This is a genomic window from Xaviernesmea rhizosphaerae (assembly GCF_001938945.1).
Lineage (GTDB): Bacteria > Pseudomonadota > Alphaproteobacteria > Rhizobiales > Rhizobiaceae > Xaviernesmea > Xaviernesmea rhizosphaerae.
Map to the genome: position 1 here is coordinate 223,172 of NZ_MKIO01000029.1, position 90,087 is coordinate 313,258.

Annotated in this window: 77 protein-coding genes, 4 tRNA genes and 1 pseudogene (1 of these 82 running past the window's edge); 38 read left to right on the plus strand and 44 right to left on the minus strand. The window is 64.2% G+C overall.

Annotation, left to right across the window (positions count from 1 at the left end):
• The 4 genes from tuf (BJF92_RS11920) to rpsL all read right to left on the minus strand — a co-directional run.
• On the minus strand, positions 1-445 hold the 5' end (the start) of the coding sequence (gene tuf, locus BJF92_RS11920) for an elongation factor Tu (protein WP_075634946.1). The gene continues 731 nt to the left of window position 1, outside the view; only the first 445 of its 1,176 coding nucleotides appear in the window; it begins with the start codon at positions 443-445; the stop codon falls past the left edge of the window.
• A gap of 63 nt (positions 446-508) precedes the next feature.
• Positions 509-2,608: an elongation factor G gene (fusA, locus tag BJF92_RS11925; RefSeq protein ID WP_075634947.1), complete on the minus strand. Its 2,100-nt coding sequence runs from the start codon at positions 2,606-2,608 to the stop codon at positions 509-511.
• 30 nt (positions 2,609-2,638) lie between these two features.
• Positions 2,639-3,109, minus strand: a complete 471-nt coding sequence (rpsG, locus tag BJF92_RS11930) for a 30S ribosomal protein S7 (RefSeq protein WP_075634948.1) — start codon at positions 3,107-3,109, stop codon at positions 2,639-2,641.
• A gap of 59 nt (positions 3,110-3,168) precedes the next feature.
• The gene (rpsL, locus tag BJF92_RS11935) at positions 3,169-3,540 is read right to left on the minus strand and encodes a 30S ribosomal protein S12 (RefSeq protein WP_075628830.1); all 372 of its coding nucleotides are present in this window, start codon (positions 3,538-3,540) and stop codon (positions 3,169-3,171) included.
• 597 nt (positions 3,541-4,137) lie between these two features.
• Here rpsL and BJF92_RS11940 point away from each other — a divergent pair.
• On the plus strand, positions 4,138-4,431 hold the full coding sequence (locus BJF92_RS11940; RefSeq protein WP_075635042.1) for a transcriptional regulator: 294 nt from the start codon (positions 4,138-4,140) through the stop codon (positions 4,429-4,431).
• A gap of 92 nt (positions 4,432-4,523) precedes the next feature.
• Here the strand turns inward: BJF92_RS11940 and BJF92_RS11945 are convergent, their stop codons facing one another.
• From BJF92_RS11945 to BJF92_RS11995, 11 genes are all read right to left on the minus strand, one after another.
• Positions 4,524-5,495, minus strand: coding sequence for a calcium-binding protein (locus tag BJF92_RS11945; RefSeq protein ID WP_342585789.1), 972 nt, complete (start codon positions 5,493-5,495; stop codon positions 4,524-4,526).
• An 18-nt stretch (positions 5,496-5,513) separates the two neighbouring features.
• Entirely contained in the window at positions 5,514-6,002 is a 489-nt protein-coding gene (locus BJF92_RS11950; protein ID WP_143524007.1) for a calcium-binding protein, read from the minus strand.
• A 215-nt stretch (positions 6,003-6,217) separates the two neighbouring features.
• A complete protein-coding gene (rpoC, locus tag BJF92_RS11955; protein ID WP_075634951.1) occupies positions 6,218-10,429 on the minus strand; it encodes a DNA-directed RNA polymerase subunit beta' in 4,212 nt (1,403 codons plus the stop codon).
• Between the two features lie 211 nt (positions 10,430-10,640).
• Positions 10,641-14,783: a DNA-directed RNA polymerase subunit beta gene (rpoB, locus tag BJF92_RS11960; protein ID WP_075634952.1), complete on the minus strand. Its 4,143-nt coding sequence runs from the start codon at positions 14,781-14,783 to the stop codon at positions 10,641-10,643.
• Positions 14,784-15,046: 263 nt separating this feature from the next.
• Positions 15,047-15,424 carry a 50S ribosomal protein L7/L12 gene (gene rplL, locus BJF92_RS11965; RefSeq protein ID WP_075634953.1) on the minus strand — a complete coding sequence of 126 codons (378 nt, stop codon included), beginning with the start codon at positions 15,422-15,424 and terminating at the stop codon, positions 15,047-15,049.
• Between the two features lie 58 nt (positions 15,425-15,482).
• The gene (gene rplJ / locus BJF92_RS11970) at positions 15,483-16,001 is read right to left on the minus strand and encodes a 50S ribosomal protein L10 (RefSeq protein WP_075634954.1); all 519 of its coding nucleotides are present in this window, start codon (positions 15,999-16,001) and stop codon (positions 15,483-15,485) included.
• A gap of 344 nt (positions 16,002-16,345) precedes the next feature.
• The gene (gene rplA, locus BJF92_RS11975) at positions 16,346-17,044 is read right to left on the minus strand and encodes a 50S ribosomal protein L1 (RefSeq protein WP_075634955.1); all 699 of its coding nucleotides are present in this window, start codon (positions 17,042-17,044) and stop codon (positions 16,346-16,348) included.
• A gap of 1 nt (position 17,045) precedes the next feature.
• Positions 17,046-17,477, minus strand: a complete 432-nt coding sequence (rplK, locus tag BJF92_RS11980) for a 50S ribosomal protein L11 (protein WP_075634956.1) — start codon at positions 17,475-17,477, stop codon at positions 17,046-17,048.
• 244 nt (positions 17,478-17,721) lie between these two features.
• Positions 17,722-18,252, minus strand: coding sequence for a transcription termination/antitermination protein NusG (gene nusG, locus BJF92_RS11985; protein WP_075635043.1), 531 nt, complete (start codon positions 18,250-18,252; stop codon positions 17,722-17,724).
• An 18-nt stretch (positions 18,253-18,270) separates the two neighbouring features.
• On the minus strand, positions 18,271-18,471 hold the full coding sequence (gene secE / locus BJF92_RS11990; protein ID WP_075634957.1) for a preprotein translocase subunit SecE: 201 nt from the start codon (positions 18,469-18,471) through the stop codon (positions 18,271-18,273).
• Positions 18,472-18,716: 245 nt separating this feature from the next.
• A tRNA-Trp gene (locus BJF92_RS11995) sits at positions 18,717-18,792 on the minus strand.
• A 355-nt stretch (positions 18,793-19,147) separates the two neighbouring features.
• Here BJF92_RS11995 and BJF92_RS12000 point away from each other — a divergent pair.
• Positions 19,148-19,936, plus strand: a complete 789-nt coding sequence (locus BJF92_RS12000; protein ID WP_075634958.1) for a hypothetical protein — start codon at positions 19,148-19,150, stop codon at positions 19,934-19,936.
• Between the two features lie 114 nt (positions 19,937-20,050).
• On the opposite strand, the gene BJF92_RS12005 is transcribed toward BJF92_RS12000, so the two are convergent.
• The 3 genes from BJF92_RS12005 to tuf (BJF92_RS12015) form a co-directional block, all read right to left on the minus strand.
• Positions 20,051-20,737 carry a glycosyltransferase family protein gene (locus BJF92_RS12005; protein WP_075634959.1) on the minus strand — a complete coding sequence of 229 codons (687 nt, stop codon included), beginning with the start codon at positions 20,735-20,737 and terminating at the stop codon, positions 20,051-20,053.
• Positions 20,738-21,177: 440 nt separating this feature from the next.
• Positions 21,178-21,786 carry a hypothetical protein gene (locus BJF92_RS12010; protein WP_143524008.1) on the minus strand — a complete coding sequence of 203 codons (609 nt, stop codon included), beginning with the start codon at positions 21,784-21,786 and terminating at the stop codon, positions 21,178-21,180.
• Positions 21,787-22,342: 556 nt separating this feature from the next.
• Entirely contained in the window at positions 22,343-23,518 is a 1,176-nt protein-coding gene (tuf, locus tag BJF92_RS12015) for an elongation factor Tu (protein ID WP_075634946.1), read from the minus strand.
• A 578-nt stretch (positions 23,519-24,096) separates the two neighbouring features.
• Here tuf (BJF92_RS12015) and BJF92_RS12020 point away from each other — a divergent pair.
• Positions 24,097-24,306: a KTSC domain-containing protein gene (locus BJF92_RS12020; RefSeq protein ID WP_075634961.1), complete on the plus strand. Its 210-nt coding sequence runs from the start codon at positions 24,097-24,099 to the stop codon at positions 24,304-24,306.
• A 221-nt stretch (positions 24,307-24,527) separates the two neighbouring features.
• Here BJF92_RS12020 and BJF92_RS12025 read toward each other — a convergent pair.
• Both BJF92_RS12025 and BJF92_RS12030 read right to left on the minus strand, forming a co-directional pair.
• A tRNA-Gly gene (locus tag BJF92_RS12025) sits at positions 24,528-24,601 on the minus strand.
• Between the two features lie 25 nt (positions 24,602-24,626).
• A tRNA-Tyr gene (locus BJF92_RS12030) sits at positions 24,627-24,711 on the minus strand.
• A 257-nt stretch (positions 24,712-24,968) separates the two neighbouring features.
• On the opposite strand from BJF92_RS12030, the gene BJF92_RS12035 reads away from it, so the two are divergent.
• On the plus strand, positions 24,969-25,847 hold the full coding sequence (locus tag BJF92_RS12035) for a TrmH family RNA methyltransferase (protein WP_075634962.1): 879 nt from the start codon (positions 24,969-24,971) through the stop codon (positions 25,845-25,847).
• A 120-nt stretch (positions 25,848-25,967) separates the two neighbouring features.
• On the opposite strand, the gene BJF92_RS12040 is transcribed toward BJF92_RS12035, so the two are convergent.
• Positions 25,968-26,549 (minus strand): FMN-dependent NADH-azoreductase, encoded by a 582-nt coding sequence (locus BJF92_RS12040; protein WP_075634963.1) that lies wholly within the window; start codon positions 26,547-26,549, stop codon positions 25,968-25,970.
• Positions 26,550-26,696: 147 nt separating this feature from the next.
• Between BJF92_RS12040 and BJF92_RS12045 the strand changes: the two genes are divergently transcribed.
• Together BJF92_RS12045 and BJF92_RS12050 are read left to right on the plus strand one after the other, a co-directional pair.
• Positions 26,697-27,695: a LysR family transcriptional regulator gene (locus BJF92_RS12045; RefSeq protein ID WP_075634964.1), complete on the plus strand. Its 999-nt coding sequence runs from the start codon at positions 26,697-26,699 to the stop codon at positions 27,693-27,695.
• A gap of 190 nt (positions 27,696-27,885) precedes the next feature.
• Positions 27,886-27,960, plus strand: a tRNA-Thr gene (locus tag BJF92_RS12050).
• 129 nt (positions 27,961-28,089) lie between these two features.
• Here the strand turns inward: BJF92_RS12050 and BJF92_RS12055 are convergent.
• Positions 28,090-28,464, minus strand: a complete 375-nt coding sequence (locus BJF92_RS12055) for a c-type cytochrome (RefSeq protein WP_245294732.1) — start codon at positions 28,462-28,464, stop codon at positions 28,090-28,092.
• Between the two features lie 307 nt (positions 28,465-28,771).
• On the opposite strand from BJF92_RS12055, the gene BJF92_RS12060 reads away from it, so the two are divergent.
• The 3 genes from BJF92_RS12060 to BJF92_RS12070 all read left to right on the plus strand — a co-directional run bounded on the left by BJF92_RS12060 (position 28,772) and on the right by BJF92_RS12070 (position 31,951).
• Positions 28,772-30,229 carry a sensor histidine kinase gene (locus BJF92_RS12060; protein WP_075634965.1) on the plus strand — a complete coding sequence of 486 codons (1,458 nt, stop codon included), beginning with the start codon at positions 28,772-28,774 and terminating at the stop codon, positions 30,227-30,229.
• Positions 30,230-30,409: 180 nt separating this feature from the next.
• A complete protein-coding gene (locus tag BJF92_RS12065) occupies positions 30,410-31,183 on the plus strand; it encodes an NAD kinase (RefSeq protein ID WP_075634966.1) in 774 nt (257 codons plus the stop codon).
• Between the two features lie 204 nt (positions 31,184-31,387).
• On the plus strand, positions 31,388-31,951 hold the full coding sequence (locus BJF92_RS12070) for a hypothetical protein (protein ID WP_245294733.1): 564 nt from the start codon (positions 31,388-31,390) through the stop codon (positions 31,949-31,951).
• Positions 31,952-32,135: 184 nt separating this feature from the next.
• On the opposite strand, the pseudogene prfB (BJF92_RS25155) reads toward BJF92_RS12070, so the two are convergent.
• The 5 genes and pseudogenes from prfB (BJF92_RS25155) to BJF92_RS25565 form a co-directional block, all read right to left on the minus strand.
• Positions 32,136-32,255 (minus strand): annotated as a pseudogene (prfB, locus tag BJF92_RS25155) (peptide chain release factor 2); the annotation flags it as partial.
• 11 nt (positions 32,256-32,266) lie between these two features.
• A protein-coding gene (gene prfB / locus BJF92_RS12075) for a peptide chain release factor 2 (protein ID WP_139790642.1) occupies positions 32,267-33,398 on the minus strand; the annotation gives its coding sequence in 2 pieces (ribosomal slippage) (positions 32,267-33,328 and positions 33,330-33,398; 1,131 coding nt in all).
• 229 nt (positions 33,399-33,627) lie between these two features.
• Positions 33,628-36,081 carry a penicillin-binding protein 1A gene (locus BJF92_RS12080; RefSeq protein WP_075634968.1) on the minus strand — a complete coding sequence of 818 codons (2,454 nt, stop codon included), beginning with the start codon at positions 36,079-36,081 and terminating at the stop codon, positions 33,628-33,630.
• A 442-nt stretch (positions 36,082-36,523) separates the two neighbouring features.
• The gene (locus BJF92_RS12085; protein WP_078057995.1) at positions 36,524-37,777 is read right to left on the minus strand and encodes an N-acetylmuramoyl-L-alanine amidase; all 1,254 of its coding nucleotides are present in this window, start codon (positions 37,775-37,777) and stop codon (positions 36,524-36,526) included.
• Positions 37,778-38,024: 247 nt separating this feature from the next.
• Positions 38,025-38,177 (minus strand): hypothetical protein, encoded by a 153-nt coding sequence (locus BJF92_RS25565; protein ID WP_158032223.1) that lies wholly within the window; start codon positions 38,175-38,177, stop codon positions 38,025-38,027.
• A gap of 385 nt (positions 38,178-38,562) precedes the next feature.
• Between BJF92_RS25565 and BJF92_RS12095 the strand changes: the two genes are divergently transcribed.
• The 6 genes from BJF92_RS12095 to aat all read left to right on the plus strand — a co-directional run bounded on the left by BJF92_RS12095 (position 38,563) and on the right by aat (position 46,451).
• A complete protein-coding gene (locus tag BJF92_RS12095; protein ID WP_075634971.1) occupies positions 38,563-41,616 on the plus strand; it encodes an Rne/Rng family ribonuclease in 3,054 nt (1,017 codons plus the stop codon).
• A 1,051-nt stretch (positions 41,617-42,667) separates the two neighbouring features.
• Positions 42,668-43,435, plus strand: a complete 768-nt coding sequence (locus BJF92_RS12100; RefSeq protein ID WP_075635046.1) for a DsbA family protein — start codon at positions 42,668-42,670, stop codon at positions 43,433-43,435.
• Positions 43,436-43,544: 109 nt separating this feature from the next.
• Entirely contained in the window at positions 43,545-43,988 is a 444-nt protein-coding gene (aroQ, locus tag BJF92_RS12105) for a type II 3-dehydroquinate dehydratase (RefSeq protein ID WP_075634972.1), read from the plus strand.
• Between the two features lie 20 nt (positions 43,989-44,008).
• Complete coding sequence (accB, locus tag BJF92_RS12110) at positions 44,009-44,476, plus strand: acetyl-CoA carboxylase biotin carboxyl carrier protein (protein ID WP_075634973.1); 468 nt, start codon at positions 44,009-44,011, stop codon at positions 44,474-44,476.
• A gap of 4 nt (positions 44,477-44,480) precedes the next feature.
• Positions 44,481-45,827 carry an acetyl-CoA carboxylase biotin carboxylase subunit gene (gene accC, locus BJF92_RS12115; RefSeq protein WP_075634974.1) on the plus strand — a complete coding sequence of 449 codons (1,347 nt, stop codon included), beginning with the start codon at positions 44,481-44,483 and terminating at the stop codon, positions 45,825-45,827.
• A gap of 9 nt (positions 45,828-45,836) precedes the next feature.
• On the plus strand, positions 45,837-46,451 hold the full coding sequence (gene aat / locus BJF92_RS12120; protein WP_075634975.1) for a leucyl/phenylalanyl-tRNA--protein transferase: 615 nt from the start codon (positions 45,837-45,839) through the stop codon (positions 46,449-46,451).
• A gap of 343 nt (positions 46,452-46,794) precedes the next feature.
• On the opposite strand, the gene BJF92_RS12125 is transcribed toward aat, so the two are convergent.
• The 4 genes from BJF92_RS12125 to gatB all read right to left on the minus strand — a co-directional run bounded on the left by BJF92_RS12125 (position 46,795) and on the right by gatB (position 50,104).
• A complete protein-coding gene (locus BJF92_RS12125; protein ID WP_425356409.1) occupies positions 46,795-47,175 on the minus strand; it encodes a DUF2155 domain-containing protein in 381 nt (126 codons plus the stop codon).
• A gap of 355 nt (positions 47,176-47,530) precedes the next feature.
• Positions 47,531-47,929: an NADH:ubiquinone oxidoreductase subunit NDUFA12 gene (locus BJF92_RS12130; RefSeq protein ID WP_075634977.1), complete on the minus strand. Its 399-nt coding sequence runs from the start codon at positions 47,927-47,929 to the stop codon at positions 47,531-47,533.
• Between the two features lie 175 nt (positions 47,930-48,104).
• Entirely contained in the window at positions 48,105-48,602 is a 498-nt protein-coding gene (locus tag BJF92_RS12135) for a GNAT family N-acetyltransferase (protein WP_075634978.1), read from the minus strand.
• Positions 48,602-50,104, minus strand: a complete 1,503-nt coding sequence (gatB, locus tag BJF92_RS12140) for an Asp-tRNA(Asn)/Glu-tRNA(Gln) amidotransferase subunit GatB (protein WP_075634979.1) — start codon at positions 50,102-50,104, stop codon at positions 48,602-48,604. The genes BJF92_RS12135 and gatB overlap by 1 nt, the downstream gene beginning before the upstream one ends.
• A gap of 211 nt (positions 50,105-50,315) precedes the next feature.
• On the opposite strand from gatB, the gene BJF92_RS12145 reads away from it, so the two are divergent.
• Both BJF92_RS12145 and BJF92_RS12150 read left to right on the plus strand, forming a co-directional pair.
• A complete protein-coding gene (locus BJF92_RS12145; RefSeq protein ID WP_245294734.1) occupies positions 50,316-51,773 on the plus strand; it encodes an ArnT family glycosyltransferase in 1,458 nt (485 codons plus the stop codon).
• A 301-nt stretch (positions 51,774-52,074) separates the two neighbouring features.
• Complete coding sequence (locus tag BJF92_RS12150) at positions 52,075-52,332, plus strand: YjhX family toxin (protein ID WP_075634980.1); 258 nt, start codon at positions 52,075-52,077, stop codon at positions 52,330-52,332.
• 41 nt (positions 52,333-52,373) lie between these two features.
• Here the strand turns inward: BJF92_RS12150 and BJF92_RS12155 are convergent, their stop codons facing one another.
• The 4 genes from BJF92_RS12155 to BJF92_RS12170 all read right to left on the minus strand — a co-directional run bounded on the left by BJF92_RS12155 (position 52,374) and on the right by BJF92_RS12170 (position 55,494).
• Entirely contained in the window at positions 52,374-52,652 is a 279-nt protein-coding gene (locus tag BJF92_RS12155) for a hypothetical protein (protein ID WP_075635048.1), read from the minus strand.
• A gap of 72 nt (positions 52,653-52,724) precedes the next feature.
• The gene (gatA, locus tag BJF92_RS12160; protein WP_075634981.1) at positions 52,725-54,206 is read right to left on the minus strand and encodes an Asp-tRNA(Asn)/Glu-tRNA(Gln) amidotransferase subunit GatA; all 1,482 of its coding nucleotides are present in this window, start codon (positions 54,204-54,206) and stop codon (positions 52,725-52,727) included.
• A 121-nt stretch (positions 54,207-54,327) separates the two neighbouring features.
• A complete protein-coding gene (gatC, locus tag BJF92_RS12165; RefSeq protein WP_075634982.1) occupies positions 54,328-54,615 on the minus strand; it encodes an Asp-tRNA(Asn)/Glu-tRNA(Gln) amidotransferase subunit GatC in 288 nt (95 codons plus the stop codon).
• Positions 54,616-54,789: 174 nt separating this feature from the next.
• Complete coding sequence (locus tag BJF92_RS12170; protein WP_075634983.1) at positions 54,790-55,494, minus strand: metal-dependent hydrolase; 705 nt, start codon at positions 55,492-55,494, stop codon at positions 54,790-54,792.
• An 86-nt stretch (positions 55,495-55,580) separates the two neighbouring features.
• Here BJF92_RS12170 and ruvX point away from each other — a divergent pair, with 86 nt between their 5' ends.
• Complete coding sequence (gene ruvX, locus BJF92_RS12175; protein WP_075634984.1) at positions 55,581-56,075, plus strand: Holliday junction resolvase RuvX; 495 nt, start codon at positions 55,581-55,583, stop codon at positions 56,073-56,075.
• Here ruvX and BJF92_RS12180 read toward each other — a convergent pair.
• Entirely contained in the window at positions 56,012-56,389 is a 378-nt protein-coding gene (locus BJF92_RS12180) for a DUF6105 family protein (RefSeq protein WP_075634985.1), read from the minus strand. The two genes, ruvX and BJF92_RS12180, sit on opposite strands and share 64 nt — an antisense overlap.
• Before the next feature lie 85 nt (positions 56,390-56,474).
• On the minus strand, positions 56,475-56,705 hold the full coding sequence (locus BJF92_RS12185) for a hypothetical protein (RefSeq protein WP_075634986.1): 231 nt from the start codon (positions 56,703-56,705) through the stop codon (positions 56,475-56,477).
• Between the two features lie 349 nt (positions 56,706-57,054).
• On the opposite strand from BJF92_RS12185, the gene BJF92_RS12190 reads away from it, so the two are divergent.
• Entirely contained in the window at positions 57,055-57,990 is a 936-nt protein-coding gene (locus tag BJF92_RS12190) for an AEC family transporter (RefSeq protein WP_075634987.1), read from the plus strand.
• Here the strand turns inward: BJF92_RS12190 and BJF92_RS12195 are convergent.
• Positions 57,972-59,621 carry an acyl-CoA dehydrogenase family protein gene (locus tag BJF92_RS12195; protein ID WP_075634988.1) on the minus strand — a complete coding sequence of 550 codons (1,650 nt, stop codon included), beginning with the start codon at positions 59,619-59,621 and terminating at the stop codon, positions 57,972-57,974. The genes BJF92_RS12190 and BJF92_RS12195 overlap by 19 nt on opposite strands.
• Positions 59,622-59,853: 232 nt before the next feature.
• Between BJF92_RS12195 and BJF92_RS12200 the strand changes: the two genes are divergently transcribed.
• The 4 genes from BJF92_RS12200 to dprA all read left to right on the plus strand — a co-directional run bounded on the left by BJF92_RS12200 (position 59,854) and on the right by dprA (position 64,000).
• Positions 59,854-60,795: an aspartate carbamoyltransferase catalytic subunit gene (locus BJF92_RS12200; RefSeq protein ID WP_075634989.1), complete on the plus strand. Its 942-nt coding sequence runs from the start codon at positions 59,854-59,856 to the stop codon at positions 60,793-60,795.
• A gap of 5 nt (positions 60,796-60,800) precedes the next feature.
• Positions 60,801-62,114: a dihydroorotase gene (locus BJF92_RS12205; RefSeq protein ID WP_075635049.1), complete on the plus strand. Its 1,314-nt coding sequence runs from the start codon at positions 60,801-60,803 to the stop codon at positions 62,112-62,114.
• Positions 62,115-62,238: 124 nt separating this feature from the next.
• Positions 62,239-62,847, plus strand: a complete 609-nt coding sequence (gene plsY / locus BJF92_RS12210; RefSeq protein WP_075634990.1) for a glycerol-3-phosphate 1-O-acyltransferase PlsY — start codon at positions 62,239-62,241, stop codon at positions 62,845-62,847.
• 7 nt (positions 62,848-62,854) lie between these two features.
• The gene (gene dprA / locus BJF92_RS12215) at positions 62,855-64,000 is read left to right on the plus strand and encodes a DNA-processing protein DprA (protein ID WP_075634991.1); all 1,146 of its coding nucleotides are present in this window, start codon (positions 62,855-62,857) and stop codon (positions 63,998-64,000) included.
• On the opposite strand, the gene BJF92_RS12220 is transcribed toward dprA, so the two are convergent.
• Positions 63,929-64,189, minus strand: coding sequence for a hypothetical protein (locus tag BJF92_RS12220; protein ID WP_075634992.1), 261 nt, complete (start codon positions 64,187-64,189; stop codon positions 63,929-63,931). The genes dprA and BJF92_RS12220 overlap by 72 nt on opposite strands.
• A 329-nt stretch (positions 64,190-64,518) precedes the next feature.
• Here BJF92_RS12220 and topA point away from each other — a divergent pair, with 329 nt between their 5' ends.
• From topA to rpmG, 6 genes are all read left to right on the plus strand, one after another.
• Positions 64,519-67,239 carry a type I DNA topoisomerase gene (topA, locus tag BJF92_RS12225; RefSeq protein WP_075634993.1) on the plus strand — a complete coding sequence of 907 codons (2,721 nt, stop codon included), beginning with the start codon at positions 64,519-64,521 and terminating at the stop codon, positions 67,237-67,239.
• Between the two features lie 98 nt (positions 67,240-67,337).
• Entirely contained in the window at positions 67,338-69,632 is a 2,295-nt protein-coding gene (gene rnr / locus BJF92_RS12230; protein ID WP_245294743.1) for a ribonuclease R, read from the plus strand.
• 247 nt (positions 69,633-69,879) lie between these two features.
• The gene (locus tag BJF92_RS12235) at positions 69,880-70,329 is read left to right on the plus strand and encodes a DUF983 domain-containing protein (protein WP_075634995.1); all 450 of its coding nucleotides are present in this window, start codon (positions 69,880-69,882) and stop codon (positions 70,327-70,329) included.
• The gene (locus BJF92_RS12240; protein ID WP_245294735.1) at positions 70,326-71,114 is read left to right on the plus strand and encodes an NUDIX hydrolase; all 789 of its coding nucleotides are present in this window, start codon (positions 70,326-70,328) and stop codon (positions 71,112-71,114) included. Before BJF92_RS12235 ends, BJF92_RS12240 begins: the two co-directional genes overlap by 4 nt.
• Before the next feature lie 10 nt (positions 71,115-71,124).
• Entirely contained in the window at positions 71,125-72,303 is a 1,179-nt protein-coding gene (locus BJF92_RS12245; RefSeq protein WP_075634996.1) for an MFS transporter, read from the plus strand.
• A 93-nt stretch (positions 72,304-72,396) separates the two neighbouring features.
• A complete protein-coding gene (gene rpmG, locus BJF92_RS12250; RefSeq protein WP_075634997.1) occupies positions 72,397-72,564 on the plus strand; it encodes a 50S ribosomal protein L33 in 168 nt (55 codons plus the stop codon).
• Positions 72,565-73,730: 1,166 nt separating this feature from the next.
• On the opposite strand, the gene BJF92_RS12255 is transcribed toward rpmG, so the two are convergent.
• Together BJF92_RS12255 and BJF92_RS12260 are read right to left on the minus strand one after the other, a co-directional pair.
• The gene (locus BJF92_RS12255) at positions 73,731-75,098 is read right to left on the minus strand and encodes a PleD family two-component system response regulator (RefSeq protein ID WP_075634998.1); all 1,368 of its coding nucleotides are present in this window, start codon (positions 75,096-75,098) and stop codon (positions 73,731-73,733) included.
• Positions 75,099-75,197: 99 nt separating this feature from the next.
• Entirely contained in the window at positions 75,198-75,569 is a 372-nt protein-coding gene (locus tag BJF92_RS12260) for a response regulator (protein ID WP_075634999.1), read from the minus strand.
• 254 nt (positions 75,570-75,823) lie between these two features.
• Between BJF92_RS12260 and BJF92_RS12265 the strand changes: the two genes are divergently transcribed.
• The 4 genes from BJF92_RS12265 (at position 75,824) to BJF92_RS25755 (ending at position 80,058) form a co-directional block, all read left to right on the plus strand.
• Positions 75,824-76,138 (plus strand): DUF3572 domain-containing protein, encoded by a 315-nt coding sequence (locus BJF92_RS12265; protein WP_075635000.1) that lies wholly within the window; start codon positions 75,824-75,826, stop codon positions 76,136-76,138.
• 1 nt (position 76,139) lies between these two features.
• Positions 76,140-76,835, plus strand: coding sequence for a hypothetical protein (locus BJF92_RS12270; RefSeq protein WP_075635001.1), 696 nt, complete (start codon positions 76,140-76,142; stop codon positions 76,833-76,835).
• Positions 76,836-76,944: 109 nt separating this feature from the next.
• On the plus strand, positions 76,945-78,231 hold the full coding sequence (locus BJF92_RS12275) for a DNA polymerase IV (RefSeq protein ID WP_075635002.1): 1,287 nt from the start codon (positions 76,945-76,947) through the stop codon (positions 78,229-78,231).
• A 369-nt stretch (positions 78,232-78,600) separates the two neighbouring features.
• Positions 78,601-80,058, plus strand: a complete 1,458-nt coding sequence (locus BJF92_RS25755; RefSeq protein WP_075635003.1) for a L,D-transpeptidase family protein — start codon at positions 78,601-78,603, stop codon at positions 80,056-80,058.
• A 53-nt stretch (positions 80,059-80,111) separates the two neighbouring features.
• Here BJF92_RS25755 and BJF92_RS12285 read toward each other — a convergent pair whose 3' ends face one another.
• The 3 genes from BJF92_RS12285 to dnaE form a co-directional block, all read right to left on the minus strand.
• The gene (locus BJF92_RS12285) at positions 80,112-80,534 is read right to left on the minus strand and encodes a type II toxin-antitoxin system VapC family toxin (RefSeq protein WP_075635004.1); all 423 of its coding nucleotides are present in this window, start codon (positions 80,532-80,534) and stop codon (positions 80,112-80,114) included.
• Positions 80,531-80,785: a FitA-like ribbon-helix-helix domain-containing protein gene (locus BJF92_RS12290; RefSeq protein ID WP_075635005.1), complete on the minus strand. Its 255-nt coding sequence runs from the start codon at positions 80,783-80,785 to the stop codon at positions 80,531-80,533. Before BJF92_RS12290 ends, BJF92_RS12285 begins: the two co-directional genes overlap by 4 nt.
• A 116-nt stretch (positions 80,786-80,901) precedes the next feature.
• Complete coding sequence (dnaE, locus tag BJF92_RS12295; RefSeq protein ID WP_075635006.1) at positions 80,902-84,405, minus strand: DNA polymerase III subunit alpha; 3,504 nt, start codon at positions 84,403-84,405, stop codon at positions 80,902-80,904.
• Between the two features lie 1,461 nt (positions 84,406-85,866).
• Between dnaE and BJF92_RS12300 the strand changes: the two genes are divergently transcribed.
• The 5 genes from BJF92_RS12300 to BJF92_RS12320 all read left to right on the plus strand — a co-directional run.
• Complete coding sequence (locus BJF92_RS12300) at positions 85,867-86,211, plus strand: STAS domain-containing protein (protein WP_075635007.1); 345 nt, start codon at positions 85,867-85,869, stop codon at positions 86,209-86,211.
• Positions 86,208-86,576 carry a response regulator gene (locus tag BJF92_RS12305; protein ID WP_075635008.1) on the plus strand — a complete coding sequence of 123 codons (369 nt, stop codon included), beginning with the start codon at positions 86,208-86,210 and terminating at the stop codon, positions 86,574-86,576. Before BJF92_RS12300 ends, BJF92_RS12305 begins: the two co-directional genes overlap by 4 nt.
• Complete coding sequence (locus tag BJF92_RS12310; protein WP_075635009.1) at positions 86,573-88,600, plus strand: chemotaxis protein CheA; 2,028 nt, start codon at positions 86,573-86,575, stop codon at positions 88,598-88,600. Before BJF92_RS12305 ends, BJF92_RS12310 begins: the two co-directional genes overlap by 4 nt.
• Positions 88,597-89,100, plus strand: a complete 504-nt coding sequence (locus BJF92_RS12315; RefSeq protein ID WP_075635010.1) for a chemotaxis protein CheW — start codon at positions 88,597-88,599, stop codon at positions 89,098-89,100. Before BJF92_RS12310 ends, BJF92_RS12315 begins: the two co-directional genes overlap by 4 nt.
• Before the next feature lie 99 nt (positions 89,101-89,199).
• A partial coding sequence (locus tag BJF92_RS12320) for a HAMP domain-containing methyl-accepting chemotaxis protein (RefSeq protein ID WP_198931545.1) occupies positions 89,200-90,087 on the plus strand: 888 nt, incomplete at its 3' end.

Consider the following 90,087-nt stretch of genomic DNA (forward strand, 5'->3'; position numbering starts at 1 on the left):
CTTCCAGCTCGACGAGCTCGAGAAGCTCGGCGTCGTCAACCTGGTCGACCTTGTTCAGGAACACGACGATGGCGGGAACGCCGACCTGGCGGGCGAGCAGGATGTGCTCGCGCGTCTGCGGCATCGGGCCGTCGGCGGCCGAGCAAACCAGGATCGCGCCGTCCATCTGGGCAGCACCGGTGATCATGTTCTTGACGTAGTCGGCGTGGCCGGGGCAGTCAACGTGGGCGTAGTGGCGGTTCGGCGTCTCGTACTCGACGTGTGCCGTCGAGATGGTGATGCCGCGGGCCTTTTCTTCCGGCGCAGCGTCGATCTGGTCATACGCCTTGAACTCGCCGAAATACTTCGTGATCGCTGCCGTCAGAGACGTCTTGCCATGGTCAACGTGGCCGATCGTGCCGATGTTCACGTGCGGCTTGTTGCGTTCAAACTTGCTCTTTGCCATTTCCGGCTCTCCAATTCTTGTCCCGCGAGGGGAAATTCCGTTCCGTGCGCGTCAGGGCTCCGGTCACTTCTGACCGGAGTACTTCGCCTGGATTTCGGTGGCAACGTTGTTCGGCACCGGCGCATAATGATCGAAGACCATCGAATACTGCGCGCGGCCCTGCGACATGGAGCGCAGGTTATCCACGTACTTGAACATGTTGGCAAGCGGAACATTCGCGCTGATCACCACGGCGACGCCGCGGCTTTCCTGGCCTTGGATCTGGCCACGGCGCGAGTTCAGATCGCCGATCACGTCGCCGACGTAATCTTCCGGCGTCACGACTTCCACCTTCATCATCGGCTCGAGCAGCTGCGCGCCGGCCTTGCGGGCGGCTTCGCGGAAGCAGGCACGCGAGGCGATTTCGAAGGCGAGAACCGATGAGTCAACATCGTGGAAGGCACCGTCGATCAGCGTCGCCTTGACGCCGAGCATCGGGAAGCCTGCCAGCGGACCGGAGGACAGAACGCTCTCGATGCCCTTCTGGACACCGGGGATGTATTCCTTCGGAACCGAGCCGCCGACGACCTTCGACTCGAACTTGAAGTCTTCGCCTTCCGGGTTCGGTTCGAAGATGATCTTGACGCGCGCGAACTGGCCGGTACCACCGGTCTGCTTCTTGTGCGTGTAGTCTTCTTCGCAAGCCTTCGTGATGGTTTCACGGTAGGCCACCTGCGGAGCACCGACGTTGGCTTCGACCTTGAACTCGCGACGCATGCGGTCGACGATGATGTCGAGGTGAAGTTCGCCCATGCCGGCAATGATGGTCTGGCCGGATTCCTGGTCGGTCTTGACGCGGAAGGACGGGTCTTCGGCCGCCAGGCGGTTGAGCGCGAGGCCCATCTTTTCCTGGTCGCCCTTGGACTTCGGCTCGATCGCGATCTGGATGACCGGCTCGGGGAATTCCATGCGCTCGAGGATAACCGGCTTCAGGGGATCGCAGAGCGTGTCACCCGTGGTGGTTTCCTTGAGGCCTGCCAGAGCGACGATGTCGCCGGCGAAGGCTTCTTCGATGTCTTCACGCGAGTTCGAGTGCATCTGCAGCATGCGGCCGACGCGCTCGCGCTTTTCCTTGACCGTGTTCATCACGCCGGCGCCCTTTTCGAGCTTGCCGGAATAGATGCGGGCGAAGGTCAGCGAACCGACGAAGGGGTCGTTCATGATCTTGAAGGCCAGCATGGACAACGGCTCGTTGTCGTCTGCATGACGTTCGATCTCGGCTTCGGTCTTGGCGTCGATGCCCTTGATCGCCGGAATGTCGAGCGGCGACGGCAGGAAGTCGACGACGGCGTCGAGCAACGGCTGAACACCCTTGTTCTTGAAGGCGGTACCGCAGAACATCGGATGGAACTTGACGTCGATCGTGCCGCGACGAACGAGTTCGCGGATCTTGTCGTTGTCCGGCATGTCGCCGTTCAGATAGGCTTCCATCGCTTCTTCGTCGATCTCGACAACCGTCTCGATCAGCTTTTCGCGATATTCTTCAGCCTTGTCCTTGAGATCATCAGGGATCTCGACGACGTCCCAGGCAGCGCCGAGCGACTCATCGCGCCAGACGAGCGCGTTCATCTCGATCAGGTCGACAACGCCCTTGAACTCAGACTCGGCACCGATCGGCAGCTGCATGACAACAGCGGTCGCGCCGAGACGGGTCTTGATCATCTCGACCGAACGGTAGAAATCCGCGCCGGTCTTGTCCATCTTGTTGCAGAAGATCATCCGCGGGACGTTGTACTTCTCGGCCTGGCGCCAGACCGTTTCCGTCTGCGGCTCCACGCCGGCATTGGCGTCCAGCAGGGCGATCGCGCCGTCGAGCACGCGCAGCGAACGCTCGACTTCGATGGTGAAGTCGACGTGGCCGGGGGTGTCGATGATGTTGAAGCGGCGCATCTTGCCGTCACGGCCCTTCCAGAAGGTCGTGGTGGCAGCGGAGGTGATGGTGATGCCCCGCTCCTGCTCCTGCTCCATCCAGTCCATGGTGGCCGCGCCATCATGCACTTCGCCGATCTTGTGCGACTTGCCGGTGTAGTACAGAATCCGCTCGGTCGTCGTCGTCTTGCCGGCGTCGATATGCGCCATGATGCCGAAGTTGCGGTAGTCTTCGATTTTATATTCGCGAGCCATGGTGGACTGCCTTTTAAAAAAGTTCGACGGTTACCAGCGGTAATGCGAGAAGGCGCGGTTGGCGTCTGCCATCTTGTGGGTGTCTTCGCGCTTCTTCACCGCAGAGCCGCGATTGTTTGCGGCGTCCATGAGTTCGCCGCAGAGGCGATCGATCATGGTCGTTTCATTGCGCTTGCGAGCAGCGGCGATCAGCCAGCGGATGGCGAGAGCCTGACGGCGCTCCGGACGGACATCGACCGGAACCTGGTAGGTGGCACCGCCGACGCGACGCGAACGGACTTCGACGTGCGGAGCGATGTTGTCGAGAGCCGAATGGAAAACCGCGACCGGCTCCTGCTTCAGCTTGGCCTGAACGGCATCGAAAGCACCGTAAACGATGTTTTCGGCAACGGACTTCTTGCCGTGCAGCATGATGGCGTTCATGAACTTGGTGACAACGAGATCACCAAACTTCGGGTCCGGGTTGATCTCACGCTTTTCGGCACTGTGGCGGCGGGACATAGGTGTCGTCTCTCAACTTATCTTTTTGTTTAACCAGCGAAATGGCGCCGGTTGACGTATTACTTCGGACGCTTCGCGCCATACTTGGAGCGGCGCTGCTTGCGGTTCTTGACACCCTGGGTGTCGAGCACGCCGCGGATGATGTGGTAGCGAACGCCCGGCAAGTCCTTGACGCGGCCGCCACGGATCATGACAACGGAGTGTTCCTGCAGGTTGTGACCTTCGCCCGGAATGTAGCCGATGACTTCAAAGCCATTGGTCAGGCGGATCTTGGCAACCTTACGCAGAGCCGAGTTCGGCTTCTTCGGGGTCGTCGTGTAGACGCGGGTGCAAACGCCGCGCTTCTGCGGGTTCTGCTGCAGCGCCGGAACCTTGTTGCGCTTGACCTGTGCCTGACGCGGCTTGCGGATCAGCTGGTTTACGGTAGGCATGTAACCATCCCTTGCAATTCTGTCTCAATACCCTCTCGGGCGGATCGATGCCGTCTCCGGCGATAACGACGCCATTTTTAGAATGCGCAAACGAGGGCCGATCCGCGGTTTTGCGGATGGCCCCACGAAAAGCAGAGGACGCCTCATCGGCATCATGCAAGCAACATTGCAGTCTCAGCGTGCGGTTCGAGCCTTGTTTGAGGTGAACTCCAGAACGTGGCGTTCCGAAACGACCAACCTCACATCGGCTCCGATGCGGCGGGGTGTACTGTTTTCCACCCCTTTCGTCAAGGGTCTGCGCCACGGATTCCGCGGCTTTTGCCGGCCGAAACCCGGCAATTCCGGGTCTTTGGCGCACCGAAGGCGCGCGCGGCCCGTCTGTTGCGCCTACAGCTTCGCCGAGTCGCGGGCATGGCGATACAGCCGGAGAGAATCGGGAATCGCGCAAGGGCCGGGCGGGAACGATTGCCAAACTCCCCGCTTTTCTATAGCGCAGAAATGAGGTGCGCGCTGGCTCTCTTTGCCGGTGCGCCACCGTCTGCCGCACGCGCGTCCCCGCGATGCGCGCCCCGCAATCAAACTGGTTTGGAGACCGTGATGACCGTCACACCCGACAATGACAATAATTTCGACGGCCCCATGGTCTTCATCATCATCGGCAAGGCCTATGAGGAAGCCGATAGCGAGGGCGCCGACATCCATGTGGTGCTGCGTGCGCCCGATGACGACAGCGCCGTGCGCGAGGCGCTGAACGCACTGGCCGAAGAGGGCTTCATCGAAGCCGACCTCGACCAGATCGGCGTTCTCGAAGCCGCGCCGGAAGACGAGCCGCACGCCTCGGCCTATCAGGGCGCGCTCACGGGCGAAGTGGCCATCATTCGCTTCGGCTGAGGACAGGAAAACGGCGCCTGGCAGGAGCCGGCGCCGTGGCCTTTCACACGGGGTGCATCCCCGAGAGGACGCAGAGGTCGATCCGCTTTGGATCAGGACAGGATGAAGTCTTCCTGTGTCAGCGCAATTTTGCCCTGAAGCAGGAACTGCAGATTGGCGGACCCATCGCCGTCGAGATCGGCGCTGACGATCGTGTTGCCATCCGTGTTGTACGCATAGGCAAGCCGCGCGCTGCCGGCGCTCAAGCCAGCCTCCCCGGCAAATTCCAGCGTGACGCCCAGCGCGCTGAGATCGATGCGGTCGCCCTCGTCCGCGCGGAAATCGACGATGAAATCGCGCTTGGTGGTCCCGGCAGGGGAGTCTGCTGCCGACTGGAAAACGAAGGTGTCCGCACCGTCGCCGCCTCGCAGCTCGTTTTCGCCGAGCCCGGCCGTGAGACGGTCATCGCCGCCGCGGCCATCGGCCTTGGCGTCACCGGCGCCGAGGATGATGTCGTCGCCGAACTGGGTGCCCCTGATCTTCTCGATGCTGACGAGGGTTTCGGTGTTGCCGCAGCCGTCATCGATGATCTGCCCGGTGGCAAGGCGCAGATCCACGCGGGCGCCGTGCGTCTGTCCATCGCCGGTCTCGCCGGCCAGATTGACCGTATCGAAGCCCGCGCCGCCATCATAGCTGTCAATGCCCGCCAGGCCGCGGAAGGTATTGTCCTTGGCATCGCCTATGAAGCGATCGCCTGAGAATGTGCCGGTCACCGCCTCGAAGTTCTTGACCGTATCGACCGTGCCGAAGCCGTCCACGACCTTTCCGGTCGAAAGATTGGCGGTGATGCCCTTGGTGCCGCCATGGCGCTCGTCGCGGGAATAGCGCAGCGTGTCATAGCCGGCGCCACCATCGAGAAGATCGGCGCCCTTCAGGCCAGCAATACTGTCGTCGCCGGCGCTTCCGATCATGGTATCCTTGGCGTTGGTGCCGCGGAATTCCTCGAAATTGCTGATCTTGTCCGTGCCACCCCACGGGTTCTTTACCGTGCCCTTGGCGGCGTTCAGCGTGATCCCGGTTTTCAGCGCCTTGTTGCCATAGGTTCAGGGGTCATAGGTCAGGATGTCCCACCCGGCGCCACCGTCCAGCCTGTTGTTACCGGCAGATCCGCCGATGTAATCGTCGCCGCCCAGGCCGAAGACGGTATCATTCCCCGGATTGGGATCCGACATGATGTCATCGTAATCCGTCCCCTTGACGGTGTCGTTGCCGGCAAACAGCGCCTGCGCAAGTTGCTCGACGCTGCCCTTCTTCGTATAGGCCGCGTAGAGGTCCTTGGCCTTGAAGCTGCCCCCCGTCACCTGCAGCAGTGTTTCACCGTCGCCGTCGATGAAGCTGACGCCTGTCACGGTGCCCGCCGTCGGCGCGCCGTTCTTGAAGGACAGGCCCTTTCCCGCCACCACGAATGTCGTTCCGCCCGCTCCGCCGTAGACGACCTTGGTCGCCGAAGAGCTGAGGGCAGTCACGCCCGACCCATACAGTTCATCCAGAGCGTAGAGGTCGAAAAGTACCCCGTACTGAATTGCCGCCATGTTTCGTTGCTCCCCTTGCTCGTGCCGCGTCGTTCGCGCGCCATCGATTCTGTTAGGAGCGTCTCCGCCTCGGCGCATCCCCCATATGGGTGTCGTGGCTCCCTCGTGCTTTCGAAATCATCGGCCCTCCCCGTCTGCAGCGTACCGAGGACTGAAACGCAAAAAGCCGCCCGGATCGCTCCGGGCGGCTTTTTTATGTTTGTGACGGACCGTGCTTACTCGGCAGCCGGAGCCTGTTCGCTCGACAGGTCCTGCAGCATCGGGTTGGCGCTGTCGGCGCCCGTGCCCTTGCGGCGGGCTTCGAGGATCATCTCGTCGCGCGCCGTGGCGATGCGGCGGATCTGCGTCATCGTGCCACCGGTGCCGGCCGGGATCAGGCGGCCGACGATGACATTTTCCTTCAGGCCCTGCAGGCCGTCGGTCTTGCCGGCGATCGCGGCTTCCGTCAGCACCTTGGTGGTCTCCTGGAAGGAGGCCGCCGAGATGAAGGACGGGGTCTGCAGCGAGGCCTTGGTGATGCCGAGCAGGACAGGCTCGCCGGAGGCCGGCTTCTTGCCCTGTTCGATCAGGCCGTCATTGACGTTGTCGAGCTCGATCCGGTCGATGTTGTCGCCGACGATGTAGGTCGAGTCACCCGCATCGGTGATTTCGACCTTCTGCAGCATCTGGCGAACGATCACCTCGATGTGCTTGTCGTTGATGACAACGCCCTGCAGACGATAGACTTCCTGGATTTCGTTCACGAGGTAGGAAGCCAGAGCCTCCACGCCCTTGATCGCCAGAATGTCGTGCGGTGCCGGGTTACCGTCGAGGATGTAATCACCCTTTTCGATATAGTCGCCGTCCTGCAGGTGGAAGGGCTTGCCCTTCGGGATCAGGTACTCGACCGGCTCGACACCGTCTTCCGCCGGCTCGATGATGACGCGACGCTTGTTCTTGTAGTCGCGGCCGAAGCGGACCGTACCATCGATCTCGGCGATGATGGCGTGATCCTTCGGACGACGGGCTTCGAACAGCTCGGCGACGCGCGGCAGACCACCGGTGATGTCCTTGGTCTTGGCGCTTTCCAGCGGCGAACGGGCCAGAACGTCAGCCTGGCTGACCTTCTGGTTCGGTTCGACCGAGAGAATGGCATCGACCGAGAGCAGGAAGCGGGCTTCACCGCCGCGCGCGAGCTTGGCGACGTTGCCGTTCTTGTCCTTGATGACGATCGCCGGGCGCAGATCCGTCCCGCGCGGGGTGGACCGCCAGTCGATGACCTGACGCTTGGTGATGCCGGTCGCCTCGTCGGTGGCTTCCAGAACGGAGACGCCGTCAACGACGTCCTCGAACTCCACCGTGCCTTCGACTTCGGTCATCATCGGGCGGGTATAGGGATCCCACTCCGCCAGACGCTGGCCACGCTTGACCTTGTCGCCATCGTCCACGAACAGCTTCGAGCCATAGGCGACGCGCTGCGAGGAGCGTTCCACGCCGCGTTCGTCCAGGATCTGCACCGCCATGTTACGGCCCATCGCGATCAGAACGCCTTCGGCATTGCGCAGAAGGTTGCGGTTCTTGATCTGGATGGTGCCTTCATACGAGGCTTCCAGGAACGACTGGTCGACCACGTTTGCCGTACCGCCCAGGTGGAAGGTACGCATGGTCAGCTGCGTGCCCGGCTCGCCGATCGACTGAGCGGCGATGACGCCCACGGCTTCGCCCATATTGACGGGCGTGCCGCGTGCCAGGTCGCGACCGTAGCAGACCGAGCAGACGCCGGTCTGCACTTCGCAGGTCAGCGCCGAGCGAATGCGGATCGACTGGATGCCGGCCTTCTCGATCTCGATGACATCGGGCTCGAGAATCATCTTGCCCGCGTCAACGATGCGCTCGCCCGTCAGCGGGTGATCGATGTCGTCAAGCGCGGTACGGCCGAGGATACGGGCGCCGAGCGAAGCCACGACCTGGCCGGCATCGACGATGGCGGTCATGGTCAGGCCGGTCTGCGTGCCGCAATCAACCATGTTGACGATGCAATCCTGCGCCACGTCGACGAGACGACGGGTCAGGTAGCCCGAGTTCGCGGTCTTCAACGCCGTATCCGCCAGACCCTTGCGGGCGCCGTGGGTGGAGTTGAAGTACTCGTTAACCGTGAGGCCTTCCTTGAAGTTCGAGATAATCGGCGTCTCGATGATTTCGCCCGAGGGCTTGGCCATCAGGCCGCGCATGCCGCCCAGCTGGCGCATCTGGTTCGGCGAACCGCGAGCACCCGAGTGGGACATCATGTAGATCGCGTTCATCGGCTTCTGGCGGCCGGTCTCGGGGTCGAACTCGACGGCCTTGATTCGGGCCATCATGTCTTCCGCGACCTTCTCGGTGGCCTTGCCCCAGGCGTCGACGACCTTGTTGTACTTTTCGCCCTGGGTGATCAGGCCGTCATTGTACTGCTGCTCGTATTCCTTCACCAGGGCTTCGGTGTCACCGACGATCTTCACCTTGCTGTCCGGAATGACCATGTCGTCCTTGCCGAACGAGATGCCGGCGCGGCAGGCATGGGTGAAGCCGAGCTGCATGATGCGGTCGCAGAAGATCACCGTGTCCTTCTGGCCGCAGTGACGGTAGACCGTGTCGATCATCTTGGAGATGTTCTTCTTGGTCAGTTCCTGGTTGCAGACGTCGAACGGCACCTTGTGGTTCTTCGGCAGAAGTTCGCCGATGAGCATGCGGCCCGGGGTCGTTTCATGGATCTTGGAGACCGGCTTGCCGTTCTCGTCGACCGTCTTGAAACGGCCGCGGATCTTCGAGTGCAGGGTGACGACCTTGTTCTCGAGCGCGTGCTGCAGCTCGCCGATGTCGGAGAAGGCCATGCCTTCGCCCGGCTCGTTCTGGTTCATGATCGAGAGGTAATAGAGCCCCAGAACCATGTCCTGCGAGGGAACGATGATCGGTGCGCCGTTGGCCGGGTGCAGGATGTTGTTGGTCGACATCATCAGCACGCGGGCTTCCAGCTGTGCTTCCAGCGACAGCGGAACGTGCACGGCCATCTGGTCACCGTCGAAGTCGGCGTTGAACGCCGTGCAGACGAGCGGATGCAGCTGGATCGCCTTGCCTTCGACCAGGATCGGTTCGAAGGCCTGGATGCCCAGGCGGTGCAGCGTCGGTGCGCGGTTCAGGAGAACCGGATGCTCGCGGATGACCTCGTCGAGGATATCCCAGACTTCCGGCTTTTCCTTCTCGACCAGCTTCTTGGCCTGCTTGACGGTCGAGGAGTAACCCTTGGCGTCGAGGCGGGCATAGATGAACGGCTTGAACAGCTCGAGCGCCATCTTCTTCGGCAGGCCGCACTGGTGCAGCTTCAGTTCCGGACCGGTCACGATGACCGAACGGCCGGAGTAGTCGACACGCTTGCCGAGCAGGTTTTGGCGGAAGCGGCCCTGCTTGCCCTTGAGCATGTCGGACAGCGACTTCAGCGGGCGCTTGTTGGCACCCGTGATGACGCGGCCGCGGCGGCCGTTGTCGAACAGCGCATCCACGGATTCCTGCAGCATGCGCTTTTCGTTGCGGATGATGATGCCGGGCGCGCGCAGTTCGATCAGCCGCTTCAGGCGGTTGTTACGGTTGATGACGCGGCGATAGAGATCGTTCAGGTCCGACGTGGCGAAACGGCCGCCGTCGAGCGGCACGAGCGGGCGCAGATCCGGCGGGATCACCGGAACGACCTTCATGATCATCCATTCGGGGCGATTGCCCGATTCCATGAAGTTCTCGACGATCTTCAGCCGCTTCATCAGCTTCTTCTGCTTCAGATCGGACGTGGTCTCGGCCATGTCCGAACGCAGATCGCCGGCGATCTTCTCCAGATCCATCGAGGCGAGCATCTCATAGATGGCCTCTGCGCCGATCATCGCCGTGAACTGATCTTCGCCGAACTCGTCGACGGCGATCATGTACTCTTCTTCGGTCAGCAGCTGGTTGGCCTTCAGCGAGGTCAGGCCCGGCTCGGTGACGATATAGTGTTCGAAGTAGAGAACGCGCTCGATATCCTTCAGCGTCATGTCGAGAAGGGTGGCGATGCGCGAGGGCAGCGACTTCAGGAACCAGATATGGGCAACGGGCGCAGCGAGCTCGATATGGCCCATGCGCTCGCGGCGAACGCGCGACAGCGTGACTTCCACGCCGCACTTTTCGCAGATGATGCCCTTGTACTTCATGCGCTTGTACTTGCCGCACAAGCATTCGTAGTCCTTGATCGGCCCGAAAATACGCGCGCAGAACAGGCCGTCACGCTCCGGCTTGAACGTGCGGTAGTTGATGGTCTCAGGTTTTTTGATCTCGCCATAAGACCAGGAAAGGATCTTTTCCGGGGACGCGATCGAAATACGGATCGAATCGAACGTCTGCGCAGGCATCTGCGGATTGAAAAGATTCATGACCTCTTGGTTCATGCCTGTCTCCTTAGTGGGCAATGCTGCCCTTGAGCTTTGGCGCCATGCCGCTGCGCGTTCTTGCGAACTCGCGCGCATCGGCGCCTGAAACGGGAATGACCGCACCCTTAAGGAGGGCGCGGCCGGCACCGGCCCGCCCGACCGCAAAACGCGGCAGGCGAACCGGAAACAGGCGACCGGACGAAACCGTCAGGCCGCCTGCGCCAGAGGTTTATTCCGCCGCGTCAGGCAGCGGCGGCTGGGCGGCCGCCGTCTCGTCGACGCGGGAGTTTTCGAGCTCCACCGACAGGCCGAGCGAGCGCATTTCCTTGACGAGAACGTTGAAGCTCTCGGGAATGCCGGCTTCGAAGGTGTCGTCGCCACGGACGATCGCTTCGTAAACCTTGGTTCGGCCGGCGACGTCGTCCGACTTGACCGTGAGCATTTCCTGCAGCGTGTAGGCCGCACCATAGGCTTCGAGCGCCCAGACTTCCATTTCCCCGAAGCGCTGGCCGCCGAACTGCGCCTTGCCGCCCAGCGGCTGCTGGGTCACGAGCGAGTAAGGACCGATCGAACGCGCATGGATCTTGTCGTCCACGAGGTGGTTCAGCTTGATCATGTACATGTAGCCCACGGTCACCTTGCGGTCGAACGGCTCGCCGGTACGCCCGTCATACAGCACGGACTGACCGGATTCATGCAGACCGGCCCGCTTCAACATAGCAGCCACGTCGGGTTCATGCGCGCCGTCGAAGACCGGCGTTGCGATCGACACGCCCTTGCGGGACTGTTCGGCCAGCTTGACGAGGGCAGCATCGTCGAAGGCCGAGACTTCGTCCTTTGCCTCGGAGGCATAGACTTCGGTCAGCTCGGTCTTCAGATCGGTGATGTCCATCGTCTTGCGATACTCGTCGAGCAGCTCGCCGATCTTCTTGCCCATACCGGCGCAAGCCCATGCGAGGTGCGTTTCGAGAATCTGGCCGACGTTCATGCGCGAAGGCACGCCCAGCGGGTTGAGGCAGATGTCGACATGCGTGCCGTCTTCCAGGAACGGCATGTCTTCCACCGGCACGATCCTGGACACGACACCCTTGTTGCCATGACGGCCGGCCATCTTGTCGCCCGGCTGGATCTTGCGCTTCACTGCCACGAAGACCTTGACCATCTTCATGACGCCCGGAGGCATTTCGTCGCCGCGCTGGACCTTCTCGACCTTGTCCATGAAGCGCTGCTCAAGGCGCGACTTGGACTCGTCGTACTGGCCGCGAAGCGCTTCGATCTCGCCCTGCGCCTTCTCGTCCTCGATGGCGAACATCCACCACTGCGAGCGGGGATATTCCGAGACAACGGCGTTGGTGAGCTCCGTGCCCTTCTTGAAGCCCTTGGGGCCGGCAACGGCCACATGGCCACGCAGCATGTCGATCAGACGGGCATAAACGTTGCGGTCCAGGATCGCCTGTTCGTCGTCGCGGTCCTTGGCCAGACGCTCGATTTCCTCGCGCTCGATCGCCATCGCGCGCTCGTCCTTTTCCACCCCATGGCGGTTGAAGACGCGCACTTCGACGATGGTGCCGAAGGTGCCTGGCGGCATGCGCATGGAGGTGTCGCGCACATCCGATGCCTTTTCGCCGAAGATGGCGCGCAGAAGCTTTTCTTCCGGCGTCATCGGGCTTTCGCCCTTCGGCGTGATCTTGCCGACCAGGATGTCGCCCGGCTGCACTTCGGCGCCGATATAGACGATACCCGCTTCGTCGAGGTTCTTCAGCGCTTCTTCCGAGACGTTCGGAATGTCGCGCGTGATTTCTTCCGGGCCGAGCTTGGTGTCGCGCGCCATCACTTCGAATTCCTCGATGTGAATGGAGGTGAACACGTCGTCGGAGACGATGCGCTCGGACATCAGGATCGAGTCTTCGTAGTTGTAGCCGTTCCAGGGCATGAAGGCGACGAGCGCGTTGCGGCCGAGCGCCAAGTCGCCCAGATCCGTCGACGGACCGTCAGCGATGATGTCGCCCTTGTTCAGAACGTCACCGACGGTGACCAGCGGGCGCTGGTTAACGCAGGTGTTCTGGTTGGAGCGCTGGAACTTCTGCAGGCGGTAGATATCGACGCCCGACTTGCCGGGATCGAGATCTTCCGTGGCGCGGATAACGATACGCGTCGCATCCACCTGGTCGACCACGCCACCACGACGGGCCGCAATGGCGGCGCCGGAGTCGCGCGCCACGACCGGCTCCATGCCGGTGCCGACGAACGGGGCTTCGGCACGCAGCAGCGGCACGGCCTGACGCTGCATGTTCGAGCCCATGAGCGCGCGGTTGGCGTCGTCGTTTTCCAGGAACGGGATGAGCGCCGCGGCCACCGAAACCAGCTGCTTCGGCGAGACGTCCATCAGGTTGATCTGGTCGCGCGGCGCCAGCATGACTTCGCCAGCGTGACGGCAGACGACGAACTCTTCCGCGAAGGAATTGTCCTCTTCCAGCACCGAGTTCGCCTGAGCGACGTGATACTTGGCCTCTTCCATGGCGGAGAGATAGACCACCTCATTGGTGACCTTGCCGTCCACGATCTTGCGGTACGGGCTTTCGATGAAGCCGTACTTGTTGACGCGGGCGAAGGTGGCCAGCGAGTTGATCAGACCGATGTTCGGGCCTTCAGGCGTTTCGATCGGGCAGATACGGCCGTAATGGGTCGGATGAACGTCGCGGACTTCGAAGCCCGCGCGCTCGCGCGTCAGACCGCCCGGGCCAAGGGCCGAGAGACGGCGCTTGTGGGTGATTTCCGACAGCGGGTTCACCTGGTCCATGAACTGCGACAGCTGCGAGGAACCGAAGAACTCGCGCACGGCGGCAGCCGCCGGCTTGGCGTTGATCAGGTCCTGCGGCATGACCGTGTCGATCTCGATCGAGGACATGCGCTCCTTGATGGCGCGCTCCATGCGCAGGAGGCCCAGGCGATACTGGTTCTCCATGAGCTCGCCGACCGAGCGGACACGGCGGTTGCCGAGGTTGTCGATGTCGTCGATCTCGCCCTTGCCGTCGCGCAGCTCGACCAGCATCTTGACCACGGCCAGGATGTCTTCCTTGCGCAGAACGCGCACGGTATCCGGGCAGTCGAGGTCGAGACGCATGTTCATCTTGACGCGGCCAACGGCCGAAAGGTCGTAGCGCTCCGCATCGAAGAACAGCGACTGGAACATGGCTTCCGCGGAATCCATGGTCGGCGGCTCGCCCGGACGCATCACGCGGTAGATGTCGAACAGAGCGTCCTGACGGTTCTCGTTCTTGTCCACGGCCAGCGTGTTGCGGATATAGGCGCCGACATTGATATGGTCGATGTCGAGGATCGGCAGCTCGTCGAAGCCGGCCTGCAGGATCACGCCCAGAGCCTTCTCGTCGATCTCGTCGCCGGCTTCCAGGAAGATCTCGCCCGTGCGCATGTCGACCAGGTCTTCGGCAAGGTAATTGCCGTAGAGGTCGTCATCGCTGGCCTTGATCGCCTTCAGACCCTTCTCGCTCAGCTGACGCAGGAGGCGCGGGGTCAGCTTCTTGCCGGCCTCGACCACGACTTCGCCGGTGTCGGCGTCGATCATGTCGGTGATGGCCTTCTGGCCCTTCAGCGCCTGCGGCTGGAACGGAATCCGCCAGCCCTTGCCGTCGCGCTGGTAGAGCGACTTGGTGTAGAAGGTCGACAGGATCTCTTCGCCGTCCATGCCGAGCGCCATCAACAGCGAGCTGACGGGGATCTTGCGGCGACGGTCGATACGCGCATGGACGATGTCCTTGGCGTCGAACTCGATGTCCAGCCAGGAACCGCGATAGGGAATGACGCGGGCGGCAAACAAGAGCTTGCCCGAGGAATGGCTCTTGCCCTTGTCGTGGTCGAAGAACACGCCCGGCGAACGGTGCATCTGCGAAACGATGACGCGCTCGGTGCCGTTGACGATGAACGTGCCGTTGTTGGTCATGAGCGGCATATCGCCCATGTAGACGTTCTGTTCCTTGATGTCCTTGATCGACTTGGCGCCGGTATCCTCGTCAATATCGAACACGATCAGGCGCAGCGTCACCTTCAGCGGCGCAGCATAGGTCAGGTCGCGCTGGCGGCATTCATCGACGTCGAATTTCGGCGGCTCGAATTCGTAGGAGACGAATTCCAGCATGGAGGCGCCGGAGAAGTCCTGGATCGGGAAAACGGACTTGAAAACGGACTGAAGCCCCTCGTCGGGCCGGCCGCCGCGGGGCTCTTCCACCATCAGGAACTGGTCGTAGGATGCCTTCTGAACCTCGATCAGGTTCGGCATCTCGGCGACTTCAGGAATTTTACCGAAAACTTTGCGTACGCGCCTACGACCATTAAACGAAAGGGTCTGAGCCATCGTCGCTCCTTTAAATCTGTGCATCCGGGCCTGCAACGGATGGGGACCGATGGCCAGTCGGCCCCATCTGGATGGGTATCAAACTCGTCCTGTCGGGCGCGGGCCAGCCGGATCGCCGGGCGGCGCGCAACAAGGACCATCCTCTTGAGAACCCATTACCCAAAAGCCGTTTCGACGGGCTTTTGGGTAATACGTTCCGAAAACGGTTAAAGAGAGGCAGCCCCCATCAGAGGGCTGCCTCTCTTCAAAAAGTCAAAACACGATTACTTGACGTCAACCTTGGCGCCAGCGTCTTCGAGCTTCTTCTTGAGGTCAGCAGCTTCGCCCTTGGAAACGGCTTCCTTGACAGCCTTCGGAGCGCCTTCGACCAGATCCTTGGCTTCCTTGAGGCCCAGGCCGGTGATGGCGCGGACTTCCTTGATGACGTTGATCTTGTTGGCGCCGGCTTCGACGAGGATGACGTCGAATTCGGTCTTTTCTTCTTCGACCGGAGCAGCAGCAGCAGCGCCGCCAGCAGCAGCGACAGCAACCGGAGCAGCGGCGGAAACGCCCCACTTTTCTTCGAGCAGCTTGGACAGCTCAGCGGCTTCCAGGACGGTCAGCGAGGACAGGTCTTCTACGATCTTGGCGAGATCAGCCATTTTGGTACTTCCTTTTGTTCGGTTCGAACTGGTTTATTTTGAACAGCGAAAAACCGCCTTATGCGGCTTCGTCCTTCTTGGCGTAGGCCGCGAACACGCGAGCGAGCTGTGCAGCAGGCGCCTGAACGACACCGGCAATGCGCGTGGCAGGCGTCTGGATCATGCCCAGCAGCTTTGCACGCAGCTCGTCGAGCGAAGGCAGGGTCGCAAGCGACTTGACGCCTTCCGCATCGAGCGTGGTCGTGCCCATGGCGCCGCCCAGAACAACGATCTTGTCGTTGCCCTTGACGAAATCCATGACGACCTTGGGAGCCGTGATCGGGTCAGTGCTGTAAGCAATCAGCGTCTGTCCCTTGAAGAGATCCGTGATCCCTTCCGACTCCGTACCCTGAAGGGCAATCTTGGCCAGGCGGTTCTTCGCGACTTTGACGGTACCGCCAGCAGCACGCATCTTGGAACGAAAGTCGTTCATCTGCGCAACTGTGACACCGGCATAGCGGGCCACGACAACCGAACCGGAAGCCTTGAAGACTTCGTTCAGCTCCGTGACGAATTCGCGTTTTTCCGCTCTTTCCACTGCCTATCTCCAGTTGACGGTCCGCAATCCTGCAAGACCGCCGGGTTTGCCTTTGCCGCACGGGAGCGGAAAACCGATCCCGAGCGACGCTCGAGGATCCTGTCCCTTGCAGGATCCCTGAAGGATCCCGAAAGGCAAGCCGAGGTTCGAACCGACAGTTCCGCATCCGTTTGAAGGGATACGGGAATATTCCGGGTCTCACCCGTCTCATGCAGGCAACGTGATTAAGGCCTAACCACCCGCAATCTCGGACAGGATGTCCAGGCTCCGAGGAGCCTGGATCTCCAGCCCCGAAGGGCCGGAATTTCTTGCCGCCAGCCCGAGAGGCCGGCGGTGAAGAAGAATCAGGCGACCGTCAGCGTGGACGGGTCGATCTTGACGCCCGGGCCCATGGTGGACGAAATCGCCACGCGCTTGACATAGTTGCCCTTTGCGCCCGTCGGCTTGGCCTTGATGACCGCATCAGCGAAAGCGCGAATGTTTTCTTCCAGCTTGGCGGCATCGAAGGATGCCTTGCCAATGCCGGCATGCACGATGCCCGCCTTTTCGACGCGGAACTCGACCGCACCGCCCTTGGACGCCTTGACGGCGCCGGCGACGTCCATCGACACCGTACCGACTTTCGGGTTCGGCATCATGCCACGCGGGCCGAGAACCTTACCGAGACGGCCGACGAGCGGCATCATGTCCGGGGTGGCGATGCAGCGATCGAAGTCGATCTTGCCGCTCTGGACGATTTCCACCAGGTCTTCCGCACCGACGATGTCGGCGCCGGCGGCCCTGGCTTCGTCAGCCTTGGCGCCACGGGCGAAAACGGCGACGCGCACATCGCGGCCGGTGCCGTTCGGCAGATTGACCACGCCGCGGACCATCTGGTCGGCATGGCGCGGATCGACGCCGAGGTTCATGGCGATTTCGACGGTTTCGTCGAACTTGGCCGTGGCACGGTCCTTGACGAGCGAGATCGCATCGGTCAGCGCGACCAGCTTGGTCGGGTCGATGCCTTCGCGGATCTTCTGAATACGCTTTGCAAGCTTCGCCATGTTACGCCACCACTTCCAGGCCCATGGCGCGGGCGGAGCCCTCGATCATGGACATTGCGCCTTCGATGTCGGCAGCGTTCAGGTCCTTCATCTTGGCTTCGGCGATCGTGCGGATCTGAGCCTGGGTCAGGGTGCCTGCCTTGGCGCCCTTGCCGGGCGTCTTGGAACCGGACGTGATCTTCGCTTCCTTCTTCAGCCAGTAGCTGACGGGAGGCTGCTTCATCGCGAAGGTGAAGGACTTGTCCTGGTAATAGGTGATGACGACCGGGATCGGCATACCCTTTTCCATTTCCTGCGTGGCGGCATTGAACGCCTTGCAGAATTCCATGATGTTAATACCACGCTGACCAAGCGCAGGACCGATCGGCGGGGACGGATTGGCCGACCCTGCCTTGACCTGCAGCTTGAGGTGGCCTGCAACTTTCTTAGCCATTGCTCTCTGCCTGTTTGCGTCCGGCTTAAAAGCCAGCCCTCTGGGGCCGACACCGAACGGGTTCAGCCGGTTTCCCGGCCGTCACATGCCGACTTCCCACGCATGAGAAGGACGGCGGCTGCGGTTGCGTGGTGCGGAAAACCCTGCCCGGCCTTAAGAGGCACGGCATCCTTCCACGCGAGACGGGAGGCTGTTGGGCCGCCCTGCCGGCCGACCGCTCATCAGAGGATCGACCGGAAACTTGTCAGACTTTCTCGACCTGGGCGAATTCCAGATCGACCGGCGTTGCGCGGCCGAAGATCGAGACTTCGACCTTGAGGCGCGAGCGCTCTTCGTCCACATCCTGCACCACGCCGTTGAACGAGGCGAAGGGGCCGTCGGAAACACGAACCTGCTCGCCGATCTCGAAGGAGATCGAGGGCTTCGGCCGCTCGACGCCATCCTGAACCTGGCCCAGGATGCGGTCGGCTTCATAATCCGGAATCGGAACCGGCTTATTGTCCGAGCCGAGGAAGCCCGTGACCTTCGGCGTGTTCTTGATCAGGTGATAAGCGTCGTCGGTCAAATTCGCCCGCACCAGAACATAGCCGGGGAAGAACTTGCGCTCGGCGTCGACCTTGCGGCCACGACGCACTTCGACGACCTTCTCGGTCGGCACCAGAATCTTTTCGAACAGATGGCTCAGGCCTTTCTGGCTTGCCTTCTCTTCGATCGATTCGGCAACCTTCTTTTCAAAATTCGAATAGGCGTGAACAATATACCAACGAGCAGCCATGGCCATTCCACCTATCAATTAGACGCGTGCTTTGAGCACGAGGCTGATCGCCCAGCCCATCAGCTGGTCAGCGCCGAAGAAAAATGCGGCAGCAACGATCACCATCACGAAGACCATCAACGTCGAGATGACCGTTTCGCGACGGGACGGCCACGTCACCTTCGCGGTTTCGGCACGCACTTGGCGCAGGAACGTCAGTGGGGAGGTCTTCGATGCCATTGAATGCTCACGACACAACGGCGCGTAAAGCTCGGTCCAGCTCGACGCGCCGCATTTGTTTAACCCTACATAAAGACTAGCCACCCCTTTCGCAAGGGAAAAGCCGGCCTTCGGCACATCCGGCCCGGAGGATACCCTCCGAAACCTGGCGCCGCCGAGGCGACACCGATCACTTCCTTCAAGCACTTCTTGCCTTCACTGAAGACTTCCCGCCTTCGCCGCCGCACTGAACTGCGCTGATCGAATGGCAGGGGCAGAGGGGCTCGAACCCCCGACCTGCGGTTTTGGAGACCGCCGCTCTACCAACTGAGCTATACCCCTAAAGAAGTGCGCTCCGTGTAATGCGAATCCCCCGCCTTGGCAAGCGGTGCCCAGGAGAAATTTTCCGTTTCACGACGGGTTTGCCTGTGGATGACGCGGCCGATCCCGCCTTCAAGGCGACAGATCCCCCTGAACGCGCCTGCCCGGCCTTGCGGCAGAGACAATCGCTGAAGACCCGGGTGGCCGCAGCTGTTATAGGGCGGGAAATCGCGTCTGTGGCGAGAATCATGCCAGGCAGGATGTTCGCTTGGCGGCGCGTGCAGGCTTGCAGGGCCGGGAACGCGGGCAGCCCTGCCAAAAAAGGCGCCCTGGCTGCGGCCATCAGCCGGCCAGGGCGGGCAAAGGAGAATCACCGGTGACCACCCAGCTGCAGGATATTCTGCCGGCCTATGAGGCCGTTGCGCTGATTGCCAACAGCGAGAGCGTCGTGATCGATGAGATCGTCGCCGCCCTGCCGGAGCAAACACTCTATGTGTTCTTCACCGGCTGCGCCAAGGTGCTGAAGGGCCCCTTCCCCCGGGATGCGATTCTCTGTCACCGGCTTGTCGCGGGCGGAACACGCTTCCTCAAGTCTCAGAAGCATTTCGACAGAGCCTATGCCTTCTTCCCCGATGGCTTGAAGGCGGAAGTCGGCATGATTGCCGATCGTGGACTAGCCGCGGGCGAACCGCCACCGGCAGCGGCACGCGAAAGCACGCTGACGCCGCAAACCATCGACTTTGATCACAGCTTCGGCCGCTTCTATCCCGAAGGACGCATGCCGACCACCGGCTTCGCGCTGGCGCTCTGGCTGATCGAGGCGATGCCGCAGGCGCGGATCCATCTGTGCGGCTTCACCGGCGTGGCCGGCCTGCAGTTCAACATGTATGCCGAGCATGACTGGACCTTCGAGCAGACCGTGCTCAGCCTGTTCGAGCAGTCCGGCCGCCTGACGCGCTTGGCCCAGGGCGGCGGCCTCTCCACCGACGCCTTTGCCCGCATCCATGCACGCTTCCCCGAATTCGGCGAGGCACGCGTGGCGCTGACGGCAGCCCAGGCACTCGCCAATCGCTTCACCGGCATGGAGCGGCAGATGGCCAAGCTTTGGGCGATGACGAAGATGCGGCGCCAGATTCGCGCCTTCTTCAAACGGCTCTTCAAATAGAGGTACGAAAGCGGCGCCGGACAAAAACAAACGGCGCGCCATTCGACGCGCCGTTTCGAAAAGATCCAGAGGCAGCCTGTCGCGCCGTGGGTCGCGCCAGCGGCGCGGCGGCGGTCAGGCGCGCTGCGTCACCGCCAGCACGCGATCGCGCGCGGCAAACCATTCCTCGGCGTAATCATCGTTCTTGTACTCGTCGAAATAGGGGCCGCCATCGGTGAAGTGCACGAGATCGGCGTCCTCGTTGTAATCATATTCGTTGACGAGCCAGTTCCAGCTCTGCGGCAGCGCGCCGATCAGCTCCTCGCTCTCGAGCCATTTGAACTGGTGCAACTGGAGGCCCGTGGCGCTGTTGACATAGTCGGGCGTCAACGCCGTGCACTTGGCATTGTTGAACAGGATCACGCTCGACCAGTTCTTCTTTTCATATTTGGTCTGCGTCTGCCCGAGGAATTTGGTATCGACCTTCGGCACGTAATCATGCTTCACGCACATGGCGGCATAGCGGTCGTCGCGCAGTTCCCAGAGCTTGGCGATGTCGGTGCGCATCAGCATGTCGCAATCGGCAAACAGGCTCCAGCCCTCGAAATTGCTGAGATAGGGCGTGAGGAAGCGCGAGAAGGAGAATTCCGTCGTCTGCAGCGGGTTACGCTCGCGGGTGAAGATGCCGGCAACCGTGTCGAGCGCAATCGGGCAGAACAGGACGGGAATGGAGCTCTTCTCCAGGATACTCTGGCAGAAGGTGTGATAGGCGACCACTTCCTTGCTGTCGAAGCCGATGAAAATACGCGCAATGTCAGTCATGTCTTCTCCACCTGTCTCCTGCAGCCGCGCTTTCGCTCAGCGCTCTGCAATCGTCCTGGAGCGGGATCGGCCAAGCTGTGCCGCCTGCAATCGCGCTCCATACAATTGATCGAGCGCGTCGGGCAAAGGCCGCGCGAGCACGCTCTGTCTGTTTGCTTTTGGCACCGATCCATCGAATGGTCCCATTCTCCTCAGCCTTTTCGCGGCGAGCGACATCCAGCGCCACTCTGTCGAGAAAACGACGGAGAAGGATGCATAGGCAGGCACAAGACGAGCTTTTAGAGAATCGGACTGAAGCTAGCGCATCATTCCGGTGCTCCAGATTGCTGTTTTCGCATCGGATTTATCGGAAATCGGCTCTCACCTTTCGGCCCGATGCTCCAATCGTCACGTCATTGGTCGATCCATGCGCCATGAGATCTACGACAGTGGGGCAAGACTTACCAGCGCAAACGCATATTGGCGGAGAGGCTGGGCTGCGGCTGTTGCTGGAGATCGTCGAGGCTGGCCCGCAGCGTCAGCCGGCCGAGACGCTGCTCGACGCCGAGGCTCTGCTCCAGGTCGAATTTCAGACCGTCCATCCGGCTGCGGGCAACCAGCGCCGTGCCGCTTTTGACCTCCAGGAGCCGCGCCGTCTGCTGCAGCAGCACCGTCTGGCACCGGCCGGAATAAAGATGGCAATCGAGGGTCAATTCGCGCTCCAGCGTCAGATCGGTCTTTGTCGAGAGAACAATGGTGCGCCGGCGGCCAATATCGCCGTGAAAGGCGCCTCTGCGGGTTTCGAGCCGGGCCGAGGCATGGCGGGACAGGCCGCTGCCACTGGTGCCGGAGAAACTTCCCCAGACCGCAATCGGCGCCTCGCCACTGAGAATGCGGCCGGACCGGTTGGTGGAGACGGCTAGATCGGTTCCCGCCGTCGCCGCGCCGAAATCATCGAGCTTGACGCCCATGCGCAAGCGATAGCTGCGCTCCGCCGTGCGTTCCGGAGACCAGATCAGCCGGCTGCGATCCTCTGCGTGAACCGGTGCTGCAGCAAGGAGCAACGGCAATGCCGCCGCCAGAAGCAGGCCACCGCCGGCAAGGCGTCTGGTGCGGCCCGGCACGGCAGATCGGGTTTTGAAGAGGGCCGGGCGCGCAAATATCGGGTCGAAGCGCTGGCATGGAAACCGGACTGCCGGTGGTCCGGCATGGGAGATTGGCGTCATGGGTTGCCCCCGTTCGTAGCCTCGCGCCCTCCCAGCGCATTTGGCTGCCGCTCCCCCATGTCTCCGGCGGCAACCCCTTCCCGCGGCGCACCCCGCCCCGGTCTGTGGACGATAGCAGCCGCCGCCGCTGCGTTGAGACACAAGATAACGGCCTGCGGACACGAAAACGTGTCCGGCCAGCGAAACGGGGTTTTGCCAGAAACGAGAAAAGCCCCGCATTGCTGCGGGGCCTTCCTGACGTTCTGATAGCGGTCAATGCGGGACGTCAAGCGTACCGTATCGTCGGCGTGATTACTCGACGATCGAGGCGACGATGCCGGCGCCGCGTGCCGATTGCGCTTGCGCGCCATCGGCACAGTTTTCACTTGCCGTCGGCAAGCTTACGGCATCGTCGGCGTCATTACTCGACGATCGAGGCGACGATGCCGGCGCCGACGGTGCGGCCACCTTCACGAATTGCGAAGCGCAGCTTTTCTTCCATCGCGATCGGAACGATCAGCTCGACGGCAACGGTGACGTTGTCGCCCGGCATGACCATTTCGGTGCCTTCCGGCAGCGTGACGATGCCCGTCACGTCCGTCGTGCGGAAGTAGAACTGCGGACGGTAGTTGGTGAAGAACGGCGTATGACGGCCGCCTTCTTCCTTCGTCAGGATGTAGGCTTCGGCCATGAACTTCTTGTGCGGCTTGACCGAACCCGGCTTGCACAGGATCTGGCCACGCTCGACGCCGTCACGGGTGACGCCGCGCAGCAGCGCGCCGATGTTGTCGCCGGCCTGGCCCTGGTCGAGCAGCTTGCGGAACATTTCAACGCCGGTGCAGGTCGTCTTGGTCGTCGGACGGATGCCGACGATTTCGATTTCTTCACCGACCTTGACGATGCCGCGCTCGACACGGCCGGTCACGACCGTGCCACGGCCCGAGATCGAGAACACGTCTTCGATCGGCATCAGGAAGGGCTGGTCGATCGGGCGTTCCGGGGTCGGGATGTAGGCGTCGACCTGAGCCATCAGCTCGCGGATCGCGTCTTCACCGATCGTCTTGTCCGAATCTTCCAGAGCGGCCAGAGCCGAACCCTTGACGATCGGAATGTCGTCGCCGGGGAAGTCGTAGGACGACAGCAGTTCGCGCACTTCCAGCTCGACCAGCTCGAGAAGCTCGGCGTCGTCAACCTGGTCGACCTTGTTCAGGAACACGACGATGGCGGGAACGCCGACCTGGCGGGCGAGCAGGATGTGCTCGCGTGTCTGCGGCATCGGGCCGTCGGCGGCCGAGCAAACCAGGATCGCGCCGTCCATCTGGGCAGCACCGGTGATCATGTTCTTGACGTAGTCGGCGTGGCCGGGGCAGTCAACGTGGGCGTAGTGGCGGTTCGGCGTCTCGTACTCGACGTGTGCCGTCGAGATGGTGATGCCGCGGGCCTTTTCTTCCGGCGCAGCGTCGATCTGGTCATACGCCTTGAACTCGCCGAAATACTTCGTGATCGCTGCCGTCAGAGACGTCTTGCCATGGTCAACGTGGCCGATCGTGCCGATGTTCACGTGCGGCTTGTTGCGTTCAAACTTGCTCTTTGCCATGGGTCTGTTTCCTAATGATCCATCAAAAAGGTCCGACCGGCCGGGCCGGTTTGGGTGAGGCGTTTAAGGGTTTCACTGCAATTGCGCAAGACTTAATTGCGCAGGGCCCTTGGGCCGTGGCTGCCCGGCGGCAACCGGTGCTAAGGCCTTGTGCCGCAAGGCAGAGGCGGATTTGCCCCAGTGCGGCCGAAGCCTGGCCTGTGGCCGGCATCGAGCGTCAGCGATTCGCCTGCGCGGCGGCACGCAACGCCAGGCCCGCGCCGACCGCCTTGCCCGGCGGTCCGCGCGGAACCCTCCGAGACTGAAAAGGCGCGTGCGCTTCGACCCCATCCCGCGCCTCTTTGGCAGTGCTGTCTCCCAATTGCGGCAATCGTTCAAATGCGCGGGATTTTCGTACGCTTCTGCTTACCAGCTCCTTTTACGGCCCCTTTGAACCTGTCTCTTACTGTGCATCGCGAAGGGTCCGCCTCGTCCTCGCCGAGGGATCGCAAGGCAAGGCGCCGCGTCCTTTGATTGTGCCAGCCGCCAGGCTCCGAGAAACAAGACTGAAACCTGACAGGCCGAAGGAGACCAAGACCATGCAGAAGCTTCCCGTTCAGTCCCGCATCATCGACAGTGTCTATTTCTCGCCGGAGAACGGGCAATTGCAGATCCGCTTCCGCAATGGCGAGGAGCGGCGCTTCGAGGGGCTTGCCGAGTCCGATGCAACCGCGCTCTGCGCCGCCCCCTCGCCCGGCCACCATTATCTGGAGCATATCCGCAAGCGCTTTCGCCGGCTTGCCGCCTGAACGGCCGCAAACCGATGTCGCAATCGCCGGGCGGTGGCGCCCGGTATGCGAATCAAGAGACTGCGTTCGATGACGATTCTGCCGGGAAAAGGACGGTGGGGAATAAAGGTCGGCGGCCAGCGGATGGCCGCGCAGCCAACGTGACCCGACTGTCGACCGCACACAGGCCATCACTGACCGAAGTGACGAGAGGCAACGCAGATAGCACTTGATCGAGAAGATGGAGCGGGTAGCGGGAATCGAACCCGCGTATTCAGCTTGGAAGGCTGCTGCTCTACCATTGAGCTATACCCGCGGGGGCGGCGTCGATCCTGTCAGAATGGTGGAGGGAGTTGGATTTGAACCAACGTAGGCTGAGCCAACGGATTTACAGTCCGTCCCCTTTAACCACTCGGGCATCCCTCCATTATTCTGTCGGGATCGTCTACCGATTTCGGACCCAAGTCGTTGCCGCTGCTTGTTGAAGCGGGCTTCGCTCGTTCCGTGGGGCGCTATATGACGGGCGGAACCCGCACTGTCAACACGGCTTTTCAAGTTTTTTCCGGGAAAGGGCCATTGCCGGCACCGGCATGTTTGGCCTGTGGAAAACCCTGGCACGGTCGCTTCGCACAAGGTTTTAGAAAACGGTTCCAGCGGCGAGACCGGCGGTTTATAAGTCGGCCATGAGCAAAGACAGAAACGGCGACAAGAGCGCCAAGGACACCCATTACGCCACGCTGCGCCGCGCCCATCGGGATGCCAAGCGCGAACGCGGCGAGATCCCCACCCCGCCGACGGAGGCCCGCCGGCGCAAGGCCCAGGCCGACTGGAAGGCGCCGCCGGTGCCGGCGGATACGGTGCAGCTCTACGGGCTGCACACCGTGCGCGCGGCGCTGGCCAATCCGGCCCGCGAGAAGATCCGGCTGATGGTGACGCAGAACGCGCTCGGCCGGCTGGAAATCGGCGATGCTGCGGCGCTGGGCATTCCCGTGGAAACCGTGGCGCCGGCCGCGCTCGACAAGCTGCTCGGCCCGGACGCGATCCACCAGGGCGTTCTCCTGGAGGCGCGGCCCCTGCCCGTTCGCCGGCTCTCCGCCCTGAGCGAAAGCCCGCTGGTGCTCGTTCTCGATCAGGTCACCGATCCACACAATGTCGGCGCGATCCTGCGCTCGGCGGTCGCCTTCAATGCGGGGGCCGTCATCACCACCATGCGCCACAGCCCCTCCGAATCGGGCGTGCTGGCCAAATCGGCCTCCGGCGCGCTGGAACTCATTCCGTATATCCAGGCCGGCAATCTGGCCGATGCGCTCGGCGAGCTGCATGAGATCGGCTTCCAGTCCTTCGGCCTTGATTCGGAAGGGCCGCTGGTGCTGGAAGAGACGCTGGCCGGCGACAAGGTCGCGCTGGTGCTGGGCGCCGAGGGCAAGGGCCTGCGGCAGAAGACGCGCGAGACGGTGACCGCGCTGGCGCGGCTCGACATGCCGGGCGCGATCAAGTCGCTCAACGTCTCCAATGCCGCCGCGATTGCGCTCTATGCGGCCCGCCGTCACCTGCAGGGCTGAGGCACCGGCCCTCGGATCAATATGCTTTGAATGATAAACGCCCCGGGGTCCAAACGGACTCCGGGGCGTTTTCATTGTCGGGCATCCGGCGCAGGCCGTGCCTGAAAGATCAACGTGGGATCAGGCGGCCTGACGCAGGCTTTCGCGGCTGGCGATGTCGGCGAGTGCGGCATCGACGGCAGCGGCCTTGGCTTCCGCGCCCATGGCGAGGCCTTCAGCGCGCACGATCTCGATATCGGTCACGCCGATGAAGTTCAGTACGCTCTGCAGGAAGGGCTCCTGATGGTCGAGCGAAGCGGCCGGCGCGCCCTCGCTGTAAACGCCGCCACGGGCCGAGGCGATGATGACCTTGCGGCCGCCGGCCAGGCCTTCGGGGCCGGTCTCGGTGTAGCGGAAGGTCTTGCCGGCGACGAGCAGGCGATCGATCCAGGCCTTGAGCTGGGTCGGGATGGTGAAATTATACATCGGCGCACCGACGACGACGACATCGGCCGCCAGGAATTCGGCCAGAACGTCGCGGCCTGCGGGGGCTGCGCCGAGGTCGGCGCCGGTCAGATGGCCCACCGGCTCGGCGACCAGATCATGGGTAACAACGGTAGCTTCGGGATGCTCGGCGCGCAGGCGCTCGATCACCGCGGCCGTCAGGCGCCGCGAAACGGAATGCTCGCCGAGAATGCCGGAATCGATGTGAAGAATGTTCATGTCGCACCTTTGTCGATCAGGGGTTCGAAGGACCAAGTCCTTTCCGCCAAAGATATGCGCGGGAAACGATGGCGCGATAAGCCCAGGGAATATTGACGCATCGTTTCCAAAAGGAAACACTGCCGCCGGTTCAACGGGAGGCGCGCGGTGAAGGATCTCAACGACATCACCTATTTCGTGGCGGTGGTGCGCCATCGTGGCTTCTCGACGGCAGCCCGCGCGCTGGGCGTGCCGAAATCGCTCTTGAGCAAGCATGTCGCCAATCTGGAGCGGGAGCTGGGCGTTCGCCTGCTGGAGCGCTCCACTCGGACACTGCGGGTCACCGAGATCGGCCAGCGCTTCTTCGATCATTGCGAGCAGGCGCTGGCGAGCGTCGAAACGGCCGAGGCGGTGGCGGCATCGGCGCAGACCGAGCCCAAGGGAACCGTGCGGCTGGCCTGCCCCAATGGTTTCGCGCCGATGGTGGCGCAGCTCATGCCGAGCTTTCACCAGCGTTTTCCGAAGGTTCAAGTGTTGATCGCCGTCTCCAATCGCCGCGTCGACCTGATGGCCGAGCAGATCGACATCGCTCTGCGTGCCCGCGCCGAGATCGACATGGATGCCGGCCTCGTCGTGCGCCGGCTCGGCGCGGCGCGGCGCTATCTCGTGGCCAGCCCCGGGCTTCTGGCGCAGCTCGGCCCCATCGCGGTGGAAGAGCTGGCGCAGTTGCCGACGCTGTCGATGAACAGCGAGCATGCTACCGACCGCTGGACGCTGGTGCAGCCGGACGGCGCAGCAACCGAAATCGTCCACCGCCCCATCCTCGGCTGCGACGACTTCACGGTGCTGGAACGGGCCGCGATCGAGGGCGTGGGAATTGCGCTGCTTCCGGAACATATGTGCCGCCGCGCGATCCAGATCGGCCTGCTGGCGCCGGTCCTGCCGGAATGGAGCGCGATCGAGACCATCGCCCATCTGGTCTTTCCCACGCGACAGGGCATGTTGCCGGCGGTGCGCAGCCTGATCGAGCATCTCGCCCAGCACCTGCCCACGATCATGGCCCTGTGCAGCGAGCCCGAAGCCGCACCACGACCGAGCGCACATGACATTGCCCTGCCGGCCGGAAACGCCGCAAGCCGATCGGCTGCCGGCCGGCACGCCGGCTGAGACCACTCCGCCCAAGCCTCGATCGCGCCCGCACGGATAGCGATGGGCCGTCTTTTTTCTTTACACGGCAAGGAAATCTGATAGGTCCCTAGCGCTCGACGCCGCGTTTTCTGACGTGCGCGGCGCAGCGTCTGACGCGACGGCGTTGTATGATCTTCTGCTCGATGAGAGCGGGGGGCCCGTTGCGAGAGCCGGTTTAGCTCAGCGGTAGAGCAGCGGTTTTGTAAACCGAAGGTCGGGGGTTCAATCCCCTCAACCGGCACCATCATCTCAACCTCCCGCGCCCCAAGAATTGACTGAAGCATTCGTCAGGTGCCATCGCCGTCGATAGCGGTCGCCTCCCCTGTCGTGGCGCAACTTCTGGCGCGACGGCCGATCTGATCGGGAGATGCGCTCAGGGATGGGCCGCGAGATAGGCGATCACATCCTTGATCTCCGCATCGGTCCACAGGCCCCAGAAGCGCATTTTCGTGCCCGGCATCACCTTGGATGGATTGGCAAGAAAGGTCGAGAGCGTCGCCTCGTCCCATATCTTCCCGTCGGCGCCGGCCTGATGCATGACATCGGAATAGCGATAGTCCGGGGCCGTCCCGATCCCGCGGCCGACGACGCCCTTTAGCGACGGGCCGAAGGTGTGGCGCTCGGAAGTGACGGTGTGACAGGACGTGCAGGCGTTGAACACCTGCCGGCCATGGGCGGCATCCTGCGCCGCGGTGACGGGGGCGATGAGAAGGCTCGCGAAAAGGGCGAGAACCGGCAGGCGAATCACGTGTGCTCCTTTCAACGTCATGAGGCCGCGACAGATTTGCGCCGCGGTGCCCGCCATCACAGGGAGGCGCCCGCTGCTCCGGCATAGCCTGGCGATTCGACCGGCTTCCGCGCGGAAACCGGAGGGCGATCGGCCGCACGGGCTTGCCTTGTGCCTTGAGGCGGCATGGTGGCCGTGCTTGCAGCCTTCCATACGGCCTATCTCACTGTATGGATGAAAAGTTTCCAATGATAAGGGATTGTTCCCGCTTGAATTTCCAGTCATTCTTCCGGCGTGGGCTCAAGCGCCTTCGGAAAAAAGGGCGCGGATGTTGCAGTCGACCAGTGAATGCGCGCTGCTGTTTGAACAATTCGATTGGGACGCCTCCCCGCTCGGGCCGGTGAAGGGCTGGGGCGCCGAGCTTCGCACGCTCGTCACCGTCATGCTCAATTCGCTGCAGCCGATGCTGCTCGTCTGGGGCCCCGAACAGATCACCCTTTACAATGACGGCTATGCCCAGATGTGTGGCAACCGCCATCCCGGCGCTTTCGGCCATCCGTTCCGTGATCTGTGGTTCGATATCTGGGACCGTGTGGATCCCATCATCTCCGATGCCTATGCCGGCAAGGGTACCTCGATGGACGACATCGAGTTCATCATGCACCGGAACGGCTTTCCGGAAGAAGCGCATTTCGCCTTCTCCTATACGCCGGTGCGCGGAACAGACGGCGCGGTGCTGGGCATGTTCTGCGCCTGCACGGAGACGACGGCCGATGTCCGGCTGCGGCGCGAGCAGATCAGCGAGCGCGAACGGCTGCTGCGGATCTTTGAAATGTCGCCGGCGGCAACGGCCGCCCTTGTCGGTCCGGACCATGTGTTCGACTTCGCCAATGCCGCCTTCAACCTCATCAGCGGCCAGCGCCCTTTGATCGGCCTTCCGGCAGCCGAAGCCCTGCCGGAACTGGCGGCCGTCGGGCTGATCGACAGTCTGAATACGGCCTATCGCAGCGGCCTGCCGCTGACCGCACAGGCGATGCCGCTGCAATTTCGCCGGGCGGGGCAGCAGGCGGATGAGAAGCGGCTGATCGATATCGTCTGCCAGCCCATGCGCGATCATTCCGGCGCCATGACCGGGATCCTGATCCAGGCACAGGACGTGACGGAGAAGCGCGCGGAGGAGGCGCATCGCGAGTTGCTTGCCCGCGAGCTCGGGCACCGCCTGAAGAATCAGCTGGCCATGGTGCAGGCCATCGTTTCGCAGACGCTGCGCAGCGCCAGCGACATCCCCACCGCCCGCCGGACGCTGGGAGACCGCCTGGCGGTGCTGGGCGCGGCGCACGACATGATCATTCGCGGCGATGCGCGGTCCTCCACCATTGCCGATATCGTGGCGCAGATGGCGGAGGTGCATGACGACCGCGCGGCGCCGCGCATCCGCGCCGAAGGGCCGGCGCTGACGATGGGCGCCCGGCCCACGCTGTCCCTCTCGCTGATCCTGCACGAACTCGCCACCAATGCCTCGAAATATGGGGCGCTCTCGACACCCTCGGGCAGGGTCGAGCTGCGCTGGGCCGTGAGCACGCCGACGCCGGACCGCGTGACCATCCATTGGACCGAGCACGAGGGCCCGCCTGTCAGCGCGCCGGCGAGCGAGGGGACGGGCAGCAAGCTGATCAAGGCCGGGCTTGCCGGCGCGCGCGACTGCCGGGTGGAGATCCGCTATGAGCCGGCGGGTCTGATCTGCACCATTTCCGCCGATCTGGCGGGGCTGCAGGCGGAAGGCTGAGCCGCTGCCGCTTTCCTCTTCTTGCGATCGCAACCGTTGCTCTGCGGTCTATGTGCGTTCTGGCGAACGCGAACTGATCCGCACGGGGTTTTGGTTTGACGGAAATTCCGCTAAGCACAAAGTCCTGCTCCCTCCCTGCGCGATCGGTGACCGCGCGCTTTGTGAAGATCGTCCTGCCTCATGGTGCGTCACGTCGAGTCGATTGCCTTCACTGCCTCTTCCGCGCCAGAGGCGCAGGAATCGCTTGCGGAACTCACAGCCCTTTACGGCAATGTGCCAATGGACCAGGCCGATGTGATCGTCGCGCTCGGCGGAGACGGCTTCATGCTGCAGACCCTGCATCACAGCATGGTGGCGGGCAAGCTGGTCTATGGGATGAACCGCGGCTCGGTCGGCTTCCTGATGAACCGCTATATGAGCGACAATCTCTATGAGCGGCTTGGCGAAGCGGTGGAAAACGCCTTTCACCCCCTCGAGATGCAAACGGTGGACACGGAGGGCAACCGCTTCCGGGCGCTGGCGATCAACGAGGTCTATCTGTTCCGCCAGTCTTACCAGGCTGCCAAGCTGCGGGTCGTCGTCGATGGGCGCGTGCGGCTGGAGGAGCTGATCTGCGACGGTATTCTTCTATCCACACCGGCAGGCTCCACCGCCTATAATCTCTCGGCGCACGGGCCGATCCTGCCGCTGGAGGCGCCGCTGCTCGCGCTGACGCCGGTCAGCCCGTTTCGACCGCGCCGCTGGCGCGGCGCGCTTCTTCCCAATCGGGTGACGGTGGACATCTCGATCCTGGAAGGCGAAAAGCGCCCCGTCAATGCGGTGGCCGACCATACGGAGGTCAAATCCGTGCTGAAGGTGCGCATCGCCCAGGCAGAGGGCGTGACCGCCCGGCTGCTGTCGGATCCGGACTATTCCTGGTCGGACCGGATCCTAGCGGAGCAGTTCACAAATTAAGCGCCTCACCAATTGAACGGTTTACTGGCTGAACTGGCCGCCACAGGCCGGAAGGTGACCAATACCACCCATGGACCGAGAGGCGATGCAGATCGCCTCAACCGAAATTTCACATGCATCGGGCCCTTGCCTGCGGCATAAGGGACCTTCCAACGCTTCAGCACGATGGCCGTTCTCGATAAGGAACGGCGGCAAAGGACGGGCATGCGCCGGACAGACCGAGCTTTCACCCTCTGTTTCCTGTCATCCCGGCAGCCCTGGGGGCCTGTTGTCGCGCTGGGCCTTGCGCTGGCGCTGCCCCTCTCCGGCCCGGCCTCGGGCCAGACCGCGCAGTCCGGCAAGCCTTTGCTCTCGCCGGAAGTTCTCTTCGTGACCAGCACCGGCTTCTGGCAGGAGATGGAAGATCCCAATGCCCTGCTCGACCCGCAGGGCAGCGCCACGCCGGATGGGCCGCCATCCGGGCCGAAGGGATACTACAAGCTGATCGCGCTCCGCCAGCCGGACGGCACGGCGCAGATCCATCTCCAGCAGATCGCGCTTGAGGCACAGGGGCCGCGCATCGTCACCTCCGCCGAGCTGGAGGAGTTCACGCGTATGCATGCCTATGTCACCGACATCCGGCCGGAGAATTCCGACGGCATCACCCGCCAGCCCGGGCTTTTCGCCACCGTCTATCTGAAGACCGATCCGCAGCAGACCGAGACCGAGAGCTGGACCGTGCTGATCGACGATATCGGCGACATCCGCATCGAGCGGGAAACCAACTGACCGCAAGCAGCAGCCTGACAAAAAAGGGCGCCGCCGCGAAACCGCGGGGCGCCCTCCGTTCCATCATGGACTTAGAGCATCAGACTGGAAATCGCACGCAGTCCGATGCTCTAATTTTTTGTTTTTGCATCGGATTTTTCCGAAAACCGGTTCCCACTTTTCGGTCCGATGCTCCAGCACGCCGTCAGGCGATGTCTTCCACGCCCGCATCCGCACCACCACTGACGCGATGGGCGAGTGCGGCTTCCATGAACTCGTTCAGCTCGCCGTCGAGAACGTCGGATGGCGCCGTGCTTTCCACCCCNCAGCACGCCGTCAGGCGATGTCTTCCACGCCCGCATCCGCACCACCACTGACGCGATGGGCGAGTGCGGCTTCCATGAACTCGTTCAGCTCGCCGTCGAGAACGTCGGATGGCGCCGTGCTTTCCACCCCGGTGCGCAGATCCTTCACCAGCTGGTAGGGCTGCAGCACATAGGAGCGGATCTGGTGGCCCCAGCCGATCTCGGTCTTGGAGGCCGCTTCGGCATTGGCCGCTTCCTCGCGCTTCTTCAGCTCGGCCTCATAGAGGCGCGCGCGCAGCATGTCCCAGGCCTTGGCCCGGTTCTTGTGCTGGGAGCGCTCCTGCTGGCACTGCACCACGATCCCCGAGGGCATATGCGTGATGCGCACGGCCGAGTCCGTCGTGTTGACGTGCTGACCGCCGGCGCCGGAGGAGCGGTAGGTATCGATCCGGCAGTCGCTCTCGTTGATGTCGATCTGGATCGAATCATCCACCACCGGATAGACCCAGATGGAGGAGAACGAGGTGTGGCGGCGCGCATTGCTGTCATAGGGCGAGATGCGCACGAGGCGGTGAACGCCCGATTCGGTCTTCAGCCAGCCATAGGCATTGTGGCCCTTGACCAGAAGCGTGGCGGACTTGATGCCGGCCTCTTCCCCATCATGGATTTCGAGCAGCTCGACCTTATAACCCGAGCGCTCTGCCCAGCGGGTGTACATGCGCAGGAGCATGTTGGCCCAGTCCTGGCTTTCCGTGCCGCCGGCACCGGAATGCACTTCCAGATAGGTGTCGTTGCCGTCCGCCTCGCCCGAAAGCATCGCCTCCACCTGGCGGCGGGCCGCCTCGGTGCGCAGCGCCTTCAACGCTTCCTCGGCGTCCTTGACGATCTCGGCGTCGCCCTCGGCTTCGCCCAGTTCGATCAGCTCGATATTGTCGGCCAGCTGCCGCTCGAAGCTGCGCACGCCAGTGATGCTTTCATCCAGCATCTGGCGCTCGCGCATCAGCTTCTGCGCTTCGGCCGCGTCATTCCAGAGGGTGGGATCCTCTGCCTTGTTGTTCAACCAGTCCAGTCGTCTTACCGCCTGATCCCAGTCAAAGATGCCTCCTCAGCAGGCTTATGGCCTGCTTGATTTCGTCGACAATATTCTCGATTTCGTTGCGCATGATCCTCAGTCTTCCTGTCGCGCCTCGGTTTTCCCTTGGCGGCCGCGCGCCGGACTTCGAGCCCGGCACGCATGTGACGACGTCCCCGCCGGCTATGGCGGCGTTGGCAGCTGATTAATCCGCCAGACCCCGGCTGTAAAGCCGGGACGGCGTGGAGATGGACAGGCAAACGCCGGCGGGCAAGGCCGCGCCGGCGTTAAAAAATGCGTCCGTCGGATCGGAGCGAAGATCAGAACAGGCCGGTGGAGCCGGATTGAACCGCTTGGTTCGCCTGCGGCGAGGAGCGCAGGATCTCTTCCGGCGCCACAGCCTGATCGGCACCGCCGATGACGGAGAAGCTCGAGGCCGGGCCGGTGCCGGGCTTGAAGGCTTCGATGATCGTGTCGGGATCGCCCTCGCGCGCGGCCATGCCGGTCTTGCGGTTGACGGGGATCAGGCTCATGCCCGGGGGAATGGCGAACTGGACCGGCTTGGAACCGGCGAGCGCAACCTGCATGAAGTCGTTGAAGATCGGCGCGGAGAGGCCACCGCCGGTGCCGCCACGGCCCAGCGGCGCAGGCTCGTCAAAGCCGAGATAGAGGCCGGCGACGAGATCGGGCGTGTAGCCGACGAACCAGGCATCCTTCTCGTCGTTGGTGGTGCCAGTCTTGCCGGCGACCGGGCGGTCGAGATTGACCTTGCCGGCCGCGGTGCCGCGCTGGATCACGCCCTCCATCATCGAGGTGATCTGGTAGGCGGTCATCGGGTCGAGCACCTGCTCGCGATTGTCGGTCAGGACAGGCTCTTCCTGGTTCTTCCAGTCGGTGGCGTTGCAGGTCTCGCAGGTCCGGTCCTCGTGGCGGAAGATGGTCTTGCCGTAACGGTCCTGGATGCGGTCGATCAGCGACGGCTTGATCTGCTTGCCGCCATTGGCGATCACCGCATAGGCCGAGACCATGCGCATGACGGTCGTTTCGCCCGAGCCGAGCGCCATGGCCAGCACTGGCAGCATCTTGTCATAGATACCGAAGCGTTCGGCATATTCGGCGACGAGGTTCATGCCCATGTCGTTGGCGAGGCGCACCGTCATCTGGTTGCGCGACTTCTCGATGCCGAGGCGCAGCGTCGAGGGACCGGCGGAATTGCCGCCATAGTTTTCCGGGCGCCAGACCTGGCCGCCCGTCACCAGCTCGAACGGCGCGTCGAGAATGACCGAGGCCGGGGTGTAGCCATTGTCGAGCGCGGCGGCATAGACGAAGGGCTTGAAGGAGGAGCCGGGCTGGCGCATCGCCTGGGTGGCGCGGTTGAATTCCGACTGGGCATAGGAGAAGCCGCCGACCATGGCGAGCACGCGGCCGGTCTGCGGGTCCATGGCCACCAGGCCACCCTGTACCTTCGGAGGCTGGCGCAGGCGGTACTGCCCCTCTTCCTTCATTGGCTCGACATAGACGACGTCGCCAGGCGCCAACACGCCATCGGGCGAGCGGGCGCTCTTGCGAGCATTGGTGGCCGAGCGATAGGCCCATTGCATGTTCTGCGCCGAGATCCGGCCGCGCACGCGCTCGGCCGCCGGCTTGCCGGAACCGTCCGACTTCGGCTGAAGGCCGATATCGACGCCCTTGGCATCGACGGACAGAACGATGGCGAGATCCCATTCGGGCACGTCGGACAGCGACGGCACCTTGAACAGCGCCTCGCCCCAGTCTCCGCCGATTTGCAGCGACTTCACAGGACCGCGATAGCCGCGGCGCTCGTCATAATTGATCAGACCCTGCTGCAGTGCGTGGCGCGCGGCCACCTGGACGCGGGGATCGAGCGAGGTGCGCACAGACAGGCCGCCCTCATAGAGCGCGTTTTCGCCATAGCGCTGGATGATCTGGCGGCGCACTTCCTCGGAGAAATAGTCGGAGGCGAAGAGATGCGAGCCGCCGCGGCGGATATTGACGCCCAGCGGCTGCTTTTCGGCCTCAGCACCCTCGTCGGCGGTGATGTAACCGTCCTCCACCATGCGCTTGATCACATAGTTGCGGCGGTTCAGCGCCGCTTCCTCGCGGCGGAACGGGTGGTAATTGTTCGGCCCCTTGGGCAGACCGGCGAGATAGGCGGTCTCGGCAATGGTCAGCTCGGTCACCGACTTGTCGAAATAGGTCAGCGCCGCCCCGGCAATGCCGTAGGCGTTCATGCCGAAATAGATCTCGTTCAGATAGAGCTCGAGAATGCGGTCCTTGCTGTAGGACTGCTCGATGCGAAAGGAGAGGATCGCTTCCTTGACCTTGCGCTCCATCGTCTGGTCGCCCGACAGCAGGAAGTTCTTGGCCACCTGCTGGGTGATGGTGGAGGCGCCTTCGGGGCGGCGGCTGGAGCCGATGTTCTGGATATTGTTGATGACGGCGCGGCCGAGGCCGTAAATATCGACGCCGGGATGGGTGTAGAAGTTCTGGTCTTCGGCGGCGATGAAGGCGGCCTTCACCCGGTCGGGAATGGCCTGGATCGGCAGATAGAGCCGGCGCTGGCGGGCATATTCGGCCATCAGCTCGCCATTGCCCGCGTGAACGCGCGTGGTCACCGGCGGGGCGTAGCTGTTGAGCACTTCGTAATCCGGCAGGTCACGCGTGATATGACCGAGATAGACGGCAGCAACGGCGGCCAGCCCGAGGGCAAAGACGGTGCCGATGCCGAAGAAATATCCAATCAGTCTGATCATCAGCGGTATCCGGGTTTTTTCAAGATCCTGTATCACGAGGCGGCGTGGCCGCACAGGCGGCAGATGCGCAATTAGCCGGCGCCGGCTAAGGCGGCGCGGGCAAGGCCAGGCACGGCTCGTGACTCCTATGCGCCCGGATAGCGATCCGATTGTGCGCAAAATAGGGCTTTACGATGAATCAGCGCCCTTCCCCCGAGGAAAAGCTTGGGCCTGTTACCCCTGCGACACAAATCAACCTGTCATCGGCTGGAAAGACTTTGCCGAACAGGAGGAACTGCCCGCCCTGCCCGATCGACCCCGCGCCGAGTCGCGCGGCATCTGTGCAGGCGGCGAACGGACAATCTCTGGCGCATCATTCCAGAGGCGCGGTCCGCGCGTCGCGCTGAGGTCTCGTTTCGCAACAAAGCGATCAGCGACAGGCTCCGGACTTCAATGCGCGGCGTCAGCCGCCATTGGCGGCCACGGCGCCGCGATAGCGCCCGACGGCCTCGACGATCCGGTCGGCCACCTTGCCGCGCCAGGCGTCGTCGAGCAGCAGCGCCTCATCCTCCTTGTTCGACATGAAGCCGAGCTCCAGCAGGATCGACGGAACGTCGGGCGCCTGCAACACGCGGAAACCGGCGAAGCGATGGGGATTGTTGATCAGCCGGATCTGGCCCTCGAAGGAGGAAACCACGGCGCGCGCCAGATTGATCGAGAAGAGCTGGGTCTCGCGGCGCGTCAGGTCGATCAGGATATCGGCCACCTCGGCCGGCTCGTCGGACAGCGTCAGCCCCGCCACGGCATCCGAGAGGTTTTCCCGCTCGGCGAGGCTGGCGGCCAGATGGTCGGAGGCCTTGTCGGAGATGGTATAGACGGTCGCGCCGCGGATATCGGCCTGCTTGACCGTGTCGGCATGCAGCGAGATGAACAGCTGCGCGCCCTTCTGCCGGGCGATCTGCACCCGCTCCGACAGGGAGAGGAACTCGTCCGAATCCCGGGTCAGCACCGCCTCGACCCCCGGCAGCTTGTCCAGCCGCTCGGCCAGCGCCTTGGCGAAGGCCAGCGTCACGTTCTTTTCCAGAACCTTTGAATCGGCGCCGATGGCACCCGTGTCGATCCCGCCATGGCCGGCATCCACCGCGATGATGAAGGGCCCGCCCTTCTGGGCGGCGGCCACATCCGCGCCCTTGACCCGGTCGGTCTTGCGCCCGGTGACGCTGCTGGTCCAGTCCTGGCCGGACAGGAGCTTGGTAAAGGCGGCCTGTTCGACCCGCTCGACATCGACGACGAGACGATAGCGCCCGCCCTCGATCGGCATAACCTCGGCATGGGCGACGCCGGCCGGCTTGCCCGCGGTGATCACCAGCCGGGCGAGCTGGTCGCTCATCGCACCGTAGCGGATATCCTTCACCAGTCCGCGCGGCGCCAGATCGTCCGGCCGGATGCCGAAGGCGACATGGGGCAGATCGACGATCACGCGCACCGGCTCGCGGGCATAATGGACGGAGAAGGTCGGCTTCCGGTCGAATTCGAGCACGAGGCGCGCACGCGCCTCGTCGCCGGCGATCCGGCCGCTGACAGCCAGCGCCGGCTGTTCGGCGCCCGGCGCCGGTTGCTGCTTGGCAACAGGGGCCGGCGCGGCGGTCAGCGCTTCGGCTAAGGCCAGGCGCGGCAGGCCACAGGACGCCGACAGGCAGAGCACAAGGCACAGCATCAGCCGGGCCGCCCGGCCCCGCTTGCTGATCGCCCTCGATTCGTCTTGCTCGCCGCTCATGGACCCTGTGATGACGCCGCTCTGGTTAACGCGTCGTTAAAGTGCATTCCCCTGGCGCCGCCCAGCCCGACGTCACCGTTTGCCTGAACGCGCAAGGTGGCGATCGGACGGTCTTGAAAGACCTGCAGAGTGACCCATTTGCGTGCCGCCTGACCGGTCGACAACGAGAATGGCAAATCCATCAATATTAAGGCAAGTCCGGCTTTTCCCTTGCTATTGTGACAGGGAAATCATAAAGCTTCAAAGGCCAAAAAGTGTCGGCGGTATCAATCGATGCCTTGGCTGCCGGGTCTTCCTGGCGCCCGAGTTCATGATCAGACAGACGGACAGCGGCGGTCACCAGGCCCTCTCCCGTCCTCTGTGGAAACATCGATCGCTGGACCGCCGCAAGGCGCTTGCGGCTGCATGAGATATTCTTCTTCCGGCGGTGGCCGGACTTCATCCGGTGCGTTTCGCACCGCGCCCGCATGGCGGGTATGTTCATCGGGCCCTTCGAGGGCCTAACCATTGGCATTCTTGCTTGGTCCCATGATGTCGCGGCAGTATCGAACGGAATTGGAGGCAGGACGGAACGACAGCGTTCCGGCTTCGCTCCGTCCGGGCGATCAGCGGCAGGCACCGGCAGGATTTCATTTGTTCGGCATGCACCGCATCGCGCAGGAGGGCGCGCCTGACAGGCGCAAGCGTCCTCTCGGGCCTCGGCCATGCCGAGGAGCACAGCTTACATGGCAGAGAAAATGCTCATCGATGCGTCTCACGAAGAGGAGACGCGCGTTGTTGTCGTTCGCGGCAACCGCATAGAAGAGTTCGACTTCGAGTCGGAACACAAGAAGCAGATCCGCGGCAATATCTACCTTGCCAAGGTCACCCGGGTAGAACCCTCGCTTCAGGCCGCCTTCGTCGATTACGGCGGCAATCGCCACGGCTTTCTGGCCTTCGCCGAAATCCATCCCGATTACTATCAGATCCCGCTGGCCGACCGTCAGGCGCTGCTGAAGGCCGAGGCCGAGGAAGCCCGCCGCGACGACGACCATGATTCGGCCGATCACGAGACGCCGGAAGAGGCCGCCGTGCCGCCCGCCGCCGAGCCCGAGGGCAACGGCGAGGATGCGCCGACCGTCAAGATCGAAACGGTGGAGGAAAAGCCGAAGAAGCCCAAGCGCGCGCGCCGCAGCAAGAAAGCCGCCGCCGAGCCTGCCGTCGAAGCGGCGGACGCGGCACAGCCCCGCGATGACATTGCCGGCGAGGACGCCGCCGTCGGCGAGACCGACGAGGATGCCGCGTCACAACAGGTGGTCGAGACCGCGCCGGAAAGCGGCGAAGCCGCGCTGGAAGGCGCTGATTCGGCCGAAGTGGCCGCCAACGATGCCGATGCCGGCGACAGCGGCCCCTCCGTCTCGGGAGACGAAGGCTTTGGCGGTGATCATGACGAAGGCGGTAGCCATGGCGGCTCGATCGCCGCGATGGTCGATGTCGATGAAGTCTCCGAGGCACGCGGCCATGATGACGACGATGACGAGGACGACCATCGCCACGAGGAAAAGGAAGTCATCGAATCCGTCGGCGCCGAAGACGCCATGGAAGAGGTGCCGGACCGCCAGGTTCGCAAGCCGCGCAAGCAGTACCGCATCCAGGAGGTGATCAAGCGCCGGCAGATTCTGCTGGTGCAGGTCGCCAAGGAAGAGCGCGGCAACAAGGGCGCTGCGCTGACCACCTATCTATCGCTGGCCGGCCGCTATTCGGTTCTCATGCCGAACACGGCGCGCGGCGGCGGCATCTCCCGCAAGATCACCAATCTGCCGGATCGCAAGCGGCTGAAGGAAGTCGCCAAGTCGCTGGACGTGCCGCAGGGCATGGGCGTGATCCTGCGCACGGCCGGTGCCAACCGCACCAAGGTCGAGATCAAGCGCGACTTCGAATATCTGATGCGCCTGTGGGAAAATGTCCGCACGCTGACGCTCGCCTCCACCGCGCCCTGCCTCGTCTATGAGGAAGGCTCGCTGATCAAGCGCTCGATCCGCGACCTCTACAACAAGGACATTTCCGAGATCGTCGTCGCCGGCGAGGAAGGCTATCGTGAGGCCAAGGCCTTCATGAAGATGCTGATGCCGAGCCATGCCAAGGTGGTGCAGCCCTATCGCGACGTGCATCCGATCTTCTCGCGCTCCGGCATCGAGGCGCAGCTCGACCGCATGCTGCAGCCGCAGGTGACGCTGAAGTCGGGCGGCTACATCATCATCAACCAGACGGAAGCGCTGGTTGCCATCGACGTGAACTCCGGCCGCTCCACCCGCGAGCATTCGATCGAGGATACGGCACTGCAGACCAATCTGGAGGCCGCCGAAGAGGTGGCGCGCCAGCTGCGCCTGCGCGACCTGGCCGGCCTGATCGTGGTCGACTTCATCGACATGGAAGAAAAGCGCAACAACCGCGCGGTCGAGAAGAAGCTCAAGGATTGCCTGAAGAACGACCGGGCCCGCATCCAGGTCGGCCGGATCTCGCATTTCGGCCTTCTGGAAATGTCGCGCCAGCGCATCCGCGCTTCCGTGCTCGAATCGACCACGCAGGTCTGCTCGCATTGCGGCGGCACCGGCCATGTGCGCTCGCAGTCGTCGATCGCTCTGCATGTTCTGCGCGGCATCGAAGAATATCTGCTCAAGAACACCACGCACGATATTTCCGTGCGCACCACGCCGGACACGGCGCTCTACCTGCTCAACCACAAGCGCGGCACGATCATCGATTATGAGAACCGCTTCGGTGTGGCGATCCTGATCCAGGCGGATCCGCTGGTCGGCAGCCAGCACTTCGCCGTCGATCGCGGCGAGCCGGTCGAGAACCCGGTCCGCATCGAGCAGCTCCTGCCCTGGGAGCCGCCGATCGAGGACGAAGACGACGTCGTCATCGAGGAGGAACTCGAAGAGGACGAAGCAGCCGCAGAAGCCCAGAGCGAGCCCGCCGCCCGCGAGAGCGCGCGTGACGAAGGCGAAGGCGACAATGGTCGCAAGCGCAAGCGCCGCCGTCGCCGCCGTGGTCGCAACGGCAGCAATGGCGAGGGCTCGCAGGACAATCTCGCCGCCGGCGACGACGAGTCCGAGGACGGCTCCGACGAGGATGAGGGCGAGAACGAGGGCGACGAGGCCGATGACGCCGCAGCCGTCGAAACGACCGACGGTCTGACGGCCGAAGAGCGCCAGAAGCGCAAGCGCCGCCGGCGCGGCAAGCGCGGTGGCCGCCGCAGCCGGGCCGACGAGCTGGAGGCCGGTGCCGAGGGCGAAGCCGAGGATGGCGACGCGCAGGGCGACGAGGACGAAGGCGACGAGGCTTCGGACCAGCCGGCCGACATGGCGGCAGAGGCAGCCGGGGAAGGCACCGTGCTGGAACAGGCCATCGAGGTCTCCGGCCTGACGGTTCTCGGCGAAGCCGAAGCCGGCCAGCCGCAGGACGGCCTCAGTGCCGGCATGGACCAGAGCCTGACCGAAGCTGAGGCTGCGCCGCAGACCAGCGACGTGCTCCAGGCCGAAGAAGCCCTGCAGGAGACGCCGCCTGTGGCACAGGATGCCCCGGCTCCGCAGGCTGAAGCGCCTGTCGTGGCCGAAGCCGAGCCGGTGGCCGCGGAGAGCGCGGAAGGCACGGAGGAGGCTGGCAAGCCGGCACGGCGCAATCGCGATCTCGACACGATCGCAAGCGAGCCGGTGGTCCGCTCCAGCAGCACCGGCGAAGACGACGCCGGAAAGCCCAAGAAGGGCGGCTGGTGGCAGCGCCGCGGCTTCCTCTAAGCCCGCACTTCCTGCCGCTGGCTGTTACGCCCGGCAGGCAGCGAAAGACATGTAATCAGGAACAAGCCGGCGGCATCCCCGCCGGCTTTTTCGTGTCGATCATGACCTCTGTAGGTGCCGCTTTTCTGAATCAAGCTTGCGCGCCGCCCGGGCGTCGCTGTCGCCCCGTCGCCAGCGTGCGGGGTGACAAGCAGGGCCATTAGCCCCCACGGCAAGCCGCGGCCCACAAGAAACAACGGGCGCAAGAGGCAAGGGGCAAGCTGGATACGGCTCCCGGCGGATGCTTTTCAAAATGCGCCACAGGTTTCGCGGGAGGCGCATTCGATCATCCAGCCGCAGCGCTCAAACCGCTCGGCGCGCCGCCATCCGCCCTTAACAATTTCGTTCAAGCGCCTCCGCTCCCGATTCAAACGGCGGCTGTAAGCCTTTGATAAGACAGGAATAGTGAGGATCGGGCCCCGGTGATCGCGACAGCTCCCGTCAGGCGCTTGCGCAGCCATGCGCGCTTGAATCGAGCGGTGCCAGGAAGACGGCCGACTCCAGCATGTCGCGCGAAAGTGGGAGATGGTTTTTCGATCATGACATGTGATAAAACAAAGGCTTAAGGCGCGGGACACGCATCCGGAAGATCGCCACGCGCTTGCGAGAATCGGACCGCGTGCGATTTTCAGCCCGATGCTCTCGGAGGCGAGCCATGGCGCCCAAGCTTTTGCCGAATCAGATCAACGGATTGGCCCCGCGCCCGCAGAAACCGATTCCGCCGCATCTCCCTTTGAGCATGTCCGGATCCACGGCCGTCCTGCCCGTCTCGCCCGGGCCCCTCCCGTCTTTTCGGGCGCCTCGACCGCTCGTGCCTTGCGGCTGCCATGTTTGCAAAGGATTGCCTGTGTCGGAGCCCCGGCCTATGGTCGTCAGTGGCTTGCCCAGCCTTGCTCGGTGCGCGGTCCTGTACGCCGTCACAATGCAACGTTCTGGGCCGGGCGGTCCGGTCGATGCCGATGGGCCGCTTGGCGACATGTCTTATCTTCCTGTTCCGGCATAAGGTCGAATGATGCACAGTCTCTTCTCCCTTCCGCGCCTCGTTCCGGCCGCGCTCCTCTCCGCCGCCCTGGCTCTGCCCGGCCCGGCGCTGGCGCTGGATGCCAAGGAGAAGACCGAGATCGGCGCGTACATCAGGGAATATCTGATTGCGCATCCCGAGGTGCTGATCGAGGCACAGCAGGCGCTGAAGGCCAGGCAGGAGGCCGAGCAGGCCAAGCTGGCGATGCAGGCCATCACCGACAACAAGACCGCCATCTTCAACTCGAAATATGACGTGACGCTCGGCAATCCCAAGGGCGACGTCACCATTGTCGAATTCTACGATTACAATTGCGGCTATTGCAAAAGGGCGCTGTCCGACATGGATGCGATCCTCAAGAGCGACAAGAACGTCCGCTTCGTGCTGAAGGAACTGCCGATTCTCGGCCCCGATTCGCTGGCCGCTCACCGTGTCAGCGCCGCCTTCCGCGCCGTTGCGCCGGAGAAGTACGGAGATTTCCACCGCAAACTGCTGGGCGGCGAGGAGCGCGCGACCGAGGAAAGCGCCATTGCGGTCGCCGAAAGCCTGGGCGTGAAGGAGGCCGACCTGCGCGCCCATATGGGTGGCGACGGGCCGGATGACTCGGTGAGGGAAAGCTATACGCTCGCCAATGCCTTGGGCGTGACCGGAACGCCCTCCTATGTCGTCGGCAACGAGGCGGTGTTCGGCGCGGTCGGTGCCGATACGCTGGCCGAGAAAGTGGCCAATCTGCGCGCCTGCGGCAAGACGGCCTGCTGAGGGGCCAAGCGCCGAAACAGCCTGAAAGCCTTGGGGGCACGGCCGCCAGGGCTTTTTTTCGAGACATCATCCGTCTATAGCTACGGCCAAGATCATCGGACTTTTGTCAATGCCCCGGTTTTTCGTTCTGAACGGCCCCAACCTCAACCTGCTCGGCAAGCGGGAACCGGGCATCTATGGCGGCCACACGCTTGCCGATATCGAGGCGCTGTGCGTGGAGGCGGGTGCGCGTCTCGGCTTCACCGTCGATTTTCGCCAGACCAATCATGAAGGCACGCTCGTCGACTGGATGCACGAGGCACAAGACGCGGCCGACGGCATCGCCATCAATGCCGGCGCCTATACCCATACGTCGATTGCGCTTCACGATGCCGCCAGGGCCATCCGTGTTCCGGTGGTGGAGCTGCACCTGTCGAATGTGCATGCCCGCGAGGCCTTCCGCCATCATTCCTATCTTGCGCCCGCGGCCAAAGGGGTCATCTGCGGCTTCGGCGCTCAAAGCTACCTGCTGGCGCTCCAGGCGCTGCAGTCTCTCACCCAATCCGCTGAATAAGAAGAAGAAGAGGCTTATCCATGGCTGAAAAGAAGACCGGCATCGATCAGGCGCTGATCCGCGATCTGGCGAACATCCTGAACGAGACCGACCTGACCGAGATCGAGGTCGAACAGGATTCCATGCGCATCCGCGTTTCGCGCTCCGCGCCGATACAGGCCTATGCGCAGATGCCGACCTATGCCGCCCCGCCGGCTCCGGCTGCCGCCGCGCCTGCAGCCGCCGCGCAGGCAGCCGAAGCCGCCCGCAGCGCCAAGAACGCGCTGACGGCACCGATGGTCGGCACGGCCTATCTTGCCCCCGCCCCCGGCTCGCGCCCCTTCATCGAGGTCGGCGCCCAGGTCAAGGAAGGCCAGACGGTTCTGATCATCGAGGCGATGAAGACCATGAACCAGATCCCGGCGCCGCGCTCGGGCAAGGTCGTGGAAATCCTCGTGGAAGACGGCGCGCCGGTCGAGTATGGCGAAGCGCTTGTAGTGATCGAGTAAGCCGATGATCTCGAAGGTTCTGATCGCCAACCGCGGCGAAATCGCGCTGCGTGTCCTGCGGGCCTGCAAGGAGCTTGGCATCGCCACCGTCGCCGTCCATTCGACGGCCGATGCCGATGCCATGCATGTGCGGCTTGCGGATGAAAGCGTGTGCATCGGCCCGCCGCCCTCGCGCGAGAGCTATCTCAACATCCACCAGATCGTCGCGGCCTGCGAGATCACCGGTGCCGATGCCGTGCATCCGGGCTATGGCTTCCTGTCCGAAAATGCCAAGTTCGCCGATATTCTCGACGCCCATGGCATCACCTTCATCGGCCCCACGGCCGAGCATATCCGCATTATGGGCGACAAGATCACCGCCAAGCAGACGGCCATGGAACTCGGCATTCCCGTGGTTCCCGGCTCGGATGGCGAGGTGAAGCCGGAAACCGCGCTGGACACCGCGCGCGAGATCGGTTTTCCCGTGCTGATCAAGGCCACCGCCGGCGGCGGCGGGCGCGGCATGAAGGTGGCCCAGACCGAGGACGACCTCGAGGAAGCCTTCAACACCGCACGCTCGGAGGCGGCCGCCGCTTTCGGCAATGACGCGGTGTATATGGAGAAGTATCTCGGCAAGCCCCGGCATATCGAGATCCAGGTCTTCGGCGATGGCATGGGCAATGCCATCCACCTGGGCGAGCGCGACTGCTCGCTGCAGCGCCGCCACCAGAAGGTCTGGGAAGAGGCGAACTCGCCGGCCTTGACCGTCGAGCAGCGCATGGAGATCGGCAAGGTTTGCGCCGAAGCCATGAAGAAGCTGAAATATCGCGGCGCCGGCACGATCGAGTTTCTCTATGAGAACGGCGAGTTCTATTTCATCGAAATGAACACGCGCCTGCAGGTGGAGCATCCCGTCACCGAGGCGATTACCGGCATCGATCTGGTGCATGAGCAGATCCGCGTCGCCTCGGGCAATGGCCTGTCCGTCACGCAGGACGAGGTGGTCTTCCAGGGCCATGCCATCGAATGCCGCATCAATGCCGAGGATCCGCGCACCTTCGTGCCCTCCCCGGGCACCATCACGCATTTCCATGCGCCAGGCGGCCTGGGCGTGCGCGTCGATTCGGGCGCCTATGCCGGCTATCGCATCCCACCTTATTATGACAGCCTGATCGGCAAGCTGATCGTGCATGGCCGCACCCGCAGCGAATGCATGATGCGGCTGCGCCGGGTTCTGGACGAGTTCGTCATCGACGGCATCAAGACGACGCTGCCGCTGTTCCAGGATCTGATCAACAATGACGATATCGCCAAGGGCGATTACGACATCCACTGGCTGGAGCATTACCTTGCCCAGCCGGCGGCCGAATAGGATATCGGCATGAAGGGATCGCGCAGCCGGCAGCCGGAGGTGACACCGGACCTGCTGCTGCGCGCCTATTCCATCGGCCTGTTTCCCATGGCGGATTCGGCCGATGATCCCGAGCTTTACTGGGTTGAGCCGGAGATCCGCGGCATCATCCCGCTCGACCGCTTCCGCATCTCGCAATCGCTGGCCAAGGCCATCCGGCGCGCGCCCTTCCGCATCACCGTGGACACGGCCTTCGACGCCATCGTTTCGCTCTGCGCGGAGCCGGCACCTGATAGGCCGAGCACCTGGATCAACGATCAGATCAAATCGCTCTACGGCACCCTGCACCGGCGCGGCCAGGCCCATTCTGTGGAGGCCTGGGAGGGCGAGGAACTGGTGGGCGGGCTCTATGGCGTGTCGCTCGGCGCCGCCTTCTTCGGCGAGAGCATGGTGTCCCGGCGCACCAATGCTTCCAAGATCTGCCTCGCGCATCTGGTGGAGCGCCTGAAGGCGCAGGACTACGAATTGCTCGACACGCAGTTCACCACAGACCACCTCAAGACCTTCGGCGCCATCGACGTGCCCAAGGCGCGCTATCAGCGGCTTCTGGAATCGGCTGTCTCCAAGCCGGATCGTGGTTTCTGAAACGAAATCCGGCTGGTCGCTTCGCGATGTCTGGAGCTTCTTGGAGGATGCGCGAGCTCCTCGTTTCGTCATGCTCGGGCTTGTGCCTGATATCTTCAAGCACTTGATATCGCTACAACTCATTGACCATGGCAGATCCTCGGGACAAGCCCGAGCATGACGACGCGCGCAATGATCATCTCTGCCGGAAATCTGAAAAATTCGGGCGTGATCATCAGACTTTCGTATGAGGAGTCCCTCAGCCCTCACGGTCGAACACACCTGCCGCCACGAAAAAGCGCCCCGTCCTGTCACTAGGAGGAGCGCTCGGAACCATGCGAAACGATAACGGAGGCCGGAAGCCTCACTGCGCCGGCTTGGCCTGGGCGGTGTCCGGGGGCGGCAGGTCCGACTTCGCCTTGCAGTCCTTCAGCCAGACATCATAGACGGGATGTTCCACCGCGTTGAGGCCGGGGCTGTCGGCAAACATCCAGCCGGTGAAGATCCGGCGGATCTTGCGGTCGAGCGTGATCTCGTCCACCTCGACGAAAGTGGTCGTCTTCGGCGCTTCCGTATCGTCGCGGCTGTAGCAGACGCGCGGCGTCACCTGGAGCGCGCCGAACTGCACCGTCTCGCCGATATAGACGTCGAAGGTGGTGATGCGGCCGGTGATCTTGTCGATGCCGGAAAAGACCGCCACGGGATTGGAAACGCGGGCTGCCGAGGCGGCGCCTGGCAGGGCCATGCTGGAGCCAAGGGCGAGCAAGACGCCGATGAGCGCGCGGGATGCTTCAAGAGCCCTGGGCTTCAAACGATGACGCATTGAAAAATCCATCCTTGTGACCGGTGCAACACCGCGACCGGAGCGGCCATGGGCCGGATCGTCCCGTGCAGGGCATGGCGCGCAGCCCGTCCCGCAAGGCGAGCTCCGCAGCGGCGCGGCCAGCCCGCCTTCGGCATCCTGCGCCGCCCTGCCCCGTGCGTGGGTCGCCGGCCCGTCAGCCATCAAAAAACGGAAAGCCGCTTGCGCGGCTCTCCTGCAGTCTCTCTCAAGCGAAATTAAGGCATGGCCCTTCGTAGACCTGCCAACCCGCCATGGCTCAGGAGCGCGGCGTCCAGGCGTCGTAATCGCCCGTGACCTGCGGACGCTCGCCCTTGCTGTAGATCGAGCCCTGCGGGCGATAAGCGCCGGCGCTGCCGGTCAGGTTCGGCTTGTGCGGCTTCTGCCAGTCGCGGACCTGGTAGTTTTCCTGGGTCGGCGGAACATCCGTGCGGTGATGCATCCAGCCATGCCAGCCCGGCGGAATGGCCGAGGCTTCGGAATAGCCGTTATAGATCACCCAGCGGCGCGTGCGCCCCTCGGAATCCTTCTTGCCGCCCTCGTAATAGACATTGCCCAGCTCGTCCTGGCCGACTTTCTTGCCGAAGCGCCAGGTGTGGAAGCGCGTGCCGAGCGTCTGGCCGTTCCACCAGGTAAAAATCTGCAAGAGGGTGCTCATCTCGTCCGTCCTTCAGCTCTCGCCCAGACGTCTCAGCGCCTGCGAGATCCTTCAATCCACCTTCGCTTATGGCGCGGGCCGCGCCGCTTGTCCAGCCATTCCCGAGGGCTTGTCCCGCACGTGCTTCAGAGAAGCTTTCCGCTGGCGGAACAAGGCCGTCGCGAGAGGCGGAGAATCAGAATTCCAGCCGCTTTTCGAGGATGACGGTCGGCATGCCGGCTTTGCCGGCACAGATGTCCGTGCGCCCGACTTCGGAGAAGCCGAGCCGGGTGTAGAAGTGAATGGCGCGGCCATTTTCGGCTGCCACCTCCACCCGCATGCGCTCGGCATCGGGAAAGCAGGTTTCAAGCTCGGCGAAGAGATCGCGGCCGATGCCCTGGCCCTGATGATCCGGGTGGACATAGAGCTGGTGCAAGAGCGCGGTCTTGGGCGCCTTCGGATCCAACGCGGCAAAGCCCATGCCGGCCAGCAGCTTGCCATCATCGGCCACGACGAATTCCGACTGGGGACGCCCCAGCCGGCTCTTCAGCGCGGCGACCGAATGCCATTCCGCCGTGATCTCGGAGACCCGCGCCACACCGTAAATCGGGTCATAGGTTGCGTGCCAGGTCTCGCCGAGCAGCTTGCTGACGGCGGCGAGATCGGCCTGCGCGGCGGTGCGGACGAAGAACATCAGTCCTCCAGGCCCAACTTGGTCTTGACCAGCGCCTGCACGGCCTGGGGGTTGGCCTTGCCGCCCGTCGATTTCATCACCTGGCCGACGAACCAGCCGGCCAGCGTCGGCTTGGCCTTGACCTTGGCCACTTGGTCCGGATTGGCGGCGATGATGTCGTCCACGGCTTTTTCGATCGCGCCGGTGTCGGTCACCTGCTTCATGCCGCGCGCCTCGACGATCTCGGCCGGGTCACCGCCTTCGGCAAAGACGATCTCGAACAGATCCTTGGCGATCTTGCCCGAGATGGTTTCCGCCTTGATCAGGTCGAGAATGCCGCCGAGCTGGGCCGGAGAAACCGGGGTTTCCTCGATGCCCTTGCCGGCCTTGTTGAGCGCGCCGAGCAGGTCGTTGATCACCCAGTTGGCCGCCGCCTTGCCGTCGCGCCCTGCCGCCACGGCCTCGAAATAATCGGCGATCGCCTTTTCCGAAACCAGCACCGAGGCATCATAGATGGACAGGCCGAGTTCGGAGACGTAGCGGGCCTTCTTGTCGTCGGGCAGTTCGGGCAGGTCCACCTTCAGCGCCTCGACGAAGGCATCGTCGAATTCAAGCGGCAGAAGATCCGGATCGGGGAAGTAGCGGTAATCATGCGCATCTTCCTTGGAGCGCATGGAGCGCGTCTCGCCCTTGTTGGGGTCGAACAGGCGGGTCTCCTGGTCGATCGTGCCGCCATCCTCCAGAATGGCGATCTGGCGGCGCGCCTCATATTCGATGGCCTGGCCGATGAAGCGGATCGAGTTCATGTTCTTGATCTCGCAGCGCGTGCCGAAGGCTTCGCCCGGACGGCGCACCGAGACGTTGACGTCGGCGCGCATGGAGCCTTCGTCCATATTGCCGTCGCAGGTGCCGAGGTAGCGCACGATCGCGCGCAGCTTCGTCATATAGGCCTTGGCCTCTTCGGAGGAGCGCATGTCGGGCTTCGACACGATCTCCATCAGCGCCACGCCCGACCGATTGAGATCGACATAGGACATGGTCGGATGCTGATCATGCATCGACTTGCCGGCGTCCTGCTCCAGATGCAGCCGCTCGATGCCGATCTCGATGTCCTCGAACTGGCCTTGACGGTCCGGCCCGAGCGAGATGACGATCTGGCCCTCGCCGACGATCGGATCCTTGAACTGCGAGATCTGATAGCCCTGCGGAAGGTCCGGATAGAAATAGTTCTTGCGGTCGAAGATCGAGCGCTTGTTGATCTGCGCCTTCAGGCCGAGGCCGGTGCGCACGGCCTGACGCACGCACTCTTCGTTGATGACGGGCAGCATGCCCGGCATGGCGGCATCCACCAGCGAGACATTGGCATTGGCCGGCTTGCCGAATTCCGTCGATGCGCCGGAGAAGAGCTTGGCATTGGAGAGAACCTGCGCATGCACCTCCATGCCGACGATCACTTCCCAATCGCCGGTGGCGCCGGGGATGAAGCGTTTGGGATCGGGGGTGCGCACGTCGACGATGGTCATGGAAAGGCTCTTCTTGAACGGCTGTTACCTGTATGCGGGGTTAAAACAATTGGCCTGACGGCGCAAGCGGCGGGCGCACTTGACGAGACCGGGCAAGGCGACAAGAACAGCCGGGAGCGCGACCCGCACAAGCCCGTCCTGCCCGCCGCCAGGTGATCGGCGGGGCCGGCGAGCCGGTCGCATGTCCTTTGCCCGTTCCGCGAGGCCTGCCTTGTCCCAGCTTTTGCCCCTGCCGCACGCCGCCTCGCCCTCGCGCCGCGCCGCCATCCTCGCCATTCTGGCGATCACACTTTACCGCATCCTGCTGCTCGCCTTCGACACGACGGATCTCTTCGTCGACGAATCGCAATATTGGGCGTGGTCGCAGCATCTGGATTTCGGCTATTATTCCAAGCCGCCGCTGGTGGCCTGGGTCATCCGGCTGACAACCGAGCTTGGCGGCAGCAACAGCCGCTTCTGGGTGCGGCTCGGTGGCCCGCTCTGCCATATGGCGACCGCGCTCCTCTTGATGCAGGCCGCCGCCCGGCTGGCGGGGGAAAAATTCGCGCCCTGGGTCGGCTTGAGTTTCATCACCCTGCCGGCCGTGGCGCTCTCTTCCGTCTTCATCTCCACCGATACGGTGATGTTCGTGTTTCTGGCCGGCGCGCTCGTCGCCTATGCCGGGCTGATCGAGCGCTCATCGCTGCCGCGCGCGCTTGTCTTCGGCGCCTGCGTCGGCATGGCCATGCTCGGCAAATATTCCATGGTCTTCGTCGTCGGCTGCATGGGTCTCGCCGCCCTTTTGATGCCCCGCGCGCGGGTGAGCTGGCGCGACGGCATCGTCTCGGCGCTGACGGCGCTCCTCGTCTTCTCACCCAATGTCTGGTGGAACCTCACGCATGACATCGCCACGGTTCGCCACACCTCCGAAAACGTCAACTGGCAGGGCCTGAACCTGCATATTCGCGGCGCGCTGGAATTCTTCCTGGCGCAATTCGCGGTGGTCGGCCCCGTGCTGTTCGGCGCGCTGATCTGGGCGGGTGTGCGCGCGCTGAAGCGGAGCGACACGCCGCTGGAGCGGCATCTGACGCTGCTGACCTGGCCGATCGTCCTCGCCTTCGTCGCGGAAGCGCTGATCTCGCGCGCCTATGCCAACTGGGCGGTGCAGGCCTATGCGGCGGGCACGATCCTCGCCACCATCCTGCTGTTGACGCAGACGAAACGCGGTATCGTCCATTCCTTCCGCATCAACCTCTTCGCCACCATCGTTTTCCCCATCGTCTGCATCTTCGCCGCGCATGTGGCGCTGCCCGGCGGCGATTCGGTGCTGAAGCGCTATCTCGGCCGCGCCGCGCTGAGCCAGGAGATCGCCGCCACCGCCAGGGAGGCCGGTGCGACCGTGATCGTCGCGGAGAACCGCGACATCCTCGCCGATCTCTTCTACACGCTGAACGATCAAGGCTTCACGCTGGCCGCACGCCGGGAAGAAGGCTTCCCGCGCCATTATTACGAGCAGAATTTCGCGCTCGATCCCGCGACCCCGGGGCCGATCCTTTATGCCTCGGTGGGAGACCTGACCTGCAAGAGCGGGCAGGCGCGCGCGCTCAAGACGATCAGGCCGGAAAGCGGCTACTGGCGCAAGCGCGAGATCACGCTCTACCTGACCGACGCCGCCTGTCTGGCGCCGTGAGGCAGGCGCAGACGGCGCCGCTGGACAGACCATGCGGGATCGCGGTAACTTGCAGCGTTCACTTTGGAGACTGGATGTTCTCTTACGAGCAGACCCGCTGATGGTCTCGCGCATGCGGACGGCCTGTGCGCCACCCGCCTGCCCGAGACCCGGAAACGACGCCCCGCTCTGGCAGCCGCCAGCGCGGACCCGTTTTCCTGCGCGACAGACGCGCCGGGTTGGCTCCTTTCCAAGGCATGATCGATTTTCCAAGAATGATCGAAGCCCCCGGCCGCTGTCCGCTTCTGTCGGATCAGCATCCATGGACATTTCCCGTCGGGAACAACGCATTCTCCACCGCCTCGCCCAGGGCGGGCGCATCGCGATTGAGCGGGATGAACGGCGCAAGATCGCAAAGATCGCGCTTCTAACCCGCGACGGCTGGCTCGCCCCCGGCCTCGATCTCGAAACCTTCCGCAAGCTCAAGCGCTTGCGCGCCATCGCCTCCAGATCGGGCGAACCCTATCGCATCACCCAGCGCGGGCTGGAACTGGTGCGGGCCGAGCAGGACAATCGATAAGGCGATGACGCATCGGCCCGGACAGGTGCGGGCCGATGCGTTCAACCGGCATCGGCGGCAAGCGCGGCACGCATGGCGGCCCATTCCTCATCGAAGGTCCCCGACGGCTTCGGCTTGCCGGCCCGGCGATACCAGTAGCCGGCATTCCAGTCGTCGCCCTCGATGCGATGACAGAGCGCGTGGCCCCAGTCGAAGGCTGCCTCGCCCTCATGCGCCTGGCAGACGTCGTGCACCGCGGCCCAGTGCGACCCGGTAACGAAACCAGCCGCAGCCAGCCGGTCGAAAGCGGCGATCATCAGGGCGAGATCGGGATGGGGCATGGTGTCCTCCATGGATGAAGCGGCGACCGCTATCCGCCTCGCCGTCTCAATGACAGGAACGTTCGCCCTCGATCACCACCAGCGCTTCGGCTCGAAGCGCCCGGCGGCCTGTTCGATGGCATAGGCGGTCTTGAACAGCGTCTCTTCCTCGAAGGGCTTGCCGATCAGCTGCAGGCCGAGCGGCAGGCCGGAGGCGTCGAGGCCGGCGGGAACGGCGATGCCCGGCAGGCCGGCCATGTTGACGGTGACGGTGAAGATGTCGTTCAGATACATCTTGACCGGATCGGCCGCGAGATCCTGATCGGCGATGCCGAAGGCGGCGGACGGAGTGGCGGGCGTCAGGATGGCATCGACACCGGCATGGAAGGCGGTCTCGAAATCGCGCTTGATCAGCGTGCGCACCTTCTGGGCGCGCAGGTAATAGGCATCGTAATAGCCGGCCGAGAGCACATAGGTGCCGATCATGATGCGGCGCTTGACCTCCTGGCCGAAGCCTTCGGCGCGCGTCTTCTCATACATGTCGACAATGTCCTTGCCCTCGACGCGCAGGCCGTAGCGCACGCCGTCATAGCGGGCGAGGTTGGACGAGGCTTCGGCGGGAGCGACGATGTAATAGGCCGGCAGGGCATATTTCGTATGCGGGAGCGAGATGTCGATGATCTCGGCGCCGGCGTCCTTCAGCCAGGCAATGCCCTTCTGCCAGAGCGCCTCGATCTCGTCGGGCATGCCATCGACGCGGTATTCGCGCGGAATGCCGATCTTCATGCCCTTGAGCGAGCCGCCGAGCGCGGTCTCGTAATCCGGCACCGGCAGGTCGACCGAGGTCGTGTCCTTGGCATCGGTGCTGGCCATGGATTTCAGCAGGATGGCGGCGTCGCGCACGTCGCGGGCGATCGGGCCGGCCTGATCGAGCGAGGAGGCGAAGGCCACGATGCCCCAGCGCGAGCAGCGGCCATAGGTCGGCTTGATGCCGACCGTGCCGGTGAAGGCGGCCGGCTGGCGGATGGAGCCGCCGGTATCGGTGGCGGTGGCGCCGGCGCACAGATGCGCGGCGACCGCCGCGGCCGAGCCGCCCGAGGAGCCGCCGGGCACGAGATCGCGGTTGGCGCCTTCCGCGCGCCAGGGGTTCTTCACCGGGCCGTAATAGGAGCTCTCGTTGGAGGAGCCCATGGCGAACTCGTCCATGTTCAGCTTGCCGAGCATGACCGCGCCATCGGCCCAGAGATTGGCGGTGACGGTCGATTCATAGCGCGGCTTGAAGCCGTCGAGAATGTGGCTGCAGGCCTGGGTGTGGACGCCTTCGGTCGCGAAGAGATCCTTGATTCCCAGCGGAATGCCTTCCAGCGCCCCGGCCTCACCGGCGGCGATGCGGGCATCGGAGGTGGCCGCCATCTTGCGCGCCTGTTCCGGCGTTACCGTGACATAGGCATTCAGCGCGCCATTGGCGGCCTCGATCGCGCCGAGATAGGCATCGGTCAGTTCGAGCGCGGTGAAGTCCTTGGCGGCGAGACGGGCGCGGGCTTCGGCAATGGTGAGGCGGGTCAGGTCGGTCATGGGCGCTTTCGCGAGGCTTTGAGCAGGGGCGGTGCGGACATTGAAGCGTCGGGCGGAACGTTTTGAACCGGTCTTCGGACAGTCCGATGCGAAATCGAAAATCGAGGGCGCGGCGGGTCGCTTATTCCACGACCTTCGGCACCAGGAAGAAGTTGCGGTCCGAATTCGGCGCGTTGGCGACGATATCCTCGGCCTTGTCACCGTCGTTGACGACATCCGCGCGCTTCCGCATCGCCATCGGCGTCACGGAGGTCATGGGCTCGACACCCTCGACATCGACCTCGGACAATTGCTCAACGAAGCCGAGGATCGCATTGAGCTCGCCCATCATCCGGTTCGCATCCTCTTCGTTCACCGCGATACGGGCGAGATGGGCGACGCGCTTGACGGTGGCGAGATCGACGGACATGGCGGACTCCAGGGGAATGGTCTTCGGTCTCGCTATACAAAGCGCATGGCGAAGGCGCAACCGCCATGACGGTGCATCCTGCCCTCAGGCGTCCCATGCCCTAAGAGAAGAGTCGGCCCAAAGGCTCCTACCCTTCAAGGGAAGAGGCGGCGCATGAGCGCCGCCGCGAGGCTGTCAGAAGCTCAGCCCCTTGCCGACGGTGGCGACCGCCACCTTGGTCTGCGTCCCCTCCATCCCGGCCACGAACTTGTCGGCCGTCTGGTCGATGATCGGGAAGCTGCCATAATGGCAGGGGATCACGGTCTCGAAGCTGAAATAGCGCTGGCAGGCCAGCGCCGCCACGGCGCCGCCCATGGTGAAGCGATCGCCGATCGGCACCAGGCCGATTTCCGGCTCGTGCAGCTCGCGGATCAGCGCCATGTCGGAGAAGATGTCGGTGTCGCCCATGTGGTAGACGGTCGGCTCGTCCTCGAAATGCAGCACGAGGCCGTTGGCATTGCCCAGCGAATGCGAAACGCCATCCTCGGTAATCTGGGCGGAGGAGTGCAGTGCATTGGTGAAGGTGGTCGAGAAGCCGTCGAAATGCACGGTGCCGCCGGTATTGCCCATTTCGAGCTTGGACACGCCCTTGGCGCCGAGCCAGGCGGCGAGATCGGCATTGGCGAGAACGGTGGCGCCGGTTTCCTTTGCCAGCGCGATCGTATCGCCCACATGGTCGCCATGGCCATGGGTGAGAAGGATATGGGTGAGGCCGCTCGCCGCATCCTTGCGCGTGGCTTCGTCAAAGCCGGGATTGCCGGTGAAGAAGGGATCGATCAGGATCTTCGCCTGTGCGGTTTCCAGGTGAAAGGCCGAATGGCCGAGCCAGGTGATCTTCATGAAAAGGGTCTCCTTGGTCGAAAGGGCGTTGCGTCCGCTGCCAGCATATGGAACGGGGAGGCATTGCAGGAAAGAGGCTTGAAGCGATGACCGTTCTGACCATCGAGGCACTGGCCGAAGCGCTGGCCCCGCGCACAGCCATCGCCGGGCTGGATCTCGGCACCAAGACCATCGGCCTGTCAGTTTCGGATCTCGGGCGCCGCTTCGCAACGCCGCGCACGGTGATCAAGCGGCAGAAATTCACGCTGGATGCCGAGATCCTGCTCGATTTCGCCGAGAAGGAAAAGATCGCCGCCTTCGTCATCGGCCTGCCGATGAACATGGATGGCAGCGCCGGCCCGCGCGTGCAGGCCACGCGCGCCTTCGTGCGCAGCATGGAGCAGAAGACGACACTGCCCTTCGTCTATTGGGACGAGCGGCTGTCGACGGTGGCGGCGCAGCGCACGCTGATCGAGATGGACGTCTCGCGCGCCAAGCGGGCGGAACGAATCGATTCGGCCGCCGCCTCCTTCATCCTTCAAGGCGCGCTGGACAGGCTGACAGCACTGGCGCGGGCCGTGTCCGAAGACGCGTCCGACTGAGCGGCGACCGCCTGCCCGCCTGCGGCCTGCGCCCGGGCGAGAATGCGCCGGCGCACCCAGGCCGAGAGCACGCGACGGCGGCGCAGCGCCAGCAGGCCGAAGACCAGCAGCGTATCGACGACGAGCGCCCGGCCGACCAGCGGCGGCACCGCCTCGGACGGCAGGCCCAGCACGCCGCCATAGATCTCCATGACGAGATCATGCATCTCCCGGCTGAAGAAATAGAGCCCGAAATTCAGGTCGTAGAAGGACAGGACGTACCAGCCCGACAGGAACAGCATCGGGCCGCCCCAGGCGATCAGAACCCATTTCATCCTTCGTCTCCTTCATGGACAGTACGACCGACCTCATGTCGGCGCAGCCCGCGACCAGCCCTTGCGGGGCTGACAAACGCGACGATCATCCTGCAACGGGCGGGCTTGCCGTCACCCGAAAGCCGGCAAAGCGGCCATCCGGCCCGTGCGCCCCGCTCAGACCGGCCGCCCGCTCCAGCATGAGCGCGGCGTACAGCGACCGCCGTGCTCGATCCGTCAGCAGCAGGCAGAGGAGGATCGACGCCGACAGCGTCAGATCGAGCGCCGACAGGCTGATCATCAACGACAGCGGCACGACAAGCGACAGGCCTCTCATCCTTCCCTCCGGAAACAGGCGGGCCGGCCGCATCCCTCTCGCGAGCAACGCGCCGTCCCGATCGTCAATGAAAGGTTAATGTGACGGCAGGCCCCAGGAAGGCAACGTCAACCTTCTGTTAAGGTTAACGGGCCACGGGCCGTACCCGCTGGCTCAAGCGCGCGGCCAAGGGGGCCTCTTTCCTCCCGGCAGCGCGTCGGCTGATTCGCCTGATGCCGGATATCGGTCCCCCACATCCCTTTCCCTCCGGCCGGCGGATGCTCTATAGGCCGGTCATCAGGCGGGCAGCCTGCCGCCGGCATTGCCTCGTCTTCCCCTCTTTCAGGCGCCGGAGCGGCGCGGTGATTTCATGTCGGTGATTTTTGAAAGCCTGGTGCCGATCTTCCTGCTGGTGGCCTGCGGCGTCTGGCTGAAGCGCGTGCGCTTCATCGCGCCGACGCTGTGGGAGGGGCTGGAACAGCTCGGCTATTACATTCTCTTCCCCGCGCTCCTGTTCTCCACGCTGGCCACGGCGCAATTCGGCGGGCTGAAGACCGACGCCACGGCGCTGGCGACGATCGGCGGCGTGCTGGCCATGTCGGGTCTGGTGCTGGCGCTCCGGCCGCTTCTGGCAAAGCGCGGCGTCCCGGCCTCCACCTTCACCTCGCTGTTTCAGACAGCGACGCGCTGGAACGGCTTCATGGCGCTGGCGGCGGCCGAAAGGCTCTATGGCACGACGGGGCTGACGCTGACGGCGCTGGTGATGACGCTGATCATCGTGCCGATCAATTTCGTCAATATCGGCGTGCTGATCTGGTTCAATGGCGGCCCGCGAAGCCTGAGCTTTTTCGCGCTGCGGATCCTGTCCAATCCCATGGTCGCGGCCTCGCTCGTCGGCATCGCGCTCAATCTGGCGGGGATCACGGTTTATGCGCCGGTCATGAGCGCCGTGCGCATGCTGGCGGAATCCTCGCTGCCGCTCGGCCTGATCATGGTGGGCGCGGGCCTGCGCCTGGCCGATCTCGTGCGGCCGGAACCGCTCGTCTTCCTGTCGAGCCTTTTGAAGCTGATCGTCATGCCCGTCTTCATGGTCGGCTTCGGCGCGGCTCTGGGCTTGAGCGGCGATGCGCTGCTGACGATCGCGCTGGGCGCCAGCGTGCCCACCGCGATGAACGGCTATCTGCTGGCCAAGCAGATGGGCGGCGACGCGCCCTTTTATGCCGTGGCCGCCACCCTGCAGATGGTCGCCTCGTTCCTGACGATCCCGCTGGTGCTGAGCGCCGCCGCCTACTTCGCGGCGGGATAGAGCAGATCGACGATATAGGCCGAATCGAAACGTGAATCGAGCATGCCATAGGTCGAGCGCCAGCCGGCGGCAAGGCGCGATTCGAGGAAGGCATCGGCAATACGGCCGGCGCCCAGGCGATAGAGCTCGGCGGCGGCGGCGGCCAGCGCCAGTTGTTCCATCAGCATGCGCGCGGCGCCCTCGTCCCGCTCGCACAGCGACAGGGCGGCGCGCAGCACGTCGATCGTCTTCAGCGCCGCCGGGCCCATGTCGCGGGCGATGATCTGGAACAGATGGTCGAAATTCTCCCGTCCCCGGGCCATGACGCGCAGCACGTCGAGCGCCATGACATTGCCCGAGCCTTCCCAGATCGCGTTGACCGGCGCCTCGCGATAATGCCGGGCGATCGGCCGTTCCTCGACATAGCCATTGCCGCCCAGGCACTCCATGGCCTCAGCGATCAGGCCGGGGGCGATCTTGCAGACCCAATATTTGACCACTGGAGTCATCACCCGGGCATAGGCCGCATCGGCTGCGCTCTCGCGCGAGCGGTCGAAGGCGCGCGCCAGGCGGAAGCAGAGCGCGCTCGCCGCCGCAACGTCCAGCGCCATGTCGGCCAGCACCCGGGTCATCAGCGGCTGGTCGATCAGCGCCTTGCCGAAGACCTGGCGGCCGCGCGTGTGGTGGATCGCCTCGGCGAGCGAGGCGCGCATCATGCCGGCGGAGGCCAGCGCGCAGTCCAGCCGCGTCAGCGTCACCATGTCGAGAATGGTGCGGATGCCGTCTGCCGGGGGCCCGAGCACGAAACCGAACGTGTCGGAAAACTCAACCTCGGCAGAGGCGTTGGAGCGGTTGCCGAGCTTGTCCTTCAGCCGCTGGTAGCGCAGCCCGTTGGCCGAGCCGTCCTCCAGCAGCCGCGGCACGAGAAAGCAGCCGATGCCCTCGCGCGTCTTGGCCAGCATGACGAAGGCGTCGCTCATCGGCGCGGAGAGGAACCATTTATGGCCGGCCATGCGGTAGATGCCCTCGCCCACCCGCTCGGCCGTGGAGGTGATGGCGCGCACATCCGTGCCACCCTGCTTCTCCGTCATGCCCATGCCGACGGTGGCAGCAGTCTTCTCCATGAAGGCGCGGTTGGTCGAATCATAGCGGCGCGACAGGATCTTCGGCGCCCACTCCTTCTGCACGGCCTGCGAGGCGCCAATGGCGGCGAGCGCGGCATTGGTCATGGTCAACGGGCAGAGATGGCCGCATTCCAGCTGGGCAGTCAGGTAGAACTTGATGGCGCGCGCCAGGTGGTTGATGCCCTTTTCCGGCGCCAGCTGCTCCCAGGGGGAAGCATGCAGGCCGGAGGTCATCGAGCGCCGCATCAGCGCATGCCAGGCCGGATGGAACTCCACCACGTCCAGCCGCTCGCCGCGCGGCCCGTGGGTGCGCAGCTCGGGCGGATTGTGGTTGGCCATGCGCGCCAGATCCTGCGCCTCCGGCGAGGTGGCATAGCGGCCCACGGCGTCGAAATCGTCGCGCACCTCGCGCGGCATGCCGCTGGCGATGTCGGTCAGCAGCGGGTCCGACAGAAAGGCATTGATGCCCGACCACGGCCTGGGCTGGTTCAGATCTTTCAGCGTCTGTTCTGTTCTGTTCGTCGTCATGGCCGGCTTGTCGTTGATGTCGGGCGCGCGCGCAAGGGCTGTCGAAGACGCCCCCGCACGGAGCGAATTGCCTGCACTCTATTGCGCTATGGTTAAGAAAGGGAGGGGGGTTAAGAAAGGGAGGGGGCATTCACCACCGTCCTGCACAAGGCGCGCAAGGGGCGCCTCCCGCTCTTGCCCGCGCTGGCCGCAGTCCTTATAGAGCGGCCACGAGCCAAAGGGGCGGATCGCCATGAGCCATTTCCCACATCGTCATCTTCTGGGCATCAAGGGGCTGACGGAGCCGGAGATCACTCTCCTGCTCGACAAGGCCGACGAGGCCGTCCAGATTTCCCGTCGCCGCGAGAAGAAGACCTCGACGCTGCGCGGCCTGACCCAGATCAACCTGTTCTTCGAAGCCTCGACGCGCACGCAGTCCTCCTTCGAGCTGGCGGGCAAGCGGCTGGGCGCCGACGTGATGAACATGTCCGTCGGCAATTCCTCGGTGAAGAAGGGCGAAACGCTGATCGACACGGCGATGACGCTCAACGCCATGCATCCCGATGTTCTCGTCGTGCGCCATTCGAGCGCCGGCGCCGCCGCCCTGCTTGCGCAGAAGGTCTCCTGCTCGGTGGTCAATGCCGGCGACGGCCAGCACGAGCATCCGACCCAGGCGCTGCTCGATGCGCTAACCATCCGCCGCGCCAGGGGGAAGCTCTCACGCATCATCGTCGCCATCTGTGGCGACGTGCTGCATTCGCGCGTCGCCCGCTCCAATATCCTGCTGCTCAACCGCATGGGCGCGCGGGTGCGCGTGGTCGCCCCGCCGACGCTTCTGCCTTCTGGTATCGCCGATATGAGCGTCGAGGTCTTCCATTCGATGGAGGAAGGGCTGAAGGACGCGGATGTGGTGATGATGCTGCGCCTGCAGCGCGAGCGCATGGCCGGCAGCTTCGTGCCGTCGGTGCGCGAATATTTCCGCTATTACGGACTGGACGCAGAGAAGCTGAAGGCGGCCAAGGAAGGGGCGCTGGTCATGCATCCCGGCCCGATGAACCGGGGCGTGGAAATCGCCTCGGAAATCGCCGACGGTCCGCAGAGCGTGATCGAGGACCAGGTGGAAATGGGCGTCGCCGTGCGCATGGCCGTGATGGAAACGCTGCTGCTTTCGGAAAACGGAGGACCGCGCACGTGACCGACATCGCTTCTGGCGCCAAGGGCGGCCGGCCGCTCGCGCTGACCAACCTGCGCGTCATCGACCCCTCCCGCAATCTCGACGAGACCGGTGCGGTGCTGATCGAGGACGGGCGCATCCTGGCCGCCGGGCGGGATGCGCTGAATCAGGGCCTGCCGGAGGGCGCGCAGACGCGTGACTGCTCGGGCCTTCTGGCTGTTCCCGGCCTGGTCGACACCCGCGTCTTCGTCGGCGAGCCCGGCGCGGAACACCGCGAGACCATTGCCTCGGCCGCCCGCGCGGCCGCTGCCGGCGGCATCACCAGCTTTGTCGCCATGCCGGATACCGACCCCGTCATTGATGACGTCGCACTGGTCGAATTCGTTCTCAAGACCGGGCGCGACAAGGCCGTGGTCAACGTTCATGCCGCCGCCGCGCTCACCAAGGGGCTGCATGGCGAGGAGATGACCGAATTCGGCCTGCTCAGCGAAGCAGGCGCCGTCTGCTTCACCAATGGCCGCGAGCCTGTTCACGACACGCTGGTGCTGCGCCGGGCGATGACCTATGCGCGCCATTTCGACGCAGTGATCGCGCTGGAAACACGTGACCGCTATCTGGGCGCCGGCGGCGTGATGAACGAGGGCCTGCTCGCCAGCTGGCTCGGCCTGTCCGGCATTCCGCGCGAGGCCGAGATCATTCCGCTCGAGCGCGACCTGCGCATTGCCACACTGACCAAGGCGCGCTACCACGCCGCCAAGATCTCCCTGCCCGAATCAGTGGAGGCCATCTCGGCCGCCAAAGCGCGCGGCGCAAACGTCAGCGCCGGCATATCGATCAACCATGTGACGCTGAACGAGAACGACATCGGCGAATATCGCACCTTCTTCAAGGTGTCGCCGCCCCTACGCGGCGAGGACGACCGGCGCGCCATGGTGCAGGCGCTGGCCAGCGGCGAGATCGACCTGATCTCTTCCTCGCACGATCCGCAGGATGTCGACACCAAGCGCCTGCCCTTTGCCGATGCCGCCGATGGCGCCATCGGGCTGGAGACCATGCTGGCCGCCGCCCTGCGCCTTCATCACAGCGGCGAAGTGCCGCTGATGCGGCTGATCGATGCGCTGTCCACCCGGCCTGCCCGGATCTTCGGCCTGGAGGCCGGCACGCTCGCGCCCGGCGCCCGGGCCGATCTGGCCGTGATCGATCTGGAGGAGCCCTGGGTGGTCGCCCGCGAGCACTTGCTCTCGCGCTCGAAGAACACGCCTTTTGAAAATGCCCGCTTTACGGGACGCGTGGTGGAAACCTATGTTGGCGGCAAGCGGGTGCATGACGGCCGCGCCTGAAAAGGCCGGCAACCGCCCAGCACCGGCATGCTTCCAGACACGCGCGCCCTGCGCCTGACCATTTGATGACCGCCGTATTTCTGACGACCCCGCATTCCTGACGACGAAGGAACGAGACCCCGCGATGTTTGACTGGCAGATCGGCACGATGCCGGCGCTCCTCAGTGCCCTTTGCGGCTATCTTTCCGGCTCGATCCCTTTTGGCCTGATCCTGACGCGCATGGCCGGGCTCGGCGACGTGCGCAAGATCGGCTCGGGCAATATCGGCGCTACCAACGTGCTGCGCACCGGCAACAAGAAGCTGGCCGCCGCCACCCTGCTGCTCGATGCGCTGAAGGGAACGGTGCCGGCGGCGCTCGCGCTGCATTTCCTCGGCGTCGAGGCCGGCGTGGTCGCGGGACTGGCGGCCTTCCTCGGCCATCTCTTTCCCGTCTGGCTCGGCTTCAAGGGCGGCAAGGGCATCGCCACCTATATCGGCGTGCTCCTCGGGCTCGCCCCCTGGGTCGTGCTGGTCTTTGCCGCGGCATGGCTGGGTACGGCCAAGATCACCCGCTACTCGTCCCTGTCAGCCCTCGTGGCCACGCTGATCGTGCCGATCGTTCTGGCCTTCGTCGCGCCGGCGCCCGTCGCCTGGCTGTTTGCCGCCATGAGCCTGATCACCTGGGCCAAGCACCATGCCAATATCCGGCGGCTGATGGCCGGCACCGAAAGCCGGATCGGCCAGAAGGGCTAGGCGGCGGATGGACGATGCGCGCGAAGGCACCGGCATTGTCCTCACCGAGCGCCAGCGTCTGGCCTGGCTGCGGCTGATTCGCTCCGACAATGTCGGCCCCGCGACTTTCCGCGATCTCATCAACCATTTCGGCTCGGCCGAACGCGCGCTCGAAGCCCTGCCCGAGCTGTCGCGCCGTGGCGGGGCCAAACGCCCGATCCGGGTGGCGAGCCGCGAGGAGGCCGAGCGCGAACTTGAGCGCGCTCATCAGATCGGCGCGCGCTTCGTCGGTGTCGGCGAGCCGGACTATCCCCCGGCACTCCGCCAGATCGACGGCGCGCCGCCGCTTCTCTGCGTCAAGGGCCATGCCCCCACCGGCATCACCCCGGCGCTCGGCGTGGTCGGCGCGCGCAATGCCTCGGTCAGCGGCGCGAAGTTCGCCGCCTTTCTCGCGCGCGAGGCCGGCAAGGCCGGCTATTCCGTCATCTCCGGTCTGGCGCGCGGCATCGACGCGGCCGCGCACCGCGCCACGCTGGATTTCGGCACGATCGCCGTTCTGGCCGGCGGGCTCGACCGCCCCTACCCGCCGGAAAACCTGCCGCTGCTCTCGGAAATCGTCGAGGGTCGAGGCCTGGCGATCAGCGAGATGCCGCTCGGCTGGGAGCCGCGAGCGCGCGACTTTCCCCGGCGCAACCGGCTGATCGCGGGCGTGGCGCTCGGGCTTCTGGTGGTGGAGGCGGCCGCGCGGTCCGGCTCGCTGATCTCGGCGCGCTATGCCGGCGATTTCGGCCGGCTGGTCTTTGCCGTGCCAGGCTCGCCGCTCGATCCGCGCTCGGAAGGCACCAACCGGCTGATCAAGGAAGGCGCGATCCTGACCACAGGACCCGCCGACATTCTGGAGGCGCTCGCCCCGCTCGGGCGCATGGCGCGAACCGTGCCGCCAAAGGCCGATGAACCCGAGCGGCCGGAGAGCCCTGACATGCCGACACCTGACAACCATGCGCGCGCGGCCATTCTCGATGCACTTTCGCCGACACCGGTCGAGATCGACGATCTCCTGCGCTATACCGGCCTGCCGGCGCAGACCGTCTATCTCATTTTACTAGAACTTGACCTTGCCGGGCGGCTCCATCGCCATGCCGGCGGCCGCGTCTCCCTCGCGCTCGGCGATTGAGGTGACGGCCCGGCGGCCGGACAGAATATCGCCGGCCTCCACATATGCCATTTCAATGAGATAGCAGAGCATGTCCGCCTGGGCGCCTTCGGCCACGCTGCGCAATTCGCCGAGCATCTGGCGAATGAAGGCGATACGGTCGCGCGCCATGATGGCGGGGGCGGATGTCGGTGTCTGCTTTAACGTCATTGTCTTTGCCCTGAGAGATCGGGCGGCGAAAAGCCGCCTTTCGCACGCGCGCGGCGAGATACAAAGTGCCGCGAGACCACAAGGCATGGTCTGACAGCAAACGCTTTCCCACGCGCTTCACGTGCACGATATCCCATTTATCTTTAATTGCAATATTCCTACAATCTCGTTTTGGTTGCAGTCCGTTGCATCCCTTATTTCGGGCCGGGCTCTTGACCGCGGCAAATTCACTGTCCATGTCGGGGCATCAATTGCGCAAGCGCGGCAGCGGCGGGGCCATCCGATCCCGATTGCACGACCCCGCGGATGAAACGGTTTTTAAACAGCACATGACCACTCACGTCGTTGTCGTGGAGTCGCCGGCCAAGGCCAAGACCATCAACAAATATCTCGGGCCGAACTACAAGGTTCTGGCCTCCTTCGGCCATGTCCGCGACCTGCCTGCCAAGGACGGTTCGGTTCGTCCCGACGAAGACTTCGCCATGTCCTGGGAGGTGGATAGCGCCTCGGCCAAGCGGGTCAACGATATCGGCACGGCGCTGAAGGCCTCCGACGAACTGATTCTGGCGACCGACCCGGATCGCGAGGGCGAGGCGATTTCCTGGCACGTGCTGGATCTGCTGAAGAAGAAGAAGCTGGTCGGCGACAAGCCGGTCAAGCGCGTGGTGTTCAACGCCATCACCAAGAAGGCCGTGCTCGATGCCATGGCCAATCCGCGCGAGATCGACGCGCCGCTGGTGGATGCCTATCTGGCGCGGCGCGCGCTCGACTATCTCGTCGGCTTCAATCTCTCGCCCGTGCTCTGGCGCAAGCTGCCGGGCGCGCGCTCGGCCGGCCGCGTGCAGTCGGTGGCGCTGCGGCTGGTCTGCGACCGCGAGGCCGAGATCGAGCGCTTCGTCTCCGAGGAATATTGGAGCCTGGTGGCCGAACTCGCCACGCCGCGCGGCGACACGTTCGAGGCGCGGCTGGTGGCGGCCGACGGCAAGAAGCTTGCACCCCGCGCCATCACCAATGCCGCCGATGCCGGCCGGCTGAAGACGCTGCTGGACGGCGCGGCCTACAAGGTGGAGAGCGTCGAGGCCAAGCCGGTCAAGCGCAATCCCTCGCCGCCGTTCACCACCTCCACCCTGCAGCAGGCCGCCTCCTCCAAGCTCGGCTTTTCCGCCTCGCGCACCATGCAGGTGGCGCAGAAGCTCTATGAGGGCATCGACCTCGGCGGCGAGACGGTCGGTCTGATCACCTACATGCGAACCGACGGCGTGCAGATGGCGCCGGAGGCGATCGATGCCGCGCGCGAAGCGATCGGCGAGCAGTTCGGCACCCGCTACGTGCCGGAAAAGCCGCGAATCTATTCGACCAAGGCCAAGAACGCCCAGGAAGCGCATGAGGCGATCCGCCCGACCGACTTCTCGCGCACACCCGATTCCATCCGCCGCTTTCTCGATCCCGACCAGATCAAGCTCTACGACCTGGTGTGGAAGCGCGGCATCGCCAGCCAGATGGCGGCGGCCGACATCGAGCGCACCACGGTGGAGATCCTCGCTAGCAAGGGCGGCGAGACGGCGGGCCTGCGGGCCGTCGGCTCCGTCATCCGCTTCGATGGCTTCATTGCCGCCTATACCGATCAGAAGGAAGATGGCGAGCAGGCCGACGAGGGCGAGGATGGCGGCCGCCTGCCGGAGATCAACCGCGCCGAAGCGCTCGACAAGCGTGACGTCACCGCGACCCAGCACTTCACCGAGCCGCCGCCGCGCTATTCGGAAGCCTCGCTGATCAAGAAGATGGAAGAGCTTGGCATCGGCCGGCCTTCCACCTATGCCGCCACGCTCGCCACGCTGCGCGACCGCGACTACGTCACCATCGACAAGCGCAAGCTGATGCCCCAGGCCAAGGGGCGGCTGGTCACAGCCTTTCTCGAAAGCTTCTTCCACCGCTATGTGGAATATGACTTCACCGCCGCCCTGGAAGAGAAGCTCGACCGGATCTCGGCTGGCGAGCTCGACTGGAAGGACGTTCTGCGGGATTTCTGGCGCGATTTCTTCGCCCAGATCGAGGACACCAAGGAACTGCGCGTCACCAATGTGCTCGATGCGCTGAACGAGGAACTGGCGCCGCTGGTCTTCCCCAAGCGCGAGGATGGCGGTGATCCGCGCCAGTGCCAGGTCTGCGGCACCGGCAAGCTTTCGCTCAAGCTCGGCAAGTACGGCGCCTTCGTCGGCTGCTCCAACTATCCCGAATGCAACTACACCCGCCAGCTCTCCTCGGAAGGCGGCGCGGATGCGGAGGCGCAGGTCTCGGCCGAGCCGCAGGCGCTCGGCAAGGATCCGGTGACGGGCGAGGAAATCACGCTGCGCTCCGGCCGCTTCGGGCCTTACGTCCAGCGCGGTGATGGCAAGGAGGCCAAGCGCGCCAGCCTGCCCAAGGGCTGGACGCCCGCCAGCATCGACCATGAGAAGGCCGTGGCGCTTCTGTCGCTGCCGCGCGACATCGGCGCCCATCCGGAAACATCGAAGATGATTTCGGCGGGTATCGGCCGCTACGGGCCGTTCCTGCTGCATGACGGCAAATATGCCAATCTCGAAACGGTCGAGGACGTTTTCTCGATCGGCCTCAACCGCGCCGTGTCCGTGATCGCCGACAAGGCCTCCAAGGGCCCGGCGGCACGCGGCAGCGCGGCGCAGACGGCGCTCAAGCAGCTGGGCGATCATCCCGATGGCGGCGCGATCACCGTGCGCGACGGGCGCTACGGCCCCTATGTGAACTGGGGCAAGGTCAATGCCACCCTGCCCAAGGGCAAGGATCCGCAATCGGTGACGCTGGAAGAGGCCCTGCCGCTTCTGGCCGAGCGCGCGGCCAAGGCCGGCGTGAAGACCCCGGCCAAGAAGGCGGCAAAGCCTGCCAAGGCGGCGGCGAGCAAGACAAAGGCAGCCGCTGCCGGCGAGGATAGCGAAGCCGCGCCGAAGAAGGCGCCGGCCAGGAAGAAGAGCGCGGCCTCGGCCGCCAAGACGCCAACGGCCCGCGCCAAGGCCGCCAAGGCAGAAAAGGACTGACGGACGTGAGCAAGCCCCCGCGCGAACCGAGAGAACGGACCGGAAAATCAACGCTCCGGCTCGGCGCGCGGCGCAACAGGGCCGACACGGCGGTCGAGATCGCGCCCGAGGCGCCGATCATCCATGGCGCCGTCCCGCCGCGCGATGTGCTGATGCGCTTCCTCGCCGGAAACCCGGAGCGCGCCTCCAAGCGGGAGATCGCCAAGGCCTTCGGGCTGAAGGGCGACCAGCGCGTGGCGCTGAAGGATCTTCTGCGCGCGCTCGAAGAAGACGGGCTGGTGGAAAAGAAGCGCAAGGCGCTGGTGCGCCCCGGCGCCCTGCCCCCCGTCACCGTTCTCGACATCACCACGCGCGACCATGACGGCGAGCTGATCGGCCGCCCGGCCGAATGGCCGGAGGATGCCGGCGTGGCGCCGGCCGTCTTGATCCGCCAGTCGCAGGTGGCCAAGACCAAGGGCAAGCAGGCGGTCGGCGGCATCGGCGACCGGGTCGTCGCCAAGATCTTCGCCTCCAAGAGCGCCACCGGCCCGGCCTATACCGCCCGTATCGTCAAGGTGCTCGACCGCAGGCGCAGCGCCAATGCCGCGCTCGGCGTCTACCGGCCGATGGCGAGCGGCGGCGGCAGGGTTCTGCCGATCGACAAGCGCGGCGAGGAGCTGGTGATCGACGAGGGCGCCGAGGGCGCGGCCGTCGAGGGCGATCTGGTCGAGGTCGAGATCGAGCGCACGGGGCGCTTCGGACTTGCGCGCGCCCGGGTCTCCAACGTGATCGGCTCGGTGGCGAGCGAAAAGGCGATCTCGATGATCGCCATCCACGCCCATGGCATTCCCTATATCTTCCCCGACCGGGTGATCGAGGAGGCAGAGGCCGCCGGCCCGGCCAGCATGGTCAAGCGCGAGGACTGGCGCAGCCTGCCGCTCGTCACCATCGACCCCGTTGACGCGAAGGACCATGACGACGCCGTGCATGCCGAGCCGGATCCGGCGCCGGAAAACGAGGGCGGCGTGATCGTCACCGTCGCCATTGCCGATGTCTCCTGGTATGTCCGCCCGCGCTCCGCGCTCGACCAGGAAGCGCTGAAGCGCGGCAATTCGGTCTATTTCCCCGATCGCGTCGTGCCCATGCTGCCCGAGCGCATCTCCAACGAGCTGTGTTCGCTGAAGGAGAATGTGGATCGGCCGGCGCTTGCCGTGCGCATGCGCTTTGCCGCCGATGGCCGCAAGATCGGCCACAGCTTCCACCGCATCATGATGCGCAGCGCCGCCAAGCTCGCCTATGCCCAGGCGCAGGCGGCGATCGACGGCAATCCCGACGACAAGACCGGGCCGCTGCTGGAGCCGATCCTCAAGCCGCTCTGGGCCGCCTATGCCATCATCAAGCGGGGCCGCGACCGGCGCCAGCCGCTGGAACTCGACATGCCCGAGCGCAAGATCGTGCTCAAGCCGGACGGCCGCGTCGACCGGGTCTTTGTGCCGGAACGCCTCGACGCCCACAAGCTGATCGAGGAGATGATGATCCAGGCGAACGTGGCGGCGGCGGAAACGCTGGAGGCCAAGCGCCAGGCGCTGGTCTACCGCGTGCACGACGCGCCCTCGCTCTCCAAGCAGGAGGGCCTGCGGGAATTCCTGAACACGCTCGACATTTCGCTGATGAAGGGCGGCAATCTGCGCGCCAACCATTTCAATGGCATCCTCGCCAAGGCGGAAGGAAAGCCCTATGCCCAGCTGGTGAACGAAATGGTGCTGCGCTCGCAGAGCCAGGCGGTCTACAGCCCTGAGAATATCGGCCATTTCGGCCTGAACCTGATGAAATATGCCCATTTCACCTCGCCGATCCGCCGCTATGCCGACCTGATCGTCCATCGCGCGCTGGTGGGCGCGCTGGGTCTCGGCGAAGGTGGGATCACGCCCGCGGAAGAAGCGGCGCTCGACGATATCGCGGCCGAAATCTCCACCTTCGAGCGCCGCGCCATGGCGGCCGAGCGCGATACGGTCGACCGGCTGATCGCCTATCATCTCAGCGCGCATGTGAACGAGGAGTTCGACGGCCGCGTCTCGGGCGTCACCAAGTCCGGCCTGTTCATCTCCCTGCCCCACTATGGCGCCGATGGCTTCATCCCGATTTCCACGCTCGGGCGCGACTATTTCATCTATGACGAAGCGCATCAGGCCTTGAGCGGCGAGCGCAGCGGGCTGGGCTTCCGGCTGGGCGACAGCGTGCGGGTCAAGCTGGTGGAGGCCGTGCCGCTGGCCGGCGCGCTGCGTTTCGAAATGGTGAGCGATGGCCAGCCGATGCCGACCGCCACACGCTCCTTCCACAAGGCCGGCCGGCGCGACCGCCCCGGCAGCCGCCGCCCGCCCGCCGGCACCCGGGCGCCGCGCGGTCGGCGTTAAAAGGCCGGCGCAGCGACAGCATGTCGCGGGGCCTTCAGCGCATTCGGGCAGGCGTCCGTCGGCGTGAGCGCCTACATGAGCGGCAAGCCCGCGCCATGATGCCGATCCCTGTGGCGCGTTGCGTAAAGGCTGCGACGGGCGCAGGGCCGCATCCATTGCGGGCAGGCCCTATTCCGCGCCATAATGGCAGACTGACCGTTGCCGCCTGCCGCGGGCCCGGCCATCGGTCTCAGGAGGAGGATGCGCGATGCTTCAGCTGCAAGACGACGAACCGGTGCGGCCTGCCGAACGTCCGGTCGTTCCGGCGATGATGCGCGGCTTCAAAGGCCGCTGCCCGGCCTGCGGCGAGGGCCGGCTGTTCGGCGCCTTCCTGAAGCCGGTGGATCATTGTTCGGATTGCGGCGAGGCGATCCACCATCACCGCGCCGATGATTTTCCGCCCTATATCGTCGTGACCATCATGGGCCATGTCGTCATTGCCGGCTATATGGCGACGGATGTGCTTTTGCCGCTGACGAGCTGGCAGCATCTGGCGATCTGGGCGCCGGTGACGCTGATCGGCTCGCTGGCGCTGATGCAGCCGGTGAAGGGCGCGGTGATCGGTCTGCAATGGGCGCTGCGCATGCACGGCTTCGGCGGCCATCCCGACCGGCCGGAAGACGTTCTGCCGCCGGCGCCGGAGCCGCGTCGGCCGTGAGCAACGGCAGCACGGATGCGGAAGAGACGGCCCGCCTCCCACAGGAGAGCGCCGCTGTGATAAGGCCTACGGGCGGCGCCCCGAAGCTGAAACCGCGCGACGCCGCCAGCCTCATCCTTCTCGACCGCAGCGCAACGCCTTTGCGCGTTCTGGTCGGGCGGCGGGCGACGCGCCACGTTTTCATGCCGGGCCTGCATGTCTTTCCCGGCGGACGGCGCGATGCCGCCGATCTGCGCCAGCCACTCGCCCGCCCGCTGCCAGCACAGGTTCAGGAGCGGCTCCTGGCCGCGCTGGGGCCGAGGGGCAGCGGCCGGTTGGCCCAGGCTATCGCCATCGCCGCCCTGCGCGAACTGAAGGAGGAGACGGGCCTGTGCATCGGCCGCCTTCGGCCGGGAGAGGGACCGGCTCCGGTCGAGGGCGGCGCACGGAAAAGCGCAACAAATTCCCGGCCTGGCCTGGGCTTTCTTCCAGATGCCGCAAACTTGCGTTATATCGCACGCGCCGTGACCCCACCGGGTCACGTGCGGCGCTACGACACCCATTTCTTCGCGGCTTTCGCCGATGAGGTCGGCCTTTCCGGGCAGGCCGCGCGCGACAGCCACGAACTCGAGGAGTTGCAATGGCTTGCCCTGAACATGGCCCATATGGTGCCGATGGCTGACATTACCCGCATCATCCTGGCCGATCTGGAGCAGCGGCTTGCTGCCGATCCCGCCCTTGCGCTCGCCTCGCCGATCCCCTTCTACCATAGCCAGCGCGGACGCCTCGTCCGCGACCTGATGTAAGGACCTCATCATGTCACTGCCGCCGTCCGGCGCGTCCGCGCCGGTTGAGGAGATCCACTGGCCATCGCTGATCGCCGCCATTTCCGCCATCACCGCAGTGGGCATCGCCATCGGCCTCGGCCTGCCGCTGCTCAGCATCATCATGGAGAAGCGCGGCATCTCCTCGACGATGATCGGGCTGAACTCGGCCATGGCCGGCATCGCCTCGATGCTGGCCGCGCCGCTGACCACGGCCGCCGCCCACCGCTTCGGCGTGGCCAGCACCATGCTGGTGGCCGTGGTGGTCGCGGCGATCTCGGCGCTGGGCTTCTATTACATCGAGAATTTCCTTCTCTGGTTCCCGCTCAGATTCGCCTTTCACGGGGCGATCACCGTGCTGTTCGTCCTCTCCGAATTCTGGATCAACGTGACCGCGCCGCCCTCGCGGCGCGGCCTGGTTCTCGGCATCTATGCCACCGTGCTCTCGCTCGGCTTCGCCATGGGCCCGCTGCTCTTCTCGATTCTCGGCAGCGACGGCATCAGGCCCTTCGCTTTCGGCGCCGTGGTGATTCTCTGCGCCGCCATCCCGATCTTCCTGGCGCGCGGCGAAAGCCCCGTGCTGGACGAAAAGCCCGAACTGCACTTCCTGCGCTATGTCTTCCTGGTGCCGACGGCCACCGCCGCCGTCTTCGTCTTCGGCGCGGTGGAAGCTGGCGGCCTCTCGCTCTTCCCGATCTACGGCACGCGCGCCGGCCTCACCGAATCGCATGCCGCCCTGCTTCTGACCGTCATGGGCATCGGCAATGTGATCTTCCAGATCCCGTTGGGCCTGCTCTCGGACCGGATGAAGGACCGGCGCAACCTTTTGACGCTGATGACGGTGATCGGCTTTGCCGGCGCCCTCTGTCTGCCGCTGATCGAGCATAACTGGCTGCTGATGGCGGTGGTGCTGCTGTTTTGGGGCGGCTGCGTGTCCGGCCTCTATACGGTCGGCCTGAGCCATCTGGGCTCGCGCCTGAAAGGCTCGGACCTCGCCGCCGCCAATGCCGCCTTTGTCTTCTGCTATGCCGTGGGCACGGTGGCAGGGCCGCAGGCGATCGGTGCCAGCATGGACGTGACGGGCAATCACGGTTTCGCCTGGGCGATTGCCGGCTTTTTCGGCCTTTACGTGCTGCTTTCGCTTGTGCGGATCGTCATGAGGCCAAAATAGACTTGACTTTTTGGGTGCGATTTGTAGTTTCGCGCCCAGTTCGCCGGGGCTGAGAAGCACGCCCTGGCTTTGTTTTATTAAGGCAGGACGACCATGGCGAAAGCTGCAAAAATCAAGATCAAGCTTCTGTCGACGGCCGACACGGGTTACTTCTACGTGACCTCGAAGAACAGCCGTACCAAGACCGAGAAGATGGTCAAGACCAAGTATGACCCGGTCGTGCGCAAGCACGTCGAGTTCAAGGAAACGAAGATCAAGTAATCTTCGCGTTTCCTCGCATTGCAGGGCGCCGGGCCAGACATGGCCCAGGCGCCTTTTTTCGTGCGCGCAGGTGAGCGGTCGCCATCTCTCAGCCGCCAGTTCGCGCCACGGCGCCATGGTGCCGCGCCTGCGGCTTCCACGCGGCCAAGGATGCCCGTCTGGTCGTCTTCCCTGCGAAATGCTGTCCTCTGGACACCTGCGCGCCACGCGCATCGCGTGAGACCCGCTGGGTGCCAGACGGGGAAGAGCGAACCGCCAGTGGGCGGCGCGGCAGAACGACAATGGCAAAGTCACGCATCTGGGTCGTCACGACAGGCTGATTCCGTTATCGGCCTGGCCAAAATCTGGTCTCATCCGCCGAAACATGTCGCGAACCGTCCGCTGGACGGGAACCAGACAGGACAACCTGGACGCGATGCCGTGACAGCTTTGGCGTTGCAGCATAAGCGGCCCGCTATGCGCAAAATGCAAAACGCCGCCTGCCCCTCAGGGCAGACGGCGTTTGCAATGGCGTCGGCTGATCACGGTTACGGCACGAGGAACCGTCTTGTCGCGACCAGCCGACAACCCCACGACCCAGGGAGATGCGGCGGACCCAAGCATCATGGGGTAAGGAAATTCTTGTCGATCACCTCGCTCCCGACCTGTACAGAATTGACCAGCTGCGAAAGAAAAGCAACGAATTCTTAACGTTCCGGCCTTTCAACATGCATCATGGTTAAAGAAGTGCTTCCGGGCAAAAGAATAGGCTGCTCGAATAACGGTGGTCGCCGGGAAGGCGGATCACCCCGGCACGCGGCTAAGGCGCTGTGCGAAGTGCCTCCCGCAATTCATCAGGGGTTGCGTGCAGCCGGTTGAATTACAATAGTAAATTGGCATAGCCAATCGAATGGCCGCGTCGCGGCCGCGCCCCTGTCGGACAGATCCGCCTGCAAAAGCAGGTCTGCAAACCAGCACGATCGCACAAGTCGAAGGGGGCTGTGGATAAGTCCCTGCATTGTCGCATGGCAGCATGGAGGACGCGCATGTGCGCCACTGCGAATCAGTCAACACCGGGAGTTGATTGCGAAGGGACACATATAGGTGACGCTCCTCACGATCCGGGCCCGTTTTTCTGGACGGCGATCGTCGGCTTCAATGCGCCCGGCGGCCAAGGTCTGTCGGCCTCAGGCCGCCGCCGACACCACCTGGTTCCGGCCGCGCTTCTTCGCTTCGTAAAGGGCACTGTCGGCCCGTTTCAACAGGGCCTCCGGCGTGTCCTGCAGCCCCTGCAGCGTGGCGATGCCCATGGAGGCGGTGATGGGGAGGGTGATTCCCTCGCGCTTGACGACGACCTGCACGTCCTCGACGGCGCTGCGCAGCCGCTCGGCAATCGCCAGGCCGGCCTGCGGCCCCGTATCCGGCAGCACCAGCACGAATTCCTCGCCGCCATAGCGGCAGGCAAGATCTGCGCTGCGCACGGCGGAGCGGATGCGGCGGGCAAATTCCCGCAGCACATCGTCGCCGACATCATGGCCATAGGTGTCATTCACCGCCTTGAAGCGGTCGATATCGGTGATGCACAGCGTCAGCGGTTGCCCGCGCTCCAGCGCCCGGGCCATGAGATTGCGCAGATGCGTATCGAGATAGCGGCGATTGTGCAGGCCGGTCAGCCCGTCGATCACCGCCAGCTCGATGGTTTCGCGCAGGCTGGCGCGCAGACGGTCATTGCAATATTTGCGCCGGATCTGGCTGAGCGAACGCGCCAGAAGCTCGCTCGGATCGACAGGGCGCATGACATAATCGCTGACGCCGAGATCGAGCGCGCGCACCACAAGCTCCTCGGCCCCCTGCTCGACGACCAGCAGGACGGGGATGTGGCGCGTGCGCTCCAGCGAGCGCAATTGCGAGCAGAGCCGCAGCGGATCGTAATCCTCGAAATTGGCGTTGACGATGATCAGATCGAAGGCCTGCTCCGCCGCCTCGAACAGGGCGGCCTGCGGGTCGGACATGGCCAGGATCTCGCCGATGGGACGCAGCGCCCGCGACAGGCGCTCCTGCGAGCTGGCGCGGGCATCCACGAGCAGGATCGAGCCAGGCTCGTCCGGCCGCTCGAAACGGTCGAGGTCATAAAGGCCGACGGCGCGCGCGGTCTCGGCGCGCAGGCGCAGCTCGTCATTGACGGCCTTCAGCCGCGCCAGGCTCTTCACGCGGGAGAGAAGCTGCAGGTCGTTGACCGGCTTGGTAAGAAAATCGTCGGCACCAGCGCGCAGGCCCTTCACGCGGTCGGAGGGCTGATCCAGCGCGGTGACCATGACCACCGGAATGTGAGAGGTGCGGCGATTGGCCTTCAGCCGCTCACAGACGGCAAAGCCATCCAGCCCCGGCATCATGACATCGAGAAGGATGATATCGACGGGGACCTTCTCGCAGATCGCCAGCGCCTCATAGCCGTCCGATGCGGTGAGAACCTCGAAATACTCGGCCATCAGCCGGGCTTCGAGCAGCTTCACATTGGCGGGGACGTCGTCGACGACAAGAATTCGGGCTGTCATGCGATCATGTTCCTGTTCGATGCCGGCGCCGTGCCGTTCTGCCGCACGCGCCGCCGGATAGCTGCGCCTTTCCCGCCTCCTCGCAAAACCGAAGCGCGCTCACGCATCGCCGAGATAGATCTTGATGGTCTCGAGAAATTTCGGCACCGAGATCGGCTTGGAGACATAGGCCTCGCAGCCGCCTTGTCGAATCCGCTCCTCGTCGCCCTTCATGGCGAAGGCCGTGACGGCGATGACCGGGATCTGATGCAGTTCGCTATCGTCCTTCAGCCAGCGGGTAACCTCAAGACCGGAGACCTCGGGAAGCTGAATATCCATCAGGATCAGATCCGGCTTGTGCTTGCGCGCGAGGTCCAGCGCCTCCATGCCGTTGCGCGTCTGGATCGTGCCGTAGCCGGACGCCTCGATCAGGTCGCGAAAGAGCTTCATGTTCAGCTCGTTGTCTTCAACAATCATGACCTGTTTGGGCATGCGGCAAACCTCTTTACGAACGCGGCTCGTCATGGGCCGGACAGAGACTTTGGCCGGGTGCGCCGGCCGGCGATCATGCGCGGGGCAAGCCTCATGCTTTCCCGTGCCAGCATCACGCGCGACAAACGAGGCAAGCGGGAAAGATCGAACCCGATCCCCCGGCTGAGCAGCTTGCACGGTGAGGGGCGAAAAGGGTAAACCTCATCGTCCGTTTCTTAACCTAGGCCGGTTCGGCTGAAGATTGGGTAAATTCCGTGCCAACGCGCTTTAACCGTCCCTCCTCCCGTGCGCCGCGCCCGGATGCCGAAACGCTCGCCGTCACCGCGCTGGGCTGGATCGCCGGCGATGCCGAGCAGATCTCGCGCTTTCTGGCGCTTACCGGGGCGGATGTTTCTGACCTGCGCCAGGCGGCCGGCGAGCCCGGCTTTCTCGCCGGCGTGCTGGACTTCCTTATGGGGCACGAGCCGACGCTGATGGACTTCTGCGCCGCCCATGCGGTGGAGCCGGAGGATGTGGCGCAGGCCTGGCAGAAACTTTCCGGGCGCTTTCTCGATTCCGGGCAGATCTGACATGACGCTGGTGCCGCGAGACGCTGTCGATCTCGACGCCGCCCATCGCGATCCGATCGCGCTTGGCGACCGGCCGCTCGTGGTGCTCGATGTCGATGATGTCGTGCTGCAGTTCCTTGCACCCTTCGAGGCCTTCCTGACCAGCCTCGGCCATCGGCTGGTGCCACGCTCCTTCCGCCTGCATGGCAATATCCTCTCTTCGGCGACAGAAGAGGCGCTGCCGGACGAAACGGTCAGCCAGCTGATCCTCGACTTCTTCGAAGCGCAGGAACGCTGGCAGACGCCCTTTGCCGAGGCGGTGGAGGCGCTTGAAGCCTTGTCGCGGCGCGCCGATATTGTCTTTCTCACCGCCATGCCGCCGGTCTATGCGCTGAAGCGCCGGCGGCTTCTCGACCGGCTGGGCCTGTGCTTTCCGCTGATCGCCACGGAGAGCCCCAAGGGGCCGGTCGTCGCCAGCCTGCATGGCGGTAGGCCGCTGCCGGTCGCCTTCGTGGACGACATGGTCTACAATCTCTCCTCCGTCGCCAGCCATGTGCCGGACTGCCTGCTGCTGCACATGCGGCCAGAATCCCCCATGCATCGTCACGCGCCGGAAACACCCGACCCTGCGCTCAGAGCGCGGGACTGGCGCGAGGCGCAGCGTATTCTCGAGGCGCATGTCGGCGCTCCTGCCGACCCCCGTGTGACGCCGATCTGAAGCGCAGCGCGCCGGGCGGATTGGCTGTGCACGGAGCGCCGCGCAGGCTTGCGGGGGGCTGCCGAGGAGAATAATCTGCCTATGTTCAACATATGTTCGCGGATGAGCGATGAACGGCGCAGCCCACTCCCTCACCGGCTTCTGCCGGGACTGCCTGTGCGAGCAGAGGCCCGGCCTTAGCCGCTGCGCCGCCTGCGGCAGCCCGCGCCTGTTGCGCCATCCCGAGCGCGACCTTCTGGCGATCGCCCATATCGACTGCGACGCCTTCTACGCCTCGATCGAAAAGCGCGACAATCCCGAGCTTGCCGACAAGCCGCTGATCATCGGCGGTGGCAAGCGCGGCGTGGTCTCTACCGCCTGCTATATCGCCCGCATCCAGGGCGTGCGCTCGGCCATGCCCATGTTCAAGGCGCTCGAAGCCTGCCCGCATGCCGTCGTCATCAAGCCGAATATGGAGAAATATGTCCGCGTCGGCCGCGAGATCCGCGCGATGATGCAGGAGCTGACGCCGCTCGTGCAGCCGCTGTCGATCGACGAGGCCTTTCTGGACATGAACGGCACCGAGGCCCTTCACCGCGCGCCGCCGGCCCAGGTGCTCGCCCGCTTTGCCGCAAGGATCGAGCGCGAGATCGGCATCACCGTGTCCGTCGGCCTGTCCTACTGCAAGTTCCTCGCCAAGGTGGCTTCGGACCTGCAGAAGCCGCGCGGCTTTTCCGTCATCGGCCGGGCGGAGGCGCTGGACTTCCTGCGCGAGCGGCCCGTGACCACCATCTGGGGCGTCGGCAAGGCCTTTGCCGCCACGCTCGAAGCCGACGGGATCCGCACCATCGGTACCCTCCAGGAGATGGAGGAGAACGACCTCCTGCGCCGCTATGGCAGCATGGGGCAGCGGCTGTACCGGCTCGCGCGCGGCATCGATGAACGCCCGGTCGCGCCTGAGAGCATCGCCAAGAGCGTCTCGGCCGAAACCACCTTTCATGACGATCTGAGCCGGCCGGAGGCGCTGACCGCGCATTTGCGGGCGCTGAGCGAGAAGGTGGCCGAGCGGCTGCGCCATGGCGGCCAGGCCGGCCAGACCGTGGTGCTGAAGCTCAAGACGGCCGACTTCAAGCTGCGCACACGCAACCGCCGGCTCGAAAACCCTACCCGGCTTGCCGACCGGATCTTCCGCACCGGCATGGACCTCTTGGACCGCGAAGCCGACGGCACGCGCTTCCGCCTGATCGGCATCGGCGTCAGCGATCTGGCCGACCCCACGCTCGCCGATCCGCCCGATCTGGTCGATGTGGGCGCCACGCGCAGGGCAACCGCAGAAGAGGCGATGAACCGGCTGCGCGACAAGTTCGGCCGCGGCAGCATCGAGACCGGCTATACCTTCGGCCGCGACCGGCGTTGATGTCTCGAACCGGAGACGGGTTTCAGGCTTTCAGAAAAATCTGATGCGAAAGCAACAGTGGGAGCGCCGCACCGCCTGCGATTTTCAGCCCGATCCTCCTGCCGCACCCGGTCAGACTCTGCGTCAAGACGCGAACAGAGGGCACGAACGGTCAAGGCTTCGTTAAGCGATTCCCGTCATGGTGGTCGGGATCGACAGGAGCCCCTCGTGTCACGCAAGCGACATCATCGCGCGGCGCGGGCGGCCCGGAAGGATCATGACGATCCGGAGCGGCGCGATGGCGGATCAGCCGTCGGCGCTCTTTCTTTTTGTTCCAGCAGGTGGCCGCTCGCGCAGGCGAAGGCTCCGTGCGCTATCAGGGCGTGTATCATGGTGCTGCGTCATGTCTTGGGGTCGGGGCTGTTCTCCGCCCTGCTGCTCCTCTCCTCCACGGCTCTGTCGGCGGAGATCAAGCCGCCCCTGCAGATCGTGGTTTCGACCGAGCGCCAATCGCTGACCGTCTATGACGGCGACAAGGTCGTGGCGACCTCGCGCGTGTCGACAGGCAAGCGCGGGCATGCCACGCCGACCGGCATCTTCTCCATCCTGGAAAAGCGGCGCACCCATGCGAGCAACATCTATTCCGACGCGCCGATGCCCTTCATGCAGCGGCTCACCTGGTCGGGCATTGCGCTGCATGGCTCCAACCATGTCCCCGGCTATCCGGCCTCGCATGGCTGCGTGCGCCTGCCGGACAGCTTTGCCCGCGATCTCTTCAAGCTGACGCGCGGCGGGCTACATGTGATCATCACGCCCGACATGGCCGCGCCGGAGCGGGTGGACAGCGCAGCCCTCTTCGCGCCGCCTTCGACGCTGCTCTCGGACGTGCCGCTGCGCCCGGCCGTCCTGCAGCAGGCCGGTCAGGCAATGCAGGGGCCGAGCCTTCCGGCCGCCGATCCCGACACATCCGTCAAACTGGCGATGAACGATACGGCGCATGCGACATCCTCCGACATGTCGGCCCCTCAGCCGCTTGCCGCGATGTCCACGGCCTCCCCGCAGACCACGCCGTCATCCCCTGCCCCTGCTTCGTCCAGCGCGGCTTCGTCCGCCCCTGTCTCGCCTGATCCCATTTCGCCCAAGCCGGCTTCCTCCAGCCCTGGCCTGACGGTGCCGCCGGCCAGTCTCCAGCCTGCCGGCACGGGCTCACCGATCCCGGGGCTGACGGCGACCGCCTCGCCGATCCGCATCCTGATCACGCGGCGCGGGCAGCGCGAAACGGTCATGAGTGCACAGGAGGCGCTGAATGCGCTCGGCTATGATGCGGGCCTCGCCGACGGGCGCGTGGGCACGCAGACGCTGGCGGCCATCGCCGCCTTCCGCGCGGCCGAAAGCCTGCCCGGTCAGGACCGGCTGAGCGAGGATCTGCTGTCCGTCCTGTTTAGCAAGGCCAACCTGCCGCCCCCGCCCGAAGGCCATCTCTTGGTGCGGCGCGACTTCAAGCCCCTGCTCGAGGCCGAAATCGGCATCCGCCAGCCCGAGCAGGCGCTGGGCACGCATTTTCTGCAATATCACGCCGCCGATGCCAACGAGCCCCAGGGCGGATGGTACGGCATGAGCCTTCCCGACCGCCTGCCGGCCGCCATGCAGAAACGGATCGGCATCACAGACCCGACACCACCCGCCACGCTGACGGCTGTGCTGGACCGACTCGATATATCCCAGGACCTGCGCAACGCCATCAACGCGCTGATCACCGACGGCGCCTCGCTGTCGATCAGCGACCGGGCCATGAGCCTGGAAACCGGCAAGGGTACGGATTTCGTGACGCTGACGCAGCCGGGTTGACGGGTGCAACGGAGCGCCTTTTCCCTTTTCGTGCGCCAGGGCGCCTGCATCGATCAGCACAAAGCCCAGAGATCGAGCACGTTAAGCCCGGCTGCCCGAAAAGGAGACACATCGCGCGTTGCGACCGTGAGGTTGTGGGCCGCAGCGATTGCGGCAATATATCCATCTGCCGTCGAGATTGCCTGACCCGCGCGTTTGGCCTGCGCCATCAGCTTTGCATAAGCCATCGTCGCTTGCAGATCGAAGGCAAGGACACGGCCGTCAAAGATTGGAAGAATTTCCTTCTCAAGGCCGCGGTCAAGATTGGCTCGCCGTCTCCCCTCCGGCAAAACCGCGATACCAAAGCGTAGCTTTGCGACGGTGACGGAAGAGAGGTACAGCGTTTCGATCGCCTGTGTATTGATCCAGTCGATCACACGCTGATCCGGCGACGGCTTCCAGATCTCGGAAATGATATTTGTGTCGAGCAGGATCATCCGAAATCGAGAGGCTCAGCAGGCGTCTTGTCGCGAAGGCGGTTGAAGCTTTCGGCGTCCTCCTCGCTGAGGCCTGCCTCCGCTGCAATGGACGCTAGCAGCGAACCAAGCCTGACAGGAGGCGCGTGACGCACGGCCGTTTCGAGAATGGCGCGGATTTCGGCCTCGGCACTGCGGCCATGGCGCGCCGCCTGGGCCTCGATCGCTCGATGGGTCTCCTCGGAAAGATCGCGTATCGTCACCACCGGCATGGAAAATCTCCCGGTTCGCTTTCCCCGATGCAAATCTAGGAGGAGGCGCAGAGCAGAGCAAGGCCCCGCGCCTATCGTCCGCTCATGCAAGGCTCCGCGCCTATCGCCTCGCTGCGCTACACCAGCTCCACATCCACCACGCCCGGCGCGGAGCGGAGTGCCGCGGCGATTTCCGGCGAGATGCGGTATTTCTCGCTGAGCTCCACCTCGATCTCGCGCTGCCCGTTCTCCTTGATGACGATGAAGGAGACCAGACCCTCGCCCTTGGCATTGAGATGGCTGGCGATGGAGCGCAAGGGGCCGCTGTCGCGAACATAGACTCGCAGCGCCTTCTGCATCTGCAGCGAGCGTTCCTCCAGCGATTGCAGCGTCTGCAGCCTCAGGCCGATGCCCTCCGGCCGCTGCTCGGCCTGAACGGTCATGACCAGGGATTTGCCGGGTTCGAGCAGGTCGCGATATTGCGCCAGCATTTCCGAGAATAGCACGGCCTCGAACTGGCCGGAGGCATCGGAGAAGGAGATGATGCCCATCTTGTTGCCGGTGCGGGTCTTGCGCTCCTGCTTGGAGGTGACCGTGCCGGCCAGCCGGCCGGCCGTGGCGCCCTTCTTCACGGAGGCTGAGAAATCGGCGAAGTTCTGCACCCGCATCTTGGCCAGGAGGTCGCGATAGGTGTCGAGCGGGTGTGCGGAGAGATAGAAGCCCAGCACCTGAAATTCGCGATGCAGCTTTTCCGAGGCGAGCCACGGCGTGAAGGTCGGCATGACGATCTTTTCCGGCCCGGTCGCTCCGCCCGCGCCGAACATATTGCCCTGGCCGGAGACCTTGTCGCTATGCGCCTTCTGGGCAAAGCCCAGAATGCGGTCGAGACCGGCCACGAGATGGGCGCGGTCGAAGCCGAAGCAGTCGAAGGCGCCAGCGCAGATCAGGCTTTCAAAGACGCGGCGGTTGAGGAGCTTGGGATCGATCCTGAGGCAGAAATCCTCGATGCTCTCGAAGGGCTTGTCGCCGCGCACGGCGACGATATGGTCCACCGCCGCCTCGCCAACGCCCTTGATGGCGGCGAGCGCATAGAAGATGCAGTTCTCGCCGGTCTCGAAGCGGCGGAACGAGGTCTGCACCGAGGGCGGCACCACCTTGATGCCGAGCCGGCCGGCATCCTGGCGGAAGTCGTTGAGCTTCTCGGTGTTGGCCATATCATAGGTCATCGACGCGGCGAGGAACTCGACCGGGTAATGCGCCTTCAGATAGGCCGTCTGGTAGGAGACGATGGCATAGGCGGCGGCGTGGCTCTTGTTGAAGCCGTAATTGGCGAATTTGGCCAGCAGGTCGAAGATCATGTCGGCCTGGGGCTTGGACACGCCGTTCTTCACCGCGCCATCGACGAAGCGGGCGCGCTGCTGGTCCATCTCCGCCTTGATCTTCTTGCCCATGGCGCGGCGGAGCAAGTCGGCCTCGCCGAGCGAATAGCCCGAGAGCACCTGGGCGATCTGCATCACCTGTTCCTGGTAGACGATGACGCCCTGCGTTTCCTTGAGCAGGTAATCGATCGTCGGATGGATCGACTCGATCTCCTCCTCGCCATGCTTGCGGGCATTGTAGACCGGGATGTTCTCCATCGGCCCCGGGCGGTAGAGCGCCACCAGCGCGATGATGTCCTCGATGCAGTCGGGCCGCATGCCGATCAGCGCCTTGCGCATGCCGACGCTTTCCACCTGGAACACGCCGACCGTGTCGCCCTTGGACAGCATCTCATAGGTCTTCTGGTCGTCGAGCGGCAGCGCCTCGAGCTTCACCTCGATGCCGCGCCGCGACAGGAAATCCACCGCGGTCTTGAGAACGGTCAGCGTCTTCAGGCCGAGAAAGTCGAACTTCACCAGGCCCGCCTGCTCCACCCACTTCATGTTGAACTGGGTGACCGGCATGTCCGAGCGCGGATCGCGATACATCGGCACCAGCTTGGACAGGGGACGGTCGCCGATGACGATGCCGGCGGCGTGCGTCGAGGCATGGCGGTAGAGGCCTTCGATCTTCTGGGCGATGTCGAGCAGGCGCGCGACGACGGGCTCCTTCTCCGCCTCCTCCTTCAGCCGCGGCTCCTCCTCAATCGCCTTGTAGAGCGGCGTCGGATTGGCGGGGTTGTTGGGCACCAGCTTGCAGATCTTGTCGACCTGGCCATAGGACATTTCCAGGACGCGGCCGACATCGCGCAGCGCCGCGCGGGCCTGCAGCGATCCGAAGGTGATGATCTGCGCCACCTGTTCGCGGCCATATTTGCGCTGGACGTAGCGGATCACCTCTTCGCGCCGGTCCTGGCAGAAGTCGATGTCGAAGTCGGGCATCGACACGCGCTCGGGGTTCAGGAAGCGTTCGAACAGCAGCGAGAAGCGCAAGGGGTCGACGTCGGTGATCGTCAGCGCATAGGCGACGAGCGAGCCCGCGCCGGAACCGCGCCCCGGACCGACGGGAATATCCTGGTTCTTGGCCCATTTGATGAAGTCGGAAACGATCAGGAAGTAGCCGGGAAACTTCATGCGCTCGATCACGCCGAGCTCGAAATCCAGCCGCTCGCGATAGTCGTCGGCGCTATAGCCCGGCGCCAGGCCCAGCGCGTCCATCCGCTGCTCGAGCCCCTCGACCGACTGGCGGCGCAGTTCGGCTGCCTCCTCGCGCTCGGCCTCCTCGCCATCGGCGCTGCCGCCGGTGAAGCGCGGCAGGATCGGCTTGCGCGTCTTCAGCGTGAAGGCGCAGCGCCGGGCAATCTCCACCGTATTGTCGACCGCCTCGGGCAGATCGGCAAACAGCGCCGCCATGTCCTTGCGGCTTTTCAGATAATGATCCGGCGTCAGGCGGAAGCGGTTGTCGTCCGAGACCATGGCATTGTGCGCCACGGCCATCAGCGCGTCATGAGCGTCGTAATCGTCGGGCGTCGGGAAGAAGGGCTCGTTGGTGGCCACCAGCGGCAGCTCCAGCCGGTAGGCCAGATCGATCATCCGCGCCTCATGGCGCTTGTCATAGCCGCGATGGCGCTGCAGCTCGACATAGAGCCGGTCGCCGAAGAGATCGGCCAGACGCTGCAGACGGCGCTCGGCGAGAGGCATTGCGCCGGCGCGCACGGCCATGTCGACAGGGCCGGCCCCCGCGCCGGTCAGGGCGATCAGCCCCTCGGTGCCCGCTTCCTCCAGCCAGGAGGCACAGATGCGGATCGTGGCCGCGCCCTCGCTGCCGAGATAGGCGCGACTGATGAGATCGACCAGCCGGACATAGCCGGCATCGGTGGCGGCCAGCAAAACCAGCGCCGGCGGCTTGGCGAGATGGGCGGCATGGCCACGCTTCTCCCCCTCGCCCTCGTCTTCCATATCCACGGCGATCTGGCAGCCGATCAGCGGCTGGATCCCGTCATCCTGGCATTTCAGCGAGAATTCGAGCGCGGCGAAAAGATTGTTGGTGTCGGTGATGGCAATGGCCGGCTGGCCGTCCGACACGGCCTTGCCGATGATCTTCTTGATCGGCAGCGCGCCTTCGAGCAGCGAATAGGCCGAGTGAACGCGCAGATGGACGAAGTGCGGACCGGCCTCGACCGCCCCATCCTGCGGCTTCGTCGTCGCCATCAAATCCGCCATGTTCGCTCTTCCTTATGCTCATGCCCGCGCCACCGGACGGCTCGTCCTTGCCGGCTCGTCCATGGCTCCACAGAGATGGGTCCATAGACATGAGCCGACAGACCGCCGCAGGCGGATGACCGGCCTCGCGGCCGGCGTCGCAGGCAGCACCGGTCCTCAACGGACGATCAGCATCACAGGCAACAGCCATTCCGGACGGGCGCCGGGCATCTGCCAGTCCCAGGAAGACCGCAGGCTTGCAGAAAAGACACTGCCGCCCCGAAGTCCTGGCCGGCCCGGATCACCGCAGGCCAAGCCGCCATCATAGGAGATTCTCAGGCCGACACATCCGCCAAAGACGGACAGACCCCTGTTATCCCCAGCCCAGCACGCGAGAGCCCAGCACGCGAGCAGGCGGGAAGCGCCGCGCCGGGCTGCCGACCCCCTCCTGCCGGAAAGCTTGCCGGTCGCAGGCGTGATGCGGCCTGCGACGGGAAAAGGATCACCCGCCCGAAGACGCCAAGACCTCTAGCGCGGTCGTCGCAAGCGCGGAGCCTCACAAGACCGGGATCCCACAAGAGAAGCAGCGGCAATGTCGAGAGGCGGAGACGCTGTCTGCCGCCCTGCCCGCGGCCGGCAAACCACAGAGAGATCGACGATGTCGCCGCTTACAGGCCGAGCACGATCAGGGAGAAGGAGATTATAAACAGCGTCACGGATGCCAAAGCGGCGAGATCGCGGAGAAAGTCAGCCATATTGATGCTCCCTGTGACAATATGTTTCTTTTATGTTCTCTTTTTGTTCGGATGTCAATCGGGACTTTCCGAAGCCTTGCTCAGGATAAATCTCTTTTTAGTTGTGTTTTTGTGCAGAGGATGCCGTATCCCTTGGCGTGCCAAGGGCGGGCGCGGTTTCCATCAGCACCAGGACTGTCCCGACCTTAACAGGTATTAACCGTGTTATTCCAAAAAACAGCAATATTGCCTGATTAACTTTCACATTAAAAAAATTTCAAAACGCCCATCCTCTACAATTTCTGAGATGAACCAGGCGTCTGTTAGCTGGACGTTAAGGTCTCAAATCCAGAATTGAATGCGAAGACTTCGAGAGTGGCGTGACTTGATTGAAAGATCGGCCGCCCGATTGCCCACATGATAGGGGCGATTCAGATAATCCGGTCTTCCTGCGAAGGGGGCTTCGGGCATGTCGTGTCGGAAAACGACACTCGAGTCCCGATCGCGCAGTTGTTTTCTTCAACATGTTACGTGCTCAGGCGTCGTCATTCCCTTTGCCTTTCGGCGGGAGCTGGCGCGCACGCGGCGATCACGGCGGCACTGTCCGGTTTGCGGACGGGCAGCCGGCGGCATGCTCATCACTCTCGAGCAGGCCGGGGGAATGTGGTGCGCGGACGGCTTGTCCGCTGCGCATGTTGCCCATAGCCGCCGTGCTGCCTGGGACAGGATGGACACAGGAACGTTTGCGATGACCGTACAAGCTGCCCAACCGGATGCCGGCAGCGCCACAAAGCTGGCGCTCCCTGCATCGATGTCGATTCGCGAAGCCGTAAACACGCGCGAGCTGATCCTGGCTGCGCTGCAGGAATCCGGCGCGATCCTGCTCGATCTGCCGGAAGATGCGCAAGTCGATCTCAGTTTCATCCAGATCATCGAGGCATCGCGGCGCCACGCTTTGTCGCAAGGCGGCAGCGTTGCCCTTGCCCAGCCGGCGCGCGGCTCCCTCCTCTCAACACTCGAACGTGCGGGCCTTCTGACCGAGATGGCCGCGGAAGATCAGCTTTTCTGGCTCCACAGAAAGGAAGCAGCATGAGCGCTCACATTTTGACGGTGGATGATTCCGCCAGCATCCGCATGACCACCAAGATCGCCCTGACCGGCGCGGGCTATCAGGTCACCGAAGCCGTGGACGGCCTCGACGGTCTCAACAAGGCCAAGGCCGGCCGCTTCGACCTGATCGTCACCGATCTGAACATGCCGAACATGAACGGCCTGTCGATGATCGAGGCGCTACGCAAGTCTGCCGCCCATATGGGCGTGCCGATCATCTTCCTGACGACGGAGTCGGATGCCGAGATGAAGGCGCGCGCCAAGGCCGCCGGTGCGACCGGCTGGATCACCAAGCCCTTCGACGCCGAGCAGCTGGTCAAGATCGCACGAAAGGTTCTTGGCAAATGACATCGCTGGACCCCATTCAGGTTTTCCGCACGGAAGCGGCCGAGCTTTTCGAACAGATCGAGAGCGGCCTTCTCGACCTTTTGAACGATCTGTCCGACCAGGACACGATCGACGCCGTCTTCCGCGGACTGCATACGCTGAAGGGGTCCGGCGCGATGTTCGGGTTCGAGGCGCTCGCCGCCTTCACCCATCATTGCGAGACCGCCTTCGACCGTGTGCGCAAGGGTCAGGTTCCGGCAACGGATGAGCTCGTGGCCGCCGTTCTGGACGCGCAGGACCATATGAAGGCGCTGGTCTCGACGCCGCAGGGCGACCATGAGGATGCCAGCAACCGGCTTCTGGCGGCGCTGCATGCGGCCGTGGGCGGCGCGGCGACCACCGGCCATGTGGTGACGCCGCCGCTGCCGCAGGCCTCCGCGCAAGCCGCGGCGCCCGCATCGGCACCTGCCAAGGGCCAGGCTTTCCACATCGCCTTCCGCCTGCCCGCCAATGCGATGATCAACGGCACCAATCCGCTCGGCCTGCTCGACGAGCTGCGCGAGCTGGGCGAATGCACCGTCAAGGCCGATCTCTCGACGATTCCCGGTCTCGGCAGCCTCGAGCCGACGGATCTCTATATCGGCTGGAGCGTGGATCTCGTCACCGAACAGGGCCGCGATGCCATCGACGATGTCTTCATCTTCGTCATGGACGACATGGACATCAAGGTGACCGAGGTCGCACCGGTCGAGGCAAAGGCAGCCGAGGCCGCACCGGCCGCGAAGGCAGCCTCCCCCGCGCCGGAGGCCACCCTCCAAAAGGCCGAGCCAGCCAAGGCACCGGGCAACGAGCCCAAACATGGGGGCAAGCAGGCCGAGAACGTCCGCGTTCCCGCCGAGCGGCTCGACGAGCTGATGGACCGGGTCGGCGAGCTGGTCATCGCCCAGTCGCGCCTGTCGCAGCTTGCCGGCTCCAGCGCCGACCTGCATCTGCGCGCCGTCTCCGAGGACGTGGAGCGCCTGTCCGGCGAGCTGCGCGATACGATGATGGTGCTGCGCATGGTTCCGGTCGGCAGCCTGTTCGGCCGCTTCCGCCGGCTCGTGCACGATCTGGCGCGCGAAACCGGCAAGGTGATCGAGCTGGAGACCGAAGGCGAGACCACCGAGGTCGACAAGACCGTGATCGAGCGCCTCGCCGATCCGCTGGTGCACCTGGTGCGCAACTCGATCGACCACGGGCTGGAGCCGCCGGACGAACGCGTGGCCGCCGGCAAGGACAAGACCGGCCGCGTCATCCTCTCGGCCCGCCAGTCCGGCGGCGAGGTCATCATCACCATCAAGGATGACGGGCGCGGCATCAACCGCGACCGGGTGCGCGCCAAGGCGGAAAGCTCCGGCCTGATCCAGCCCGGACAGATGCTGACCGACCAGGAGCTGCTGCAGCTGATCTTCCAGCCGGGTTTCTCCACCGCCGCGCAGGTGACCAACCTCTCCGGCCGCGGTGTCGGCATGGACGTGGTGAAGAAGACGGTCGAGGCGCTGCGCGGCGTGATCGACGTGCGCAGCGAAAACGGCCGCGGCTCGGAAATCTCGCTGCGCATCCCGCTGACGCTCGCCATCATCGACGGGCTTCTGGTGCGGGTCGGCGCCGGCTCCTATGTCATCCCGCTCTCGGCGGTCGAGGAATGCCTCGAACTGTCTCTGGAGGACGATCTGCGCTCGCGCGGCCGCAGCTTCATCTCGCTGCGTGACAATCTCGTGCCCTTCCTGCGGCTGCGAGAGTTGTTCGAAACCGGCACCCCGCCCGACCGCTACCAGAAGATGGTGGTCATCTCCACCGGTGATGCGCGCGTCGGACTCGTCGTCGACCAGATCATCGGCGACCACCAGACCGTGATCAAATCCATGTCCAAGCTGCATCACGACGTCGTCACCTTCTCCGGCGCGACGATCCTCGGCGATGGCGGCGTGGCTCTCATTCTCGACGTCACTCACCTCGTTGCCGTCGGACAGTATCAGGAGGCGCATTTGCGCGCGGCAGGATGAACCCAGAAACCGTCAAGCACCTTTTCGATCACGTCTGGAAGGATCAGGACGAACTGTCGGTCCTCACCTTCAGCCTGAACGGCGAGACCTTTGCCATAGAGGCGATCAACGTTCAGGAGATCCTCGACCTCCTGCCCGAGACACGCGTTCCCGGGGCCAAGCCCTTCGTTGCCGGCGTGATCAATTTCCGCGGCCGGGTGATCCCGATCGCGGATCTGCGCCGGGCCTTCGGCATGGAGGCCACCGAGGCGACCATCGACAGCCGCATCGTCGTGGTGGAGCTGACGCTGGAGGGCGAGCCCTGCCTGGTCGGACTGCGCACGGACAAGGTGCATGAGGTGACGACGCTGCCGCATGCGGCCGCCGAGCCGCCGCCGATCGTCGGCATGCGCTGGCGGCCCGACTTCATTCACTGCCTGGTCCGCCGGGGCACGGATTTCGTCATCATTCCCAATCTCGAAGTGATCTTCTCGACGCAGCCGGCCCGCTCGGCTGCGTGATCGACAGGGACAGATCGATAACATCCGCATTTTCGGGCCAGGTCGGCTCGCATGAACTCTAACCGCCGGTATGCCACGTCATATCACTGGGGGTCACACATGAAACTTTCCTTGAAGGCCAAGCTCGGAGCGGGCTTCGGCATCCTCATTCTTCTCGTGGCCGGGTTGGGGCTCTTCTCGCTCCTGCAGCTGAGCGCGGTCAACGACAAGTCGAGCGAGATCGCCGGCAACTGGATGCCCAGCGTCGATCTGTCCAACCGCATGAACACGACCACGTCGGATTTTCGCGCCGCCGAGCTGCAGCATGTGATCTCGCAGGACGAGGCCGGCATGAAGCTCTGGAGCGAAGAGCTCAACAAGCTTCAGGCGCAGATCGACAAGGGCCGTGCCGACTATGTGAAACTGATCGCAGGCCCCGAGGAGCGCGCGCTGTTCGAGGCCTTCGGCGCGAAATGGGACGCCTATGTCAAGCTGCACGACCAGGCCTTCGCCTATTCCGGCCGCAACCAGACGGCGGAAGCCATGGCGATCTACAATGGCGAGGGCCTGCGGCTCTACAATGATGCCTCGCAGGCGCTGCTCAATCTGGTCGAGTACAATTCCAAGGGTGGCGTGAGCGCCAGCAATGAGGCGAACGACATCTACACCTCGTCGCGCATGCTCGTGCTGAGCGGCATCGGCCTCTGCCTCGTTCTGGGCATCGCCATTGCCGTCTTCATCATGCGCGACATTCTCAAGACGCTTGGCGCCGAGCCGGACCATGTCCGTGACATCGTCACTGCGGTTGCCGCCGGTGACCTGCGCCTGGATGTCCATACCCGTGCCAACGACAATAGCAGCGTGCTGGCCGCCGTGCGCGACATGGTCCACCGCCTGCGCGGGATCGTCGGCGACGCGCTCGCCGCTTCCGACAATGTCTCCTCCGGCAGCCAGGAACTGTCGTCCGCCTCCGAACAGGTCAGCCAAGGTGCCACCGAGCAGGCCTCG

Excerpts from the sequence above, each read along its gene's own strand:
- nusG (WP_075635043.1), bottom strand. The coding sequence starts at position 18,252 with ATGGCTGCTCGTTGGTATATTGTTCACGCCTATTCGAATTTTGAAAAG.
- BJF92_RS11940 (WP_075635042.1), top strand. The coding sequence starts at position 4,138 with ATGACCGTCACACCCGACAATGACAATAATTTCGACGGCCCCATGGTC.
- aat (WP_075634975.1), top strand. The coding sequence starts at position 45,837 with ATGAAGGGATCGCGCAGCCGGCAGCCGGAGGTGACACCGGACCTGCTG.
- BJF92_RS12255 (WP_075634998.1), bottom strand. The coding sequence starts at position 75,098 with ATGACAGCCCGAATTCTTGTCGTCGACGACGTCCCCGCCAATGTGAAG.
- BJF92_RS12070 (WP_245294733.1), top strand. The coding sequence starts at position 31,388 with ATGCGCCGGACAGACCGAGCTTTCACCCTCTGTTTCCTGTCATCCCGG.
- BJF92_RS12170 (WP_075634983.1), bottom strand. The coding sequence starts at position 55,494 with ATGAAGATCACCTGGCTCGGCCATTCGGCCTTTCACCTGGAAACCGCA.
- rpoC (WP_075634951.1), bottom strand. The coding sequence starts at position 10,429 with ATGAACCAAGAGGTCATGAATCTTTTCAATCCGCAGATGCCTGCGCAG.
- fusA (WP_075634947.1), bottom strand. The coding sequence starts at position 2,608 with ATGGCTCGCGAATATAAAATCGAAGACTACCGCAACTTCGGCATCATG.
- secE (WP_075634957.1), bottom strand. The coding sequence starts at position 18,471 with ATGGCATCGAAGACCTCCCCACTGACGTTCCTGCGCCAAGTGCGTGCC.
- BJF92_RS25755 (WP_075635003.1), top strand. The coding sequence starts at position 78,601 with ATGGTGCTGCGTCATGTCTTGGGGTCGGGGCTGTTCTCCGCCCTGCTG.
- BJF92_RS12275 (WP_075635002.1), top strand. The coding sequence starts at position 76,945 with ATGAACGGCGCAGCCCACTCCCTCACCGGCTTCTGCCGGGACTGCCTG.
- BJF92_RS12235 (WP_075634995.1), top strand. The coding sequence starts at position 69,880 with ATGCTTCAGCTGCAAGACGACGAACCGGTGCGGCCTGCCGAACGTCCG.
- ruvX (WP_075634984.1), top strand. The coding sequence starts at position 55,581 with ATGACCGTTCTGACCATCGAGGCACTGGCCGAAGCGCTGGCCCCGCGC.
- BJF92_RS12300 (WP_075635007.1), top strand. The coding sequence starts at position 85,867 with ATGACCGTACAAGCTGCCCAACCGGATGCCGGCAGCGCCACAAAGCTG.
- accB (WP_075634973.1), top strand. The coding sequence starts at position 44,009 with ATGGCTGAAAAGAAGACCGGCATCGATCAGGCGCTGATCCGCGATCTG.
- rplK (WP_075634956.1), bottom strand. The coding sequence starts at position 17,477 with ATGGCTAAGAAAGTTGCAGGCCACCTCAAGCTGCAGGTCAAGGCAGGG.
- BJF92_RS12035 (WP_075634962.1), top strand. The coding sequence starts at position 24,969 with ATGAGCAAAGACAGAAACGGCGACAAGAGCGCCAAGGACACCCATTAC.
- BJF92_RS12180 (WP_075634985.1), bottom strand. The coding sequence starts at position 56,389 with ATGAAATGGGTTCTGATCGCCTGGGGCGGCCCGATGCTGTTCCTGTCG.
- BJF92_RS12060 (WP_075634965.1), top strand. The coding sequence starts at position 28,772 with ATGTTGCAGTCGACCAGTGAATGCGCGCTGCTGTTTGAACAATTCGAT.
- rplA (WP_075634955.1), bottom strand. The coding sequence starts at position 17,044 with ATGGCGAAGCTTGCAAAGCGTATTCAGAAGATCCGCGAAGGCATCGAC.
- BJF92_RS12195 (WP_075634988.1), bottom strand. The coding sequence starts at position 59,621 with ATGACGACGAACAGAACAGAACAGACGCTGAAAGATCTGAACCAGCCC.
- BJF92_RS12290 (WP_075635005.1), bottom strand. The coding sequence starts at position 80,785 with ATGCCGGTGGTGACGATACGCGATCTTTCCGAGGAGACCCATCGAGCG.
- BJF92_RS12040 (WP_075634963.1), bottom strand. The coding sequence starts at position 26,549 with ATGAACATTCTTCACATCGATTCCGGCATTCTCGGCGAGCATTCCGTT.
- BJF92_RS12285 (WP_075635004.1), bottom strand. The coding sequence starts at position 80,534 with ATGATCCTGCTCGACACAAATATCATTTCCGAGATCTGGAAGCCGTCG.
- dprA (WP_075634991.1), top strand. The coding sequence starts at position 62,855 with ATGGACGATGCGCGCGAAGGCACCGGCATTGTCCTCACCGAGCGCCAG.
- BJF92_RS12245 (WP_075634996.1), top strand. The coding sequence starts at position 71,125 with ATGTCACTGCCGCCGTCCGGCGCGTCCGCGCCGGTTGAGGAGATCCAC.
- aroQ (WP_075634972.1), top strand. The coding sequence starts at position 43,545 with ATGCCCCGGTTTTTCGTTCTGAACGGCCCCAACCTCAACCTGCTCGGC.
- BJF92_RS12270 (WP_075635001.1), top strand. The coding sequence starts at position 76,140 with ATGACGCTGGTGCCGCGAGACGCTGTCGATCTCGACGCCGCCCATCGC.
- BJF92_RS12200 (WP_075634989.1), top strand. The coding sequence starts at position 59,854 with ATGAGCCATTTCCCACATCGTCATCTTCTGGGCATCAAGGGGCTGACG.
- BJF92_RS12095 (WP_075634971.1), top strand. The coding sequence starts at position 38,563 with ATGGCAGAGAAAATGCTCATCGATGCGTCTCACGAAGAGGAGACGCGC.
- BJF92_RS12260 (WP_075634999.1), bottom strand. The coding sequence starts at position 75,569 with ATGCCCAAACAGGTCATGATTGTTGAAGACAACGAGCTGAACATGAAG.
- rplL (WP_075634953.1), bottom strand. The coding sequence starts at position 15,424 with ATGGCTGATCTCGCCAAGATCGTAGAAGACCTGTCCTCGCTGACCGTC.
- topA (WP_075634993.1), top strand. The coding sequence starts at position 64,519 with ATGACCACTCACGTCGTTGTCGTGGAGTCGCCGGCCAAGGCCAAGACC.
- BJF92_RS12085 (WP_078057995.1), bottom strand. The coding sequence starts at position 37,777 with ATGCTGTGCCTTGTGCTCTGCCTGTCGGCGTCCTGTGGCCTGCCGCGC.
- BJF92_RS12305 (WP_075635008.1), top strand. The coding sequence starts at position 86,208 with ATGAGCGCTCACATTTTGACGGTGGATGATTCCGCCAGCATCCGCATG.
- BJF92_RS12065 (WP_075634966.1), top strand. The coding sequence starts at position 30,410 with ATGGTGCGTCACGTCGAGTCGATTGCCTTCACTGCCTCTTCCGCGCCA.
- BJF92_RS12020 (WP_075634961.1), top strand. The coding sequence starts at position 24,097 with ATGCAGAAGCTTCCCGTTCAGTCCCGCATCATCGACAGTGTCTATTTC.
- gatA (WP_075634981.1), bottom strand. The coding sequence starts at position 54,206 with ATGACCGACCTGACCCGCCTCACCATTGCCGAAGCCCGCGCCCGTCTC.
- rpoB (WP_075634952.1), bottom strand. The coding sequence starts at position 14,783 with ATGGCTCAGACCCTTTCGTTTAATGGTCGTAGGCGCGTACGCAAAGTT.
- BJF92_RS12130 (WP_075634977.1), bottom strand. The coding sequence starts at position 47,929 with ATGAGCACCCTCTTGCAGATTTTTACCTGGTGGAACGGCCAGACGCTC.
- BJF92_RS12135 (WP_075634978.1), bottom strand. The coding sequence starts at position 48,602 with ATGTTCTTCGTCCGCACCGCCGCGCAGGCCGATCTCGCCGCCGTCAGC.
- BJF92_RS12185 (WP_075634986.1), bottom strand. The coding sequence starts at position 56,705 with ATGAGAGGCCTGTCGCTTGTCGTGCCGCTGTCGTTGATGATCAGCCTG.
- BJF92_RS12125 (WP_425356409.1), bottom strand. The coding sequence starts at position 47,175 with ATGGCCCTGCCAGGCGCCGCCTCGGCAGCCCGCGTTTCCAATCCCGTG.
- plsY (WP_075634990.1), top strand. The coding sequence starts at position 62,239 with ATGTTTGACTGGCAGATCGGCACGATGCCGGCGCTCCTCAGTGCCCTT.
- BJF92_RS12080 (WP_075634968.1), bottom strand. The coding sequence starts at position 36,081 with ATGATCAGACTGATTGGATATTTCTTCGGCATCGGCACCGTCTTTGCC.
- tuf (WP_075634946.1), bottom strand. The coding sequence starts at position 23,518 with ATGGCAAAGAGCAAGTTTGAACGCAACAAGCCGCACGTGAACATCGGC.
- rpsL (WP_075628830.1), bottom strand. The coding sequence starts at position 3,540 with ATGCCTACCGTAAACCAGCTGATCCGCAAGCCGCGTCAGGCACAGGTC.
- rpsG (WP_075634948.1), bottom strand. The coding sequence starts at position 3,109 with ATGTCCCGCCGCCACAGTGCCGAAAAGCGTGAGATCAACCCGGACCCG.
- BJF92_RS12100 (WP_075635046.1), top strand. The coding sequence starts at position 42,668 with ATGCACAGTCTCTTCTCCCTTCCGCGCCTCGTTCCGGCCGCGCTCCTC.
- BJF92_RS12220 (WP_075634992.1), bottom strand. The coding sequence starts at position 64,189 with ATGACGTTAAAGCAGACACCGACATCCGCCCCCGCCATCATGGCGCGC.
- BJF92_RS12005 (WP_075634959.1), bottom strand. The coding sequence starts at position 20,737 with ATGACTGACATTGCGCGTATTTTCATCGGCTTCGACAGCAAGGAAGTG.
- dnaE (WP_075635006.1), bottom strand. The coding sequence starts at position 84,405 with ATGGCGGATTTGATGGCGACGACGAAGCCGCAGGATGGGGCGGTCGAG.
- BJF92_RS12315 (WP_075635010.1), top strand. The coding sequence starts at position 88,597 with ATGAACCCAGAAACCGTCAAGCACCTTTTCGATCACGTCTGGAAGGAT.
- gatC (WP_075634982.1), bottom strand. The coding sequence starts at position 54,615 with ATGTCCGTCGATCTCGCCACCGTCAAGCGCGTCGCCCATCTCGCCCGT.
- BJF92_RS12155 (WP_075635048.1), bottom strand. The coding sequence starts at position 52,652 with ATGCCCCATCCCGATCTCGCCCTGATGATCGCCGCTTTCGACCGGCTG.
- accC (WP_075634974.1), top strand. The coding sequence starts at position 44,481 with ATGATCTCGAAGGTTCTGATCGCCAACCGCGGCGAAATCGCGCTGCGT.
- rpmG (WP_075634997.1), top strand. The coding sequence starts at position 72,397 with ATGGCGAAAGCTGCAAAAATCAAGATCAAGCTTCTGTCGACGGCCGAC.
- BJF92_RS12190 (WP_075634987.1), top strand. The coding sequence starts at position 57,055 with ATGTCGGTGATTTTTGAAAGCCTGGTGCCGATCTTCCTGCTGGTGGCC.
- BJF92_RS11950 (WP_143524007.1), bottom strand. The coding sequence starts at position 6,002 with ATGGCGGCAATTCAGTACGGGGTACTTTTCGACCTCTACGCTCTGGAT.
- BJF92_RS12310 (WP_075635009.1), top strand. The coding sequence starts at position 86,573 with ATGACATCGCTGGACCCCATTCAGGTTTTCCGCACGGAAGCGGCCGAG.
- BJF92_RS12150 (WP_075634980.1), top strand. The coding sequence starts at position 52,075 with ATGGACATTTCCCGTCGGGAACAACGCATTCTCCACCGCCTCGCCCAG.
- gatB (WP_075634979.1), bottom strand. The coding sequence starts at position 50,104 with ATGACCATCGTCGACGTGCGCACCCCCGATCCCAAACGCTTCATCCCC.